Source organism: Variovorax sp. LjRoot130, assembly GCF_964253755.1.
In the GTDB taxonomy this organism is placed as follows: Bacteria; Pseudomonadota; Gammaproteobacteria; order Burkholderiales; family Burkholderiaceae_C; genus Variovorax.
The window spans coordinates 1,095,638-1,203,636 of sequence record NZ_CAXURM020000001.1; the positions used below are offsets into that span (position 1 = coordinate 1,095,638).

Consider the following 107,999-nt stretch of genomic DNA (forward strand, 5'->3'; position numbering starts at 1 on the left):
TTTCGGCGGGCGAGGTGCTCAAGGTCGGCCGCGCACGGAATCAGGCCTATGTCATGCCGCGCCGCGTGGAGAGCATAAGCACCACCGGCACCATCCCGATCATGAAGGTGGAGGGCACCGGAAAGGCCGCCGAGTTCGGCACCTTGATTCCTGCGGTCAGAGGTCGATGCTGGGTCGAGGAGTTCGAGCCCACTCGTGCGCAGCTTCACGATGGCCTTCCGTGGTTCCTGGCCGACATGCGGCCGCAAGGTTTCCTCGGACGCGCATTCGCGCATGCCCGGAAGGAACTCCACCTTGCCGACAACCCCGATCACTGGACGGATGACGACGTCCTGAGAGCCCTGAGCCAAGCCGGTGAGGACTTGCCCGGCAACCTGATCCTTGGAGCCGGGTCGTTCGAGCGCTTCATGCACGCAGGCCCGGCCGATCGGGCGTCGCCGGATCTGTACCCCGAGTTGGCCGAGGCCGCGATGCACGGCGCCCTGCCCGGTTCCTCCGCGGGTGGCGAACAGCCCAAGTTCTGCACCGTTCGCGAGGACGGCCAGCCGGTGATCGTGAAGTTCTCGCCCGCAGGGGACTCTGCGCCCGAGCAACGGTGGGCCGACCTCCTGGTGTGCGAGCACCTGGCCCTCTCCACCTTGAACGCGGCTGGCGTTCCGGCGGCGAGGACGCGGATCTTCGTTGCAGGCGGCCGCACCCTGCTCGAAGTGGAGCGCTTCGACCGCACCACGCGCGGCCGCATCGGCATGGTCTCCCTGCTCGCGTTCGACAACGAGTACATCGGCCAGATCGACAACTGGGCCGCGTCCGCGGAGCGCATGAGCACGCGCGGCCTGATGCGCCCCAGCGATGCCGACAGGCTTCGATTGCTGGAGGCATACGGACAACTGATCGGCAATACCGACCGGCATTACGGGAACATTTCGCTGGTCATCGATCCATCGGGCAACTGGGCGCTGGCGCCGGCCTATGACACCTTGCCCATGGTCTATGCACCCGTGGCCGGTGAACTGGTGTCGCGGGACGACTTCGATCCAGGCAAGCTGGTCCCCACGGCAGACACGCTGCGGGTTTGGGACGCAGCCAGGAAACTGGCCATCGCGTTCTGGCAAAGCGCGGCCGGGGACAAGCGGATCTCCGGCGCGTTTCGCGAGGCGGCAGGGCGACACGCGCGCAGCCTTGCGGCGCATGAAGATCCGCCGCAGCCCGCCGCGGACGAGCCGGTCTTTCAGCGAGAGCGGCCGAGCTGACGCAAGGCAACGCGGGTCCGTGGCCTGAAACAGGCCGGCCACCTCGGGCGAGCCGCTGCCCTGGCACTCCGCCCTAATTTTTAGCTCGCCCGTTGCGAAAAACGGTTCTTGGAGGCAACGCCCTCCGCTCCTAGCATCCGCCCACTGCCTTCATCCTCTTGCATCAAAAGGAACCTGCCATGGCCCATCTCCACGACTCCGGCCGCCGAAGCCTGCTCAAGACCTCGCTCATTGCCGGCGGACTTTCGGCGGGCGGCCTGCTGTCGATCGACGCGTTCGCGCAGGGCAAGGCGCGCATCAACATGCAGCTCGGCTGGATCGTCGGTGTCAACCAGATCGGCGAAGTGGTCGCCAAGCGGCTAGGCTTCTACGAACAGGAAGGCATCGATTTCGCGATCCAGCCCGGCGGCCCCAACATCGATGGCGTGGCCATCGTCGCCTCGGGACGCTACGAGCTGGGGCAAGTCTCCTCGAGCCCGTCCGTCATGCTCGCGGTCTCGCAGGGCCTGCCGATCAAGTGCTTCGCCGTCGGCGCGCAGAAGCACCCCTTCACCTTCTTCTCGCTGGCCAAGAACCCGGTGCGCAAGCCGGCCGACCTGGTCGGCAAGCGGGTGGGCCTCCCGTCGACGGCGGCCGTGCTGCTGCGTGCCCTGCTGGCGAAGAACAAGATTCCGGAGAAGGAGGTCAAGGTCGTCACCATCGGCGCCGACATGTCGCCGCTGCTGACGGGCCAGGTCGATGTGGTCACCGGCTGGCTCACCAGCACGACGGCGCTCAAGGTGCTGGGCCCGGAGCGCGTCGACCTGACGCTGTGGGACTCGGGCGTGAAGCTCTACGCGCTGCCGTACTACGCGTCGATCAAGACGCTCGAGACGCAGCCCAAGGTCATCGAAGCCTTCCTGCGCGCCACCGCCCGCGGCTGGCAGCATGTGAAGGCCAACCGCGACGAGGCGGTCGACCTGCTGGTCAAGGAATACCCCAACCTCAAGCGCGAGGACGAACGCGTGGCGGTCGACGTGATGCTCGAGTACAGCTTCGGCGGCCTGGCGCAGACGCAGGGCTGGGGCGCGATGGACCCGGCGGTCTGGCAGGAACAGATCTCGATGTACGCGGAGCTGGGCCAGTTCACCGCGCGCACGCCGAAGGTGGAAGACGTGCTGTGGCTCGACGGCCTCAAGGCGAGCGCGGCCGCGCGGATGAAGGCGTGATGCCATGGCTGCCGTTCTGACGAACGCCTCGCCCGCGATCTCCTGTCGCGACATCGGCATGCGCTTCTTCACCGAGCGCCGCGACGTGACTGCGATCAAGAGCCTGGACCTCGACGTCGCTCACGGAGAGTTCCTGACCTTGCTCGGCCCCTCGGGCTGCGGCAAGTCCACCTTCCTGCGCGTGGTTGCCGACCTGCTGGAGCCGAGCCGCGGAAAGATCGAGGTGCTCTCCGCGACGCCGCAGGCCGCGCGCAAGAACCGCGACATCGGCTTCGTGTTCCAGGATGCGGCGCTCTTGCCGTGGCGCACGGCGCTGCAGAACGTCGAGCTGCCGCTGCAGGTGGGCGGCGGCGCGAGCCGCAAGGGACGCCGCTCGCCGCAGGAACTGCTCGAACTGGTCGGCCTGAAGGACAAGGCGCAGGCCTGGCCCCATGAGCTGTCGGGCGGCCAGCGCCAGCGCGTGTCGATTGCGCGCGCACTGGCCAGCGACCCGAAGATCCTGCTGATGGACGAGCCCTTCGGCGCGCTCGACGAGATCACGCGCGACCGGCTCAACGAGGAGATCCGGCGCGTCTGGAAGGAAACCGGCGTGACGATCCTGTTCGTCACCCACAGCATCCATGAGGCCGCCTATCTGGGCCAGCGCGTGCTGATGCTGGCCGCCAATCCGGGCCGCGTGCGCGAGATCGTGCCGGTCGAGCTGCCCGAAGACCGGACGCTGGACATCCGCGAGACCCCCGAGTTCGTGCGCCTCACCGCGCACTTGCGGCGCGTGCTGGAAACCTGCTGACGGGAGGCCCCCATGACCACCAGTTCCATCGATACGCCGGTGACCGGCCTGGCTCAAGTTCCCGCCGACCCCGAGTACCTCGCCTGGGCCGCAGCGCGCCAGCGGCGCGTCTGGCGCCGCCGCATCCTGCCGGCGCTCGGCATCGTCGGCCTCGTCGTGCTGTGGTGGGCCGTCATCGCGATCTTCGACGTCAAGCCCTTCATCGCGCCCACGCCATGGGCAGTGCTCGAAACGCTCTACGCCAAGCGCGCCGTGCTGCTCGACAACCTGATCCCCACCGCGATGGAGGCGGCCGGCGGCTTCCTGCTGGGCAACCTCGCCGCGATCGCGATCGCGACGGTCTTCGTGCACAACAAGACGCTGCAGGACATCTTCTTCCCGGTGGTGCTGATGTTCAACGCCGTGCCGCTGGTGGCCAAGGCCCCGGTGCTGGTGCTGATCATGGGCAACGGCATGGAGCCGAAGATCACCATCGCGGCACTGGTGTGCTTCTTCCCGACGCTGGTGAACATGGTGCGCGGCCTCGAATCGGTGAACCCGCAGGCCATGGAGCTGATGCGCGTGCTGTCGGCCAGCAAGACGGAGATCTTCTTCCGCCTGCGGCTCCTGAACGCGCTGCCCTATCTGTTCTCGGCCCTGCGCATCGCGGCATCGATGTGCGTGATCGGCGCGGTGGTCGGCGAATGGGTGGGCGCCACGGTCGGCATCGGCGCCATGATTCTTCAGGCCACTTTCAACTTCGACTCTCCGCTGCTGTACGCCGCGATCGTCATGAGCGCGAGCCTCTCGGGCCTGTTCTTCCTGCTCGTGACCCTGGCCGAGCGCTGGATCATTCGCTGGCATACGGAGAGCACGCACTAGGGCCTGTAAACACATGAATCACCCCCGCGTGGGGCCCCAGAGAGGGCCCAATCTGGGCGCCAAGCGGAACTGGTGCACACCCAGTGAGCATTGGCAACGACGAGTGGGCCCTCTCTGGGGCCCCACCCGAAGGGCCGGGGGTGATTCATGTGTTTACAGGCCCTAACGCAGTGCGTCACCTCGACATTTCAAACAGGACAAACAGGAGATTAGCTATGAGCCGTATCGGCGACTGGATGCAGGAGTCTGCGCACGACGTTCGTGTGGCAGCCGAATCGGATGTGGTGGTGGTGGGCGGCGGGCCGGCCGGCCAGGCCGCGGCCCTTGCCGCTGCGCGCAACGGTGCGAGCGTGACGCTGCTGGAGCGCTACAACCACCTCGGCGGCCTGGCCTCGGGCGGCATGGTGCTGGTGCTCGATGACATGTGGGACAACCACCAGAAGGAAATCTCGGTGCGCGGCATCTGCCTCGAGATGATCGATCGCATGGCCGCGCTCGGCCTGGCCGAATATCCGAAGCAGCAGGACTGGGGCAGCCTGCCCGACTCGGTGCGGCGCTGGAAGCGCTGGGGCACCTACGACTTCCACAGCAAGGAGAAGCCGCACCCGATCTGCTTCGCGGCGGCCTTCGACCCCGACGCGTGGAAACGCACCTCGCTCGAGATGGTGCAGCGGGCCGGCATCGAACTGCGCCTGCACTCGTGGTTCTCCCGTACCCTGGTGGAGGACGGCAAGGTCAAGGGCGTGGTCTGCGAGACCAAGGGCGGGCGCGAAGCGATCCTGGGCAAGGTGGTGATCGACACCACCGGCGACCTCGATGTCGCGGCATCGGCCGGCGCGCCCCACATCAGCGGCGCCTACATCGTGACCACGGTGTTCCGGCTCGGCGGCGTCGATACCGACGAGGCCGAGCGCTTCGAGAGCGAGGAGCCGCAGGCCTTCCAGGCGCTGGACCGCGAGGTCAAGCACATGCTGGGCGGCGCCTGGGAGAACTGGTGGCTCAAGACGCCGCTGCCGGGCATCGTCTGGTGCAACTGCCCGCACATGCCCGGACTCGACGGCCTGAAGGTGGCCGACCTGACGCGCGCCGAGGTCCAAGGCCGCAACACCATCCACAAGGTGATCGACTTCGTTCGCGCCCGGCTGCCCGGCTTCAAGAACTGCTACCTGGTCGACATGGCTCCGCAAACCGGCATCCGCCAGACCCGGCTGCTCGAAGGCGAGTACGTGATGACCAAGGAAGACCTGGCCCAGCGCACCCGCTTCGAAGACAGCGTGGCCCGCGGCCGCGACTACTACTACCCCTTGCGCACCCTGCTGCCGCGCAGCGTGGAGAACCTGCTGGTGGCCGGCCGCCACTACTCCGCGACCTCGGCGGCGCAGAAGATCTCGCGCGAGATCCCGCCCTGCATGGCGATGGGCGAGGCCACCGGCGTGGCCGCGGCACTGGCGCTCGACGCCGGCGTGTCCGTGCGCCACGTGGACGTCGCCAAGCTGCAGCGCACGCTGCGCGCCCAGGGCGCCGACCCCGGCGACCAGAAGGGCCCGAACACCGATGTGCCGGCGATCGCCCGCTCATTTGCGGAGGCCGCGTGATGACGACCGCTAACCTGCCGCTGGCCGGCATCCGCGTGATCGACTTCACGCAGGTGATGATGGGCCCGGTCTGTACCCAGATGCTGGCCGACCACGGGGCCGACGTGATCAAGATCGAGCGCAAGGGCGCGGGCGACCTGAGCCGCTCGACCTTCGCGCCGGTCGCGGGGCACGACAACCCGATCTTCTGCAGCCTCAACCGCAACAAGCGCAGCGTCGAGATCGATCTGCGCGATGCGGCGCAGATGGACCTGGTCAAGGCATTGATCGCCGATGCCGACGTGGTCACCAACAACTTCCGCGCCGGCGTGATGGAGCGCCTCGGCCTCGGCTACGAGGACTGCAAGCGCCTCAACCCGCGCATCGTGTATGCGGTCGGCACCGGCTTCGGCGAATCCGGACCCTATGCGCACAAGGGAGGGCAGGACGTGCTCGCGCAAGCCTTGACCGGCGTGATGGCGCGCCGCGCCGATGCCTCGGTGCCGATCTCGATCTACCCGACCGCGTTGGCCGACTACACGGCCGGCATGCACATGGTGCAAGGCATCCTGTTCGCACTGCTGCAGCGCGAACGCACGGGCGAGGGCCAGAAGATTGCCGTCTCCCTCTACAACTCGATGTTGTCGATGCAGATGCAGGAGGCTGCGATGGTCATGATGGAGGACTCGGAGGTCAACTGGGCCGCGATGCCGCTGTCGGGCGTCTTCGATACGCAGACCGGTCCGCTGGTGCTGGTCGGCGCGTTCAAGGCGAATCCGTTGCGCGACATCTGCGCCGCGCTGGAGATCGACGATCTCTCGCAGGACGCGCGCTTCGCCAACCTGGCAGCGCAGTTCGCGCACAAGGCCGAGCTGCACGCGATCTTCCACGAACGCTTCGCGAGCAACACGCGCGAACACTGGCTGGGCCGCCTCGAGGCAGAGGACCTGCTCTCGGCGCCGGTGCGCGACATGCGCGAGGCGCTGGTCGACCCGCAGACCCTGCACAACAGAATGATCCTGGAGGGCGAGGATTCGTCGAAGCGCGAACTGAAGTTCATCGCCAGCCCGATCCAGATGTCCGGCGCGCAGACCGGCCTGCTGCGCGAGCCGCCGCGGCTTGGCCAGCACACCGAGGAAGTGCTCGCCGAAGCTCGCGCGCTGATCGAAGAGGCCGGCGCATGAGCGTCCTGTTCGAAGTCGCGCACCATGTCGCGACGGTCACCATCGACCGGCCCGAGGTGATGAACGCGGTGGACCTGCCCACCGAAGCCGAGCTGATCCGCATCTGGACCGAGATCGAGCGCCGCGACGACATCCGTGTCGTGGTGCTGACCGGCGCCGGCGAGCGCGCCTTCTGCGCCGGCGCGGACCTGAAGAACACTTCGAATCTCAAAGGCGTCGACTACTGGGCCGCGGCCCGGCCCGGCGGCTTCGGCGGCATCGCGCTGCGCGAGACGCTCGACGTGCCGGTGATCGCGCGCGTCAACGGTTTCGCCCTGGGCGGCGGCCTCGAGATGGTGCTGGGCTGCGACCTCGTGGTGGCCTGCGAGGAAGCCAGCTTCGGCCTGCCCGAGCCCCTGGTCGGGCGCCTTCCGCTGGACGGCGGCATGCTGCTGCTGCAGCGGCAGATCCCGTTTCGCCAGGCCATGGCCATGATGCTGACCGGGCAACGGATCCAGGCGCAGCGCGCGCTCGAGATCGGGCTCATCAACGAAGTCGTGCCGCGCGCCGGGCTCGACGCGGCGGTCGATCGCTGGGTGCAGCAGCTGCTCGCCTGTGCGCCGCTGTCGCTGCGGGCCGTCAAGCAAGTGGTGCGGCACACCGGCACGATGTCGCCGGCCCAGGCCCACGGCATGCGCTTGCCGGCGCTGGTGAAGGCGCTGCAGTCCGAAGATTCGAACGAAGGCGTGCTGGCCTTCCAGCAGAAGCGCAAGCCCCAATGGCAGGGCCGCTAGGCGAGTCGTCCCATGGCCCACGTCATCACCACCGCCTGCATCGACGTCAAGGACGGCGCCTGCGTGAAGTGCTGCCCCGTCGATTGCATCTACGAAGGCGAGCGCACTCTGTACATTCACCCGGATGAATGCATCGACTGCGGCGTTTGCGTGTCCGCCTGCCCGACGGAGGCGATCTACGAAGAGTTTCGGCTGCCGCCCGAACTGGGGCATTTCATTGCGATCAACCGCGAGTTCTTCGATGCCGAGGTCAGCGGCCTCGGCTCGCCCGGCGGCGCCGAGGCGCGGCGCGTGGCTTGCGACCATCCGCGCATCGCACAGGAAGCGCCGCGCGCCTGAGCAGCCAGGCTGCAGGAGGGCGGGCTGATGCATGCCATCGTCCTGAAGTACTTCATCGAGGTGGCGAGCTGCGGCTCGGTGCGCAAGGCCTCGGAGCGGCTGTACGTGGCGGCCAGCGCCGTCAACCGGCAGATCCACAAGCTCGAAGACGAGCTCGGCGTCGAGCTGTTCGACCGCCTGCCCAACGGGCTGCGCCTGAATCCGGCGGGCGAACGGCTGCTCAAGCATGCGCAGGAAACGCTGCACCAGTTCCAGGTGATGCGCACCGAGCTCGATGCGCTCAAGGGCGAGCGCACCGGCCATGTGAAGCTCGCCGCGATGGACTCGTTCTTCGAGGAGCTGCTGCCGGCTGCGGTCGAGGAGTTCCTGCAGATCTTCCCCGCGGTCACCTACACCATCACCGCGACGCAGCCGATGGAGGTGCCTCAGCTGGTGATGTCGGGCCAGGTCGACGTGGGTCTCACTTTCGTGAATCGCCTGCCCGGCGGCGTCGCGGCGGTGGCCCTGGCGAATCTTCCGATCGGGCTCGTGATGCCGCCGGGGCATCCGCTGGCGAAGCACGACAGCGTGTCGCTGAAGGATTGCGCGAACTTTCCGTTCTTGCGCTCGAGCTCGCACCCCGTGGTCAGCGCTTCGCTCTCGCCCGAGTTCACCGCCTTCTGGGACGACATGGAGCCGGCCGCAACCTGCAATTCGACGCCCCTGCTCAAGCGGCTGATCATGGGCGGCAAAGGCATATCCTGCTTCTCGAAGATTGCCTTCATCGAGGAGCTCAAGCGCGGGGATCTGCTCTGGCGGCCTTTCGCGCTGCCGGCGCTGAACCAGATGCAGGTGGGCATCGTGGTGCCGTCGCAGCGCATCCTGCCCCACGTCACGCAGAACTTCGTCGGCCGCATGGCGCGGCGCCTGGCGCAGCTGGAGAGCATCGCCGCCGCGCTCTAGGGCTGCTTCAGTGCGTGACGCGGCCCCGCATGGCTGCCGGATGCCCCGCCAGCCCGAAGGATTTGCCCGTAGGCACCAGCGTGTCGCCGTCGACGCGCAGGATCGTGATGTCCTGGTCGATGAAGTTGCCGACATAGAGGTACTTGCCGTCGGCGCTGAACACCGCGCCTTCTGGCAGGCCGCGCACCTCGACCTCGTTGGTGCGCGTGACCTTCCGGCCGTCGATCCGCAAGCCCACCACCGAGCCGTTGCGGTTGTAGAAGTAGGCGTTCTTCGCCGAGTTGCTGCCGCGCAGCAGCACCGCCACGGCGAACTTGCCGGTCGGGCTCACGGCCAGGCCTTCGGGGCCGTCGCCGACCACCACCTTGTCGATCACGCGCGGCGGTTTGGCTTCGAGGTCGATCACGCTCACCGTGTCGATCTGGCCGTCGGAAGCGCCGGAATTGCCGTTGTCGGCCGTGAGCGCGAGCTTGCCGTCGGGCGTCACGTCCAGGTTGTAGGGCCAGAGGCCGGCCGCGAAATCGAGCTTGTTGTACGTGACCTTCTCGCCCTCGACCTCGAGCATCGCGACCTTGTGGTTAGGGAACTTGCTGGCGAGCGCGCGCCGGCCGTCGGGCGTGAAGCGCACGTGCGAGACCGACTCGCCCATGGCCACGGTGTCGATCAGCGTCACCTTCTGGCCTGCGATGCGCAGCACGCTGACCGAGTTGTCGGCGCGGTTGGCCACCAGCGCCAGCGTGCCCGCGCGGTTGATCGACAGGCCCGAGGGCTGCCTGCCGATGGCGAGCGTGTCGATCAGCTTCGGCGGCGTGGCGGCGAGGTCGATCACGAACAGCCGGTTGTCCGGCACCTGGCGGCGCACGCCGTTCTCCTCGACCACGTTGAGCGAGTTGGCGACCAGCGCGAGCTTCTCGTCGGCCGTGATCGCGAGGTTGGTCGGCGGCCCGGCGATGGTGTTGTCCAGCGGCAGCGTGACCACGTTGCGCGGCGCGAGCGGATCGGTGCCGATGTCGATCACCTGCACGCTGTCGCGGCCATGGGCGGCAAGCACCACGGCGCCGGCGTCGCTCCACGACTGCTTCTCGTCGTTGGCGACCAGGAGGAGCTGGCGTTGTCCTGCCGTGGGTGTCATGCCGGCGCAGCCTGAGAGGGCGGCCAGGGCGAGCGTGCCGAGAGCGAGGAAGCGAAGGCGCATGGTGTTGTCTCCGTTGTTGTTTTCGACGGGGCCCGTCGGGCGGCCATCGTAGCCGGCGAAGCGCCGCGCAGGCTCAGGGAATACCAGCCGCCGCCGCGCCTTCAGGCCGCGACCGTCTCGTCGAGGAAACGCCGGATGGCTTCGGCGATCTCGTACCCATGGGTTTCGAGCGCGAAGTGGCCGGTGTCCAGGAGCTGCACCCGCGCGTTCGGGTTGTCGCGCGGAAAGGCCTCGGCGCCCGCCGGCAGGAAGAAGGGATCGTTTCGCCCCCACACCGCGAGCAGGGGCGGCCGATGCGCGCGGAAGTACTGGTGGAACTCGTGGATCGAAACCTATGCGGCGCTCGCCGGCGAGATGAGGGCGGGAGCTGCCGCGTGAACGATTCGGTGGCGGCCTACCATGCGGCGCGTCGCTGGCGCGCGAGATGCATGCGCGTGCTGTTGCGGCGCGGCGTTGCGCGTTTGGTTCTTGCCGCGGCTAGCGTTCGCTGTCTATCGCACGCCGCATGACGGGTGCGTCCGTTTACGTCGTCGCCGCGAGCGCGGCGGCGGTGTCGTAGAACTCCATGAAATCCACGATCTTGCCGTCGCGCATCCGGATCACGTCCGCCTTGGGCGTCTTCACCGTCTTGCCGGTTCCGCGATGTTTCCACTCGCAGCTGCCCAGCATTACGACGCGGTCGCCCTGGGCAACGAATTCATCGGCCGTGTAGTCGAGCATCTCCCAGCTCCTGCTCAATTCCAGGAAATAGCGCTGCACTTCAGATTTCGAACAGCAGCCCTGGGTGTAGCTCGCGCCTGCGGCGGTGGCGCCGAGCGAGCACCAGTGGACATCCTCGGCCATCAGGTCCATCCAGTGCTGGGCGCTGTCGCCCCTTGAGTCGTTCCAGCGAAGGTATCCGTCGCGCAGGACTGCCACGTTTTTCTCTTCCAAAACGGTCATGAAAGCCTCCTGGTCCACAGCGGACGCTCATCTTGCACAAGTTCGATGACGACGGCAATCTGCCATTGGACAAGCTTGCCTGCGCCGGCCAGATCATGCTGCTGGTGCGGTGTGTTCTGCCTCTCGGCCTTCGTCATCCGGGTGGCGCGCAAGCCGACGCGCAAAGTGGATCTTCCCCAAGCCGGCCATTGGGGCCTTTCCGTGGCTTATTGCACGCTTCGGCCGATCGCTTGCGCGAATCGGCTGAAGCGTGAAATCCATCGCTTCCGCCTATGCCTTCGCGCGCATCCAATGGGCTCCCTGGTCTTCAACAAAAGGGCCGCCATGTTCTCCAAGCTGTTGAGCTCATCCCGACGCGTCTGGCACCGGACTTCGCCCGTGCGCCGACGACAGGCGGTCGTGGCGCAGGCGCATGGCCAGACCATGCTGCTCGACTGCCAGTGGCAAGAAGGCTGGTGGTCGGGCGTGGTCAAGATTCGCGAAGCTTCGGAAGAACGCGTCGTGCATGTCTGCATCGAGCTGCGGGCCACCGCCGACGATGCGCTGAACGACGCCGAGCACGACGCGCAGCGCCTGGCGCTGATGTTCGCGCAGTAGGAGGAGACCGCCATGCACCCCGACGCCATCGAACTGATCGTGGACGAGCCCGTCGCCGGCCACTTCTACTGGATCCTGCAGAAGCACGCCGAACTCGACGGCAAGCCGATCGCCATCGAATCCGCGCAAGGCCCGATGCCGAGCTACAGCGCCGCCATGATGGCCGGCATCGAAGCGCTGCAGCGGCGGGCCGACAGCCGCGGCGAGGGCGCTGCCTGCCCCGTCGTCACCGTGTACGTCGATCCGTTCAGCGCAGCATCGCCGACATCGCCGAGCAGCAGTTGAGCATGCGCACCGCGGCCTCGACCGAGGGCGCGGAAAATCGCAGCTCGGTCGCGGCGACGCGCTCGAACTCGGGCCACTGGCAGAACAGGTCGGCCAGCGCGGGCGCTTGGGTGTGCAGCGTGACCGAGAGCGGTTTCTGCATGACGAATGTCCGTGCGCCGTCACGGGCCGCAAGAGCCGCTTCCACGCCAATGCGGATCGCCGCACTCGCCTGTGCCGGCGACAAAGACACCCCGCTGGTCTGGCCCGTCGCACGCTTGGTCTGCACGAAGGTGGCGTGCGGGAACAGCGGCCGGTTCTCCGCGATGAAGACGTCGTCGCCGCTGGCCATCAGCACCGGCGCGCCGTATTCGCCCGCCAGCGCACCGTAGAGCGCGGCCTCGCCCACGGCCTGGCCGTTGATCTCGACGCCGGCGAAGGCGAAGCTGTTGATGGTGTGCGCAAGGATGCCCAGGCCCTGGGCGCGCGAGTGGTAGCCGACCATGCACACGCCGTCCATGCCGAGTTCGACGCCGCTCACCATGCTCAGGTAGCGCGGCTTGCCCTGGATCACCTGGGCGCGCGCGTCGAGCAGCTCGGGCAGCATGTTGCGGAAGTCGCCATGCGAGTCGTTGACCCAGACCTCGCTCGCACCGCCGTCGAAGGCGCCGGCGATGGCCGCGTTCGCCTCCTCGGTCATGAGCCGGCGGGCGCGCTCGTATTCGGGATTGCCGGCACGCACCTGCTGGGAATGGAAGACGCCGGCCACGCCTTCGATGTCGACGGAGATCAGGATTTTCATGTTGGAGCAAGTTCGCGCAGCAGCGCGCTGAGCGCCTGCCGCACATGGCCGTCGCGTCCGGTGACGGGATCCGCACGCCACAGCGCATTCAGGATGGCCTGCTCCGTGCTGTCGGCCGCGGCCTGGAACAGGTCGTCGAGCAGGCCGTCGTGCAGGAGCGCGACGGCCGGCATCGGCGCTTCGCGCCGCTGCGGCAGCGTGTAGGCGGTCGAGAAGGCGAGCGCGATGTCGCCGCTGCCGTGGCCGAAGACCGAGCCGGTGCGCGCGAGGCCGGCGCCGGCGCGCAGCGCCAGCCGGCGCAGCTGGCGTGCGTCGAGCGGTGCGTCGGTGGCGATCAGCATGATGATCGAGCCCTTCTCCGTATCGGCCTGCTGCGCCGTTGCGAGCCGTCTGCCGACCGGCTGGCCGGCGATGAGGAGGTTGGGCAGCAGGCCGAAGTTGGCGAGCACCAGCGCGCCCACCGTGTGCGTTCCGGCGCGCCGCGATGCGCTGCCGATGCCGCCCTTGAGCGAGAAAGAGGACATGCCGCGCCCGGCGCCGACCGAGCCCTGCGCCACGTCCTCGCCGGCCGAGGCGCAGGCCTGCAGGTAATGGCCCTCGTTGACTGCCATGCGCTGGATGTCGTTGAGGAAGCCATCGTTGCACTCGAACACCAGCGGGTTCACCGTCGGCAGGCTGCGCCCGCATTCGGGATTTGCGGCGACGCACTGTCGGATCTGCGCCGCCGCCACGGCCGGCACCGAGAAAGTGTTGGTCAGCGCGATCGGCGTCTCCAGCACGCCGAGCTCCTCGACCTGCAGCAGGCCGACGCTCTTGCCGAAGCCGTTGAGCACCGCGAAACCCGCGGGCACGCGCTGCAGGTAGGGATCGCCGGCATGGGGTCGAACCACGGTCACGCCGGTCTGCACCTCGCCCTCGGCCAGCGTGGCATGGCCGACCGTGACGCCGGCGACGTCCGTGATGGCGTCGCGTGGGCCCGAAGGCAGCGTGCCGATGCGCGGGACCGCGGGGCTCATCTTCTAGAGCCGGTCGATTTTCGGATCGAGGGCATCGCGCAGACCATCGCCCAGCAGGTTGAAAGCCAGCACCGTGAAGAAGATCGCCAGCGACGGGAACAGCGCGACGTGCGGCGCGTTGACCATGTCGGCGCGCGCCTCGTTGAGCATCGCGCCCCACTCGGGCATCGGCGGCTGCGCGCCCATGCCGAGGAAGCTGAGGCTCGCGGCCGTGATGATCGAGGTGCCCAGGCGCATCGTGAAGTAGACGACGATGGACGAGATCGTGCCCGGAAGGATGTGGCGCAGCAGGATGGTGCGGTCGTTGGCGCCGATGCTGCGCGTGGCCTCGATGTAGGTCAGGTTCTTCAGCACCAGCGTGTTGCCGCGCACCAGCCGCGCGAAGGCCGGCACGCTGAACACCGACACCGCGACCACCACGTTGGTCATGCTGCTGCCCAGGATGGCGACCACGCCCAGCGCCAGCAGGATGCCGGGAAAGGCGAAGAGCACGTCGGAGATGCGCATCACGATGCGGTCCCACCAGCCGCCGTAGTAGCCGGCCAGCAGGCCCAGCACGGTCCCCACGATGGCGCCCAGCACCACCGAGAGGAAGCCGGCGGCCAGCGAGATGCGCGCCCCCATCAGGATGCGGCTGAAGATGTCGCGCCCGAGCGGGTCGACGCCGAACCAGTGCGCCGCCGAAGGGCCCGCATTGATCTTGTCGTAGTCGAAGAAGTTCTCGGCGTCGTAGGGCACGATCCACGGCGCGAGGATCGCGACCGCCACCAGCAGCAGCACGAAGACCAGCGCGGCCAGCGCCACGTGCTGCATGCGGAACTTGCGCCAGAACTCGGTCCACGGCGTGCGCACTTTGCCTTCGGTGGCGAGCATCGGGACCGGCGCGTCACTTGTAGCGGATGGTGGGGTTGATATAGCCATAGAGCACGTCGACCACGAGATTGATCAGGATGAATTCGAGCGAGAAGAGCAGCACCAGCGTCTGGATGATGGGGTAGTCGCGCATGTCGACCGCGTCGACCAGCAGGCGCCCGAGGCCGGGCCAGTTGAACACCGCCTCGACCACGATCGAGCCGCCGAGCAGGAAGCCGAACTGCAGCCCCATCATCGTGACCACCGGGATCAGCGCGTTGCGCAGGCAGTGCTTCAGGATGACCCACTTCTCCGACACGCCCTTGGCGCGCGCGGTGCGAACGAAGTCTTCCTGGATCACCTCGATGAAGGAGGCCCGCGTGAAGCGCGCCATCACCGCGGCCACGGCGGCGCCCAGCGTCAGCGAGGGCAGGATGTAGTGCCGCCACGACTCGGCGCCCACCGTGGGCAGCCAGCCGAGCTGGACCGAGAAGATCTGCATCAAGAGCATGCCGAGCGCGAAGGCCGGGAACGAGATGCCTGAGACCGCCAGCGTCATGCCGAGCCGGTCGGGCCACTGGTTGCGGAACACCGCCGACGTGATGCCGATGGCCATGCCGAAGACCACGGCCCAGGCCATGCTGCTGATCGTGAGCAGCAGCGTCGGCATGAAGCGCTCGGCGATCTCGGTCGACACCGGCCGCTTGGAACGCAGCGAATGGCCGAAGTCGCCCTGCAGCATGTTGCCGAAGAAGTTCAGGAACTGCTGCGGCAGCGGCTTGTCGAGGCCGAGGTCCGCGCGCACCAGCGCCACGGTCTCGGGGCTGGCGTCCGGCCCGGCCGCCAGCCGCGCCGGATCGCCGGGCAGCATGTGCACGAACAGGAACACCAGCACTGCGACGATCAGCAGCGTCGGCAGCAGACCCAGCAGGCGCTTGAGGACGTACTGGGTCATGGGCGATTCCGCGCCGCGATCACTTCAGCTCGACTTCGTCGAAGTTGAAGCTGCCGTCCGGGATCACGTAGAAGCCGGCCAGGTTGCGCGCGCGCACCGACAGCAGCTGCTCGGTCACCAGGAAGGCCCAGGGCGCGTCCTTCCAGATGCGCTGCTGCGCGTCGGCGTAGATCTTGGCCTTGGCGGCAGGGTCGGTGGTCACCAGCGCCTTCTTGATGTCGGCATCGACCTCGGGGTTCTTGTAGTAGGCGGTGTTGAAGAGCTTGGGCGGGAAGGACTCGGAGGCCAGCAGCGGACGCATCGCCCAGTCGGCCTCGCCGGTCGACGAGGACCAGCCCACGTAGTACATGCGCACCGGCGCGGTGGCCGGGTCCTGCGCGCTCTCGACGCGTTCGACGCGCTGGCCGGCCTCGAGCGCCAGCACCTGCACCTTGATGCCGACCTGCGCCAGCTGCTGCTGTACGAACTGGATGACCTTCTGTGCCGTCGTGTAGTTGTAGGCCGACCAGAGCGTGCTCTCGAAGCCGTTCGGGTAGCCGGCTTCCTTCAGCAGCTCGCGCGCCTTGGCCGGGTTGTAGGGCCAGGGGCCGAGCTTGGCCGCGCCCTCGATGCCCTTGGGCAGCACGCCTTCGGCCGGAATCGCATAGCCCGAGAACGCCACCTTGACCAGCGCTTCCTTGTTGATCGCGTAGTTGACGGCCTCGCGCACCTTCGGGTTGTCGAAGGGTTTCTGCTGCGTGTTCATCGATATGTAGCGATGGATGATCGAGGGCGAGCTGCTCACCTCGAGGCTGGGCTTTTCCTTCAGCGTCGCGGCCGCTTCGGGCGGCATCGGGAAAGCGAAGTGCGCTTCGTTGGTCTGCATCATCGCGGCGCGCGTGTTGTTGTCGACCACCGGGCGGAAGGTGATGCTGTCGACCTTCGGGTAGCCCTTCTTCCAGTAGCCGTCGAACTTGGCGACCTTCAGGTAGTCGGTGGCCTTCCATTCGACGAACTTGAAGGGGCCGGTGCCGACCGGGTTCTGCGCGATGCCCTTGTTGCCGTACTTGGCCAGCGCGGCCGGCGAGATGATCACGCCCGAGGGGTGCGCGAGCGTGTTGATGAAAGGCGAGAAGGGCTCGCTGAGCGTGAAGCGCACCGTGGTCGCGTCGACCGCCTCGGTCTTGGCGATGTTCTTGTAGAGGTTGTAGCGCTTGAGCTTGTTGTCCGGGTTGGTCACGCGGTCGAAGGTGGCCTTCACGGCCTCGGCATTGAAGGGCGTGCCGTCGTGGAACTGCACGCCCGTGCGCAGCTTGACGGTGTAGACCAGGCCGTCCTTGCTGACGGTGTGGCCCGTGGCCAGCACCGGCCCCATCTTCATGTCCTTGTCGAAGCCGTAGAGGCCCTGGTAGAAGGACTTCGCGACGGCTTGCGACAGCGTGTCGTTGGCGTCGTAGGGGTCGGTGGTCGTGAAGCCGGACTGCACCGCGACGACGATGTCCTTGGCGGCGTGCGCCGACAGCGCGAAGCCGACCAGGCCGGCGATGGTCAGCGCGGCGGCGATGCGGGAGAGGCGTTGCTTGTTCATGGTGGAACTCCTTCTTTGAAGTCGGTGACGTTGAAAATCAGTTGATCGGGTGCTGCGCGACGAAATGGCCGGGGCCTACCTCGACGAGCGGCTTGACGCCGGGCTCGTAGCCCACGGGGTGCATGGGGCTGGGAATCTCGCCCTGCAGCAGCGGCCGGTCGCGGTTGCGGCGCGCCGGATCGGCGACCGGCACGGCCGCCATCAGCTTGCGCGTGTAGGCGTGCTGCGGATTCTCGAAGATCGCGCGCCTGGGGCCGATCTCGACGATCTGGCCCAGGTACATCACGGCCACGCGGTGGCTGATGCGCTCGACCACGGCCATGTCGTGCGAGATGAACAGAAAGGCGATGCCCAGCTCGCGCTGCAGGTCCAGCATCAGGTTGACGATCTGCGCCTGGATCGACACGTCCAGCGCCGACACTGACTCGTCGGCCACCACCACCTTGGGGTTGAGCGCGAGCGCGCGCGCAATGGCGATGCGCTGGCGCTGGCCGCCGGAGAACTCGTGTGGGTAGCGCTGCGCGTAGTCGGCCGGCAGGCCGACCTTCTCGAGCAGCCAGCGCACGCGCTGCTGCGCCTTGGCGCCGCTCGCGATCTTGTGCACCAGGAGCGGCTCCATGATCGAGAAGCCCACCGTCAGGCGTGGGTCGAGCGAGGCGAAGGGGTCCTGGAAGATGAACTGGATGTTGCGCCTGAGCGCCTGCAGCTCGCCGGTGGGCAGCGTGAGGACGTTGCGGCCGTCGAACTCGATCGCTCCGCCCTGGCTCTCGACCAGGCGCAGCAGCGAACGGCCGGTGGTGGACTTGCCGCAGCCCGATTCGCCGACCAGCGCCAGGGTCTCGCCGGCACGCAGATCGAAGCTGATCTGTTCCACGGCATGCACCACGCGCGTCACGCGGCTGAAGAGGCCGCTTTTCAACTCGAAGCGGGTCACCAGGTCTTTCACGCGCAGGATCGGTGGCTGGTCGCTCTGCACGGTGTCCTGCGGGCTCGCATCGCTCACGCTCACGCGGGCGCCCACGGCGTCGACCTGCAGCAGCTCGAAGCGCCGGGGCAGGTCGGTGCCGCGCATCGCGCCCAGGTGCGGCACGGCCGAGAGCAGCGCACGCGTGTAAGCATGCTGCGGCGCCGCGAACAACTGCTCGGAGGGCCCGGCCTCGACCTTGTCGCCCTGGTACATCACCAGCACGCGATCGGCCACCTCGGCGACCACGCCCATGTCGTGCGTGATGAACACCACGCCCATCTGCATCTCGGTCTGCAGCTCGCGGATGAGCTGGAGGATCTGCGCCTGGATCGTCACGTCGAGCGCGGTGGTCGGCTCGTCGGCGATCAGGAGCGAGGGCCGGCACGACAGCGCCATCGCGATCATCACGCGCTGTCGCATGCCGCCCGAGAGCTGGTGCGGGTAGCGCGCGAGCACGCTGCGTGCTTCGGGAATGCGCACCAGCTCCAGCATGCGCAGCGCCTCGGCGGCTGCTGCGGCGCGGTCCTTGCCCTGGTGGATGGCGATGGCCTCGGCGATCTGGTCGCCGGCGGTGAACACCGGGTTCAGCGAGGTCATCGGCTCCTGGAAGATCATCGCGATGTCGGCGCCGCGGATGCCGCGCATCGTCGCGTCGGAGGCCCGCGCCAGGTCGAGCACCCGGCCGTCGCGGCGCCGGAAGGCCATGCGGCCTTGTGCAATGCGGCCGCCGCCGTATTCCACCAGACGCATCAGCGACAGCGAGGTGACGGACTTGCCCGAGCCCGACTCGCCGACGATGGCCAGCGTCTCGCCGCGGTCGACGTGGAAGGACAGCTCGCGCACCGCGTCCACGGTGCGCTCGGAACTCGCGAAGCGCACGGTGAGCGCGTCGACGGCGAGCACGCGCTGGCCGGGCAGCTCCAGTGCGGCGGATGTCGCGGTTGGCGCGGAGAGGACGGCGGACATGGTGGCAGCGTTCATCGATGGATGGCAGTGTGCGGCGGCTCGGCGCCGCGCGCATGGCCCCGGTACATGCCCTCGGTGTTGAAGGGCAGGCAGACGTTGCCGGCGCGGTCGATGGCGATCAGGCCGCCGCTGCCGCCGATGGCAGGTACGGCCTGCATGATCACGGCGTGCGCGGCCTGCGCCAGCGACTGGCCGGCGTAGCGCATGCGCGCGCAGACGTCGTAGGCCGCGGCCGTGCGGATGAACATCTCGCCGCTGCCGGTGCAGGACACGGCGGCGCGCTTGTCGTCGGCATAGGTGCCGGCGCCGATCAGCGGCGAGTCGCCGACGCGGCCGACGCGCTTGTTGGTCATGCCGCCGGTGGAGGTGGCAGCCGCCAGATGGCTGCGCCGGTCGAGCGCGACGGCGCCAACGGTGCCGAACTTGTTCGTTTCGTCCAGTGGCGCGGTGGACAGCGCCGCTGCGCGTGCCGCGCCGTCGTGGTCGAGCGCGACGCGGCCTTCGGCGCGCGCGCGCCGCAGCTGCTCGCGGCGCGCCTCGGTGGAGAAGTACTCCGGTTCGACCATTTCCAGCCCGCGCCCGCGCGCGAAGGCCTCGGCGCCGGCACCGGCCAGCAGCACGTGGGCGCCGTCGTCCATCACCGCGCGCGCGGCGTGCACCGGGTGGCGGACGCGGCTGACGCCGGCGACGGCGCCGGCGCGCAGCTCGGCGCCGTCCATCACGGCCGCGTCGAGCTCGTGCGTCTCGGCGCTGGTGAAGACCGCACCGTGGCCGGCGTTGAACAGCGGGCAGTCCTCCAGCATCTCGACCGCCAGGCACACCGCGTCCAGCGCGCTGGCGCCGCGCAGCAGCAGCGCCTGGCCGGCGAGCACGATGGTGCGCAGCGCGTCGTGGTAGGCCGCGGCCGCGCTCGCGTCCAGCGCCGCCGCGCTGATGGTGCCCGCGCCGCCGTGGATGGCAATGACCGGTGTGGTTCTCATCGTGCCTTCTTCTTTCTGTTCGGCGCGCGCGGCGCCGGCGCCTGTTGGTTCTTTTCGGCGTTGGCGGCCCGCAAGTCCTGCGCGCCATGCAGCCAGGGCATGACCGAGTGGACGATCTTGCCGGCGGCCTGGAACGCGCCCGGCGCGCGCAAGGCCACCGCGCTGGTCAGCGCCTCGATCAGCGCCAGCACGCTGGTCTCGCAGTTGGGGCGGTAGCGGGTCTCGGTCTGCGCATAGAGCACCACGTCGGCCAGCGGCGCCAGCGGCGAGCTGGGCCGGTCGGTCAGGGCCAGCACGCCCACGCCCTGGGCGCGGGCGATGCCGGTCAGCGCCATGGTGTCGGTCAGGTAGCGCGGGAAGCTCAGCGCCACCAGCAGGTCGCGCGGCCCGCCGCGCGACAGGGCGCGCGCGCCGTGCGTGACGCCGCTCACCGAGGGCAGCAGGCGCACGTCGGCGCAGTAGGTGTCCAGGCCATGCTGCAGCAGCCCGGACAGCCAGGCGCTGGCGCCGAAGCCGACGACGTAGATGGTGCGCGCGTCGAGGATGCGCGCCACCGCCGCCTCGCAGGAGGCCGGGTCCAGCGCCTGGCGGGTGGCCTCGATGTTGCCCCGGCTCTCTTCTAGCGCGGCGGCAAAGACCTCGGCCACCGTCGAGGGCTGCGCCAGGCTGCCGCGCAGCCGTTCCACCGGCGCCAGCAGGGGCTCGAAGCCGCGGACCAGTTCGGCGCGGAAGTTCGCATAGCCGTCGAAGCCCAGGGCGCGCGCGAAGCGGTTGGCGGTGGCCACCGACACGCCGGCGGCCGTCGCCAGTTCGTCGATCGGCAGCGTCGCGACCTGCAAGGGGCGCTCCAGCACGTAGTCGGCCACCTGCCGGTGCGAGCGCGTCAGCTGCGGCAGGGCCTGCGCGATGCGCTGCGCCACGGTGGTTGCGGAAGTCGCGGAAGAGGCAAGCATTCGGTTCGGGCTCGCCCCTTCAAGGTGCGAAATATGAAAAGAAAATTACAAAGTGGTGCGAGAAAAGAAAATTTTCGATCATCGGCCGATGTTTAGCAAGTCGTGGGCCAGTGGGTTTTCACCAAGGGACCTGTCGCGCCTGTCATTCGAGGCGGGCGTGGCAATCCGAGTCGTGCGCGTGAGCAGCGAGTGCTCCGGCGACACCGTCAAGGCGGTGGCCCGGCGCGCGGGCTTCGGTAGCGCTGCTGCGTTCTCACGCGCGAACTCTCCGTACTCTCGTACGTATGGCTCCGCGCCCCGCGGCGGCGAGATCAAGCGCAGTGCCAGTTGACGTGATGCGTGGCGGGCATCACGCAGCACGGCAAGCGCGTGCGCTTCTACTCGACGGTCGAGGCCTTGATGTCCTTGAATCTGGCCATGGATTTCAAGCCTTCGCGATGTGCAGGAAGTTGGTGGTTCCGACGACGCCGAATGGCATGCCGGCTGCGATCGCGACGTAGTCGCCCGAGACGGCGTAGCCTTCCCGGCGCGCCAGCCCACAGGCGCTGTCGATCATGTCGGGCACGTCCTGGATGACTGCATCGGAATGCACCGAGTGCACCCCCCAGGTCAACGCGAGCCGCCGAGCGATGCCCAGGTCAGGTGTGATGCTCAGCACGGGCGCGACGGGCCGCTCGCGTGCTGCGCGCAGGCTTGTCGCTCCGGATCGCGTGTAAGTCACGATGGTGGACAACGGGAGCAAACTTGCAGTAACGCGCAGCGACAGGCACACGGCGTCTGCCACTGACGTAAGTGGCTCTTTCCGCGACGCATCCATGCCCGAGCGGTAGTAGGGATCGGATTCGACCTCGGCAATGATCCGGTCCATCATCGCAACCGCCTCCCGTGGATAGGCGCCGGAAGCGGACTCCGCGGAGAGCATCACGGCGTCCGCGCCGTCGTACACCGCGGTCGCAACGTCGGAGGCCTCGGCCCTGGTGGGAACCGGTGCGGCGATCATCGATTCGAGCATCTGGGTGGCGACGATCACCGGCTTGCCCGCGTCGCGGCAGGCACGCACGATCCGCTTCTGGATCCGCGGTACCTGCTCGGCGGGCAGTTCGACGCCCATGTCGCCGCGGGCGACCATCACCGCGTCAGTCAGGGCGATGATCGCGTCGAGGCATTCGATGGCGGCGGGCTTTTCCAGTTTCGAAAGGACACCGGTTCGACCTTTGACGATCGCATGCACTTCCTCGAGATCCTCCGGTCGCTGGACGAACGACAACGCGACCCAGTCCACTCCCAGCGTCAGGCCGAAGGTCAGGTCGGTACGGTCCTTGGCCGTGAGGGCTGAGATCGGCAGCAGGACCGATGGAACGTTGACGCCTTTGCGTTCCGACAAGCGTCCACCGTTGACCACACGGGTCTGTGCGAAATCGTGACCGCAAGCTTCGACGATCAGACATATCTTCCCGTCGTCGAGCAGCAGGTCCGTGCCCGGCTTGAGGGCGGCAAAAATCTCTGGGTGCGGCATGGGTGCCCGTGAGGCGTTGCCTGGAGTCGGATCGAGGTCGAGGCGGAAAGCCCCTCCTGTCTTCAGCTCGATCGGGCCGTCTGCGAACGTCCCGATGCGCAGCTTTGGTCCCTGCAAATCGAGCAGGATCGAGATAGGGCGCCCGGCGTCGTGCTCGACCTCGCGGATCATCTTGACGCGCTCGGCATGCTGCGCGTGGGTTCCGTGACTGAAGTTGAGCCGAAAAACATCGGCACCGGCGTCGAACAGCGCTCGGATGGTGACAATGTCGGCACTTGCAGGCCCGAGGGTGGCGACGATCTTGGCGTGGCGTGAACGCTTCATGACAGGTTCCGGATCAAAGAATGAAATCAGTGCTGACGAACTTCGACTCACGTCCGCCGTCTGAACCACTCCAGGCCGGAGGATGTCGCTCCTTTCGGGCGGTACTCGCAGCCTATCCAGCCATCAAAGCCCAATTCATCGATCAAGTTGAATAGGTAGTCGTGATTGAGTTCACCGACGTCGGGTTCATTCCGAAGCGGTACTCCAGCGATCTGCAGGTGGCCCACATGGCCGGAAGGCAGATACTTGCGCAGCTTCATCGACACATCGCCCTCGACGATCTGGCAGTGGTAGAGGTCCATCTGGACTTTCAGATTCCGTGCGCCGACCTCGGCCACGACCGCGTGCGCCTCATCCTGCCGATTGAGGAAGAATCCGGGAATGTCGCGCGTGTTGATCGGCTCGATCAGTATGTCGACGCCGCGAGCAGCCGCCTGTTCTGCGGCCCAGGCCAGGTTGGCGGTGTAGGTGCGGCGCAGCGTGGTGCGATCCGCGTCCGCCGCCGCAAGCCCTGCCATCGCATGCACGCGCGGGCATTTCAATGCCTCGGCGTAGTCCAGCGCTGTCAGGACACCGCGACGGAATTCCTGTTCGCGCCCGGGCAGACACGCAATGCCGCGTTCGCCCGCATCCCAATCGCCGGGTGGAGCGTTGAACAGTACTTGTTGCAGGCCATGGTCGCTCAGACGCTGCGCGAGAACGGCGCTGTCGTAGGCGAATGGAAACAGGTATTCGACGGCCTTGAAGCCGTCATCGGCCGAGGCGGCGAAGCGGTCGAGAAAGTCATGCTCAGGGTAGAGCATGGTCAGATTGGCGGCAAAGCGGGGCATAGAGCTTCCTTCGTGGGGTGTTACCAGCGCGCGCCGAAGTGGGTACGCAACTCGTCGATACGTTCAGGTGAGAGCGGCTGAGGCCTTGCCGTCAGCCAAAGCCGCGCGGTCTCCTCCAGCTCTTCGAGCACAGCGCAGGCTTGCGCGGGCGAGCCGTGCCATACGTTGGGACCGAGCCGGTCGAGCATCACGGCGCGGATGGGCGTGCCCGCTTCTCGCATCGTCACGATGCGGCGTGCCACTTCGTCGCCTGCGGCGGGATCGCCGGGCCGGTGGTATGGGATCAGCGGAACGTGACCGACCTTCATCACGTAGTACGGTGTGATCGGAGGAACGATGTCGTGCGCGTTCCACACGCCAGCGAGCGAGAGCGCGACCAGGTGGGTGGAATGCGTGTGGATCACGCAGCGCGCGTGCGGGTCGGCCGCATAGATGCGTCGGTGCAGGGCGAGCGTCTTGGATGCGGGGCCGCCGCCGGTTTGAACGCCGTCGATGTCCACCTCGGCCAGGTGCACCGGTTCGAGCTGCCCGAGGCATGCATCGGTGGGCGTGATCAGAAAGCCATTGTCGGTGCGCACGCTGATGTTGCCGGCCGTGCCATGCACATAGCGGCGGTCGAACAGCGACGCGCCAACCCGGCAGATTTCCTCTCGCACGTCGCTTGTCATGCCGCCAGCTGATCGAAAGCCTTCGTGAAGAAGTCGGTCGTTCCGAAGTTGCCGGACTTCAGTGTCATATGCAGCGTCTCGCCGGCACACGCCGGGGAGTGCACGGCCGTCCACGGCACGCCCGGGTCGATCTGGGGGCCGATGCCCATCTGACGCACATTGAGCTCGCGCACCACCGCACCCGAGGTCTCGCCGCCGGCCACGATCAGTTGCCGCACGCCGCGCTCGACCAGTCCGAGCGCGATGCTTGACAGTGCCTCCTCGACCAATTCGCCGGCACGTGCGACGCCGAGTTGCGCCTGGACGTCCTTGACTGAAGCCGACTCGGCGGTGGCGTACACCAGCACCGGCCCATCGAGTACGTGCTCGCCGGCCCAGGCCAAGGCCTCGCCCACCACGTCGTCGCCGGCAGCGATCGCCAGCGGGTCGACCGCAAAGCTTGCCCGCCCGCTGCGCTTGAAGTGCAGGACCTGCACGTTCGTCGCCTGCGAGCAACTCCCCGACACGATCGCCCGAAGGCCCGAAGCGGGCGGCAGCCTGTCGGCCCTCGCGGCTGCCGCACCGGGTTCGTTGAACTGCCAGTTCTGCGGCAGGCCGATCGCCAGGCCGGATCCGGCGGTCACCAGGGGCATGTCTTGCACCGCCGCGCCGATCTGTATCAGGTCCTGGTTGGAGACCGCGTCGACCACGGCGATCCGGACACCTTCGGCCTTCAGCGCCGCAAAGCGCTCGCGAATGGCACGCGCACCCTGCGCGACCACGTCATAGGTCACCAGCCCGACCTTGTGCTTCGTCTGAAGCTGAAGCACGCGCACGAGATTGGCGTCCGTCATCGGCGTCAGCGGATGGTTGCGCATGCCGCTGTCGCTGAGCAACTGCTCGCCGACGAACAGGTGGCCGTTGAAGATCGTGCGCTGGTTCTCCGGAAACGCCGGGCAGGCGATGGTGAATTCGCCGTCCGGCAGATCGGACAGCGCGTCGAGCAGCGCATCGGTGACGGGACCGATGTTGCCCTCGGGCGTCGAGTCGAACGTCGAGCAGTACTTGAAGTACACCTGCTGCACGCCCTGGGCGCGCAGCCAGCGCAGCGCATCGAGCGACTGGGCCACGGCGTCGGCCGGCGCGATGGTGCGCGATTTGAGCGCCACCACGATGGCATCGGCATCGATCGCGGCAGATTCGTCCTCGGGTATCCCGATGGTCTGCACGGTGCGCATGCCGCTGCGCACGAGGTTGTTGGCGAGGTCGGTCGCGCCCGTGAAGTCGTCAGCGATGCAACCGAGCAGAGGCTTCGCGACCATGGCGCTCATCGTCCAGCCTTCGGCAGTTCGATGCCGGGGAAGATCTTGATGACCGCCGAGTCGTCTTCCTTCGCGAAACCGGCGGTCGAGGCCTGCATGAACATCTGGTGGGCGGTGCTCGCCAGCGGCAAGGGGAACTTGCTGGCCCGTGCGGTGTCGAGCACCAGCCCGAGATCCTTGACGAAGATGTCCACCGCCGAGAGGGGTGTGTAGTCGGCCTTCAGCACGTGGGCCATGCGGTTCTCGAACATCCAGCTGTTGCCGGCACTGTTCGTGATGACCTCGTACAGCGAGGCGGCGTCGACCCCTTCGCGCAAGCCGAGCGCCATGGCTTCGGCGGCGGCTGCGATGTGCACGCCGGCGAGCAGTTGGTTGATGATCTTCACCTTGCTGCCGTTGCCGGCGCGGTCGCCGAGCCTGTAGACCTTGGCCGCCATCGCTTCCAGCAGTCCCTCGCAGCGCTCGAACGCGGCGGGCTTGCCGGCCGTCATCATCGTCATGTCGCCCGAAGCGGCCTTGGCCGCCCCGCCCGAGATCGGCGCATCCAGGTACAGGATGCCGAGCGCTTCAAGCCGCGATTCCAGTGCGATCGACCAATTGGGGTCGACGGTGGAGCACATCACGAACACGCTGCCGCCGGCCAACTCGGAAGCGGCGCCGTTCGGGCCGAAGAGGATCTCCTCGGTTTGCTGCGCATTGACGACCACCGATATGACCACATGGCAGGACTTGCCTACCTCGGCGGGTGAGGCGCAGGCGACGCCGCCGTCCTTCGCGAAGGCTTCTGCCGCGCCGGGGCGCGCATCACACACGTGCACGGCGTGGCCCGCGCGGCGCAGCGACTTTGCCATTCCGGAACCCATGGCGCCGAGGCCGATGACTCCAATGTTGCTCATGAGGCTCTCCTCAGCGATTGACCAGGCGCGCAGGCGTTCTCAGCACCGCGATGGCGCCGACCACCAGCGTGCCGGCCAGGACGTACATCCCGCTTTGCGTGCTTTGCGTCGCATCCTTCAAGTAGCCGACCAGGTAGGGACTGACGAACCCGGCCAGGTTGCCCACCGAGTTGATCGCCGCGATACCGACCGCGGCGGCGGCTCCCGACAGGAACGAAGTCGGCAGCGACCAGAAAAGCGGCGCGCACGTCAGCACTCCGGCAGCGGCCAGGGAGAGGGCCGCAACGGAGACGACGGTGTTGTGGACGAACGAAGCCGCAACGATGAAGCCGACCGCACCGAAGATCGCGGGAACAACCAGGTGCCAGCGGCGCTCGCGATGCGCGTCGGCGCTGCGTCCGATGAGGTTCATGGCCACGATGGCGCAGCCGAACGGAATGGCGCTGAAGAGGCCGATGTTGAGGTTGCCGGTCACGCCGGTCGCCTTGATCAGGGTCGGCATCCAGAATGTCAGGCCGTACTGCCCCATCACGAAGCAGAAGTAGATCAAGCACATCAGCCAGACGCGCCGGTCACCGAAGATCGCGCCGATCGAATGCTTGCTTTGCGTGCCCTTCTGGTCGGCGACGATTTCGCGTTCGAGCAGTTGCTTTTCCTGCTCGGTGAGCCATTTCGCCTGGCGGATGTTGTTGTCGAGGAACATCAGCACGACCAGGCCCATCACCAGCGCGGGCAGGGCCTCGATGATGAACATCCATTGCCAGCCCTGCATTCCGCCGGTGCCCTGGAAGAGGTCCATGATCCAGCCCGACAGCGGATTGCCGAAAATGCCCGCGACCGGAATCGCCGACATGAACATGGCGATGATCTTGGCCCGGCGATGGGCCGGGTACCAGTACGTCATGTACAGGATCACCCCGGGGTAGAAACCTGCTTCGGCAAGCCCCAGCAGGAAGCGCATGACGTAGAACGTCGTCGGCGTCTGGACCCAGATGAACGCGGCCGACAGCAGGCCCCAGGTGATCATGATCCGGGCGATCCATACGCGGGCGCCTACGCGGTGCAGCAGGATGTTGCTGGGCACTTCGAAGAGGAAGTAGCCGACGAAGAAGACGCCCGCGCCGAGGCCGAAGACGGTCTCGCTGAAGCCCAGGTCTTGCGACATCTGCAGTTTGGCGAAGCCGACGTTGACGCGGTCGAGATAGGCGACCACGTAGCACAGCATGAGCAACGGAACGATGCGCCAGAACACCTTCGCATAGGTTCGATCGGCTTCGGCGACGACGGGCCCCTCATGGGGCGATGTGGCGATGGTGGTCACGGGTGTCTCCTGGTGGTGTGGTGAATCGGTGTCCACGGGCAGCGGTCCAGCGCAGCGAATGCGGGAAACCTCGAGGCTGGGCCATTCCGGTTGTTCGCGCTAACAATTGCATTTTTGCTCGACTGTTAGCGCAAACAATTCAGTATTTACCCTGCCCATTGCGGGACCCACGGCGATGCGGCCTGCAGTCCCAGGCATCGAGAGTGGCCGCTATGCTTGGCTACTCGGCGGGCTTCGCGGCGAACGTTGACGCCGCCGGGTCCGGGCCTGAGCAAATGAGAGGGGATTCAATACCCGATGGATGAACGACAGGAATCTTCTGGCGACGTGACGTTGTCCGAGGTCGCGCGCCTGGCCGGGGTGAGCGGCATGACCGTGTCACGGGTGCTGCACGACCATGTGAACGTCTCCGAGGAGACCCGCGCCAAGGTGCAGGCGGCGGTGGCGGCACTCGGCTACGTGCCGAATCGCCTCGCTGGCGCCCTCGCCACCGCAAGGACGCGATTGATGGTGGTGATCATTCCGTCGCTGGGCAACATCGTGTTTCCGGAGGTCCTGCGCGGAGCGAACGAGCGCTTCGAGGCGGCCGGCTACCAGGCCGTGATCGGCGTGTCGGACTACGACCTCGCGAAGGAAGAGCAGCTCATCGCCGCAATGCAGTCATGGCGGCCGTCGGGCTGGATCCTCGCCGGGCTCGAACACACGCCGCGCGCCCGTCAGATGTTGCGCGAGGTCCGCAGTCCCGTGGTCGAGGTGATGGACATCGATGGCGAGCCGATCGACATGGCGGTGGGATTCTCGAACGTCGCGGCAGGGCGGGACATCGGCAAGTTTCTGACCGACAGCGGCCGACGCCGCATCGGGTACGTTGGCGGCAATCTTGAGCGCGACCTTCGTGCTGGCAAGCGCCTGGAAGGCTTCGTGCAGGCCCTGTCCGAGCGCGGCATCGCGTTGCAGGGTCGGTTCACCGCCGACCAGCCGTCGTCCTTGCTGCTGGGCCGCTCCGGTCTGGCGCAACTGCTTGCCCGGCACCCGGATCTCGATGCCGTCTATTTTTCCAACGACGACATGGCCGTGGGCGGCCTCATGCATTGCATGGCTGCCGGTATATCGGTGCCCGACCAACTGGCCCTGGCGGGATTCAACGGACTGGAAATCGGTGAAGCGGTGCCGCTACGCTTGACGACGATCAAATCGCCGCGCTACCGCATCGGTCAGCTCGCCGCCGACCACATCCTCGCCAGGCTTGCCGGCCAAACGCCCCCGCTGCGGGAGGATATTGGCCTCGAGTTCATTGCCGGGCAGACAGCGTAGAGACATCACCTCCCGCTGCGCCTCACTGCGACTTCAGGTACTGGGCGAGATCTGCAATCTCCTGCGGGGTGAGGCCCAGCGATCGCCTGGTGTTGTAGGTGGCTGCGACCTCCTCGAGCGTGGCGGCGGACCCGTCATGGAAGTAGGGCGCATGCTGCCAGACGCCTCGCAGAGGCGAGGTGCGGTACATCCTGGTCGCCGAACGGGAAGCGTAGCTCGGCGTTTCCGGTTCCGCCATCGAGTCGCTGGGGGGATGCAGCGTCGAGTTGGCATCCGTGAAGAGGGCGCCGCTGTGGCAGTTCACACACTTTCCTGCGCCGTCGAAGACCACCTTGCCCCGCGCGGCTGCAGCGGCGTCGAAACTGCCCGCCGGCGCAGCGGGGGCCTTCAACGACAACTGATACGCCTGCAACGCGGGCAACTTGTTCGTCACCAGGTCTGCGGTGCCGTTGGTGATGTTCAGGTTCAGGCGCGGCTCGGAGAAACTTCCCTGGCCGCCCATCTGGGTCACGGCCACATACCGGTTCCAGTAGGCGATTTCGGCGCCGTCGCCGGTGAAAGTCACGCTGTGAATGCCCTCCAGCCCATAGGCCGGCGGGATGACCACCGGCTTGTTGAGGCCATCGATGTTGAACCGCGGGTCGTACTTGCCTTTGCCCCAGGAGAGATAGACGGCTTTCTTGGCCGCGTCCACCGCCGGGGAAAGCGCGATGATGGCGCCGGGATTCAGGTCCCCATTGGGCCAGCCATCGAGCCGCTTGCCGATGCCCGGCGCGAAAGAATTGTCGACGGTCGAGTGGCAGAGGGCGCAGGTGACGCCGACGCGGGTCAGCGCATCCTTGCCGCCGACCGTCTCCACAGTGCCCTTGAGGCCGACCACAGCGTCCAGCTTCAGCAAGGCGACGGTCGTGGCGGGACTCTTGAGATCGACACTTCCATCCTGGATGCCCTTCGCCACGGCCGGCGGCAGCGCCTCGGCGTCGACCTTCAGCCCGACCGCCAGCGCGGTCACGGGGCTGACTGCGGTACTGATGACCTCATGCATCCGCAGCGTGCCGGTCCAATGGGCTTCGTCGCCGAAAGTGTCGAAGCGGAAGATCTGCTTGCCCTGTGCGACGAGAGCGGCTTGCTCGGCTGCCGGACCTCCGGCGCCACCCGTACCGACGCCGCCTCCACCCCCGCCACCGCCGCACGCGACAGTCAGCGCGGCTGCGACCGCAGTCGTGGTCGCGATCAGCACGGTTCGTGCGCCGACCTGGGTTCCAACGCCGCTCGCTTCCAGCCATTCACGACGTGACGTGGTCATGTGGAGCTCCTTTTCGCAGCACCCGTGTGGGGGATTCAGCGCGCAACGCCGGCTTGGCCGATGCCAGCCATGACGCGCGCGATGATGGCGTCGCAGCGAATGCCATCGAAAGCGAACGCATCGCTCAGCGCGACATCGACTTCGCGCGACAGCGACTCGCGCAGCAGCCCGCGGGCGCGAAAGAAGCGGCTGCGCACAGTCGCTTCCGGAATCGCCAGCGCAGCCGCCACTTCCTCGATGCTCATGTCTTCCACGGCACGCAGCACGAACACGGTGCGAAACGCTTCGGGCAAGCCATCGATGCCGGACTCGATCAGGTGGCGCATCTCCCCGCGCATGGCCACGCGCTCAGGCTGTTCGTCGGCGTCCGCGTGCATCCACGTTTCTCCTTGCGCTTCGCACAGATCCGTGGCGGCGTCGAGCGGGACCACCTGGGCACCGGCGCCGCGGCGCAGCCTCCCCAGCGCCTCGTTCACCACGATGCGCACCAGCCAGGTGGACAGGCGCGCCTCGGCACGGAAGCCGGAGAGTGAACGCCAGGCACGCAAATAGGCCTCCTGCAGCGCATCCTGCGTCTCTTCGTCGTTCTTCAGGATGCTGCGGCCGGTGCGAAACAGCAGGCGGTTGTGCCTGCGCATGATCTGCTGGAAGGCATCGATGTCGCCACGCGCAGCGCGAGCGGCCAGTTCGGCATCGGAGGCGGAGGTCGGTGCAGCGGTGCTGAATGGAAGTGGTGGCATGTCGGACCCTGTGCCCATTGGATGGGGCAGGGGATCGTGCTGTTCCCGCATGCCGCCTTTGCCGGAACAGGTCCAGCGAGGCGGACAATCCCTTTCTTGGGACATCTCCTGGAGGAGCACACCTATGGCGGATAGAAAGGACACGTGGGCAGCCGGCGATCTCTACGAGCCCTACGTGGGGCGCTGGAGCCGAAAGGTCGCGGCCGAACTGCTGGCCTGGCTTCGGGTGCCGCCGCAGTCGGCATGGCTGGACGTCGGCTGCGGCACCGGGGCCCTCACGCAGACCATCCTGGACCACGCGCAGCCGGCCTCGGTGCTCGGCACCGATGCCTCTGAAGGCTTCGTCGACCATGCGCGCAGCCATATTCCGGATCCGCGCGCGTCCTTCGAGGTCGGCGATGCGCAGAAGCTGCCGGTCGAGGCGGGGCGTTTCGATGCGGCCGTCGCCGCGCTGGTGCTTAACTTCGTTCCGGAGCCCGGGCGCGCGGTCGCCGGGATGGCACGTGCGGTCAAGCCCGGAGGGACGGTGGCCGCGTACGTGTGGGACTACGCCGGCCGGATGGAACTCATGTGCCACTTCTGGGACGCCGCCGTCGAGCTGAATCCGGCGGCCGCTGAACTCGACGAAGGGCGGCGATTTCCGCTCTGCCAGCCGGCGCCGCTCGAGGCGCTGTTCGTCCAGGCGGGATTGCGTGCCGTCGAAGTGCGTCCCCTCGACGTCGCGACGCCGTTTCGCGACTTCGACGACTACTGGACGCCTTTTCTGGGCGGACAAGGACCTGCGCCCGGTTATGCGATGTCCTTGAACGAGGCGGATCGGTCGAGGCTGCGCGAACGCATTCGCGCCGCATTGCCGCGCCGGCCCGATGGCGCGATCGCGCTGAGCGCGCGCGCCTGGGCCGTGCGCGGGTTCGCCGCTGTTCGCAGGCCCTAATCAAGCGCGGCGCAGGAATTTTCTCAACATCAGTTTGGCGGGGCTGCTGCCGAAGATCAGCCGCGAATACGAGACGAACAGGTCCTTGGGAAGCAGCACGCTGCCGTAGTAATAGATGCGGTACTGGCGTGGCCCCCGGCGGGTGTCCGGGTGGCGCAGCACCTTCCACAGCAGCCCGAGGTCCTTGCCGGCCCCGGACAGCCAGCGTTCGAGGAAGGTGAGCCAGAGATAGCCCCCTTGGTCGTCCAGCGGCCGCCACAAAGAAGCCGAGCCGGGCCTGATCTTCTCGAGCTGGCTGCGCAGCCAGGCATCGAAACGGCGGGCACGTTGCAGCGTCTTCCTGATCTGCTCCAGCGAGACCATCGACCCCGACGAAATGGACGTGAGGTGGATGCGATAGCGTGTCAGCGGTTCGGGAATCCAGGCGGTCGGGCTGAGCAGCGTGGCGGCAGTGCAAAGCTGCAGGTCCTGGTACATCAGCCGATTGGAGTCCAGCGGGCCGATGGCGGCCAGGACCTCGCGCCTGAAGGCCAGCGCCGAGGTCAACGCGAGCACCGGGGTCGAGGCGGCCTTCAATGCCTCGGAAGCGAGCCAGCCCTCGGGCCCTTTGCCGCCGGGATAGTAGGGCGCGAGGCCCAGACGGGGCTGCACCTCGGAGAAGCGCATCATGCTGTGGTGGACCCAGCCGGGGCGATGTCCGTTCACGCGCCCGCGCAAGGCGGCGAGCACCTTTTCGATGCGCTCCGGCACGATGGCGTCGTCGGCATCGAGCAGGAGCACCACGTCCCCGGAGCATGCGGCGAGCGCGGCATTCGTTGCCGAGCAAATTCCACCGTTTGGCTGATGGATCGCCCGGATCTGGGGCAGGCGCGCCGCATAGCCGTTCAGCACCTCCGCGGTGTCGTCGGTCGAGCCGTCGTTCACCACCACGATTTCGTCAGCGGGGATGGTCTGGGCGAGACAGCTCTCCAGGCACTCGGCCAGGAAGCGGCCGTAGTTGAAGCAGATGATGGCAATGCTCACCTTCGGCACGGGCGGCAGCTCGGGCATCGCCAGCGGCTCGAGCGCAATTTGGACCGGTGCTGCGGACATGGTCTTGCCAGCTTTCCATGGACATGTGTCGGGATGGCGACGAGGCGCACCCCTCCTGCTGTAGGCGTGCGCCGAATTTTGCCAGTGAGGCAAGATGCGCGCCATAGCTTTTCATGCATCGAGCCGCCGGCCTCAAAGCAGCCGCGAAACCTCCGCCGCCGCGGCCAGCAGCGCGGGCAGCATGGTCTCCTGCATCACCTTCGCGCTGGTGCGGTTGGCCTGGCCGCTGATGTTGAGCGCGGCCACCATGCGGCCGGCGCGGTCGACGATCGGCGCGGCGATCGAGATCAGGCCTTCTTCCAGTTCCTGGTTGACCAGGCACCAGCGCTGGCGCCGCGCCTGCACGACCTTGGCAAAGAGGGCGTCGATGTCGGTCAGGGTGTGGCGCGTCAAGGCTTCGAGCGTCGAGGCTTCGAGCCGCGCGCGCACCTCTTCATCGTCCAGGTCCGCGAGCAGCAGGCGGCCCATCGAGGTGCAGTACGCGGGCAGGCGCGAGCCCACGCCGAGGCTGATTCGCATGATCTTGTGCGTCGGCACGCGCATCACGTAGACGATGTCGGTGGCGTCGAGCACGGCCGCCGAGCACGACTCCTGTACCTGCTGCACCAGCGCCTCCATCACCGGCTCGGCACGGTTCCAGATCGGCATCGACGAGAGGTAGGCGAAGCCCAGGTCGAGGATGCGCGGCGTCAGCGCGAAGAGCTTGCCGTCGGAATCGACGTAGCCCAGCGTCTGCAGCGTGAGCAGGATGCGGCGCGCACCGGCGCGCGTGAGGCCGGCCGCGGCCGCCACCTCGCTCAAGGTCTGGCGCGGTGCGCTCGCGCTGAAGGAGCGGATCACCTGCAATCCGCGCGCGAAGGACTGCACGTAGCTGTCGCCCGGTGTGGGTGCGGTGGGCTGCTGCTTGTGGGTTGCCATGGCGGTGGATCTTCTTTAAAATTCATTATACGAACACTTGTTCGGTATGCGAACAAAATCGCAACCTGGGTGTTTCGCTTTTTCCCACCCCCGGAGACAGATTCCATGATCAACAAGATCGCGCGCTCGGTCGCCGATGCCATGGCCGGCATCCCCGACGGCGCCACGGTGCTCATCGGCGGCTTCGGCACCGCCGGCATTCCCGGCGAGCTCATCGACGGCCTGATCGAGCAGGGCGCCACGGACCTCACCGTCGTCAACAACAACGCCGGCAACGGCGATACCGGCCTGGCCGCGCTGCTGAAGGCCGGGCGCGTGCGCAAGATCATCTGCAGCTTTCCGCGGCAGGCCGACAGTTACGTCTTCGACGAGCTCTACCGCTCCGGCAAGCTCGAACTGGAACTGGTGCCGCAGGGCAACCTGGCCGAGCGCATCCGTGCGGCCGGTGCCGGCATCGGCGCCTTCTTCTGCCCGACCGGCTTCGGCACCCAGCTGTCCGGCGATCGAGAGACCCGCGAGATCGACGGCAAGCAATACGTGCTGGAGTACCCGATCCGCGGCGATGTCGCGCTGATCAAGGCCGAGCAGGGCGACCGCTGGGGCAACCTCACTTACCGCAAGGCCGCGCGCAACTTCGGGCCGGTGATGGCCATGGCGTCCGACCGCACCATCGCCACCGTGCACGAGATCGTCGAACTCGGCGAGATGGACCCCGAGGCCATCGTCACGCCGGGCATATTCGTCCACCAGATCGTCAAGATCGAGCGCGTCGCCACGCAAGCCGGCGGCTTCAAGAAGGCAGCCTGACCATGAGCAACTACCAACGCCGCACCAAGGACCAGCTCGCCGCCCGCGTCGCGCAGGACATCTTCGACGGCGCCGTCGTCAACCTCGGCATCGGCCAGCCGACCCTGGTCGCTAACCACCTGCCGGCCGGCCGCGAGGTCATCCTGCACAGCGAGAACGGCATCCTCGGCATGGGCCCGGCGCCGGCCGAAGGCCAGGAGGACTATGACCTGATCAACGCCGGCAAGCAGCCGGTCACGCTGCTGTCCGGCGGCGCGTATTTCCACCATGCCGACAGTTTCGCGATGATGCGCGGCGGCCACCTCGACATCTGCGTGCTGGGCGCCTTCCAAGTCTCGGCCACCGGCGACCTCGCGAACTGGAGCACCGGCGAGGAAGGCGCCATCCCCGCGGTCGGCGGCGCGATGGACCTGGCCATCGGCGCCAAGCAGACCTGGGTGATGATGGATTTGCTGACCAAGAAGGGCGAGAGCAAGGTCGTCGCCCAATGCACCTATCCGCTGACCGGCATCGGCTGCGTGAAGCGCGTGTATTCCGACCTTGCCACCCTCGAATGCACGCCCTCGGGCTTGAAGCTGATCGACAAGGTCGAAGGCCTCGAGCATGCCGAGCTCGAAAAGCTGGTCGGCCTGCCGATCACCATCTGACGACAACTTCGACGAGAGACACACCATGACGAATCAAGCCTTCATCTGCGACGCCGTTCGCACCCCCTTCGGCCGCTACGGCGGCGCCTTGTCGAGCGTGCGCGCCGACGACCTCGGTGCGGTGCCGCTCAGGGCGCTAATGGAACGCAACAAGGACGTCGACTGGCAGGCCGTCAGCGACGTGCTCTACGGCTGCGCCAACCAGGCCGGCGAAGACAACCGCAACGTCGCGCGCATGTCGGCGCTGCTCGCGGGCCTGCCGCAGCAAGTCGGCGGCGGCACCATCAACCGCCTGTGCGGCTCGGGCCTGGATGCGGTCGGCACCGCGGCGCGCGCCATCAAGGCCGGCGAGACCGGCCTGATGATCGCGGGCGGCGTCGAGAGCATGAGCCGCGCGCCCTTCGTGATGCCGAAGGCCGAAAGCGCCTTCAGCCGCGCCAACGCGGTCTACGACACCACCATCGGCTGGCGCTTCGTCAACAAGCTCATGAAGGCGCAGTACGGCATCGACTCGATGCCGGAGACGGCCGAGAACGTGGCGACCGACTACAAGATCGAGCGCGAGGCGCAGGACCGCATGGCGCTGGCCTCGCAGCAGCGCGCCGTGGCGGCGCAGAAGTCGGGCTTCTTCGATGCCGAGATCGTGCCGGTCAGCGTGCCGCAGAAGAAGGGCGACGCGATCGTGGTCGGCAAGGACGAGCATCCGCGCGACACCAGCCTCGAGGCGCTGGCCAAGCTGAAGGGCGTGGTGCGGCCGGACGGCACCGTGACCGCCGGCAATGCCAGCGGCGTGAACGACGGCGCCGCGGCCTTGCTCCTGGCCGACGAGGCGCATGCGGCCAAGTACGGCCTCACGCCGCGCGCCCGCGTGGTCGGCATGGCCACGGCCGGCGTGCCGCCGCGCGTGATGGGCATCGGCCCGGCGCCCGCCACCGAGAAGGTGCTGAAGCTCACCGGCCTCACGCTCGACCAGATCGACGTGATCGAACTCAACGAAGCCTTCGCCGCGCAAGGCTTGGCGGTGCTGCGCCTCTTGGGCCTGAAGGACGACGACGCGCGCGTCAACATCAACGGCGGCGCGATCGCGCTCGGCCATCCGCTGGGCGCCAGCGGCGCGCGCCTCGCGACCACCGCGGTGAATCAGCTCCACAAGCAGGGCGGCCGCTATGCGCTGTGCACCATGTGCATCGGCGTGGGGCAGGGCATCGCCGTGATCCTCGAACGCGTCTGATCGGACTCGCCCGAAGCGACCAGCTGCCGGGCCTACTGCGGCAGCGGGCGACCGGTGCGCGCGCTGGTCCCGCCGCTTGAATCCGCGCCTGAATTTCTTTCTACAAGTCCGGAGACTTCCCATGTTTTTCAGATCCTTGATGGCGGTCGCGGCCCTGGCTGCCGCCAGCCTGATGCCCGCAACCGCCAGCGCGCAGCAGTTCCCCACCAAGCCGGTGCGCATCATCACGCCCTTCCCGGTGGGCGGCGGACCGGACGGCGTGGCGCGCCTGGTGGCCGACAAGCTCTCGCGCGCCTGGGGCCAGCCGGTGGTGGTCGAGAACCGGCCCGGCGGCAATGGCTTCATCGCCATCGATGCCTGGAAGCGCGGCGCTAAGGACGGGCACGACCTGCTGGTGCTCGACAACGTGCACCTCGCGGCCTATCCGGCGCTGTTCAAGAAGCTGCCCTACGACCCGAACAAGGACTTCGACGCCCTGCTGCCGCTGTTCAAGGCCTACTTCTTCTTCACCGTGCCGGCCGACAGCAAATACAAGACGGTGGGCGACCTGATCGCCGACGCCAAGGCCAACCCGGGCAAGCTCAACTACGGCTCCTGGTCGGTGGGCAACCCGGTGCATCTGGGCTCGGAACTCTTCGAATCGGCCACCGGCACGCAGATGGAGCACGTGATCTACAAGGAGACCACGCAGCTCTACACCTCGGTCTCGACCGGCGAGCTGGCCTTCGCGCTCGGCACCAGCGCCACCGCCGGTCCGCTGCATCGTGCCGGCAAGCTGCGCCTCCTGGCGGCGGCGGCGCCCAAGCGCGTCGCAGCCTTCCCCGAGGTGCCGACGGTCGGTGAGTCTGGCGGCCCGCAGGGCTTCGAGGTCACCGGCTGGAACGCGATCGCGGTGCCGCAGGGCCTGCCGGCTGCCGTGACCGACAAGATCAAGCGCGACATCGAGAAGGGGCTGGCCGAGGCCGACGTGCAGGAGAAGTTCAAGAGCTTCGGCTACGAACCCTTCCCGACCACGCGCGAGCAGTTCAACCAGTTCGTGCAGAGCGAGACCAGGCGCTTCGGCGACGTGATCAAGAAGGCGAACGTCTCGCTGGACTAAGGCTCTCGCTGAGCGGCCTGCCACACCAGCGTGGCGGCCGCGAGGTCTTCGAGCGCGCTGCCGACGGCCTTGAAGACGGTGCGCTCGCTGTCGTCGGCGCGTCCGCAGTGCGTGCCGCGGCACAGCTCGGCGAGCGTGGCCTGCACGTCATCGCGCGAAAGCGTGCCGGCCGCGATCGCATCGAGCAGGTCGCCGGCCTTCTGCAACGCTTCGTCGGTGTCGACGAAGGTCCGCGCACCGGCGAAGCAGGCTGGGTCGGCCTCGCGCATCTGCGGCGCGAAGCTGCCGATCAGGTCCAGGTGCGAGCCCGGCGCCAGCCACCCGCCTTGAACGAGCGGCGTGGTGGCGAGCGTCGCGCAGCTCACGATGTCGGCGTTGCGCGCGGCGGCCTCGAGATCGGTCACGGCTTGCGCGTTCCAGCCTTCGCTGCGCCATTGCGCCGCCAGCGCCTGCGCGCCCTCGGGCCGGTGGTTCCACACCCGCACTTCGTCGATCGCCCGCACGGTGGCAAGCGCGGCCGGCAGCAGGCGCGCGACGCGGCCGGTGCCGAGCACGAGCAGGCGCCGCGCATCCGAACGCGCGAGGAAGGAAGCGCCGAGCGCCGAAGCCGCCGCTGTGCGGTGGGCGGTGATCTCGTTTCCGTCCATCAGCGCGAGCGGCACGCCGGTGTGTGCGTCGTAGAGCACGTAGGTCGCGTGCAGGCCGGGCAGGCCGTGCGCACTGTTGCCGGGAAAGATGTTGATGGTCTTGATGCCGAGGAAGCCCGCATCGCTCCAGGCCGGCATGATCAGCACCGTGCCGCGGTCGGCGCCGGCTTCGATGGGATGCACATGGCGCGGCGGCACCTTGGCCTCGCCGGCGAAGGCGTCGCGCAAGGCGGGCACCAGGCGGGCCAACTGCAGTGCGCTGCGGGTGCTGTGCTCGTCGAAATGTTTCATGGCGTGGTCGGCCTCAGGCAGAAACCAGCTGGCTCCATTGGAGTCCGTATTTGGCGAGGTACTTGCGCAGGCGGTCGGCGTCGTTGACCACCGTGCGCTGGCCGCGCGAAGCCTGGAACAGCTGGCGCCCGGCATCCGAGAGCGTACGCGCGTCGCGGCAGACGCGCACCACCGCTTCGAGCTGAAGCCGATCGAACAGGTCCAGCTCCGCCTCGCGCTCGGCGCCGAGCAGGGCGCCGAGGGCGATCGCATCCTGCCCACCCGAGGGCGCGGCGCGCTTCCAGAGCCAGCGCAGGCGTGCGATCTCGGCCTGCACCAGCTCGCCGGTGATGCGCCCGCCGTCGGCCAGCGTTGCGAGCCGCGTCACGCTGGCCGAGAGATCGCGGAAGTTCCCGCTCCAGAGCGCCTCGTCGCTGCGCGCGAAGCGCAGGTAGGCGGCGCGCGCCTCGGCATTGAAGCGTGCCACGCGGTGGTTCTCGGCGGCGTAGAGCGCGAGCAGATGGTCGATGTTGGGCTCGATGTCCTCCGGCCGTCGGGCGAGGCCCGGCAGGTCGTAGGTCCAGAGGTTGATGCGCGCGAACAGATCTTCGCGAAAGCGCCCGCCGGCCACGTCGGCGCGCAGATCGCGGTTGGTGCCGGCGATCAGCTGGAAGTCGCTTTCCACTTCGCGGTCCGAGCCCATCGGGAAGAAGCGCTTCTCCTCGATCGCCTTCAGCAGCATCGCCTGTTCATCTGCGCCGAGTTCGCCGATCTCGTCGAGAAAGAGAACGCCCTGGTGCGCGCTTCGCAGCAGGCCGGCGCGCTCCGCCGCCGCGCCGGTGAAGGCGCCTTTCTTGTGGCCGAACAGCGTGGATGCCGCGCCGTCGCCGCGCAGGGTGGCGCAGTTCACCTCGACGAAGGCGCCGGTTGCCTGATGGCGCGTCTTCTTGAGCTCGAACATGCGACGCGCGAGGAAGGACTTGCCCGCGCCCGTGGGACCGACGAGCAGGATCGGCGCGCGCGAGCGCACGGCGACGCGCTCGATCTCGTCGATCAGTGCATTGAAGCGCGGGTTGAGCGTCGCGATGCCGCTCTTGAGGAAGGCGACCGCATCGCGCTGCTCGGCTTCGAAGCGCCGCGCGATCGCGTCGTAGCGCGAGAGGTCGAGGTCGATCAGCGTGCAGTCGCCCGGGTCGCCGGCGCGCTGCCGCTTGGGCGGCGCGGTCTGCGCGAGCACGCCCGGGATGGCGCGCGACTCCGCCAGCAGGAACATGCAGATCTGCGCCACGTGCGTGCCGGTCGTGATGTGCGTCCAGTACTGCTCGCGCTCGGCGTCGAAGGGATAGGCGCGCGCCCAGTCGTAGAGGCAGGTGTAGACCTCGCCGAAATCCCAGGGATCGGCGATGTCGAGCTCGACCAATCTCACTTCGGTCTCGGGCGAGACGATTGCGATGTCGGCCTGGACTCTTTCTGCGAGCGCCTTGTGCCGCAGCGTATGGATCAGCTCCATGCGCGCGATCACCATGTCCTCGTGCTGCGTCAGCGAGACGGTGGGGCGCCATTTCTCCCAGCGCCCGGCGCCCTGTCCGGCGTCGAGCTGGGTGCCGAGGAAGCCGATGACGACGATGGGTTTCATGGAGATAAAAAACTAGCGAGTATTCTAGTCTCTGGCAGCCTGCCTTCGACGGTGTCCTTAGGACGCCAAAGAAAAATCCTTTTCCATCAACGACTTGGTCTTTGCTGGCATTGCCTGCTCCGCATTGGCACACTCTTCGCAGACAAGACGGCAAGCGCCGTTGTGGCGTGAGTCAGGGAGGGTGCAATCGGCACCCTCCCGAGCGAGAGAAAAGACATGGAACAGAACTACGAGCTGCACGAAGTCGAGAACGGCGTCCCGGTGAAGATGTGGACCCGCGGCGTGCCCGTCGAAGACGAAGCGCAGAAACAGCTGGAGAACGCGGCGCGCCTGCCCATTGTGTTCAAGCACATCGCGGCCATGCCCGACGTGCACTACGGCATCGGCGCGACCGTGGGCTCGGTGATCCCGACCTTCAGGGCCATCATCCCGGCCGCGGTCGGCGTGGACATCGGCTGCGGAATGATGGCGTGCAAGACCACGCTGCAGGCGAACGACCTGCCCGACAACCTGGGGCCGCTGCGTGCCGCGATCGAGAAGGCCGTGCCGCATGGGTCCAACCCGAAGCGCCAGGGGCGGGACAAGGGCGCGTGGGAAACCCCGCCCGACGAGACCGACGCCGCGTGGGCGAGGCTCGTTCATGAGTTCGACGCGATCTGCGAGGACTACCCGCGCCTGAAGAACACCAACAACCACAAGCACCTGGGAACGCTGGGCACCGGCAACCACTTCATCGAGGTCTGCCTCGACCAGGCGGGCGCCGTGTGGTTCATGCTGCACTCGGGTTCGCGCGGCGTGGGCAATGCGATCGGCGCGCACTTCATCGAGCTCGCGAAGAAGGATGCCGAGCAGCACCAGCGCAACCTGCCCGACCAGGATCTGGCGTACTTCGAGGAAGGCGCCAAGTACTTCGGGGACTACGTGCGCGCGGTGGGCTGGGCCCAGAAGTTCGCGCGTGCCAATCGCGAAGTGATGATGCAGCGCGTGGTCGCGGCCGCGCGCAAGGTCGTCGCCAAGCCTTTCGAGGCGCATGTGGAAGCGGTGAACTGCCACCACAACTACGTGAGCCGCGAAACGCACTTCGGCCAGGACGTGCTCGTGACCCGCAAGGGCGCCGTGAGCGCGAAGGCGGGCGAACTCGGCATCATCCCGGGAAGCATGGGCGCCAAGAGCTACATCGTGCGTGGCAAGGGCAACCCCGAGAGCTTCATGAGCTGCAGCCACGGCGCCGGCCGCAAGATGAGCCGCACCAAGGCGAAGAAGCTCTACACCGTGGCCGACCAGATCGCTGCCACCGTCGGCGTGGAATGCCGCAAGGACGCCGACGTGATCGACGAGATCCCGATGGCCTACAAGGACATCGAGGCGGTGATGGAGGCGCAGAAGGACCTGGTGGAGGTGGTGTACACGCTCAAGCAGGTGGTGTGTGTGAAGGGGTAGCCCAAGACGGGATCGACGAATGAAAAGCAACAAGCAGCGCCGCGCCGAGATCAAGGGGCGGCGCCTCGAACGTGCTGGGAAACTCGCTGCGCTGCTGAGCGGGCAGGACGCGCGGCATCTGGTCGCCGGTGCGCGGCTTGCCGGCATGGAGCTGGCCGACCAGGACGTGCTGGCGCGCTACAACAACACCTATGGGCTGTTGCCCACCTTCTATGTCGACCTGGCCTTCACCTGCCGCGACTGCGGCATCGAGGAGGTCTGGACCGCCAAGCAGCAGAAGTGGTGGTACGAAGTGATCCACGGCCATATCGACAGCACCGCGGTGCGTTGCCGTGCGTGCCGCCGCGCGTATCGCGAGCAGCGACAGCCCGCGAACGCCGGCGAGGGCGCCAACCTGCTGCGCGAACGGACGCAGCGGCTGCGCACGCTGGGTGCGGCGAACCCGAATGCCGAGGCGCTGGCCGAGATCGACGCGGCCCTTGAAAGCAAATGGTGGAGTCTGCGGGTTGTCGCCATCGAGACCATGGGACGCTGGGGCGGGGCACTACGGGTCGAGCGGCTCGAGGCGCTTGTGGCGGGCCGCGCGGGCCATGGGTATTGGAGCTGGGAGCGTGTTGCGGGCGATGCCGCTGCCAAGGCCCTGGTGCGCGGAAAGCAGTGACGTGATGCGCGTTCGAACAACAGGATGATGAGGACAGAAGAAGTGATCGAACTCGACGGCTCCGAAGGCGAGGGCGGCGGCCAGATCCTGCGCACCGGCCTCGCGCTCGCGATGGTCACGGGCCAGCCGCTGGCGATCGATCGCATTCGCGCCAGGCGGCCCAAGCCGGGGCTAATGCGCCAGCACCTGGCCTGCGTGCTGGCGGCCGTGGAACTGAGCGGCGCGCAGATCGAGGGCGCCGAGCTCGGTTCGCAGCGGCTGCGCTTCGTGCCCGGCCCCGTGCGCGCCGGCGACTACCGCTTTGCGGTCGCCAGCGCGGGCAGTTGCATGCTGGTGCTCCAGACGGTGCTGCCCGCGCTGCTGCTGGCCGATGCGCCGAGCCGCGTCTCGCTCGCCGGCGGCACGCACAACCCGATGGCGCCGCCCTTCCATTTTCTCGATCTGGCCTTTGCACCGCTGGTGCGCCGCCTTGGCGCGGACCTGCAGCTGGTGCTGCATCGCTGCGGCTTCTATCCGGCCGGGGGCGGTGCGGTCGAAGCGACCATCGTGCCCTGCGCCGGACCGCTCAGGCCCTTCGATCTGCTGGCGCGCGGTGCGCTGCAGGCGGCACATGGCGAGTGCCTGGCGCCGGGGCTTGCGCGCCATGTCGCGGTGCGCGAGCTCGGCACGCTCGGCAGCGCGATGGGCTGGTCCGTCGAGCAGCTGCGCCACGGTGTGGTGCGGCAGAACGAAGGGCCGGGCAATGCGCTCATGGCCGTCTTCGCCTACGAGCACGTCACCGAGGTCTTCACGGCCTTCGGCGAGAAGACGCTTTCCGCCGAGCAGGTGGCGCATCGGCTCGTGAAGGAGGTGCGCGCCTTTCAGAAAAGCGGGGCTGCAGTCGGGTCGCACCTGGCGGACCAGCTCGCGCTGCTTCTTGCGCTCGCGGTGTGGCAGCGCAAGGAAGCCGCGGCCTTCAGCTGCAGCGAAGTGACGCAGCACACGCGCACCAACTGCGCGGTGATCGAGCGCTTCCTGCCTGTGCGCTTCGCGATCTCGCAGGGCGCCGAAGCTGCCATGGTGCAGGTGGCGCCGGCCTGATCGTCCTGCGCTATGCCAGCGGCGTCGCGTTGGCGTAGATGCGCAGCAGCATCTCGCGCAGCAGCTTCACCTCGCTCGCGCTGAAGTCCGAGAGCGCGATGGCTTCGTAGTGCTTGGCGAGCGGAATGATCTCGTGCGTGAGCTCGAGGCCGAGCGGCGTGAGCGCGAGGCGTATCGCGCGGCCGTCCGTACCGCACTTCTCGCGCCGCACGAGTTCCAGCGTCGCCAGCCGGTCGACGATGCGCGAGAGCGCCGACAGGTCGTTCGAGGAATGCAGCGCGAGCTCGGAAAGCGTCTGGTCCGGCGTGTGCTGCAGCGAGGCGCACACGCGCCATTCGACGAGGCTCAGGCCGTAGGGCTTGAGCGCCTTGGAGAAGGCATTGCCCATGCGCGCGCCGGCGCGTGCCAACAGGAAGGGAATCGCCTTCTCGAGATCGTGATCCTGGACTAGGGTTTTCATGAACAAATACTTGCTGATTCAAGTATAGAGTGCGCCCAATTGCTTGAATATTCAAGTAACGAAAGAGGCAATCATGAACCTTTTCCGCTCCCGCTGCACGGCTCTTCTGCTCGCGCTTTCGGCCGGCGCCGCCGCGCCGCTTGCCCATGCGCAGGGCGCTGCGGCCAAGTGGCCGGCCCAGCCGGTGCGCTTCGTCGTTCCCTTCCCGGCGGGCTCGGCGCCCGACGTGCTGATCCGGCATGTGAGCGTCAAGCTCGGCGAGAAGTGGGGGCAGGGCGTGATCGTCGACAACAAGCCGGGCGGCAGCGGCGTGATCGGCATGAACGCCATCCTCGCCGCGCCCGCGGACGGCGCCACCTTCGGCTTCGTGCAGGGCTCGGCGATCTCGGTCGCGCCGAGCACCATCAAGGGCGTGAACTACGACTTCAACCGCGACTTCGTGCCGGTCACGCTGGCCGCGGTCGCGCCTTTCATGCTGGCGGTGCCGGGCGATTCGCCCTACAAGACGCTGGCCGATTTCATCGCTGCTGCCAAGGCGAAGCCGCAGAGCATCGAGGTGGCCGACAACGGCCGTGGCACGTTGCCGCATCTTGCATCAGCGCTGCTCGGGCTGCAGTCGGGCGCGCAGTTCCTCGAGGTGCACTACCCCGGCGGCGCGCAGGCGATGCAGGCCATGCTGGGCGGCCAGACCAAGATGATGGTCGAGACCTACAACGTGGTGGCGGGCAACGTGCAGGCTGGCAAGATGCGCATCCTCGCGAGCATGGGCGACCGCGCCGAGCCCGGGCTCGAACAGTTTCCGCTGGCCAGCAGAACGGTGCCCGGCGCGGTGGCGCACGGCTGGTTCGCGGTCATCGCGAAGAAGGGCGTGGACCCGGCCGTCCTCGCCAGGCTCAACAAGGACATGGGCGAGGCGCTGCTCCTGCCCGACGTGGTGGCCAAGTCGCGCGAGCTCGGCACCTACCCGCGCCCGGGCACGCCCGAGCAGCTGGCCCAGTACATCGCCGATGACCGCAAGACCTGGCAGGGCGTGCTCGACAAGCTCAACATCAAGCCGGAGTGAACAGCGGATGAAGAACAAGATCGCGCTCGAGGAGCATTTCGCCATCGAGCTCACCATCGGCGACTCGGAGGTCTATGCGCGGCCGGAGGTCTGGGCCGGCCTGAAGAGCAATCTGCTCGACTTCGAGCAGCAGCGCATCGAGCAGATGGATGCCTGGGGTACCGAATACGCAATCCTCTCGCTCAACTCGCCGGCGGTGCAGGCCATTCCCGATCCACGCCGTGCCGTCGAAGTGGCGCGGCGCGCGAACGAGGTGCTGGCCGAGCAGGCGGCGCGCCGGCCGACACGCTTCGGCGGCTTCGCGGCGCTGCCGATGCAGGACCCTGAAGCGGCGGCGCGCGAGCTCGAACGCTGCGTGAAGGAGTTCGGCTTCCACGGCTTCCTGGTCAACGGCTTCTCGCAGGTCGGCGACGAACGCACCGTCGTCTACTACGACGCGCCTCGGTTCGCCGACTTCTGGGCCGCGGCCGCGGCGCTCGGCAAGCCCTTCTACATGCACCCGCGCGACCCGCTGCCGGCACGCGAGCCGATCTACGACGGCGCGCACTGGCTCACGGGGCCGACCTGGGCCTTTGCCGTGGAGACCAGCATCCACGCGCTGCGGCTGTTGTCGAGCGGCCTCTTCGACCGGCATCCCGCGTTGCAGATGATCCTCGGCCACTTCGGCGAAGGCATCCCCTTCAACATCTGGCGCGTCGACCACATCTTGCGCAAGGGACGGCGCGGCATGCCGTGCGAGAAGCAGATTGGCGACTACCTGCGCAGCAATGTGCACATCACGACCAGCGGCAACTTCCGCACGCCCACCTTGCTCTCGACGATGCTGGAAGTGGGCAGCGACCGCATCATGTACTCGGTGGACTACCCCTTCGAGAAGCACGAGGATGCGGCGAGCTGGTTTGACCATTGCGAGATCAGCGACAACGACCGGCTGAAGATCGGCCGGGACAACGCGCGCAAGCTTTTCAAACTGCCATGAAAACAGCACTCGACAGCCGACCCGTGCTGATCGCCGGCGGCGGCATCGGCGGCCTGGCGGCGGCGCTCGCGCTGGTGCGCGAGGGCTACAACGTGAAGGTGATCGAGCAGTCCGCCCACATCGGCGAGATCGGCGCCGGCATCCAGCTCAGCCCCAATGCCTTTGCGGCCTGCGATGCGCTGGGCGTCGGAGCGAACCTGCGCGCCCGGGCCGTCTACACCGACGAGATGGTGATGTTCGATGCCATCGATGCGAAGCGCGTGATCGGCATCGCGCTCGATGCGCGCTTCAGGGAGCGCTTCGGCAACCCGTACACGGTGATCCATCGCACCGACATCCACGGCGCGCTGCTCGAAGGGGTGCAGGCCACCACCGAAGGCATCGAGTTCCTCACGTCGACCAAGGTGGTGCACATCGAGCAGAGCGACGACGGCGTCACGCTGATCGACGCGCAGGGCGGCCGCCAGGCCAGGCCGTGATCGGCTGCGACGGCGTGCGTTCGGCGGTGCGCCAGCAGTACGTGGACGACGGCATCCACGTCTCGGGCCACGTGGTGTTCCGCGCGGTGATCGACACGGCCGAGTTCCCCGAGGCGCTGCGCTACACAGCGCCCTGCATCTGGGTCGGGCCCAACTGCCACCTGGTGCACTACCCGCTCAAGGGCGGCGACAAGTTCAACCTGGCGGTCACCTTCCACAGCGACCGGCCCGAGGAGTGGGGCTCGATGGACGGCGACCCGTCCGAAGTGCAGCGCTACTTCCGCCCCACCTGCGAAGCGGTGCAGCAGACCCTGCGCATTCCGAAAGCCTGGAAGCGCTACTCCGCAGCCGACCGCGATCCGATCGAGCGCTGGACCTTCGGCCGCGCGACCCTGCTCGGCGATGCCGCGCATCCGATGGTTCATATCAGGACCTGGCGCAGGGCGCCTGCATGGCCTGCGAGGATGCCGTCACGCTGGCGCTCGCGCTGCGGCGCGAAGGCGGCGACTGGGGCCGCGCGCTGGTGCTCTACGAGCGCTCGCGCGTCGCGCGCACGGCACGCGTGGTGCTGTCGGCGCGCGAGATGGGCCGCATCTACCACGCCAAGGGCGTCGAGCGTCTGGTGCGCAAAGAGAAGTGGAAGGGCCGGCCGCAGGAGCGCTTCTACGACGCGCTCGAGTGGCTCTACGGCTGGACGGCCGGCACCTGCCTGGCGGACGATTGACGCTCGCTCACTCGGCCGCTGGGCCGTTCTTCCGACGCGCGCTCGCCACCGCGCTGCCGCGAATGCCTTCGATGCGCTGCACCTCGGCCATGTAGGCATCGCTGTTGCGCGCCTGCCGGTAGGCGGCCATGCGGCGCGCGTACTCGGGGCCGGCCGCGTCGGGGCTGTCGATGCGTGCATAGTCGCCCAGGCCGGCCTTGTTGTAGAGGCTCAGGTCGGCCAGCACTTCGGCGCGGCTCATCGCGCCGACGGCGACGGCGGCGGTGGCTGGCGTGCCGACCCACTGTTCCTGCGGCGTCCGCGCCACGCTCATCGAGCGCTGCAGCTCGGCCGTGACCTCGCTGCGGCTCATCGTGCTGCCGGTGGTCGCGATCGGCGCGCCGACCCAGGCTTCGGCCGGCACGGTCTGGGCCGACGCGACGCCGGCGAGAAGAAGGGCGGAGATGCCCAGGAGTTGCTTGGCTTGCATGATCGAGAGTCCTTTCACTGCTGCAGGTGGGCTGCGGGGATCGCTGCCACCATGGAATGCAGTGTGGATTCCGGCTGCGTTTCGGGCTGTGCGTTTGCGCACGCTTTATTCAAGGTGCGGGTCGTGGCACGTGCAGCACCGCGAGCGGCTCCGAGCGGCCGCGCACCGTCACCATCTCCGGCTCGCCCAGCGTGTCGGCGATGCCGGCCTGCTCGGCCGCGAAGACGGAGATCACGAGCCGGGTCTCGGCCACCTTGGACTGGTCCTGCAATCGGCTCGCCGTGTTGACCACTTCGCCGACCGCGGTGAAGGTGGTGGTTTCCAGATAGCCCACCTCGCCCACGGCCGCGCGGCCCGCGTGCAGGCCCATGCCGAAATCGAGGCGCTGGCCGAACTGCGATTCGAAGCCGGCGCTCCATGCGTCCATGCGTTCGCCGATCAGCTCGGCCGCGCGCATGGCCTGGCGGCATGCGGTCGGCAGGTCGACATCCAGTCCGAAGATCGCCATCACGCTGTCGCCGATGAACTGGTTCGGCACGCCGCCGCTCTCGCGCACCGCGGCGCCGACGATCGCGAAATAGCGGTCGAGCACATACACCAGGTCGAAGGGCCATTGCCGCTCCGACAGGCCCGACCAGCGGCGCAGATCGACGAAGAGGATGGCGACGTCGTGCTCCCGGCCCAGGCGGCCGGGCTGGGCGCCGGCGCCGGCGCGGGGCGCGAACAGGGGCGTCACCGCCAGATCGCCGTGCGGGCGAAGCTGGCATGCCAGCCGCACGTCATCCGGCGCGCGCACCCGCTCCAGCGTGCGGCGCTCGTCGTGGCCCGGCGCTTCGGCATGCGCGGCCGGCCCGAGCACGCGCACGCGGCAGGTGGAGCAGCGCGCGCGTCCGCCGCAGACCGACAGGTGGGCGATGCCGTGCGCGCGGCTGGCTTCGAGCACGCTCCAGCCGAGCGGGACGCGGACCGTGCGGTCCGGGTAGCGCAGCTCGATCGATGCCTTGCGCGGCCGCCGTTCGTACCAGGCGCGCAGCTGGCGCGCAGCGAGCAGGGCCAGCAGCGCCAGCGCATAGAACCACTTGACGTCCTGCTCCGTCGCGTCGAGCGCTGCTCTCTGCACTGCCGTCGGCATCTGGGTCGGCAGCGTGCCGGTCCATTGCAGTTCGCGGCCCATCGCGAAGAAGCCGAGGGCAGCGAGCACCGGCAGCAGCACGGCCGCGGCAAAGAGCAGATGGAAATGCCGCCGGTAGGCCGGGCGGACGCGCAGCGCCAAGTGCAGCCCGAGGCAGCCGTGCGTCCACGCGGCCAGCATCATGGCCAGCTGGAAGCTCGCAGCGCCCGGACTCCAGAGGCCGCGGATCACGCGGGCGTAGGAAGCGTCGATCGCGAAGGCCTCGTAGGCCCAGCGCATCGCCGTCAGATGTGCGGCCAGCAGCAGCGGCAGCGCGAAACCGAGCAGCAGCCGCACGGCCTCCATGGGCGGCATGCGCAGGCTGCGCCGTTCCCACAGTGCCACCGCGGCCAGCACCACGTGCACCGCCGCCGCACCGTACAGCAGCACGCTGCCCGCGACGCCGTGCCAGAAGGTAGAGATGGCCTGCAGCGCAGCTTCGGCGGTCGCCAGCGAAACGAGGCCCAGCGCATGGTTGCTCAGGTGCGCCGCCACGTAGCCCATCAGGACCACGCCGCTCGCCCATCGGAGATTGCGCCGCGAGGGAAAGCGCAAGCGGGTCGGGGAACGGCTGTCCATGGTCGGGCTCCAAGCGGCACCCGAGCATAATGCCCGCCCCGGCCGACCCTGCATGACCCCTTCCCCTCACCGCTCCAGCCTCGCGCTGCGGAAGATCCCGCTGTTCGAAGGCCTGTCCGACCGCCGCCTCGAGCTGCTCGCCCAGGCCTGCCGCTGGCACAGCGTGGCGGCGCGCAAGCCGCTCCTGTTGCGCACGCAGGACGATGGCGAGGTCTACTTCCTGGTGTCGGGGCGTGCCCGCATCACGACCTACTCGGCCAATGGGCGGCAGGTCACTTTCCGCGACTGCGGCGAAGGCGAGCACTTCGGCGATATCGCCGCTATCGACGGCGGACCGCGCTCGGCCGATGTGCTGACGCTGGAGCCCTGTGTCGTCGCCAGCCTCGACCGGACAGCCTTCATGAGGCTGCTGCGCGAGGAGCCGCTGGTAGCCGAGCGTGTGATGCGCCGACTGACTCAGCTGGTGCGGCAGCTGTCCGAGCGCGTCATCGACCTCAGCACGCTCGGCGTGCAGAACCGCCTGCATGCCGAGCTGCTGCGCATGGCGCGCGCGGCCGGCATCGCCGGCAACCGGGCGCGCCTGGAACCGGCGCCGCGCCACGCCGAGCTGGCCAGCCAGATCAGCACCAACCGCGAACAGGTCACGCGCGAGCTCAATGTGCTGGTGCGCGAGGGCCTGCTGGCGAAAGAAGGCCGGGCCCTGATCGTGACCGATGCCGAGCGCCTGGCCCGCATGGTGGCCGAGGTGCGCGGCGAGCCAGGCTGATCGACCGTCTCAGTTGAAGCGACCGGTTGCGCCGCCCACGCTCAAGCGGCCCGCGCCCAGCAGCGCGACGGCCAGGGCGCCGGCCAGGTAGAGGCCCTGCAGTTCGAGCGCCCAGCCGCCGCCCTGTTTGGCCAGCGCGAACAGGCCGCTCATGTGCACCAGGCCGATCGCGACCACCATGTTGAAAGCGACGATGCCGGCCGCGGCGCGCGTCCAGAAGCCGGCGAGCATCAGGAGCGGCGCCAGCACCTCGCCCACATAGACTCCGTAGCCGATGCCGCCGGGCAGGCCGGCGCGTTCCAGCGCGCCGATGACGAAGCCCGGTCCGCTCGTGAGCTTGTTGATGCCGTGCAGCAGCACGAGCAGCGCGATCGATGCGCGCAGCAGGAACTTGCCCGCGTCCTCGCGCAGCGCGCCGATGGAGGTTGGCGCGGCCATCAGGGCCTGGGTATTCATTCAGCGATCCTTTGATGAGACGTAAAGACCGTCGAGTCTGCGGATGCCGGCAGCGCGAGTCGGTGCGTTTACGCACATTTTTTGGAGGAAGGCGGCGGCCGCCGCATCCTGCTACGCTCGGCGCACCCGCCTGCACGGCGCGGCCGCTCGCCTTTCTCTTTCCCATGGCTCTCCCCATCATCACCGACCCGCATTTCTATGCGGTCGCCGTTCCTGCCGTGCTGATGCTCGGCGTCAGCAAGAGCGGCTTCGGCGCCGGCTTCGGTTCGCTGGCGGTGCCCCTCCTGGCCCTGGCCGTCACGGTGCCGCAGGCGGCAGCGATCCTGATGCCGGTGCTGCTGCTGATGGACCTGCTGGGGCTCGCCGCCTTCCGCCGCGACTTCGACCGCTCGCTGCTGCGCTTCCTGATTCCCTTCGGCCTCGTGGGCACGGTGGTCGGCACCTTGCTGTTCCGCGTGCTGCCGGCGCACACGGTGGCCGGCATCGTCGGCATCTTCACGCTGCTCTTCCTGGCGCAGCGCCTGCTGTTCCCGCCGCGCTCGGACGATCCGCCGCCGTCGAAGACGGCCGGGGCAGTGCTGACGGCCATCGGCGGCTTCACCAGCTTCATCGCTCATGCGGGCGGACCGCCGGTCAATGCCTATGTGCTTCCATTGCGGCTCACGCCGGTGGCCTATACCGCGACGCTGGCCTATTTCTTCTTCGTGGTGAATCTGAGCAAGTGGATTCCCTACGCGTGGCTCGGCCTGCTCGACTGGCGCAACATGGCGACTTCGCTGGTGCTGCTGCCGCTCGCGCCGTTTGGCGTGTGGCTCGGCGTCCGGATCGCACGCCGCATCGATGCCGTCTGGTTTTACCGTTTCGTCTACCTCGGCATGCTGCTGACCGGACTCAAATTGAGCTGGGACGGATTCCTCTCGTGACACGTATTTGACATATGCCCGCGCGGCCGTGTAATGCAAAGCTCTACGATTGCCGCGGTCCCTTGGCGTGTGCAGAATTTCGGGATGTCCGAACAGATGACGACGCCCGCCAAGCTCGAAGATTCCGAGCTGCAAAGCCTTGCTGCCGAGTGGCGCATCCGCGCCATGCAAGGAGACCAGCTTGCGCATCGCATGGCCCAGGCGCTCGAAGCCGAGCAGCGTCGCCGCATTCGCGACACCGGCCTGCAGCCGCTGCCGCCGGCCCGTTCTTCCGCCGCCGCGCCGTGGTGGAAGTTCTGGTAATCGACGCCAACGTTTTTTTGACTCGCCATGGACTTTGCGATCGTCCTCGCCTTGCTCAGCCTCTTTGGCGCGACCCTTCTTTCCAACGTTCTGGCGCGCCGGCGCGAAAAAGCCCTGGAGTTCGATCCCTTGACGAGCGAGGCGCGCGAACTGCTGCTGCGGGAACGCGCCGCGCCCGTTCCGCTGTGCCCCACGCTCTCGCCCGAACACTGGGCGCGTATCGAAGCCACGCAACCTTCATGGCGGCGGCAGGTGTTCGAGGCGGCGCGGGCGCGCTACTTCGAGGCGCGCAACGCTTTTTCCCGCAACGACATCGACGGCGAGCTCTACTACCCGAATCCCGCTGTGGTCGCCGGTGCGGCGCACCAGGTGCTGGTGCTCACGGAACGCTTCTAGTGGTAGATCTTCTGCAATAGGCGGATCAGCGTCTCGCGCTCGCGCGTCGTGAGGCGCGCGCTGGCATCCGCCTCCAGTTCGACCACCGTCCGCTCCGCGTCGCGCACCAGGGAAACGCCCGCCGGCGTCAGATGCAGGCCGATCGCGCGGCCATCGTGCGGATGGGGGCGCCGCTCGATCAGGCCGCGGCTGTCCATCGCCGAGATCAGGCTCACCAGGTTCGGCGGCAGGATGTCGAGCGTGGCGCACAGCTGGCGCGAGGTGGCGCCCGGGTTGTGCGCGAGCAGCGAGAGCACCGAGAAGTCCACCTGCTTGAGACCGTAGGCCGCCATGCGCTCCGCGAACACCGTGCTCACGGCCAGCCAGGCGCGCCGCGCGTTGTAGCCGACCAGGGCTTCGAGCACGCGGGTATCGAGTTGGTCGGCGCGCGGTGGCGCAACGGCGACGGCGGAAGCGGATTTCTTGCGGGAGACTGCCATGGTCGGAGGGTAACTGGCTTGGGCGGGTCGCGCATCTGGCGAGCGTCGCTCAGGTGCCAGCTTGCGTGACGGCCTCGCAGGCGCGCTTGACGATGCCCAGGCGCATCTCGAATTCGGGCAGCACCCAGCGGCGGAACGCCGCGGCGGGTTTCGACCAGCGTAGCTCGCCCGGCGCTGCCCGCTCGACGCGCGCCCAGGCCCAGGCCAGCATGGCCAGCATCACGACCCGCAGGTAGTCGTCGGCCACTTCATAGGGCAGCGCGGCATCGGTGCCGGCTGCCATGACGACCGTGGTGCCGAGGTAGCGCAGCTGCGCGAGCCGGCGCTGCACCTCGGCCTCGATCTCGCGCGAGGCATCGAGCTCGTCGCGCAGTTCGATCAGGAGCGCCGACATGCCGGCGCCGTCGTCGGGCAGCACTTTGCGCACCAGCAGGTCGATGGCCTGGATCTCGTTGGTGCCCTCGTAGATCATGGTCACGCGCGCATCGCGCAGCACCTGCTCGATGCCCCACTCGCGCACATAGCCATGGCCGCCGAAGACCTGCAGGCATTCGCTGGCGCCCTGAAAAGCCTGCTGCGTGCAGGCTGCCTTGAGCACCGGCGTGACCAGCGCGCACCAGCGTTGCGCCCGTTCCTGCGCCTTGGCATCGGCGTCGTGCCGGGCGATGTCGAGCTGCAGCGCGGTGCGGTAGGCGAGGAGCCGCGCGCCATCGATCCAGGCGCGCTGCGTGTCGAGGATGCGGCGCATCGCCGGATGCTCGGCGATCAGGTCGGCCGGCCCAGAGCCGCGGCTCGCAGGTGCCGGCCCGGGTGCGCGCATCTGGCGCCGCTCGTGCGCGTAGGCCTCGGCCTTCTGCCAGGCCGCGTCGAGCAGGCCGATGCCCTGCAGCGCCACATGCAGCCGCGCCGCGTTCATCATCACGAACATCGCGGCCAGCCCGCGGTTCGGCTCGCCGATCAGCCAGCCGGTGGCGTCGTCGAAGCGCATGACGCAGGTCGGACTGCCGTGCAGCCCCATCTTTTCCTCGATGCGCTCGCAGTGCACCGCGTTGCGCGTGCCGTCGGGCAGCACCTTGGGCACCAGCACCAGCGACAAGCCCTTGGGCCCGGCCGGCGCATCCGGCAGCCGGCACAGCACCAGGTGGACGATGTTCTCCGTGAGATCGTGCTCGCCGCCCGAGATGAAGATCTTGCCGCCGGCCACGCGATGGCTGCCGTCGGGCTGCGCCACCGCGCGCGTGCGCACCTGGCCCAGATCGCTGCCGGCATGGGCCTCGGTCAGGCACATGGTTGCGAGCCATTCGCCGCTCGCGATCTTCGAGAGGTAGCGCTGTTTCAGTTCTTCGCTGCCGTGGTGCTTGAGGCATTCGTAGGCGCCATGCAGCAGGCCGGGCGCCATCGTGAGGCCGTGGTTGGCCGCGCTGAGCCATTCGAACAGGATCGCTTCGAGCACGGCGGGCAAGCCCTGGCCGCCGTCTTCGGTTGCCGCCGAGAGCGCGAGCCAACCGCCCTGGCTCAAGCTTCGGTAGGCCTCGCGAAAACCGGGTGGCGTGCGCACCTCGCCGTCGACGAAATGGCAGCCCGCTTCGTCGCCCGTGCGGTTGACCGGCGCGATGACCTCGGCGACGAACTTGCCGGCTTCGTCGAGCACCTGCGCCTGCAATGCGTCGTCGAACTCGGCAAAGGGCGCGAGTGCGCGCAGGCGCGGGGTCGCGTCGAGCACGGCTTCCAGCAGGAAGCGGACTTCATCGGGGCGGGGCTGGTAGGTCATCATCGGCAGGCGAAGCTGGCCGCGCTTTCGGGATCGCCGCCGGTGTAGGCCGCGACACGCGGATAGGGGCACAGCGGCCGGGTTCGGCGGGCCGACCAGTCGGCAGGCAGCTCGGCGTTGACCGCGTTGGCGCCCGGGCCGCGCGCAGCGGCGATCACCGATTGCGGCGCCTGGCCCTGCTCGACCCAGCCCACGAGCGCGCTCAGCATGTCGAACTGGTCGGTGGCCGGGCCGCCAGAGCAATGGTTCATGCCCGGCACCGGAAAGTAGCGCGCGAAGGACGAGGCATCGCCCCGGTTGGCGGCCTGCAGGCGCTCGTACCAGGCGGCGGTGTCGTCCGACGAGAACACCGGATCGCTGGTGCCGTGGTAGACGACCATCCTGGCGCCGCGGTCGCGCAGCGCGCTCAGGTTCGCGGCATCCGGCGGCGCCATGAAGGCCATGGCCGAGTCGCGGTAGATGCCACTGGTGGCCTCGATCAGCGGCGCGTCGCGGTCCATGTCGAAGCCCAGCGCGAAGGGCAGGCCGCCCGGCCGGTCGGCCAGCGGCGGCGTGCTGAAGATCAAGGCCACCGCGCCGGCATCGCGCGTCGGCGGGCTCGCGAATTTCCACTCGCGCCAGTTGCTGCCGGCGATGCCGGCGTCGAAGGGGAAGCTGCTGTAGATCGTCCGGCCGCTGCTGTTGCGTGCGCCGGCGAAGACGTTGGCGAGCGCGCTCTTCTGGGCCGGGGCGAGGCAGCTGCCGTCGCGCGCGCCGGTGCAGGTGGGCACGTCGGCGTCGAGCCGGAAGCGCGCCTGGCAGGCCTTCACGTCCGAGACGATGCCGTCCGCCAGCCCGTCGAGGGCATCGCAGCGCGCCAGCACGCGCCGGGCCACCAGCTGCATCTCCGCGGGCGTGAAGGCGCTCTGGAGATCGGGCTGTCCGGCCGGCGTGGAGGCGCCCGCCGCCTTGGCGTATTGCTGGGCGCCGTAGAGCTGCGCCACGGCCGCCTTCGGCAGGTTGAAACCGGGGTTGCCGGCCAGGATGCCGTCGTACTGGCCGGGCGACCGGGCCGCCGCCACCATCGCATGCCGGCCGCCGTTGGAGCAGCCGCCGATGTACGAACGGTCCGGGCCGCGGCCGTAGGCCTGCGCGATCAGGTACTTGGCCATCGGCGTGAGTTGCGCGACCGCGTTGTAGCCGTAGTCCAGGCGCGCCTGCGGATCGATGCCGAAGCGCGGCCCCAGCGAACCCGCGTGGCCGGCATCGGAACTGATGACGGCGAAGCCCATCTGCAAGGCGCTGCCGACCGGCCCACCGCCGCCGATGCCGCCCACGGCCGGTACCACCGCGCCGTCGAGCCCGCCGTTGGCCTGGTAGAAGAAGCGGCCGTTCCACGCCAGCGGCAGCCGCATCTCGAAGCCGATGGCGTAGCTGTTGCCGTCGACTGTGCTCACGCGTTCGTTCATGCGGCCTTGCACCAGGCAATGGGCCGGCGCTGCAAGGCGCGCATTGCCGACGGCGACGGTGCCGGCGGGTACTTCGACGGCGCTCGTGTAGACCGTATCCGGGCGCGCGGCCTTCGCCGCGAGGTCGGTGCACGACAGCAGCGGCCCCGGGCGGGCGGCGCCGAGCCTGGGGGCGTGGGCACCGGGGCCTGCCGAGGTGCAGGCGACGAGCACCGCGACCGCGCCCAGCGCGGTCCAGCAGGCCGTTTTCATCGTCAGGACTCTGCGGTGAAGCCGACCTTCTTGACCAATGGGCCCCAGCGCTCGAACTCGATGTTCTGCGAGCGGGCCATCTCCTCGACGGTGGAGCCCTGGGCGATCAGGCCGACCACCGCCAGGCTGTCGATGACGGACTTGTCCTTGATCGCGGCGTTGATGGACGCGTTGGCGGCGGCGATCACCGAGGCCGGCGTCTTGGCCGGCGCGTAGAAGCCGAACCACTCTTCGGTGGTCAGTTCCGGAAAGCCCTGTTCGGCCAGGGTCGGGACCTCGGGCGAGAACGGCGAGCGCGCCTTGCCGGAGGTGGCGATCAGGCGCAGCTTGCCGGCCTTGTGGTTGGCGATGAAGTCGCCGCTGGGCGTGATCATCGAGGCGATCTGGCCGCCCACCACGTCGGTCACGCCGGGGATGGAGCCGCGGTAGGGCACGTGCTTGAGCTCGACACCGTTGTTGATGCCCAAGAGCGCGCCGATGAAGTGCGGCGTCGAGCCGGCCGCCGGCGAGCCGTAGCTCGCGTCGTTGGGGTTGGCCTTGGCCCAGGCCAGGAAATCCTTCACCGTCTTGACGCTGGCCGGCACCAGCGGGCCGACCGCCAGGCCGTGGTGCATCACCGCGGCGATCGACACCGGCGCGAGGTCCTTGACCGGGTCGTAGCTCAGCTTCTTGTAGATGTGCGGGTAGATCGAGGTGCAGGAGAAGGGCGTGAGCGCCAGCACGCTGCCGTCGGCCGGCGCCGCCTTGAGCAGCTCCAGCGCGATGCGTCCGCCCGCGCCGGGCTTGTTCTCGACCACGGCCGCGTTGCGGGTGTAGGAAGAGCCGGCCAGCTTCTCGCCGACGCGGCGCGCCACGCTGTCGCCGGCGCTGCCGGCCGGGAAGCCGTAGAGGATCTTGACCTGCTCGATGGTCTGGGCCAGCGCGGCCAAGGGGTGCAGGGCAGCGAGTGCGGCTGCGCCGCCCAGGGTCTTGATGAGATGGCGTCGGGTGCTCATGGCATGTCTCCTTGTCTTCGCGAAATTCAGCGCGGCGCCATGCGCAGCGCGCCGTCCAGGCGAATGACTTCGCCGTTGAGGTGGCCGTTGGCGACGATATGGCAGGCCAGCTCGGCGAACTCCGAGGGCTTGCCCAGGCGCGGCGGGAAGGGGATCGATGCGGCCAGCGATTGCTGGATCGCTTCGGGCAGTTCCTTCAACAGCGGCGTCGCGAACAGGCCCGGCGCGATGGTGCACACGCGGATGCCGTGCTGCGCGAGGTCGCGCGCCATCGGCAGCGTCATGCCCACCAGGCCACTCTTCGAGGCGCTGTAGGCCTGCTGGCCGACCTGGCCGTCGAAGGCCGCGACCGAGGCGGTGAAGAGCATCACGCCGCGTTCGCCGCCTTCGAGCGGATCGAGCTTTGCGCACTGCGCCGCATAGAGGCGGCTGATGTTGTAGGTGCCGACCAGGTTGACGTTGACCACGCGCACGAAGTCTTCGAGCGGCGCCGCGTTGCCGTCCTTGCCGACGATGCGCTTGGCGCTGCCGATGCCGGCCACGTTCATGAGGATGCGCGCGGGGCCGTGCGCGGCCGCGGCCTTGTCGAGTGCGGCGTTGACGCTGTCGGTGTTGGTGATGTCGCAGGCGCAGGCGATGCCGCCGATCTCGGCCGCGACCTTTTCGGCCAGCGCGGTGTTGACGTCCAGCACGGCGACCCTTGCGCCCAGGCGCGCGAGTTCGCGCGCGGTGGCCTCGCCCAGGCCCGATGCGCCGCCGGTAACGAGCGCGGCTTGTCCTTGGATGTTCATGCTTTGTCTCCTTGGGGTTTCAACGTGAAGGGCAAGGTGCCGGCGTGCAGCGCATCCACCGTGTCGGCGCGGTGCTTGAGCACGGAGCGCTGGTTGATCGAACCCTTGTCGGTGACCTCGCCCTTGTCGATCGAGGGCGGCTCGAAAACCAGGGCGAGGCGCGCGATGCGGTTGGCGCTGCCGGTGGCGCTTTTCGCGAGCTCATCGACGACGCGCTGGAAATGCGCCTGCACCGACGCGCTCTGGACCACCTCGCGCATCGGCGCATCGGGGCCGAGGCCGGCGAGCTGGCGCACCTTCGGCGTCGAGAAGATCAAGGCGCCAACCTCCTTGAGGTTGAGTCCGGTCAGCACCGCATCCTGCACGTACGGCGCGCCGGCCGCGATGATTTTCGCGCGCAGCGGGCCGACGCTCACGAAGGTGCCGGTCGCGAGCTTGAAGTCCTCCGCGATGCGGCCGTCGAAGCGCAGGCCGCGGTGGATGTTGTTGTCGTCGATCCACTTCACCGCGTCGCCGGTGCAGAAGAAGCCCTCTTCGTCGAAGGCCTCGGTCGTGGCCGCGGGCGAACGCCAGTAGCCCGGCGTGATGTTGGGGCCGCGGTAGCGGACCTCGGTCTTGCCGTCGACCTCGATCAGCTTGATCTCGATGCCCGGCGCCGGCAGGCCCAGGTCGCCCGACTTCACCTCGGGGCCGGTGACATAGAGCGCGAAGGGGCCGGATTCGGTCATGCCCAGGCCGGTGCCCATCACGATGCGTTCGCCGACCTCGGCCTCCTGCGTCTTGTGCAGGCTGTCCCAGATGGGCTGCGAGAGCGCGGCGCCCGAGTAGAAGAACATCTTCACGCGCGACAGCAGGTTGCGGCGCAGCACCGCGTCGGTCTCCATCGCCTGCGCGATGGCCTCGAAGCCGGTCGGCACGTTGAAGTAGATGGTGGGCGCGATCTCGCGCAGGTTGCGCAGGGTCTCGGCCATGCCGGCGGGCGTGGGCTTGCCGTCGTCGATGTAGAGCGAGCCGCCGTTGTCGAGCACGATGCCGACGTTGTGGTTGCCGCCGAAGGTGTGGTTCCAGGGCAGCCAGTCGATGAGCACGGGCGGCTCTTCGCCGAGCGCGGGGATCGACTGCCGCAGCTGCTGCTGGTTGGCGCACCACATGCGGTGCGTGTTGATCACGGCCTTGGGCAGCTTGGTCGAGCCCGAGGTGAAGAGGAACTTGGTGATGGTGTCGGGGCCGGTGGCCCGCAGCGCGGCATCGACGGCGGGCGTCGCGGACGTCGCGGCCAGCTGTTCGAAGGAGGTGGTCTTGCGCCCCTCCAGCGTGCCCTCGACGAGCACGACCTCGACATCGGCCGGCACCGCGGCAGCGATCGCCTTGCCGAAGCGCGCGGCGTCGGCCGCGAACACCAGGCCGGGCGTCAGCGTGCCCAGCACGTGGCGCAGCTTCTCGAAGTCCTGGCTCACGAGCGAATAGGGCGGCGACACCGAGCAGTGCGGCACGCCGGCATGAAGGCAGCCGAGCGCCATCAGCGCGTGCTCGATGCCGTTCTCGCTCAGGATCGCGACCGGGCGCTCGGGGCCGAGGCCGCGGTCGAGCAGGGCTTGCGCGATGCTGCGTGCCTTCCGGAGTGCCTCGGCGTAGCTCACGCGGATCCAGTCGCCGGTGCTACCGTCGGGCAGGCGTTCGCGGCGCGCGATGAAGGTGCGTTCCGGTGCCGCCTCGGCCCAGTGCAGCAGGCGGTCGGTCATGCGCTCGCAGTAGGGCGCCAGCGGCGTCTCGGCCTGCAGGTAGCGGGTGCCCGGCGCGCCCTCGCGCACCACGGCGCGCGTCACGCCGAAGGCAAGCGGGCGGTAGCGGACAGCGCTCATTCCTTGCTCACCTTGTTCGCACGGCCTTCGAGGAAGTCGCGCACGCGTTCCTTGGCCTCGGGCGCGCTCTGGGCGATGCCGGCCATCAGCGCTTCGGTGAAGAAGCCGTGGTCGGCCGGCTGCTCGGCGATGCGCGGGAGCGCGTGCATCAGCGCATAGTTGGTCAGCGGCGCATTGGTGGCGACGCGCGTCGCCAGCTCGATCGCTTTTTCCAGGGCCCGGCCTTCGGCGACCAGGTACTGCGCGAAGCCGGCGCGCTCGCCGTCCTCGGCGTTGTAGACGCGGCCGGTCATCATCATGTCGGTCATGCGGGCGGCGCCGATCAGCTTCGGGATCCGCACCGAGCCGCCGCCGCCGACGAAGATGCCGCGCGAGCCTTCGGGCAGCGCATAGAAGGTGGTGGTGTCGGCCACGCGGATGTGGCAGGCGCTCGCGAGCTCGAGCCCGCCGCCGACCACCGCGCCGTGCAGCGCCGCGATCACCGGCACCGGGCCGTACTGCACGAGGTCGAGCGCCGCGTGCCACAGCCGCGAATGGTGCAGGCCCTGGCCGGCGTCGCGCTCCTTCAGCTCGGCGAGGTCGAGGCCGGCACAGAAGTGCGGGCCGTCGCCGTCGATCACCGCGGCGCGCACGGTGGAAGGCAGGTTCTGGAAGGTGTCGCGCAGCGCGAGGATCAGTGCGTCGGAGAGCGCATTGCGCTTGGTTGCGCGTGTCAGGCGGATGATCGCGATGTCGTCGCGGATTTCGAGTTGAAGGTCGGCAGGATAGGTCATGGTTGCGCTCCGGAGCATGATCGATTATGGTTATGGAAAATAACTAATTCAAGCTGCACTTCGCCTTTGGGCACTGGTATTTACCCGCATCGGAGACAAGACCATGGACCATCAGAACCTGATCGCCATCGACACCCACACGCATGCCGAAGTGAGCTGCTGGAACCCCTTCGACAATTACGGCGAGGAATACGACCGCGCGGCCGACAAGTACTTCCGGTCGAGCCGGCGCCCGACCATCCAGGAAAGCATCGACTACTACCGTGAAAGAAAGATCGGTTTGGTGATGTTCATGGTCGACGCGGAGTCGAACCTGGGCCGGCGCCGCATCCCGAACGAGGAGATCGCCGAGGCGGCGCAGAAGAACAGCGACATCATGATCGCCTTCGCCAGCATCGATCCGCACAAGGGAAAGATGGGCGCGCGCGAGGCGCGGCGGCTGGTCGAGGAGCACGGCGTCAAGGGCTTCAAGTTCCATCCGACGGTGCAGGGCTACCACCCCTACGACAAGATGGCCTGGCCGATCTACGAGGTGATCAACGAGTACGGCCTGCCGGCCGTGTTCCACACCGGCCACAGCGGCATCGGCTCGGGCATGCGCTGCGGCGGCGGGCTGCGCCTGGAATACAGCAACCCGATGCACCTGGACGACGTCGCGATCGACTTCCCCGACATGCAGATCGTGATGGCCCACCCCAGCTTCCCCTGGCAGGACGAGGCGCTCAGCGTGGCGACACACAAGCCCAACGTCTGGATCGATCTCTCGGGCTGGAGCCCCAAGTACTTTCCGAAGCAGCTGGTGCAGTACGCCAACACGCTGCTGAAGGACCGCATCCTGTTCGGCAGCGACTATCCGCTGATCACGCCGGATCGCTGGATGAAGGATTTCGAGGAGGCCGGCTTCAAGCCCGAAGTGATGCCCGGCATCCTCAAGGGCAACGCGGTGCGGCTGCTGAAGCTCGACCAGTAGCAGGTCTCAAGGGACCTGTTCTTCCTCTTCAGCGGCCAGGTCCCAGTCGCGGCCCGAACGCTTCTTGCGCTCCTCGCGCTCGCGTGCCAGCTGCTCCTGGAACTGCTGGCGGCCCTCCTTGGAGACCGCGATCAGCTTGGCGCGGTCCTTGTAGTGCGGGTAGATCTCGTACATCAGCTGGATGTTGCGGCGGCGAAAGCGCATCGCGGCCTCGCGCGCCTCGTGCGCCGGCCAGCCCAGCCCTTCGAGCACCGAGCGCGCGCTGCGCAGCGAAGACTCGAACAGCTCGCGCTCGATCGACTCCACGCCGCGGTCGAGCAGCTGGAACAGGTGGCCGACGTTGCGTGCCCGCGCCACGATGCGCGCGTTCGGGAAATGCTCGCGCGCGAGGTCGACGATGGTCAGCGACTGCTCGATGTCGTCGACCGCCACCACCAGCACGCGGGCGGTGCCGGCGCCGGCGGTGCGCAGCAGGTCGAGCCGGGTCGCATCGCCGTAGAAGACGCGGAAGCCGAGCTCGCGCAGGCTCTCGATGGTGTCGGGGTCGTGGTCGAGCACGGTGAGCGTCAGGCCTTGCGCGCTCAGCATGCGCCCGAGAATCTGGCCATAGCGGCCGAAGCCGCAGATCAGCACCTTGGCGTCCTGCTGCTCGGAGATTTCGTCCATCGAAACCGGGCCTTGCGCGCTGTAGCGCGGCAGCACCCACTTGTCGAGCGCCACCAGCAGGAGCGGCGAGATCAGCATCGAGAGCGCGACCGCGCCGATCAGGAAGGAGGCGACGCCCGGCGGCAGCACGTTGGGCCCGGCCGCCTGGAACACGACGAAGGCGAACTCGCCGCCCTGCGCGAGCAGCAGCGTGAACACCGGTCGTTCCTGGTAGGGCACGCCCATCAGCTTGGCCAGCGTGTAGATCACGACGAACTTGAACAGCATGAAGCCGGCCACCACCAGCGCCATCAGCCCCGGCTGGGCGATCAGCACGCCGAAGTCGATGCTCATGCCGACCGCGATGAAGAACAGGCCGAGCAGGAGGCCCTTGAAGGGTTCGATGTCGGTCTCGAGCTCGCGCCGGTATTCGCTTTCCGCCAGCAGCACGCCGGCGAGGAAGGCGCCCAGGGCCATCGACAGGCCGACGAACTGCATCAGCGCCGCGATCGCCACCACCAGCAGCAGCGAGGCGGCGGTGAAGATCTCGGGCGTGTTGCTGCGCGCGATCCAGCGCAGGATCGGCCGCACCGCGAGCCTGCCGCCGAGCACGATGCCCCCGACGACCGCGACGATCTTCAGGCCCTCGAGCGCACGGTCGGCGTCGGTGATGGCCGGGCCGGTGTCGGAGCCGACCGCCAGCAGGGGGAGCAGCGCGAGGATCGGGATCGCGGCCACGTCCTGGAACAGCAGGATCGAGAAGCCGGCCTGCCCGCTCGCGGTCGGCAGCAGGTTGCGCTCGCCCAGCACCTGGAGCGCGATCGCGGTCGAGGACAGCGCGAGCCCTAGCGCCGCGACCAGCGCCACGCGCCAGCTCGCGCCGGCCGCCCAGCCAACCAGGAACAGCACGACAGCGCAGGCCAGCACCTGGGCCGAGCCCCAGCCGAAGATCGGCCGGCGCAGGCTCCACAGACGCTTGGGCTCCAGTTCCAGACCGACCAGGAACAGCATCAGCACCACGCCGAACTCGGCGAAGTGCAGGATGTCCACCACGTTGCTGACCAGGCCCAGCCCCCAGGGGCCGATGAAGATGCCGGCCGCCAGGTAGCCGATGATCGCGCCGAGGCCGAGCGCTTTCGACAGCGGCACCACGAGTACCGCGGCGCCCAGATAGATCAGGGAATTGACGAGCCAGGCCGGTGCATGTTCCATGCTCAGGCCTCTTCGTGTTCGTGCGGCCTGTCGGTGGCAGGCACCACGCAGCTGGGGCATCCCTCCATGTCTTCCAGCTCGGGCCAGTTCGGATAGGACGAGAGTCGCTCCGTAAAGACTTCGACGTGCGCCAGCAGCTCTTCCTGGGTGGCCCTGCGCGCGCCGTGGAACAGCAACGGCGGCAGGAATCGCATGCCGCACAGCGCGGCGGTCTGCTCGTAGGGCGGCAGGAAGGCGTCGAAGAAGTAGCGGTTGTAGCTCTGCGGGTGGTAGCTGTGCTCCGGCCCGCCGGTGGTCGCGACCAGCCAGCAGTCCTTGCCTTCCAGCGCCGACCCGCCGCCGCCGTAGGCCCAGCCGTAGCTCAGCACCTCGTCGAACCAGAGCTTCTGCAGCGGCGGCATCGAGTACCACTGGATCGGATGCAGCAGCACCAGCAGGTCGGCGCGGGCCAGGCGGGCCTGCTCGGCCTCGACGTCGATCGCGTAGTCGGGATAGCTGGCATAGAGGTCGTTGGCGTCGACGCCGGGCACCTCGCGGGCCGCCTTGAGCAAGGCGAGGTTAGCGCGCGAATCGCGCCAGTGCGGATGGGCGGCGAGCAGATAGATGCTGGGTGGGGGGCTTCCCGGGCCTGTTGTTGTCATCATAGGCGCCGAACATAGCGCACTCCGCGCGCGGCTACCATGGCGCCTGTCTTTCGCATCCAAGGAGCCTGTCATGCCGGTGGTCCTGGTCGCCAATCCCAAGGGCGGGGTCGGCAAATCCACGCTCGCAACCAATATTGCGGGCTATTTCGCGAGCCGCGGCCATGCGGTGATGCTGGGCGACATCGACCGCCAGCAGTCGTCCAGGCTCTGGCTCGGCCTGCGCACGCCGCAGGCGCGCGAGATCAGGACCTGGGAGGCGTCGGACGACGGCAACGTGGTACGGCCCCCGCGCGGCACCACGCATGCCGTGATCGACACGCCCGCCGGTCTGCACGGTGCGCGCTTCAAGGACGTGGTGGCGGTGGCCGACAAGGTGCTGGTGCCGCTGCAGCCGAGCATCTTCGACATCTACGCGACGCGCGACTTCCTCGACAAGCTGCTGGCGCACCGCCATGCCGACAAGACAAAGATCGGCCTCGTCGGCATGCGCGTCGACGCGCGCACGCTGGCGGCCGATCGCCTGCGCGAATTCGTCGCCGGGCTCGGCGTGCCGGTGCTGGGCGAGCTGCGCGACACGCAGAACTACGTGCAGCTGGCGGCGCGCGGGCTCACGCTGTTCGACATCGCGCCGGGGCGCGTGCAGCGCGACCTCGAGCAGTGGGGGCCGATCCGCCAGTGGCTCGATTCATAAGCTCTCCCCCAGGCTTGCCCACTTCGTGTGGTCGCCAACCCCCTCACCGGGGGCAACACCAACGGCCCGGCAAAGCCGGTTCCGCGGTGTTTCCAGAATGGGGCGCCGTTGTCACGCCAGCTACAGCGGTTGCGGCGCCGCCCGGATAGAGTGAAGCGCATGAAAAAAACGTTCCAGACCCTTCAGGATCTTGCCGCCTGCGTTGGCCAGGAAGTCGCCGTGAGCGACTGGATCACCGTCACGCAGGAGCAGGTCAACCAGTTCGCGGAGGCGACCGGCGACCACCAGTGGATCCATGTGGATGTCGAGCGGGCCAAGGCCGGCCCCTTCGGCGGGCCGATCGCGCACGGCTTCCTGACCCTGTCGATGCTGCCGCGTTTCTATGAAACGGCCTTCGAGGTGGTCGAGTCGCGCATGGGCGTGAACTACGGGCTCAACCGGGTGCGCTTCATGACGCCGGTGCCCGTCGGCGGGCGCCTGCGCGGGCGCATGAAGCTGCTGAGTGCCGAGCCGATTCCGGATGATGGTCTACAGATGGTCTGGGAGACCACGATCGAGCTCGAAGGTGCGCCCAAGCCCGCCTGCGTCGCCGAATCGGTGGTGCGCCGCTTCCGCTGAGCGGCGGCTTTTTCTCGGCGAAGCGAATCCGCCGGCCCGGCCGGCACGTAGGGTTCGCATGGACCGATTGCTTTCCATGCGCGTTTTCCAGCGCGTGATCGACGAAGGTGGTTTTGCGGCGGCCGCGCGGGCATTGGAGCTCTCGCCGGCGGCGGTCACCCGGCTGATCGGCGATCTCGAGGCGCATCTGGGCGCGCGCCTGATGCAGCGCAGCACACGCAGCATCCACCTCACCGAGGCGGGCGCGGGCTATTTGGAAAGCTTGCGCACGATCCTGCGCGGCATCGACGACGCCGAGGCCGCCGCGGCGGGCAGCACGCGCGAGCTGCGGGGCACGCTGCACATCCTCTCGACGCCGGCGCTCGCCACCCATCTGCTGGCGCCGCGCATTGCCTCGTGGCGTGCGCTGCATCCGAAGCTGACGCTGGACATCGCCGTCGACCCTTTTCCGCGACAACGGGTCGAATCCGCCGACCTGAGCCTGCTGTTGCTGGAGGATGGTGCCGATCCGAATCTGGTCGTGAGGCCGCTGGCCCGCACCGACATGATCCTGTGCGCGGCGCCCGCCTACTTGCAGCGCGCAGGGACGCCGGCGCGGCCGGAAGACCTGGAGGGCCATGCCTACCTTCGCTTTCCGGGGGCGCGGCTTCGTCTGCAGGCGCGCGAGGGATCGGCAGTGCCGGTCGAAGTCGACATGCCCGTCGCGCTGCAATCGGCCAGCCTCGAACTGCTCTGTCAGGCCGCGATGGCAGGCGCGGGCATTGCGGCGCTGGCGAAGGTGCTGGTGGCGTCGCAGCTGGCCAGCGGCGCGCTGGTGCCGGTGCTGCCCGAGTGGACCGCCGGCCGCTTCACGATCTGCGCGGCGCTGCCCAGCCGCAAGTTGATGCCGGCGCGCACCCGGGCCTTCCTCGACTTTCTGGGCGAGCCGCTTTCGGCCCGGTGTCTGCCGGCCTGAGTAGAAGCCGGCCGCACCGCTCAGGCAAATCCGTTCTGCCGCCAAGCCTCGAAGACCGTCACCGCCACCGCGTTCGACAGGTTCAGGCTGCGCTGGCCCTCGCGCATCGGCAGGCGCAGGAGCTGCGGCGGCGCAAAGCTTTCGCGCAGTTCGGGCGCCAGGCCGCGCGTCTCCGATCCGAAAACCAGCCAGTCGCCGGGGCGGAAGGCGACGTCGTGGACCGCGCGCGTGGCCCGCGTCGTGAGCGCGAACAGGCGATCGGGCGCCGGCCGCTCGGCATCGAGCAGCATCTGCCAGCTCGCGTGGTGCCGGACTTCGGCGTATTCGTGATAGTCGAGCCCGGCGCGCCGCAGCAGCCGGTCGTCCATCGAGAAGCCGAGCGGCTCGACCAGGTGCAGGGTGCAGCCGGTATTGGCGGCGAGCCGGATCACGTTGCCGGTGTTGGGCGGTATTTCGGGCTCGACCAGGACGATGTGGAACATGGGGCGATTGTGCTCAGGTCGACGCCGGGCCGCCCCAAGACGACCTGCGGCCTCCTCGGGGGGGCAGCGAGGACACGCTGTGCCGAGCGTGGGGGCCTATCCTGCGGGGGGATCCGTTCGTGCCAATACGACGGCGGTGATGTGCGCGGCGCCCGCCGTTCGCAGCACCTCCGAGGCCGCGAACAGCGACGCGCCGCTCGTCATCACGTCGTCCACCAGCACGATGCGCCGCCCCTGCACGGCCACTGCGCGCAGCGGTTCGAGCGCGAAAGCGCCGCGCAGGTTGCGCAGCCGCTCCGCCCGCGTCAGGCCGCTTTGCGCGGTCGTCTCCCGGGTGCGCAGCAGCAAGGTCGCGTCGACCTTGCGCGGCGCCAGCCGGCGTGCCAGCTCGTGCGCCTGGTGAATCCGCGCTCGCGCAGCCGTGCCGGCGCCAGCGGAATCGGGAGCACCAGGTCGGCCTGCTCGATCGCCGGCTCGACCCAGGGTGCGCTGCGCAGCAGCGTCGAGAACGGTGCGGCCCAGCCTGCGTCGCCGCGGAACTTGAACTGCGCGATGCATTCCGGCCACGGCCAGTGATAGGCGCAAGCCGTCAGGCAGGCGTCGAGCGGCGGCGGGTGCAAGACGCAGTCGCCGCACTGCGCGACGCCGGCCGGCATCGGCAGCGCACAGGTGGCGCAGCGCGAAACGGGTGGAGCGAAGCGCGTCACGCAGCCGTCGCACACCGGCCGCGAGGGCCAGGCGCGGCACACAGCGCACTGGCTCGGCAGGCGCTCGAGCAACGCGGAGAAAGGACGTTCGATCCACGGCTTGAACATGGCTCAATATACTGAGCGCCCCATGGACACCGACCCCGCGCAGCGCCCGCCGACCATCGACGCCACGGCGGCCGCACGCTGGAGCCGGCTCGCGCCGGCCTCGGGTTCGCCGTGGCTGCACGAAGAAATCGGCCGCCGCATGGAAGACCGGCTGCAATGGATCAAGGCAAGGCCGCGCAGCTGGGCCGACTGGGCGCCGTTGCACGGCGGCCTGGAGGTGCACTCGCAGGTCGTGCGCCGCTATCGCGATGCCAAGTCCTTCGTGATCGAGCCGGAAGCGGCGCTCGTACCTGCCACCGGCCAGGCGCTGGCGGCACCCTGGTGGAGCGCGCGGCGCTGGCAGGGCGCGCGGCCGAGCTTTGATCCGCCGCCCGAAGAGGGCGTCGACCTGCTGTGGGCCAACATGGCGCTGCACATGGCGGCCGATCCGCAGGCCCTGATCGCGCGCTGGCACCGCCTGGTGGCGACCGACGGCTTCCTGATGTTCTCCTGCTTCGGGCCAGACACCCTGCGCGAATTGCGCGTGCTGCATGAGCGCTTCGGCTGGCCCCCGCCCAGCCACGAGTTCACCGACATGCACGACTGGGGCGACATGCTCGTGGGCGCCGGCTTCGCCGAGCCCGTGATGGACATGGAGCGCATCATGCTCACCTGGCCCACCGCCGAGGCGGCGCTCGCCGAGCTGCGCACGCTCGGGCGCAACCTTCATCCGGCGCGTTTCCCCGGGCTGCGCGGCAAGGCCTGGCATCGGACGCTGTGCCGGGCGCTGCCCGATTTCGCGCTCTCCGCGGAAGGCGCCGGCCGGATCGCGCTGACTTTCGAGATCATCTACGGCCATGCCTTCAAACCCGCGCCGCGGGTGGCGCTGGCGGCCGAAAGCGCGGTCTCGCTGCGCGAGATGCGCTCCATGCTCCAGCGCGGCCGTCCGGGCGGCTGAGCCGCGCTTGCTCGACCCGCTACAATCCGGCGCTGCGTGAACTCCCGGGTATTGTCCCGTGATCGAGGCCTGTCGGACATGGGTTTGACATCGTTTCGACGCACCGATTTGCTGAACTCGCCCGTGTCGAATTCCGTGTTTCGTTTTGCCACTGTCTCAGGCCAGAGCATCCACTGGTTCCTGAAGCGCAACTGCTCGGTCACGCCGAGCCAGCTCGGCTGGCTTTATGCGTCGCTGTGCGTGGTGTCGCTCGGCATCGGAACCGTCTTCTGGCTGCATGGCGCGCCGCTCGTGCTGCCGTTCGCGTGGCTCGAACTGGCCGCCGTGGGCTTCGCGTTCCTGCTGTATGCGCGGCATGCGACCGACGGCGAAAAGATCGCGCTGCAGGGCGGCCGGCTGGTGGTCGAGCTCGAAAACGGCGGGCACTACGAGCGCACGGAATTCTTGCCGCACCAGGTGCGGGTCGAGCCGGAGGCCAGCGATCGCTCGCTGATCGAGGTTTCGGGTCAGGGTCGTTCGGTCAGGGTGGGGCGCTACGTGCGCCCGGAGTTGCGTGCGGCGCTGGCGCGCGAGATTCGCATGGCATTGCGCGGCGCCTGAGGCTCGGCGCAGTGCGGCACCGTGGGGACCGGTGGGTTAACTGGAAATGAAGAAGTGAACACGATGAAGAGCATTTGGCGCAACAAGCACTGGCCGGCGAATCTGCTGCTGGCGACCGGCGCGGCATTCAGCGGCGCGGCGCACGCGGTCAACGACCTGGCCGGCGGCCCGTCGGTGCGTCAGTTGAATCTGCCGACCGGTGTCACCAAGATCGCCGCGGAGCAGCATTTCCTGCACAACGCGATGATGATCCTGTGCACCGTGATCTTCATCGCCGTGTTCGCGGTCATGTTCTATTCGATCTGGAAGCACCGCAAGTCGGTCGGCCACAAGGCCGCCAACTTCCACGAATCGGTGGTAGTCGAAGTCATCTGGACCATCGTGCCCTTCATCATCGTGATCCTGATGGCGCTGCCGGCCACCAAGGTGCTGGTGGCCCAGAAGGACACCACCAACGCCGACCTCACCATCAAGACCACCGGCTACCAGTGGAAGTGGGGCTACGACTACATCAAGGGCGAAGGCGAAGGCCTGGCCTTCATCTCGACGCTCGACAGCTCGCACCGCGCGCTGTCCGATGCCGGCGCCAAGGGCGACGTGCCGGACGACTACCTGTTCAAGGTCGACAACCCGATGGTCGTGCCGGTCAACACCAAGGTGCGCATCATCACCACCGCCAACGACGTGATCCATGCCTTCGCCGTGCCGCAGCTCGGCCTCAAGCAGGATGCGATTCCGGGCTTCGTTCGCGACACCTGGTTCCGCGCCGAGAAGGTGGGCGACTACTACGGCCAGTGCCAGGAACTCTGCGGCAAGGAACACGCCTACATGCCGATCCACGTCAAGGTGGTCTCGGCTGGCGACTACACCGCCTGGGTGGATGCCAAGCGCAAGGAGGCGGCCGCCAAGCAGGACGACCCGAGCAAAGTCTGGACGCTGCCGGAAATCCTGGCCCGCGGCGAGAAGGTCTATGCGGCCAACTGCGCCGCCTGCCACCAGGCCAACGGCAAGGGCGCCGGCCCGATCAAGCCGCTCGACGGCGCAGCGGTCGTGCTGGATACCGATCACAGCAAGCAGGTCCAGGTGCTGCTCAAAGGCCAGAACAACGGCGCCATGCCCTCCTGGAAGCAGCTGAGCGACACCGACCTCGCGGCCGTGGCGAGCTTCACCAAGAACAGCTGGTCGAACAAGACCGGTCAGATCGTGCAGCCGGCCGAAGTGCTCGCGCAGCGCGGCAAGTAAGCCCCCGCCACCGCGACGCCACGACGAAGAGTTTGCAAGGAATATCAAGATGAGCGCAGTCCTCGACCCCCACGGTCACGCCCACGGCGACCATGCCCACGACGATCACCATGGCGCGCCGGTCGGCTGGCGCCGCTGGGTGTTCGCGACCAACCACAAGGACATCGGTACGCTGTACCTGCTGTTCTCCTTCACCATGCTGATGGTGGGCGGCGTGCTCGCGCTCCTGATCCGCGCCGAGCTGTTCCAGCCCGGCCTGCAAGTGGTCAACCCCGAGCTGTTCAACCAGTTCACCACCATGCACGGCCTGATCATGGTGTTCGGCGCGATCATGCCGGCCTTCGTGGGCTTCGCGAACTGGATGGTGCCGCTGCAGATCGGCGCCTCCGACATGGCCTTCGCGCGGATGAACAACTTCAGCTTCTGGCTGCTGATCCCGGCGGCCATCATGCTGGTGGGTTCCTTCTTCATGCCCGGCGGCGCGCCCGCCGCGGGCTGGACGCTCTACGCGCCGCTCACGCTGCAGATGGGCGCCTCGATGGACGCCGGCATCTTCGCGATGCACATCATGGGTGCCAGCTCGATCATGGGCTCGATCAACATCATCGTGACCATCCTCAACATGCGCGCCCCCGGCATGACGCTGATGAAGATGCCGATGTTCTGCTGGACCTGGCTCATCACCGCCTACCTGCTGATCGCCGTGATGCCCGTGCTCGCCGGCGCCATCACCATGACGCTGACCGACCGCCACTTCGGCACCAGCTTCTTCAATCCCGCCGGCGGCGGCGACCCGGTGATGTACCAGCACATCTTCTGGTTCTTCGGCCACCCCGAGGTCTACATCATGATCTTGCCGGCCTTCGGCATCATCAGCCAGGTCGTGCCGGCCTTCTCGCGCAAGCGCCTGTTCGGCTACGCCTCGATGGTTTACGCCACTTCGTCGATCGCGATCCTGTCGTTCATCGTCTGGGCGCACCACATGTTCACGACCGGCATGCCGCTCACCGGCCAGCTGTTCTTCATGTACGCGACCATGCTGATCGCGGTGCCGACGGCAGTGAAGATCTTCAACTGGATCGCGACGATGTGGCAGGGCTCGATGACCTTCGAGACCCCGATGCTGTTCGCCGTGGGCTTCATCTTCGTGTTCACCATGGGCGGCTTCACGGGCCTGATCCTCGCGGTCGCGCCCATCGACACCCAGCTGCAGGACACCTACTACGTGGTGGCGCACTTCCACTACGTGCTGGTGGCCGGCTCGCTCTTCGGCATGTTCTCCGGCTTCTACTATTGGGTGCCCAAGTGGACCGGCGTCATGTACAACGAGTGGCGCGGCAAGGTCCACTTCTGGTGGTCGCTGATCTCCTTCAACATCACCTTCTTCCCGATGCATTTCCTGGGTCTGGCCGGCATGCCGCGTCGCTATGCCGACTACCCGATGCAGTTCGCCGACTTCAATGCGGTGGCCTCCGTGGGTGCCTTCGCGTTCGGCCTGGCACAGGTCTACTTCTTCCTCTTCATCGTGCTGCCCACCATGCAGGGCAAGGGCGAGAAGGCGTCGCAGAAGCCCTGGGAAGCCGCCGAAGGCCTCGAGTGGGAGGTGCCTTCGCCCGCACCTTTCCACACCTTCGAGAACCCGCCGAAGCTGGATCCCACCGCCACCAAGGTGATCGGCTGAGAGGAATCGCGTCATGACGCCTGAACAAAAGAGGAACAACCGACGCATGGGGCTCACGCTGGCCTCCATCGCGGTGCTGTTCTTCATCGGGTTCATCGTTCGCATGGTCTGGATCGGACACTGAAGATGGGCATCGGCCAGCGCATCCGCCGCGAGAACGTCCGCATGGTCGGCAAGCTGGCCGTCGTGGCGGCCGGCATGTTCGCGTTCGGCTATGCGCTGGTGCCGATGTACCGCGCGATCTGCGAGATGACCGGCATCAACATCCTGTCGCTGTCCGAACTCGCGGTGCCGGGCGGCGCCAGCGGCGGCAAGAACGCGCGGCTGCCCGACAACACGCAGGTCGACACCAGCCGCACCATCACGGTCGAGTTCGACGCCAACGTGCGCGGCCTCTGGGATTTCAAGCCGGCGCAAAGCTCGATGCAGGTGCATCCGGGTCAGCTCAACACGGTGATGTACGAGTTCCAGAACGTGCAGAACCGCCGCATGGCCGCTCAGGCCATCCCGAGCTACGCGCCGCAGCAGGCCGCGCCCTACTTCAACAAGCTCGAGTGCTTCTGCTTCAACCAGTACACGCTCGATGCGGGCGAGAAGAAGCAGTGGCCGGTCGCCTTCGTGATCGACCCGAGGATCTCCAAGGACGTCAAGACGATCACGCTGTCGTACACCTTCTTCGAGGTCGGCGGCAAGACGCCGGCCGCCCCTGTGGCGGCCAATGCGGCGGCATCGGTTGCGGAGCCACGCTCATGACCGCGACCGAAACGCCCCGCAAAGGCTCCCTTTGGCGCACCGTCAAGGCAGTGGCCTGGGGCTTCTTCGGCGTGCGCAAGAACAGCGACTACGAGGAAGACATCACCAAGCTCACGCCGCTGCACATCATTGCCGTCGGCTTTGTCGCGGTGGTGGTGTTCGTCGTCGGGCTGATCCTCCTGGTGAAGTTCGTCGTCGCGCCCTGACAAGAAGATGCCTGCCCCACAGATTTGAATTGAGAGAAGAAAGCCAGGACCTGATATGAGTTCAACCGCCCACGGCACCACGCCCTACTACTTCGTGCCCCCGCCATCGGCCTACCCGGTCCTGGCCGCGACCGGCTTGCTCTTCGTCATCTTCGGTGCCGCCCAGTGGATCAACGGCCATCAGTGGGGCGCATGGTCGCTGGCCGCGGGCATGCTGCTGTGGCTCGGCACGCTGTTCGTCTGGTTCCGCCGGTCGATCAGCGAAAGTGAAGGCGGCCAGTACGGTCACAAGGTCGACCTCTCGTTCCGCTGGAGCATGAGCTGGTTCATCTTCTCCGAAGTGATGTTCTTCGGTGCCTTCTTCACTGCGCTGTGGTGGGCCCGCACGCATGCGCTGCCCTCGCTCGGCAGCCTCGACAACGCCCTGCTGTGGCCCGACTTCAAGGCCGTGTGGCCCACCGTGGCCGCCGGTGCAACGGGTTCGCCGGCCGACATCGTCGAGCCGTTCCAGACGGTCGGCCCCTTCTGGCTGCCGACCATCAACACGGCGCTGCTGCTGAGCTCGGGCGTTACGCTCACGATCGCCCACCACGCGCTGCGTGCGAACCACCGCGCCCAGGCCGTGCGCTTCATGTGGCTCACCGTGGTGCTCGGCGCGACCTTCCTCGGCGTGCAGGGTTACGAGTACCACCACCTGTACACCGACCTGAACCTCAAGCTCAGCTCGGGTGCCTACGGTTCCACCTTCTTCATGCTGACCGGCTTCCACGGCCTGCACGTGTTCATCGGCATGCTGATGCTGCTGTTCATCACCCTGCGGCTGCGTAGCGGCCATTTCACGCCGGAGCGCCACTTCGGTTTCGAAGGCGCCGCCTGGTACTGGCATTTCGTCGACGTGGTGTGGCTCGGCTTGTACTTCCTGGTCTACTGGCTTTGAGCATCCCCGACGGCACAACAAAAAAGCGCCGAAAGGCGCTTTTTTCATGGTGCTTGTGGAACGAGCACAACCTACTTGCCGAGCGGCAATCCCCCCGGCTGGATGTAGCCGAGCTTCCAGGCCGCCAGCAGGCAGAGGAACAAAACCACCGAGAGGCCGATCCGAACGGTGAGCGCGCGCACCATGCCGCCGCTCTTGGCGCGCCCCTCGCGGCCGTCCCGCAGCATGAAGAACAGCGCGAATCCGAGGCTCGCCAGGATGCCGACGAAGGCGAGGGCGACAAGGTATTTCATGACCCCCATTATCGGCGGCCCGACCCGTCCCCTGACTTGAACGATGACTTTCGGCCCCCTGCGCACAACTCGCGCAGAGGGCGTTTCTGGCTGCTCACGGTGGCTGCCGTGCTCACCCTCGCCGCGACCGTTTCGCTGGGTCGCTGGCAGCTCTCCCGCGCCGCGCAAAAAGAGGCGCTGCAGGCGGAAATCGATGCGCAGAAGAATCTTCCGCCGATCGATCAGCAGGCCTTCCTCGCGCTCGACAAGGCCACGTCGGCCTTGCACCGGCCGGTGCACCTGCGCGGGCTCTGGCTGGCGCCGCACACGGTCTACCTGGACAACCGCCAGATGCATGGCGTGCCCGGCTTCTACGTGCTCACGCCCTTTGCCGTCGAGGGCAGCGAGCAGACCGTGCTGGTGCAGCGCGGCTGGGTGCAGCGCAATTTCAATGACCGGGCGCAACTCGCGCCGGTCGACACGCCAGCCGGCCTGGTCGAGGTGACCGGCAGGATCGAGCCACCCCCCTCGCACCTGCTTGAACTGGGCAAGGCCGCACCGGGGGCGCCGGCGCAGCCCGGCGCGGGGTCTTCGCCCATCCGGCAGAATCTCGATCTCGAAGCGTTCCGCGCCGAAACCGGTTTGCCCCTGCGGACCGATGTCTCGCTGCAGCAGGCCGGGCCGGCTTCCGAGGGCTTGCAGCGCGACTGGCCGGCTCCCGCGCTGGGTGTCGAAAAGCACTACGGCTATGCGTTCCAGTGGTTCGGGCTCGCGACCCTCGTGGTATTCCTCTATGTCTGGTTTCAATTCATCGCCCCCTACCGCCGCGCGCGCCGTCTCCGCCGCAGCTGACGAGCCGCTCGGCCTGACCGTGCACTCGATGCCGTCGCCGCGCCAGGCCCTGGACGGCGCGGAAGGGCGTCGGACCGTGATCGGCCGCTGGAAGATGATCCTGGTCATGCTGTGCTGCGCGGCGCCGGTGATCGCTTCGTACTTCACCTACTACGTGATCCGGCCCGAGGGCCGGCGCGTCTACGGCGAACTCGTCGATCCGCAGCGCAGCCTGCCCGACCTGGTCGCGACCACGCGCGATGGTGCGCCCGTGCGCCTGTCGACGCTCAAGGGGCAGTGGCTGCTGGTCGCGGTGGCCGATGCGGGCTGCGATGCGCTGTGCGAGCGGCAGCTCTATCTGCAGCGCCAGTTGCGGGAAAGCCTGGGCCGCGAAAAGGATCGGCTCGACCGCGTCTGGCTCGTGAGCGACGCCGCGCCCGTCCCCGAGCGCCTGAACAACGGCTTGCATGGCGCGACGGTGCTGCGCGTGCCGGCGGCTCAATTGGCGCAGTGGCTGGCGCCAGCCTCCGGCCACGCGCTGGCGGAGCACCTGTATGTGGTCGATCCCATCGGCAATTGGATGATGCGTTTTCCCGCCCGCATGGATGCGGCCGGCGCCAGCCGGGCCAAGCGCGATCTCGATCGGCTCCTGCGCGCCTCCGCGTCGTGGGACGAGCCGGGCCGCTAGCCGATCATCATGGAAACGAGCTCGCTCTACGACCTCACGCCGATCGCCTGGCTCATGGGCGTCGGGGTGCTGCTCGCCCTCGGTCCGCTCGCCTGGGTCTGGCGGCGCAACACCGGTGCCGGCCCGGCCCGGCGGCTCTACGCCTTGACCGTGCTCACGCTCTTCCTGACCTTCGATCTCACGCTGTTCGGTGCCTTCACGCGGCTCACCGATTCGGGCCTGGGCTGCCCCGACTGGCCCGGTTGCTACGGCAATGCCAGCCCATTCGGCGCCAGCCACGACATCGCGATGGCCGAGGCCGCGCAGCCGACCGGCCCGGTGACACACAGCAAGGCATGGGTGGAAATGGTCCATCGCTACCTGGCCACCGGCGTCGGCGTGCTGATCCTCGCGCTGGCCGTCGCCACCTGGCGCGCGCGCTGGCGCCAGCGGCACGACGCGCAGCATGCGCGCGAACGGCCGCTCAGTGCCTGGTGGCCGGCCGCGACCCTGGTCTGGGTTTGTCTGCAGGGCGCCTTCGGTGCATTGACCGTGACCTGGAAGCTCTATCCCGCCATCGTCACGCTCCACCTGCTGGGCGCCGTCGTGCTGCTGGCGCTGCTGTGCATCCAAGCCGTGCGCTACCGGCAGGCGGCGGCGGAACGGCTGCCCACGGCCGTGCCGCCGATGCTGCGCAAGCTGTTGATCGCCGTGACCGCGTTGCTCGTGCTGCAGATCGCGCTCGGCGGCTGGGTCAGCACCAACTACGCGGTGCTCGCTTGCACCCAGTTCCCGATCTGCCAGAACAGCTGGTGGCCGCCCATGAACTTCACGCAGGGCTTCCAGATCTGGCGCTCGCTTGGCGAGTCGGCCAACGGCACGCCGATCGACTTCGCAGCGCTGACTGCCATTCACTACGTTCATCGGCTGATGGCCTACCTGGTGTTCGTCGCGCTCGGCGTGCTTGTCTGGCAGCTGCGTCGCATCGCGCCGCTGCGCGCGCAGGCGAAATGGCTGGCCGGCCTGGCGCTGTTGCAGCTCGCGACCGGCCTCGGCAACGTGCTGCTCGGATGGCCGCTGGTGGCGGCCGTTCTTCATACCGGTGGCGCCGCTGCGCTCGCGGTGGTGCTGACCTGGGCGCTGTGCGAATGCCGGGCCGAGCGCGCAGCCGTGCCGGCTGGCACTCGCGCCCCCCGCGGCAAGATGGAGGTCGCATGACCACGCCTGCATCGATCCACAGCCCGAGCACCGCCAGCGTCCTGCGCCAGTTCTATGCGCTGACCAAGCCGCGCGTCGTGCAGCTGATCGTGTTCTGCGCACTCATCGGCATGGTGCTCGCAGTGCCCGGCGTGCCCGGCCTGGCCGATTTGCAGCGCGGCGCGCTGGCCTGCATCGGCATCTGGCTGGTGGCCGGCGCGGCGGCGGCCTTCAACTGCCTGGTCGAGAAGGGCATCGATGCGAAGATGAAGCGCACGGCCTGGCGGCCCACCGCACGCGGCCAGCTGAGCGACCGGCAGGCGCTGGTGTTCTCGGCCGCGCTGTGCGCTGCCGGCTCGGCCGTGCTGTGGTTTGCGGTGAACCCGCTCACGATGTGGCTGACCTTCGCGACCTTCGTCGGCTATGCCGTGGTCTACACCGTGATCCTCAAGCCGCTGACGCCGCAGAACATCGTGATCGGCGGCGCTTCCGGCGCGATGCCGCCGGTGCTGGGTTGGGCTGCGATGACGGGCGAGGTCGGGCCCGAGGCGCTGATCCTCTTCCTCATCATCTTCCTGTGGACGCCGCCGCATTTCTGGGCGCTCGCGCTGTACCGCGTCGAGGACTATCGCAAGGCCGGCCTGCCGATGCTGCCGGTGACGCACGGCAACGAGTTCACGCGGCTGCAGGTGCTGCTCTATACCTTCATCCTCTTCGCCGCCTGCCTGATGCCCTTCATCTACGGCATGAGCGGATGGCTGTACCTGGCGGTCGCCATCGGGGTGAGCATCGGCTTTACCGGCTACGCCTTCGCGCTGTGGCGCAACTACTCCGACGCGCTGGCGCGCAAGACCTTCCGTTTTTCACTGATCCATCTGAGCGTGCTGTTCGCAGCGCTGCTGATCGACCACTACCTGCGATGAACGAACTCATGAACAAGCGGCATGCACTTCGGTTGATGGCCTGGACCGGCCTCGCGGCGGCGGCGGGGTTGAACCTCGCGGCATGCTCGGAGAAAAAGCCCAGCTTCAATGCCGTGGACATCACGGGCGCCGACTACGCCAAGGGCTTCTCGCTGACCGATGCCGACGGCAAGCTGCGCACCCTGGCCGACTTCAAGGGCAAGGTCGTGGTGCTGTTCTTCGGCTATGCGCAATGCCCCGACGTCTGTCCGACGACCATGAGCGAGATGGCACAGGTCAAGCAGCAGCTGGGCGCCGACAGCGACAAGCTGCAGGTGCTGTTCGTCACGGTCGATCCGGAGCGCGACACGCCCGCGGTGATGAAGGCCTACATGGGCGCCTTCGATCCGGCCTTCGTCGCGCTGATTCCCACGCCCGAGCAGCTGCCGGCATTGGCGAAGGACTTCAAGGCCTACTACAAGAAGGTCGAAGGCAAGACGCCGACCAGCTACTCCATGGACCACTCGGCGGCCAGCTTCGTCTACGACACCGAGGGCCGGCTGCGACTCTATGCGCGCTACGGCGCGGGCGTGCCGGCGATGGTGTCGGACGTGAAGGCGCTGCTCAAGTCCTGACCGGACGCTGTCGAAGCAATGAAAAAGCCCGGCGACGGCCGGGCTTGATCGGGATCGAAGAGCACCTCAGGCGAAGTCTGCCAGCGCCTTCTTCATCTTCTTCATGGCCGCCACCTCGATCTGGCGAATGCGCTCGGCGCTCACGCCGTACACCGCGGCCAGGTCGTGCAGCGTCATGCCGCCCGAGCCGTCGTCGTTGACCTTGAGCCAGCGCTCTTCCACGATGCGGCGGCTGCGCTCGTCCAGCGCTTGCAGCGCGGTCGAGATGCCGTCGGTCGACAGGCGGTCGCGTTGCCGCGATTCGAGCTGGGCGGTGGGCTCCTGCGTGGCGTCGGCCAGGTAGGCGATGGGGCCGAAACCGTCGTCACCGTCGTCCGAGGGGCTCGGATCGAGCAGCACGTCGCCGCCGGACAGGCGCGTTTCCATCTCCAGCACTTCTTCGGGCTTCACGTTCAGGCGGGTCGCCATTTGCGAGACTTCGTCCGCGCTCAAGGTGTCGCGGTGCGTGTCGCCGTCGCCAGCGGCCGAATCGGCCTTGAAGCTCTGCTTCATCGAGCGCAGGTTGAAGAACAGCTTGCGCTGAGCCTTGGTCGTCGCGACCTTGACCATGCGCCAGTTCTTCAGGATGTACTCGTGAATCTCGGCCTTGATCCAGTGCATTGCGTAGCTGACCAGCCGCACGCCCTGATCGGGGTCGAAACGCTTCACGGCCTTCATCAGGCCGACGTTGCCTTCCTGGATCAGGTCGCCGTGGGGCAGCCCATAGCCCAGGTACTGGCGGGAGATCGAAACCACGAGGCGCAGGTGCGAGAGGATCAACGCGCCCGCAGCTTCGAGATCGTTGTGGTCGCGCAAACGGCGCGCGAAACCCTGCTCTTCCTCGAGCGTGAGCAAGGGCAAGCGGTTGGCTGCCGAAATGTAAGCGTCCAGGTTACCCAGCGGAGGCACCATCGACCACGGATTGGCGACGGCAAGCTGGTTGGCAGACGCTCCGGACAGTGTTGTCATTGGGGGGAACTCCTTCGTTGGCGGGCATATTAGCACTCGGTTTGAGGGAGTGCTAAGCTTAGGGTTCCCACCCATTTCCAATGGGGTTGATAGGCACAGCCTATTCCAACGCCGTCCTCATTTGGATGGGACGGTGTCTGATCCGGGTGACCGGGAAAGGTTTCCCGTCTACCAGCGCAGGCCGAGCCGCAAGAAGAGGCGCGACAGCACGAACAAGGGGCCGACCCAGAGGTACTGGATGTCCTCGAAGAAGGACGGCTTCTTGCCTTCGATCTTGTGGCCGATGAACTGGAAGATCCACGCCACGACGAAGATGACGGCGGAAACCGGCAACACAAGGTCTCCCATCGCATGCACCACGGCCAGCAGCAGCACCGTGCCGATCAGCATCGTGGCCAGGAAGGCCGGCGAGCGCAGCGTCGCGTAGTAGACCAGGCTGGCCGCGACGAAGGCGTAGGCCACCCAGGGGTGCAGCGCGAACAGCAGGCCGACGATGCTGAACATGATCGCGGGAATGGCGACCATGTGGATCGCCTCGTTGGTCGGGTTCTGGTGGCTTTCGCCGTAGTGGGCAAGCAGGCGGTCGACCTTGCGGTCGGTGCCGGCCAAGGGCGTGTCGGCGATGTGCATGGCAGTCTCCTGGCGGGCTCTGCGGCCCCGAAAGATAATGCCAGAAGCAGGGCCGCGGACGCTAGCCCATCAGGGCCTGGGCAAATTCGCGCGCCTTGAAGGTCTCCAGGTCCTCCAGCTTCTCGCCGACGCCGATGAAATAGACCGGAATCGGCCGCTCCCGGGCGATGGCGCACAGCACGCCGCCCTTGGCCGTGCCGTCCAGCTTGGTGATGACGAGGCCCGTCAGGCCCAGCGTCTCGTCGAAAGCCTTGACCTGGGCCAGCGCGTTCTGCCCGGTGTTGCCGTCGATCACCAGCAGCACCTCGTGCGGCGCGCTCGCGTCGGCCCGGTTGACGACGCGCTTGATCTTCTTCAGCTCGTCCATCAGGTGCAGCTGCGTCGGCAGCCGGCCGGCGGTGTCGACCAGCACCACATCCTTGCCGCGCGCCTTGCCGGCATTGACCGCATCGAAGCTCACGGCCGCCGGGTCGCCGCCTTCCTGGCTCACGATCTCGACCGTGTTGCGGTCGGCCCAGACCAGCAGCTGCTCGCGCGCCGCCGCCCGAAAGGTGTCGGCCGCGGCCAGCAGCACGGAAGCGCCCTCGTTGGCCAGGTGCTTGGTGAGCTTGCCGATCGAGGTGGTCTTGCCGGCGCCGTTGACGCCGGCCACCATGATCACGGTCGGCGTGTGCTCGCCGATCACCAGCGATTTTTCCAGCGGGCGCAGCAGGTCCGCGATGGCGTCGGCCAGGAGCAGCTTGACCTGCGAGGCCTCGGTCGCCATGCTGCTCTTGACGCGGCGGCGCAGATCCTCGAGCAGGTGCTCGGTGGCCTTGACGCCGGTGTCGGCCATCAGCAGCGCGGCTTCGAGCTCCTCGTAGAGCGCGTCGTCGATCTGCGCATTGACGAAGGCCGCGGTGATGCTGTTGCCGGTCTTGCGCAGGCCGGTCTTGAGCTTGCCGAGCCAGCCGCTGCGCTGCTCGGCCTCGGCTGGGGGCGTTTCGATGGGCGGTGGTGCGGGCGCGGCAGCAGGGGCTGGCGGCGGCTCGTCGGCAGACGGCTTGCCGCCAAACCAGCTCGAGGGCGAAAAGACCGACTTGGCGGGGGGCGGCGGCTCGGCAGGCGGTGGGGCCGGCGAAGCCGCAGGTGCCAGGGCAGGGCTCTCGGCCGGCGTTTTTTTCTTGAAGAAACTGAACATTGGGGGGTTTTTACAATCCGAGCCATTCTATGAAACACCCCTCGCCACGCCGCGCTGCGTCTGGTGCGGTGCTGGCCTCGGTGCTGTTCGCGCTGCCGATCCTGCCTGCACTTGCGCAGCAAACCCTGCCGGCCGCCTCCGTCCCTGCCCAAGCCCGACAGTTCACCCTCGCCAACGGCATGACCCTGATCGTCAAGCCCGACCGGCGCGCGCCGACCGCGGTGCAGATGCTCTGGGTGCGTGTCGGCTCGATCGACGAGGTCGACGGCACCTCGGGCGTGGCGCACGTGCTCGAACACATGATGTTCAAGGGCACCAAAGAACTGAAGGCCGGCGAGTTCTCGCGCCGCGTCGCCGCGCTCGGCGGGCGCGAGAACGCCTTCACCACGCGCGACTACACCGGCTACTACCAGCAGATCCCGGCCGACAGGCTGGAGCAGGTGATGAAGCTGGAGTCCGACCGCTTCGCGAACAGCCAGTGGCCGGACGACGAGTTCAAGCGCGAGATCGAGGTCGTCAAGGAAGAGCGCCGCTTGCGCACCGACGACCAGCCGCGCGCCCTGCTCGGCGAGCAGCAGAACGCCGCCGTCTTCATCGCCTCGCCCTACCACCGGCCCATCGTCGGCTGGATGAGCGATCTCGATGCAATGACGCCGGCCGATGCGCGCGCCTTCTTCCAGCGCTGGTACGTGCCGGCCAACGCGGCCGTGGTGGTGGCGGGCGATGTCGACGTCGAGAAAGTGCGCGCCATGGCCGAGAAGTACTACGGCCGCATTCCGAGCCGCGCGGTGCCCGAGCGCAAGCCCCGCATCGAACCCGCGCAACGCGGTATCCGCCGCATCGAGTTCAAGGCGCCGGCCGAGCAGGCCTACGTCTCGCTCGCCTTCCGCGTGCCGCAGATACCGGCCACCGACCAGTTCGACGGTGCGAGCGATTCCTATGCGCTGGTGGTGCTGTCCGCGGTGCTCGACGGCTACCCCGGTGCGCGGCTCGACCGCGCGCTGACGCAAGGTCCGGACCGCGTGGCCGATTCGGCCGGCGCGTACGCGGGCTTCGTCGGCCGCGGCCCGCAACTTTTCGTGCTCGACGGCGTGCCGGCCGCGGGCAAGAGCGCGGAAGCGGTCGAGGCCGCGCTGCGCGCGCAGGTGGCGCTGATCGCGCGCGAGGGCATCGGCGCGGCCGAGCTGGCGCGCGTCAAGACCCAGTGGGTAGCGAGCGAAACCTACAAGCTCGATTCGGTGATGTCGCAGGCGCGCGAACTCGGCAGCAACTGGATTCAGGGCCTGCCGCTCGACGCCAGCGCACGCATCATCGCGCGGCTGCAGGCCGTCACTGCCGAGCAGGTGCAGGCGGTGGCTGCCAAGTACTTCGGCGACGAACAGCTGACCGCCGCCGCATTGCGGCCGCTGCCGCCCGAGACGAATCGCCGCCCGCGCGGCTTTGCAGCGCCGGCCGGCGAGCTGCGCTGAAAGGGTTCCGCTTCATGCTGTCTCTCAAGAACAAGACTCTGCTGAGCGCCGTGCTGGCGGGCGCATCGGTCCTCTTCGGCGCCTCCGCCCAGGCCGCCATCCCGATCGAGCATTGGGCGCTGCCCAACGGCGCGAAGATTTATCTCGCCGCCACCAACGCCTTGCCGATCGTCGATGTGCAGATCGATTTCGACGCCGGCAGCCGGCGCGATCCGCCCGCGCAGGCCGGCCTGGCGGGCGTGACGGCCGGCATGGTCGAGAAGGGCATTCGCGCGAGCGGGCGTCCCGCTGCCGGGCCGCCCCAAAGCGGGACAGCCCCCTCGGGGGGCAGCGAGGACACGTCAGTGCCGAGCTTGGGGGCCTATGACGCGGCGATGGACGAGAACGCGCTCGGCGAAGCCTGGGCCGATCTGGGCGCGAACTTCGATGCCAGCGCAGGCTCCGACCGCATGAGCTTCTCGCTGCGCACGCTGTCCCAGCCAGCATTGCTCGACAAGGCGGTGCGATTGGCCTCGCGCGAAATCGGCGAACCGGCCTTTCCCGAAGACGTGTGGAAGCGCGAGCGCGAACGGCTCAATGCGTCGATCCGCGAAGCCAACACCAAACCCGCGACCATCGCCGGCCGCGCCTTCTCGCAGGCGGTCTACGGCACGCATCCCTATGGCCAGGACACGACCGAGGCCACGTTGGCGCAGATCGACGTCGCCACGATGCGCCAGCGCTACGAGCAGCTCATCCTGCCTTGCCGCGCCAAGCTCAGCATCGTGGGCGCGGTCACGCGCGCGCAGGCGGAGGCTATCGCAACCACGCTGTTGTCGCGCCTGCCCATGGCGACCGAGCCCGGCGGCTGCACCGCGTTGCCGCCCGTGCCGCAGGTTGCCGCGCTCGCTGCGGCGAAGGACGAACGCCTGCCTTTCGATTCGGCGCAGGCGCACGTGTGGATCGGCCAGCCCGGCTACCCGCGCAGCGACCCGGACCATTTCGCGCTCACGCTCGGCAACTACGTCCTCGGCGGCGGCGGCTTCGTTTCGCGCCTGACCGAGGAGGTGCGCGAGAAGCGCGGCCTGGCCTACAGCGTCTACAGCAGCTTCTCGCCGGGGCTGCACGCGGGCGCCTTCCGCATCGGCTTCCAGACCCGCCCCGACCAGGCCGCGGAAGCGGTGAAGGTCGCGCGCGAGGTGCTCGCGAAGTTCGTTGCCGAGGGACCGACCGCGGTCGAACTCAAGGCTGCCAAGGACAACCTGATCGGCGGTTTCCCGCTGCTGCTCGACAGCAACCGCAAGCTGCTCGGCAACGTGTCCAACATCGCGTGGAACGATCTGCCGCTCGACTATCTCGACACCTGGACCGCGCGCATGAACGCGGTCACCGCGGCCGACATCAAGGCCGCATTCGCGCGCAAGCTGCAGCCCGAGCGGATGGTGACGGTGGTGGTAGGCGGCAAGCCTTGAGGGGCAAGAGCTCATGCGTGGCTGACGTTAAGCTGTGCGCGTGAAAGCCATAGCCCGAACCACACCCCCTGCATCGCCCAAGCTCGCGAAGGCGCCCCGCGCCATCCGCATCATCGGCGGCCAATGGCGGCGCACGCGCCTTGCCGTGGCCGACAAGCCCGGCCTTCGCCCAACGCCCGATCGCGTGCGCGAGACGCTGTTCAACTGGCTTGCGAGCCTGGCGGGCGCCGGCGGCGGCGAGCTGCCGGGCTGGCATTGCATCGACGCCTTCGCCGGCACCGGCGCACTGGGCCTCGAAGCCGCATCGCGCGGCGCCGCTTCGGTGCTGCTGTGCGAGCAGGACGCGACGCTGGTGGCGCAATTGCAGACATTGAAGACCAAGCTGGCGGCCGAAGCGGTGCGCATCGAGCGCGGCAACGGTGTCACCGCGCTGGAACGCGCGCCGGCCGGCAGCGCACATGCGGTCTTCCTCGATCCGCCCTTCGAGAACGCGGCGCTGTACGAGCCCGCGCTGCGCGCCGCCGCGCGTGCCCTGCAGCCAGGGGGCGTGATCTATCTCGAAGCCGCTCGTCGCTGGAGCGACGAGGAACTGGCCGCGCTGGGGCTCGCGGCCTATCGCTATCTCAAGGCCGGCGCGGTGCATGCGCATCTCCTGATACTTGCGACTGACAGCACTGCATAATCCGCCGGATCAGGCCGCATCAACTGCATGAGGAGGAAGCCACCATGTCCAGCAACGTGATCGCGGTATACCCCGGCACCTTCGACCCCATGACGCTCGGTCATGAAGACGTGGTGCGCCGAGCGACCCAGCTGTTTTCCAAGGTCATCGTCGCGGTGGCGGCCGGCCATCACAAGAAGGCCTTGTTCACGCTGCAGGAACGCATGGACATGGCGCGCACGGCGGTTCAGCCGTACAGCGACCAGGTCACCGTGGAAAGCTTTTCGGGACTCCTGCGCGATTTCGTCGTCGCGCGGGGCGGCAAGGCCATGGTGCGCGGCCTGCGCGCGGTGACCGACTTCGACTATGAGTTCCAGCTCGCCGGCATGAACCGTTCGCTGATGCCGGATGTGGAAACAGTGTTCCTGACGCCCAGCGACAAGTACCAGTTCATTTCGAGCACCTTCGTGCGCGAGATCGCGATGCTTGGCGGCGAGGTCGACAAGTTCGTTTCGCCCAACGTCCAGGACAGCCTGATGGCCAAGGTGCGGAGCCTCGGCCGCGAATGACGCCGCCCCGTCTCCATGCGCTGGGTGACGCCGCACTGCTGTGCGAACTCCCCGCACCGGCGACGCTGGCACAGCAGCAACTGATCTGGGCATTGGCGACCGAAGCGCTGCAGTGGCGCGGCGTCCACGAAGTCCTGCCCGGCATGAACAACCTGAGCCTGCTGTTCGACCCGGAGCAGATCGATGCTGCCGAGCTCGAGATGCAGGTGCTTTCCGCGTGGCCGCAACTGGCCGCGACCTCGATCCAGGGGCGCGAGATCGAGATTCCGGTCGCCTATGGCGGCGAGGCCGGCCCTGACCTCGCCGACGTGGCTGCGCACACCGGTCTGACGCCGGCCGAGGTCGTGCGGCGCCACAGTGCCGGCGAATACATCGTCTACCTGCTCGGCTTCCTGCCGGGCTTCGCGTTCCTGGGCGGGCTGCCGCCCGAACTGGCGACGCCGCGGCGTGCCGAACCCCGCGTCGCGGTGCCGGCCCGCTCGGTCGGCATCGGCGGCGAGCAGACCGGCATCTATCCGCTGGTGTCGCCGGGCGGCTGGCAACTGATCGGGCGGACCTCGCTCGAGCTCTTCGACCCGCGCGCGGAGGAGCCGACCCTGCTGCGCCCTGGCGACCGCGTGCGCTTCCTCGTGGAAAGCCTCGACGCGTGATGTCGAGCGCCTTCCTGACGATCCTGCGCCCCGGCATGCTGGCCTCGGTGCAGGACCTGGGCCGCTACGGCCATCGCCAGCAGGGCATCTGTCCGGGCGGCGCGCTCGATGCGCTGGCCCTCACGCTGGCCAACCGGCTGGTCGGCAATGCCGACGGCGCGGCCGGCCTGGAGCTCACGATGGGCGGCTGCGAAATCCGGTTCGAATCGCCCACCCGCATCGCCCTGGCCGGCGATGACTTCGGCGCCCGGCTCGACGGTGCGCCGCTGTGGCCCTGCTGGAGCGTTCCGGTGGCGGCGGGCCAGGTGCTCAAGCTGGGTGGTGCCAACCAGTGGAGTTCCAAGGAAGGGCTGCGCAGCTGGCTGGCGGTGGCGGGCGGCATCGATGTGCAGCCGGTCCTCGGCTCGCGCAGCACCGACTTGAAGGCCGGCTTCGGCGGCCATCTGGGCCGGGCGCTGAAGAAGAACGACCGGTTGCCCCTGGGCGTGCCGGCCCTGGATGCGCCACAGATGGCGCGCCGCGCCTTCGGTTTGCGCGCGCCCGAGTGGGAGCACGACGACGACGGCGCGCTGGTGCTGCGCGTCATGCCCGGCCCCGAGTTCGAGCAGTTCACCGTGGCCTCGCGCGAACTGCTGTGGCGTGAGCCCTGGCGCACCACGTCGCAGAGCAACCGCATGGGCAACCGGCTCGAAGGCCCCGAGCTCAAGCGTAAGCGCAGCGCCGACATGCTGTCCTCGGCGGTGATCCCCGGCACGATCCAGGTGCCGCCCTCGGGGCAGCCGATCATCCTGATGGGCGATGCGCAGACCACCGGTGGCTATCCGCGCATCGGCGTCGTCATCCGGGCCGACCTCTGGAAGCTCGCGCGGGCGCCGCTCAACGGCCGGCTGCGGCTCGCGCCGGTCGATGCTGCAGCGGCGCTGGAAGCCTGGGCCGATCAGCAGCGCTACCTGGCGCAGGTGGCGCAAGCCCTGGCGTCTGCAGGCTGGCGCACGACAGCGCAAAATTCCCCCAAGGAAGCCTATGAACCCCCAGGCTCATCACTTCGTGTATTCGCTGCCCCCTGAGGCGGCTCTGCGGGAGGCATGACCATGCAGATTGACCTCAACGCCGACCTCGGCGAAGGCTGCGACAACGACGAAGCGCTGCTTCGCCTCGTGAGCTCGGCCAACATCGCCTGCGGCTGGCATGCGGGCGATGCCAAGACCATGCGCCAGTGCGTGCGCTGGGCCATCGCCAACGGCGTGGCCATCGGCGCGCACCCCAGCTTCCCCGACCGCGAGAACTTCGGCCGCAGCGAAATGCAGCTGCCGCCCGAAGAAATCGTTGCCGGCGTGCTCTACCAGGTCGGCGCGCTGGCGGCGATCGTCAAGGCCGAAGGCGGCACGCTGGCGCACGTCAAGCCGCATGGTGCGCTCTACAACCAGGCGGTGAAGGACCCGGTGCTGGCCGAGGCGATCTGCGAAGCGGTGCGGCGCTTCGACCCCGGCCTGCGCTTCTTCGGACTCGCGGGCAGCGGCATGATCAGCGCCGCCGAGCGCGCCGGCCTGAAGCCGGTGGAGGAAGTGTTCGCCGACCGCGGCTACATGCCCGACGGCAGCCTGGTGCCGCGCAGCCGGCCCGGCGCCCTGATCGAGGACGAAGAGCAATCGCTGGCGCAGACGCTCTCCCTGGTGCGCGATCACAAGGTGACCGCCATCGACGGCACGGTGGTCGACGTCAATGCGCAGACGGTTTGCCTGCATGGCGACGGCGCGCATGCGCTGGAGTTTGCGAAGCGCATCCGCGAGCGCCTCGCGACCGAGGGCATTGCGGTCGCTGCCACGGTCTGATTTCGTCGCGCGCCGTGAACGTGCTGCTGACCGGCTTCGAGCCATTCGACAAGGAAGCTCTCAATCCTTCGTGGGAGGCGGTGCGCGCGCTCGACGGTTGGTGCTGCGAAAGCGCCGTGGTGCATGCGCGCCGCATCTCCTGCGTGTTCGGCGCGGCGCTCACCGAGCTCGATGCCGCCATCGACGAACTGCGGCCGCAACTGGTGCTCGCCATCGGCCAGGCCGGTGGCCGCAGCGAGATCACGCCCGAGCGCGTCGCGATCAACATCGACGATGGCCGCATCTGCGACAACGCGGGCTGTCAGCCGATCGACGAGCCCGTGGTGGCGGGTGCGCCGGTCGCCTATTTCTCGAGCCTGCCGATCAAGGCCATGGTGCGCGATCTGCGCGCTGTAGGCATCCCGGCCGCGGTCTCGAACACGGCCGGTACCTTCGTCTGCAACCACCTGTTCTTCGGCCTCATGCATCGCATCGCGACGCGGCCGGTGCCGGGCATGCGCGGTGGCTTCATCCACACCCCCTATCTGCCGGAGCAGGCGGCGCGTTTTCCGGGCGCACCGAGCATGGCGCTCGACACCGTGATCGCGGCGCTGCGCATCGCGGTTGCCACATCGCTCGCGGTGCGCGAGGATGTGCGCGAAACGGGCGGGCAGTTGAACTAGGCTCTTGCCAACAGCAGGCGCTCGAGCCACGGAATCAGCGCGGCATTGACGAAGGCGGGCTTTTCCATGGTCAGCATGTGCCCGCATTCCTCCACCCACACGAGTTCGGCCCGCGGCACGGTCTGCGCGATTTCCTGCGAGCATTCGGGCGGCGTCAAGCGATCGCCGTCGCCGCAGACCACGAGCACGGGGCAGCGCAAGGAGGGCAGATGCGGGCGCGCATCGGGGCGCTGCATCAGCGCGCGGTTCTGGCGAATCAACTGCTGCGCGCCGGCATCGAGCACGAGCTCGACATAGCGCTGCACCAGCGCCTTGTCGCCGGCCTGCGTCGGGTGAAAGGCGAAGCCCGCGTTGAATTCGATCACGTCGCGCGCCTCACCACGCTCGAAGAGCTCGATCGCCGATTCGCGCAGCTTGTACATGTCCGGCGTTTCCGGCCGCGCATTGGTGCCGAGCAGCGCGAGCCCCGCGATGCGCTCGGGCGCCTGGCGCGCGGCCTCCAGCGCGATCATGCCGCCCATCGAGGCACCACAGAGGATCAGCGGGCCGGCATGCTCGCGCAGCACGGCTTCGGCCATGGTTTCGATGCGCTCGTGGCGCATGTGGGCGTCGCTCACATGCACGTCGAGCGTGGCGGGCAGGGCAGGCAGCTGCGCCTCCCAGAGGCGCTCGTCGCAGGCGAGGCCGGGCAACAGGACAAGACGGGACATCGGTGGATTCTCCGCGAAGAAGCGGCTGCCTACATGCTGACATCTGCTGCGAGGAGAATAGAGGCCAGACCATGTCCACCGAAATCATCCTGATCCGCCACGGCGAAACCGACTGGAATCGCGAACTCCGCTTTCAAGGCCACGTCGACGTCCCCCTCAACGACCTTGGCCATGAGCAGGCACGGCGGCTCGGACTGCGGCTCGCAGGCGAGCCGGTGCAGCACCTGATCAGCAGCGACCTGATGCGCGCGCAGCAGACGGCGGCGCCGGCCGCGCGCCAGCTCGAACTCGAGATCCTCACCTCGGCCGCGTTGCGCGAGCAGCACTTCGGCATCGTCGAAGGCATGCGCGCCGACGAGATCCAGAGCCTGCATCCGCGCGCCTGGGAAGACTGGCTCCAGTTCCGCGAAGACCATGCCATGCCCGAAGGCGAGTCGGCGCGCCAGTTCCACGCGCGCATCATCGAGGCGCTGAGCCGCATCGCCGGCGCCCATGCGGGACAGAAGGTGCTGGTGGTGACGCACGGCGGCGTGCTCGACATGGTCTGGCGCACCGCGCGCGGGCTGGGCTTGAACGGGCCGCGCCAGAGCGAGATTCCCAATGCGGGCTTCAACCGCATCCGCATGGCCGACGCCGCGGCGCCGGAACAGATCGAGATCGTCGACTGGGCCGACACGCGACACCTGGCCGATCTGCCGCCGCAGCCCACCTACGACCAGAGCCGCCATCTCAAGAAGTCATGAGCGCCCGTTGTCGCCGCACCCATTGCGCTGGAGCACCGGCAGCAACTGCGGCCCGAACGACTTCAGCAACTGGACCGGCAGCGCGCTCGTGAAGCGGTAGCGCGCGGCGTGGGGCTCGCGCACGTACGCCAAGATCGTGCCGTAGTAGCGATCGCCGATCATGAAGACGAAGGTGGCCGAGCGGCCGATCTTGCGCTCGGCGATCACCTGGCCGCCGCGCCCCCTGAGTTCGTAGCGATGGTCGCCGGTGCCGGTCTTGCCGCCGATCTCGATCGCGCGGCCGTCTGCGCCCACGAGCGCACCCTTCAGGCGCCGTGCCGTGCCTTCGCGCACCACCGAGAACAGCGCCCGCCGCGCCGTCGCGGCCACCTCGGGCGGCAGCACCTGCAGGGCGGCCGGGCCACGCTGTTCGAGCCGGCTCTCGTAGGGCGTGTCGCGTGCGAAGTGCAGTGCGCCAACGCGCTGCACCGGCCGCCGCGCGCCGTCGTTGACCAGGATGCCCATCAGTTCCGCCAGCGCCGCGGGCCGGTCGCCCGATGCGCCGATCGCGCTCGCGTACGAGGGCGTCAACGACGCGAAGGGGTAGCCCAGGCGCTGCCATGAGCGATGGACCTGCGCGAAGGCGTCGCGCTCGAGCAGCTCGCGGATGCGCCGGTCCTGCGCGCTCTTGTGGCGCGTCTTGAAGAGCCAGGCATAGACCTCCTGGCGCTCGCGCGCGCTGGCGTCCAACGCCTGGGCCAGCGTCGCGTCCGGCTGCTGCCGCAGGAAGCCGACCAGCCAGAGCTCGAGCGGATGCACGCGGGCCACGTAGCCGCGGTCGGCGAGCGACAAACCGGCATAGGTGTTGCGCAGCGCACGCAGCGCGCGCGGCGAGCCGGCACCGCGGCCGAGCTTGCGCGCGAGCAGTTCGTCGAGCTGCGCATCGCCGGCTTCGGGTTCGATCGTGAACAGCACGCTCGCGAGGCGCGGCGCCGATGGCCGCACGCCGCGCAGCAGCAGCGCTTCGGCCTCGGCCGCCGACTTGCCCTTGTACTTGCGATGGAAGCGCGCGAGGTAGGCCGAGCCCTCGTTGTCGGCGAAGCGCGCAAGCATCTCGCGGCGGCGCGGGTCGGCCGGATCCTGCAGCAGGCGCTGGCCGTCGGTGGCTTCGCCGAACATCCGGTGGTAGACGATGTCGCGCATTAACCGGATGAATACCAGGTTGACCGAATGATTGAAGGCTTCCTGCACGGTCATCGAAGCGGCGGCGTGCGTGCGATCGAAGTTCTCGAAGTGATGCAGGCCGCCGCCGGTGAAGAAGGCCTCGCCTTCGCTCGCCGAGTAGCGGCGCTGCATTGCAGCCTCCAGCATCGGTGCAAGGCTGCGGTCCTTGGCGTGCAGAAGGTACTGCCGTGCCCACGTGCCGAGCGGATCGCGATCGCTGGGCTTCAGCGCGGAGAGCGCGGGCGCGTCGAGCCCGACCCAGCGTTCGTGCAGCTCGGCGACCAGTTCGAGGTAGCTGACCAGCGTGCGCAGCTTGGCCGTCGAGCCGAGATCCAGCCGGGCGCCCTGGTTCACATCGAAGGGCTGATCGATGTTGTCGGCCTGAACGCGCAGCAGGTTCGCGTGCGCGCCGCGCTCATACAGCGTGAAGCTGTAGATCAGCGGGCTGAGATTCGCGCCCGGATCCAGCCGGTGATCGCCGATGAGCCCTGCTGACTTCGCCGCGGCGGGCGTGCGCAGCCTGGTCAGCGCGTGGATGGCAAGCGCCTGGGCCTCGTTGTCGAGGCTGGTTTCCGCTTCGAGGTCGAGGCGTTCGAGGTCGTAGGCGCGCGGCACATCCAGCAGCGTGGACACATGGGTGCGCAACGCGTTCACCGCCTTGCGTTGCACGAAGTCCGGGCGCGGCGCCGCCGGCAACTCGGCCTGCTGCTGCAGCGGGACTGCCAGCGCGGCATCGCGCAGCGCGGGCGCGATGATGCCCGCATCGCCCATCAGCCGCAGGTAGCTGTCGGTGAGCCCTGTCAGGCCCTCGCCGTTGCCGAGCAGATGCTGCGAGGGACGACGCTGCGCGATCATCAGCGACAGCGCCTGCTTGAACGCCACGGCCTGGCGGCGCAGCGCCTCGTCCGAGGGCGCCGTCTCTCCGCCGGTGTCGGCCAGCAGACGATTGACTTCGCCGAACTCGCGCCCGTACCAGGTCCACAGGCCATCGCCCAGGCCATGCACTTCGCCGAATCCCGGGCGTGCCGCCAGGGGCACGGTGTCGAGGTAGTCGACGACGATCTGGCGGCGCCGTGCCAGCGTGTCGTCGCCGTCCTGGTAGGCACGCAGCGAGGCCGATGCCATCTGGCGCAGCTTGTCGCCGACCGAGGCCGTGCGACCCCCAGGCGAATGGCGGTACTTCTCGATCTGCGTGGCCAGCGTGCTGCCGCCGGAGGCCGGGCGCGTGACGTCGAGCGCCCGGTGCATCTGTTCGAGCGCGGCTTTCGCGAAGCGCTCCGGATCGATCGCGGGGTTGCGCTGCGGCGGCTGGGCATCCAGCAGATGGCGATCCTCGACGAAGAGCAGGGCATTGACCAGGAGCGGCGGCACCTCCTCGAAGCGTTCGTACACGCGCTGCGGCACGCGCGTGCGCAGCAGCGTCTGGGCGCGGCAGTCGCTCACCGTCAGGCCGGCCTGGTTCTTCTCGCGGTAAGGCCCGAAAAGCCCGCGTTCGTGCAGCTCGATCAGCCGCGGCGACATGCGTGCCTGGCGGGTCAGCACATAGCCCTGGGCCTGCAGGCGCTCGATGTAGTTGGGCAGCTGGCGGTAGCCCAGGCGCTCGTCGTAGGGTCCGCTATGGGGAAAACGGATGGCGGCGCTGGCGCCGGCATCGACGCTGAAGCGCGCGTCGCGCGCGTAGTCGTGCCACAGCGCCGATTGCAGCCGCGAGGTCTTGAGCTCGTCCACGGCGAATGCGACGAGCGCAGCCACCCCGGCGAGCGCCGCGCCGAGCCAGAAGACCGTTCTGAACCTTGCCACGCTCTGCCTCGCAATGAGCCCGTACCGTGGGTTCGTCAGCATGAATGATGCTCCTTTCGGCGCTATTTGGCATAGCTCCCTAGGCCGGAAACTCGGCTGCCAAGCGCGGCTCCAACGGATGCCGGCGCCTTATTGCCGGCTGGAGGTACAGACCATGATGCAACTCAAGCATTGGCAAGACCCGGTCAACGGTGCGCTGGGTGTCTGGTTGGCTCTTTCGCCCTGGATCCTGGGCTACACCGGCGAGGCTGCTGCCATGCCGAACGCAGTGATCGTCGGCGTGGCGCTCATCGCCGCAGCCTTCGGCGCCATGCTGCTCCCCCAGGCCTGGGAAGAGTGGGTCGAAGCGGCATTGGGGCTCTGGCTGATGGCGTCCCCCTGGGTGCTCGGCTTCAACGCCCATGGCGACGCCATGCTCACGGCGGTCATTACCGGCCTCGTGGTCCTGGTGCTGGCGTTGTGGACGCTCCTGACCGACAAGGACTACAGCCGCTGGTGGCACGACCGGACCGCGCACTGACGGGGTGACCCCGCGTGCGGATAGCGCTCAGGCGGGATCTTTCGCCGCCGGCGCCCACCTGCCCGCCGCCCGCAAGCCCAGCGCGGTGTAGACCGCATCGGCCTGCCGGCGCAGGCGCAGCGATTCCGGCTGCCCGTTGACCTGCTGCTGCAGGATGCCTTGGGCACCGGCCATCGCGGCCTCGATGCCGCTGCGGATCAGCGCGTCGAGGAAGACCTGCTCGAACAGGTCGCGCTGCGCATGGCTGCCGCCGATCTCCATCAGGCGCGGGAGCGCCTGCCCCATCGATTCGATCGTTGCCCCGAAGTCGCCACGCGCATGGGCAAGAAGTCCATGCGCCGCGGGCACGCAGACGCGCTGCCAGGCGGCACGCGTCGAGGCCGGCGCACGCGGTGCGTAGGCCTCGATGTTGCGCAGCAAGGCCTCGGCCTCGGGCCGTCCGGCGCGAGCCAGGCCGTAGAGGTACTGCAGATCGAGGAAGGGCAGCACGTGGTCGTTGAGCCGCTGCGCGAGGTAGGCGGCCAGGTCCTGCCAGCGTTCGCCCACATCGATGCCCGCGAGCTCGAAGCGCGCGAGCAGCGACACCGCGCCGATCTGGTCCTGCGAATAGTCCTTGACCACACCCCACACCTCCCGGTCGTAGACGGCGAGTGCCTCGTCGTCCCTGCCCAGGTCGATCAGGAACAGCGCCACGTGCCACCAGTTGTGCGTGACCATGAAGGAGTTGAGCCCGACCCAGGTGCCGCTCACCTCCTGCATGAAGGCCAGGCCCTCGGCGAGCCGGCCCTCGGTCAGCATGACGTGGCCGAGCGCATGGTGCGCCCAGGGCTCCTTGCGTTCCATCGCGATCGCGCGGCGCGCGCTGGCTTCGGCCTCGCGCATCAGGTGGCACTGCTCGTAGCCGAAGGCAGCCATGCCGTGCAGATAGGGCACATCGGCGGCCGCGGGGAGCGCCGCCAGCGCGAGCCGCAGCATGCCGGGGCAGTCGCCGGTGTTGAAGCAGTGGTACTGGCCGAGCTTGAGCGAGGCCAGGTCGCGCGGATGTTCGCGCGCCTGCTCCTGGTGCAGCGCGATCGCGCGGGCGATGTCGCCATCCGCCCACGCCGCGACGGCCGCGATGTAGCGCTGCTCGCGCGAGCTGGCGCGCGCTGCGCCGGCTCGCGCGCGTTCGAGAAAGGGGCGCGCGTTGGAGGCGGCGTCCCGCGATTCGGCAAACAGGTGCAGCGTTGCGCAATAGGCCTGCACGATCGGGCTCTCGTCCTGCGCGGCGGCCAGCACGTCGACTGCGCGCGCCTCGCAGGCGATGAAGCCTTCGACGAAGTCGTTGACCGCGCGCAGGCTGGCGGCGTCTGTCAGGCTGACCGGGTTGCCGAGGCTGTCTTGCATGAAGCCTATTTTGCCGCGCGGGCGCCGCCGGGCCGCCCCAAGGCGGGCCGCGCCTCCCCCTCGGGGGGTGGCGAAGCACACGGAGTGGCAAGCCGGGGGGCTTCTCACACCCCGGCCTGCTGGTGCCTGTACTCCTGTGTGAGGCCACCGTAGCCGTAGGCCGCGGCGCGCGCGTCGATCAGGTGCACATACGACACCTCGTGCAGGTTCTTGCGCAGCGCCGCCATCGCGGCGTGGATCTCGCGCAAATAGCGGGCCTTCTCCGCCTTGGTGTTGGTCTCGTCCGTGATGCTGATGTCCAGGTGGAAGGCCGACTTGCCGAGCTCGGCCAGCGATCGGCCGCCTACGAACCAGGCGTCATCTGCGATGTACTGCACCGCGACGGCGATCACCGGCAGCTTCTTGCCGAGCACGGTCTGGGTCAGTTCGGTCACCGTGTCGACGGTGCGGCGGGTGAGCTGGGCGTCGGGCTGGCCGGAGAGATGAATGACGATGTGAGGCATGGTTCTTTCCTTTTCGGTGGTTGGTGCCGCCATTGTGGAAAGATCGATGACATCGGAAAAGCGGGAAGATATGATGCTTGTCATCTGTTTTACGAATGGATAGAGCCAATGCAGACCTTCGACCTCGAGCAGCTGAGAACCTTCGTCGCTGTCACCGAAGCGGGCAGCCTCACGGCAGCGGCGCCGCAGATCTTCCTCTCGCAGTCCGCCGTCAGCGAGCAGATGCGCAAGCTCGAGGAGCGCGCCGGCCAGTCGCTGCTGACGCGCAGCAAGGCCGGCGTGGCGCCCACGGCAGCGGGCATCCGTTTGCTGGCGCATGCGCATCGGCTTCTGGCGCTCTCCGACGAAGCCTTCAGGGACATGCGCGGCGAGACGCTGCAGGGCGAACTGCGGCTTGCGGTCACCGACTATTTCAGGCCGGGCGATCTGACCCGGCTGTTGAGCCGCCTCGGCGAGAGCTATCCGCAGGTGCGTTTGCACGTGAGCATCCTCAAGAGCGGCGCGATCGAGGCCGGGTATGCGAAGGGCGACTTCGACGTCGGCCTGTCGATGCGCATCACCGGCACGCCGGGCGCCGCGGCCAGGTCGGATGCGCCGGTGCTGTGCCGCGAGTCGCTGGCGTGGATGGGCGCGGCCGGCCTGCGCATCGCACGCGGCGAGCCGCTGCGCCTGCTGGTCTTGCCCGACACCTGCTCGCTGCACCAGTTCACGGTGCAACTGCTGCAGAAGCGGCGCGTGCCCTATGCGGTGGCCCACGTGGCTTCGGGCGTGGCCGGCCTGCAGTCGGCACTGGCGGCCGGATTGGGCGTGGCCTGCCTCAACGAATCGGCGCTGTGCGAGGGCGTGGCGCGCCTGCCGCCACCGCATGGCCTGCCGGCGCTGCCGCGGGTGGCCTTCCATTTCCTGCCGGCCCGGCGCGGCGAATCCGATTTCGTCGCGCGTGCGCGTGAACTGCTGGCTTCGCACCTCGTCTGAGGTGCGGGGCCGGCAGCGCCAAGCTCAGGCGCCGGGCGGTTCCGGCCAGGGCCGCTGCGGCTCGCGGATCAGTTCGAAGGCACGCGAGATCTTGAGTACGCCGAGATCGTCGAAGCGCTGCCCCGCGATCTGCAACCCGATCGGCAAGCCTTCGCTGGTGTAGCCGCAATTGATCGACGCGGCCGGCTGCTCCGACATGTTGAAAGGCACGGTGAAGCCGATGTGCTCGAGCGGCCGCAGCGGGTCGTTGGTGGGCGAGGGCAGTTCGGCGGCTGCCGGGGAGTTCGGCGCGGTGGGCGAGATCACGTAGTCGAAGCTTGCGCAGGCCGCCACCGCCGCGACGCGCGTCGCATGGAACTGGCTGAAGGCGCGGAACACGTGTTCGCCGCTGAAGGCCGCTGCGCTCTCGGCCCATTCGCGGATGTAGGGCAGGACCTTCGTGCGCTGCGCGGGCGGGAGCGCGTTCATGTCCACCAGCGAGCGCATGCGCCACAGGTGGTCCATGCCGTCGAGCATGGCCTGCGACATGAAGGGCTGCATCGGCTCGACGATGGCGCCGGCCTGCTCGAAGAGGCGCGCCGCATGCTCGACCGCCGCGCGGATCTCGGGCTCGACCGCGAGGCCGCAGCCGGCATCGAGCAAAAGGCCGATGCGCAGGCCGCGCAGGTGATCCGCAGCGACATCGAACTCGGACCACGCGATGTCCTGCGCCGGCAGGCTCATGCTGTCGCGCACGTCGGGCCGGGCCAGGGCTTGCATCATCAGTGCGGCATCGGCAACGCTGCGCGTCATCGGGCCGGCCGCACGGCCCATGTAGGGCGGATCGATCGGGATCCGGCCCAGGCTGGGCTTGAGCGTGAAGATGCCGCACCAGCCGGCCGGCAGCCTGAGCGAGCCGCCGATGTCGGTGCCGATGTGCAGTGGGCCGTAGCCTGCGGCCGCTGCGGCACCTGCGCCGGCGCTCGATCCGCCCGGGGTCTTGCGCAGGTCCCAGGGGTTGCGTGCTAGCGTGTGGAAGCTCGAGAGGCCGGAGGACAGCATCCCATAGTCGGGCATGGTGGTCTTGCTCACGATCACCACGCCGGCTTCCTTGAGGCGAGCGGCCGGCGGCGCATCGGCCGCGGCGGGACGCAGTTCGACGGCAGCCGTGCCGGCCGGCATCGGATCGCCGCGCGTCGCGATGTTCTCCTTGATCGTCGTCGGTACGCCGTCGAGCGGGCCGAGCGGCTCGCCGCGCCGCCAGCGCGCTTCCGAAGCGCGCGCCTGTTCGAGCGCGGCTTCGGGGCGCAGCAGCCAAGTGGCCTGCAGATGGGGCTCCCAGCGCGCGATGTGATCGAGCACGGCTTGCGTGACTTCGACCGGCGAGAGGCTGGCGTCGCGGTAGGCGGTGGCGAGTTCCTGTGCGGACAGGTCGTACAGGCGGGTGCTCACTCGGCAGCCTCCGCGCTGCGCGCTGCGGCGTTCGCCTTGGGGGCGGCCCGGCGCCTCACGACCACGACAGCGCCGACAGATCGTTGGCGAAGATCGGCATGTCCTTCCAGAGTCCTTTCACGCCCTTCTTCGCGATGGTCGGGAACTGGGGCTGGAACAGGAAGCCGTTGGCCGCGTCGGCGGCGAGCAGCTTCTGCGCGTCGCCGAGCAGCTTGACGCGCTCGGCCGGATTGGGCGTGGTCTTGATCTTGTCGAACAGCGCGTTGAATTCCTTCGACTGGTAGCCCCAGTAGTAGTCCGACTTGGCGTAGTTGCCGAGATCGAAGGGCTCCACGTGCGAGATGATCGTCAGGTCGTAGTCCTTGTTGCCGTAGGTGCCGCTCAACCACTGCGCCCATTCGACGTTCTGCACCTTCACGGTGATGCCGATCTTGGCCAGCTGCGCGACGATCACCTCGCCACCCTGGCGCGCATAGGGCGGGGGCGGCAGCGTCATCGTGAGTTCGAGCGGCGTCTTGACGCCGGCTTCGGCGAGCAGGGCCTTGGCCTTCTCGATGTTGAAGGGATTGACGGCGGTGGTGTCCACGAAGCCGGTGGCGCCCGGCACGTAGTGGCTGCCGATCGGCACGCCGAAGCCGTCGGCGGCGCCTTCGACGACGGCCTTGCGGTCGATGGCCGCCGAGATCGCGCGGCGCACGCGCACGTCGTCCAGCGGCTTCTTCTTGTTGTTGAAGGCCAGGATGGTCTTGGCGCGCGAGCCGCCGAGGATCACCTGGAACTGCGGGTTGTTCTTGAACTGCGGAACGATGCGCGTCGCCGCGCGCGGAAAGGCGTCGACGTCGCCGGCCAGGAGCGATGCGGCCTGCGCGGCCGGATCGGAAATGAAGCGGAAGGTGACCTTGCGAATCTTCGCCGTGCCGGGGTTGCGGAAGCCCTCCCACTTGCTCAGCGCCAGCGAAGAGCCCTTGCTCCAGCTGTCGAGCTTGTAGGGGCCCGTGCCGACCGGCTTGGTGGCGTTGGTGTCCGCGCTCTTGGGCTCGACGATGACGGCGGTTGCCTGGCCCAGCACGAACAGGAGGTCGGGGTCGATCTCCTTGTTGATGATCACCACGGTGTTGGCATCGACCGCCTGCGTCGTCATGTTGGCGAAGGTGCGCTTGTCCTTGTTGGTGCTCTTCTCGCCGCCGGCGCGGTCGAAGGAGAACTTGACCGTCTGCGCATTGAAGGGCTCGCCGTTCTGGAACTTGACGCCCTGGCGCAGCTTGAAGGTGTAGGTGCGCAGATCCGGCGACACCTCCCAGCTCTCGGCCAAGAGCGGTGTGACGCTGCCGTCGGCGTTGATCTTGGTCAGCGTTTCCAGCACGTTGTATTGCACGATCTCGGCGATCGCGGCAGCGGCGCCCGCGGTCGGGTCCAGGCCCGGCGGTTCCAGCGCCATGCCGAGCACGATCGAATCCTTGCGGCCCTGCGCCAGCGCCGCTTGCGGCAGCGCGAGCGGCACGGTGGCCAGTGCGGCGGTGGTCAGAAGGGTGCGGCGTTTCAACATGGTCAGGGCTCCAGGAAAAAACTGAGAAGAAGAAAGCAATCGTTACATCATGCGCGAGCGGCCTCGCCGGCGGCAAGCATTTGCTTATGGCCTGGCCGCAGGCTCAGCGCGTGGTACCGCAGCGAGCAAGGCTTGGGTATAGGGGTGTTCCGCATGCGCGAACAGTCGCTGCGGCGTGCCGCGCTCGACCACCAATCCGCGGTGCAGCACGCAGACCTCGTCGCACAGGTGGTTGACCACCGCGAGGTCGTGGCTGATCAGCAGGTAGCTGATGCCGAACTGCTGCTGCAGGTCCTGCATGAGGTTCAGCACCTGCGCCTGGACCGAGACGTCGAGCGCGCTCACCGGCTCGTCGGCCACGATCAGCTTGGGCCGCGTGATCAGCGCCCGCGCGATCGCGATGCGCTGGCGCTGGCCGCCGGAGAACTCGTGCGGGTATTTGCCGAGGTCGCTGGCCCGCAGGCCGACGGCGGCGAGCGATTCGGCGGCGCGCTCGCGCTGCTCGGCGCGACTGGTTTCGGCCAGCGCCTCGAGCGGCTCGGCGACGATGCGGGCCACGGTCTGGCGCGGGTCGAGCGAACCGTAGGGGTCCTGGAACACCATCTGCACGTCGCGCCGCGCCGCGCGCAGTTCTTCCTTGGGCAGCGCATGGAGGTCGCGCCCGAGCAGCTTGACGGTGCCCGAAGTGGGCTTGTCGAGCGCCATCACCAGACGCGCGATGGTCGATTTGCCCGAGCCCGATTCGCCGACGATGCCCAGGCTCCGTCCCGGGCGCAGGCTGAAGCTCACGCCGTTGAGGGCCTTGACCGTTGGTCGCGGGCCGAGCAATTTTTCGCGCGGCAGCGCGTAGTGGCGAACGAGGTCGCTGACTTCGAGGAGTGGCAAGCCTGTAGTCATGCGCCGGCCTCTTGCGCAGCGACCTCTTCGAGCCGAATGCAGCGCACCTGGTGGTTGTGCGGCATCTGCGTGGCCGGCGGCCGCGTCGTATGGCAGTCGTCGATCGTGAAGCGGCAACGGCCCGCGAAGGGGCAGCCCGGCGGCAGGTCGACCAGCTCGGGCACGCTGCCTTTGATGGTCGCGAGCTTCAGGCCGCGCGGTGCGCCGAGCGCGGGGCGCGCGGCGAACAGGCCCTGCGTGTAGGGATGCGCACGTTCGGCAAAAACGGCCGCGGTCGGCCCGCTCTCGACCACGCTGCCGCCATACATCACGAGCATCTTCGAGACGTTCTGCGCGATCACGCCCAGGTCGTGCGAGATCAGGATCAGCGCCATGCCGCGCTCGGCCACCAGGCTCTGGATCAGCTCGAGGATCTGCTTCTGGATCGTGACGTCGAGCGCGGTCGTCGGCTCGTCGGCGATCAGCAGGTCGGGGCCGCAGGCCAACGCCATCGCGATGCCGATGCGCTGGCGCTGGCCGCCCGAGAACTGGTGCGGATAGGCATCGAGCCGCGATGCGGCATCGGGGATGCCGACGCGTTCGAGCAGCGCCAGCGCTTCCTTGCGCGCGTCGGCGTTCGACAGCCCGCGGTGCAGCCTGAGCGGCTCGCCGACCTGGCGCGCGATGGTGTGGACCGGGTTCAGTGCCGTCATCGGCTCCTGGAAGATCATGCCGATGCGGTTGCCGCGGATCTCGCACATCGCACGCTCGGGCAGGCCGACGAGCTCGCTGCCGTCGAAGCGGATGCTGCCCGTGACCTTGGCGCTGGCCGGCAGGAGCCCCATCAGCGACTGCACCGTGATCGACTTGCCGCAGCCCGATTCGCCGACGATGCCCATCGTCTCGCCGCGCTCCAGCGTGAAGCCGATGCCGCGCACCGCCTCGGCGGGACCGCGCTGTGTCTGCAGCTGGACGTGAAGGTTGTCGACTTCGAGCAGAGGCATGGTGCGGGATCTAGCGGGCACGGGCCAGGCGCGGGTCCAGCAGGTCGCGCAGACCGTCACCGAGCAGGTTGAGGCCGAGCACTGCGAACGCGATCGCCATACCCGGAAAGACCGCCAGCAGCGGTGCCTGGAACATCATGGTCTGTGCCTCGCTGAGCATGCGGCCCCAGGAGGGCTGCGGCGGCTGCGTGCCGAGGCCAAGGTAGGAGAGGGCGGCCTCGGCCAGGATTGCGATCGCGAAGCGGATCGTGATCTGCACGATCAGCACGGCCGAGATGTTGGGCAGCACGTGCTGCATGGTGATCGCGAACGCGCCCTTGCCGCAGGCGCGCGCGGCCGCCACGTACTCGCGCGACCAGATCGCGTTGGCCGATGCGCGCGTGATGCGCGCGAAGGTCGGAATGTTGTAGATGCCGATGGCGATGATCGCGTTGACGATGCCGGCGCCGAACACCGCCGTCATCATGATGGCCGACAGGATGGCGGGAAAGGCCATCGAGAAGTCGGTGAAGCGCATGATCGCTTCCTCCACCCAGCCGCGCCGCGCCGCGGCGAGCAGGCCGAGCGCGGTGCCCACCACCAGGCCGATGCCGACCGCGATCACGCCGACCAGGATGGACGCGCGCGCCCCCACCAGCAGCAGCGAAGCCACGTCGCGGCCGAAGGTGTCGGTGCCCAGCCAGTGCGCGCCGTTCGGCGGCTTGAGTTTGTTGGCGATGTCCATCTCGTAGGGGGACCACGGCGTCCAGACCAGCGAGACGGCGGCCGCGAGCAGCAGCAGCAGCGTGAGCACGGCGCCGATGGTGAAGCTGCGATGGTGCAGTGCGCGGCGCCAGAAGCCGGGCACCTTGAAGGCGGCCGCACTCGGTACGGCGCTGGGAACTGCGCTCATATGTCGCTGGCCTTGATGCGTGGGTCGATGACGGCGTAGAGCACGTCGACCACGAAGTTGACGATGACGACCATCGCGGCCAGCAGCATCACGCAGTTGCGCACCACGATCAGGTCGCGGTTACTGATGGCTTGGAAGATCAGCCGCCCGAGGCCTGGCAGGTAGAACACGTTCTCCACCACGATGGTGCCGGCCAGCAGCTCGGAGAACTGCATGCCCATCACGGTGATCACCGGGATCAGCGCGTTGCGCAGCACATGGGTCCACAGCACGGCCCGCTGCGAAACGCCCTTGGCGCGCGCGGTGCGCACGAAGTCTTCGCGCATCACTTCGAGCACGGCCGAGCGCGTGATGCGCGCCAGGATCGCCGCCTGCACCACCGCGAGCGAGAGGGCCGGCAAGAGCAGCGCCTTGAGCCCCGCGAACACGCCTTCCTCCCAGCCTTCGAAGCCGCCGGCCGAGAACCATTGCAGCTGCACCGAGAAGACGAGGATCAGCAGGATCGCGAACCAGAAGTTGGGGATGGCGATGCCCACCTGTGTCAGGCCCATCAGGCCGACGTCGCCAAGCTTGTTGTGGCGCGCCGCCGCCGTCACGCCCACGATGAGCGCCAGCACGGTGGTGAGGGTCATCGCGAGCAGCGCCAGCGGCACGGTCAGCGCGAGGCGCTCGAGGATCAGGTCGAGCACCGGCGAGCTGTAGGCGTAGCTGTCGCCGAGCTCGCCGGTCAGCAGGCCGCCGATCCAGTGCCAGTAGCGGGTCCAGGCCGGCTGGTCGAGCCCGAGCTTGGCGGCCAGCGCCGCCACCGCGTCGGGCGAGGCGTCCGGGCCCATGAGCATCTGCGCGGCATTGCCGGGCAGGATCTCGAGCACGAGGAAGACGATGACGGAAGCGCCGATCAGGGTGGCGATCAGCGTCACGAAGCGCTTGAACAGGAACAGGCTCATAGGGCGGGGGGCAGCATAACCCGACGCAACGACCATGCTTGAACTGTTTGCCCCCACATTCGGCGCTTCGCGTCCTCAATGCCCCTCGTGGGGGCTTCGGCCGCCTTGGGGCGGCCCAGCGGCGGCCGGCGGATAATTCGCGCCATGGCCCTCATGATCACCGACGAATGCATCAACTGCGATGTGTGCGAACCGGAGTGCCCCAACGACGCGATCTACATGGGCGTGGAGATCTACGAGATCGACCCGCACAAGTGCACCGAGTGCGTCGGCCACTTCGACGAGCCGCAGTGCGTGCAGGTGTGCCCGGTGGCCTGCATCCCGAAGAATCCCGCGCATCTGGAGACGCGCGAGACCTTGTGGCAGAAGTTCCAGCGGCTGACTGCCGCCAAGGCGGCTTCCTAGCTTTTCGCCGGGCTCTTGCTGCCGGCCTTCGCGGCCTTTTTCTTCGCCGTTGCGACCGGGTCGTGCGCGCTGAAGTAGTCGGATTCCTTCTTGCTCTTCCTCTTTTTCTGCGCGACGCCCGGGCCTTGCGATGAATCCGGCTTCGCGTTGAGCGGCTTGTTGTCGATCAGCGTGGCTGCGCGGCGTGCCTACGCGGCCTCCTGGCGGACACGCTCCCGCTCCAGCCGGTCGGCGGCAGCCCGGGCCTCGCGCGTCGCGCCATCGGCTTCGCGTTTTTGCGTCGCGTCGCGCGCGTCGTCGAGATCGATTGCCTTGCCATCCTTGCAGGGCTGGTCGGTGTAGGTGTTGCCGCAGCGCCAGGTCTCCGTGCCTGCGTGGGCTGCAAGCGGCGCCAGTTGAGCGCAGGCCGCCGCCAGGAGGGCGGCGATCGGTGCTGGTGACAGTTTCATTTTTTGTCTCTCTCCCTTGGTTCACGTTCCGCTAGCCCGCGGCGGGTGTACCCCCGTCGCCCGGCTCGCGCCGCGGCGGTTTGGGGCGCGGCGGCTTGCTCGTGTGAATGAGCAGGGTCGCCTTGTCCATCTCGCCGGCCACCAGAGCCGGGAAGGCATGCAGGGTGCGGGCGATCGCGTCGTCGATCGCTTCGCGTTGCTCCTTGAGCGGCTTCTTCAACACCCACCCGACCACCTCGGACTTCACGCCCGGATGGCCGATGCCGAGGCGCAGACGCCAGTAGTCGCCGGTGCCGAGCTGCGCGTGGATGTCGCGCAGGCCGTTGTGGCCGGCATGGCTGCCCCCGAGCTTCAGCTTGGCCTGGCCGGGCACCACGTCGAGTTCGTCGTGCACAACCAGGATTTCGTTCGGCTCGATCTTGAAGAAGCGGGCCAGCGCGGCAACCGACTTGCCCGAGAGGTTCATGAAGGTCTGCGGCTCGAGCAGCCATACGGGCTGCCCGCCCACCTGCATGCGCGCGACCAGGCCGTGGTAGGCGCGCTCGGGCGAGAGCGTGAGCTTGCGGTCGCGCGCGAGCGCATCGATCCACCAGAAGCCCGCGTTGTGCCGCGTGGCTTCGTACTCCGGGCCGGGGTTGCCCAGGCCGACGAACAACTTGATCATGGAGCCGGATTATCGGTGGCTGGCCCAAAGAAAACGGCCCGCGCGAGGCGGGCCGTTGGCTGGAGGGCGCGGGAAGAATTACTTCTTCTTGGCAGGCGCAGCCTTGGCGTCCGTCTTGGCGGCGGCCGGGGCGCCTTCTGCCGGGGCGGCGCCTTCGGCGGCCGGCGCGGCTTCTTCAGCGACCAGCGGCGGCACGGCCGACACGAGCACCGGGTTGACCTTGCCGTGGCTCACGAACTTCACACCCTTGGGCAGGGTGATGTCGTTGACGTGGAGCGTGGCGTTCTTCGTCAGGCCGGTGAGGTCGACCTCGATGAACTCGGGCAGGTCGGCCGGCAGGCAGCTGACTTCGATTTCGGTCATCACGTGGTTCACGAGGTTGTGGTCCAGCTTGACGGCCGTGGACTCTTCCTCGCCCTTGTAGTGCAGGGGCACCTTGACGGTCATGCGGGTGCGGGCATCGACGCGCTGGAAGTCGACGTGCTGCACGAGCGGACGGAACGGGTGGTATTGCACGTCGCGCAGCAGGACCTTGGTCGTGGCGCCGGCGAGTTCCATCTCGAGGATGGACGAGTGGAAGGCTTCCTTCTTGAGGGCATGCCACAGCGCGTTGTGATCGAGCTCGATCAGCTGCGGCTGGCCTTCGCCACCGTAGACGATACCGGGCGTCTTGCCCGTGATGCGGAGACGGCGGCTCGCACCCGTGCCCTGCTTTGCGCGCTCATAAGCGACGAATTTCATAACTACTCCTGTGGAAGTCGACCGCGACCAGTGCGACTCCGGTTTCAACATGGGCTCCTCGAAGAGAGCCCGGCTTCTTGCTCAGACCAGGCTCTTCTAAAAGAGATTTTCCTGGTCCGAAAACAAACTCATCACCGACTCGCCCTTGGCAATGCGCTGGATCGTCTCTGCGATCAGCGGCGCCACGGAGAGCTGGCGGATCTTGGTGCAGCCCGTCGCGACGCTGGACAGCGGGATCGTGTTGGTCACGACCACTTCGTCGAGCGCGCTGCCCTGGGCGATCCGCTCGATGGCGGGGCCCGAGAAGATCGGGTGCGTGCAATAGGCGTACACCTTCTTGGCGCCGCGTTCCTTCAGGACCTCGGCCGCCTTCACCAGGGTGCCGGCCGTGTCGATCATGTCGTCCATGATCACGCAGTTGCGGCCGTCGATCTCGCCGATCACGTGCATGACCTCGCTCACGTTGGCGCGTGGACGGCGCTTGTCGATGATCGCCAGGTCGCAATTCAGCTGCTTCGCCAAGGCGCGCGCACGAACCACGCCGCCGACGTCGGGCGAGACCACGATCAGGTCTTCGTAGTTCTGCTGGCGCAGATCGCCCAAGAGCACCGGCGACGCATAGATGTTGTCGACCGGAATGTCGAAGAAGCCCTGGATCTGGTCGGCGTGCAGGTCCATGGTCAGCACGCGGGCGACGCCCACCGTTTCGAGCAGGTTGGCCACCACCTTGGCCGAGATCGGCACCCGGCTCGAGCGCGGGCGACGGTCCTGGCGCGCATAGCCGTAGTAGGGGATCACCGCACTGATGCGCTCGGCCGAAGCGCGCTTGAGCGCGTCGACCATGATGAGCAGCTCCATCAGGTTCTCGTTGGTCGGCGCGCAGGTCGACTGGACGACGAACACGTCGCGCGCCCGCACGTTCTGGTTGATCTCGACGGTGACTTCGCCGTCGGAGAAGCGACCGACGCGGGCGGCGCCCAGCGAGGTGCCCAGATGCTGCGCGATCTCTGCGGCAAGGCCAGGGTTGGCGTTGCCGGTGAAAACCATGAAATCAGGGTGGTGAACCTGCATGAGCGTCCCGGCAAAATGCATCCGGCAATGCGAAATGGCCCTTTTGGAGGGCCGCCAATCTACGTGTCAATGAAGATTTGGCAGGGGAGAAAGGATTCGAACCTTTGCATGCTGGAATCAAAATCCAGTGCCTTAACCAGCTTGGCGACTCCCCTACACGGGTCGACGACCAAGGTCGTCAACCGATATATGTCGCATCAGATCACAAAAGCGCTCTGATCTTCTAGCCCGCCCAGCCCACCAGGGGATGAACGGCCAGATTGCTGCACTTGCGAACCTGCCAGCCCGAGGGCGCCGCGGCGAGTTCCGCTTCATGCGGCATCGCTGCGAACACCGAACTCCCCGAACCGGTCATCCGGGCCTGGAGTCCTTGGCGACCGAGCCATTCGATGGCCTCGGTGACCGCGGGACAAAGCCGCTCGGCAACCGGCTGCAGATCGTTATGACCGAAGTCAAAGCTGAAACTTGTGGCTCCAGCCCCGCTGTGTGCAGCAAAGCCCGAGATTATAGCAGCGGGTGTGGCGCGTTGAAGATCCGGCGCTGCAAAAATCAGACGGGTGTCCAGTCCCTCGGGCGGCTTGGCAACGGCAAAACAGCCTGGCGGCAGCTCGATGGGGGTGATCTCTTCGCCGATTCCCTCGACCCAGGCGTTCCGTCCGCGCAGGAAGAAGGGCACATCAGCGCCCAGCGTGAGGCCGATCTGCTCCAGTTTCGATAGCGGCAGCTTCAGGTCCCACAGGCGATTGAGCGCCAGGAGACAGGTAGCGGCATCCGAGGAGCCGCCGCCCATGCCGGCCTGGGCCGGCACCTGCTTGGCAATCCCGATATGGGCGCCCTGCGGGGTTTGCGCAAAGGCCTGGAGCGCCTTCGCGGCACGCAGCACCAGGTCGTCAGCCGGCAGTGCGGTGGTGAGGTCTTCGCGGGTGATGGCACCGTCGCTGCGCGCTTCGACATGCAGGGTGTCGCACCAGTCGATCAGCATGAACACCGACTGCAGCAGGTGGTAGCCGTCCGCACGCCGGCCGGTGATGTGCAGAAAGAGGTTGAGCTTGGCCGGCGCCGGAAGGTCGTAGAGCGCCTTCATGCGCGTTCGAAGACGATGCGCAGATCGGCCCGCGGCTGAGGCGCGTCGCGGGTGGCCTGCAATCGTCCGGTGCTGATCTGGGACAGGTCTGGCCGCCAGCCCGGCACGCGCTCTTCGCGGCCGGCCAGCCAGCCGAACAGCGCAGCCACCGGAATGGCGGCACCCGTCGCCGCCTCGATGAGCGCGTCGAGCGAGTCGAAACGCCGCGTCTTGCTGCCGTCCTTCAACAGCGCTTCGCCGGGTGCCCAATG

At 68.0% G+C, this 107,999-nt stretch carries 112 protein-coding genes, 1 tRNA gene and 3 pseudogenes (2 of these 116 running past the window's edge); 57 read left to right on the forward strand and 59 right to left on the reverse strand.

Translation table 11 applies throughout. The features are described 5' to 3' along the window. From yjjJ to ACSQ86_RS05520, 9 genes are all read left to right on the forward strand, one after another. Positions 1-1,250: the 3' portion of a type II toxin-antitoxin system HipA family toxin YjjJ gene (gene yjjJ / locus ACSQ86_RS05480; RefSeq protein WP_436302923.1), read on the forward strand. It extends 124 nt beyond the left edge of the window; 1,250 of the gene's 1,374 nt are visible here — the last part of the coding sequence; its start codon lies beyond the left edge, outside the window; it ends in the stop codon at positions 1,248-1,250. Between the two features lie 179 nt (positions 1,251-1,429). Continuing rightward, positions 1,430-2,458: an ABC transporter substrate-binding protein gene (locus ACSQ86_RS05485; RefSeq protein WP_436302924.1), complete on the forward strand. Its 1,029-nt coding sequence runs from the start codon at positions 1,430-1,432 to the stop codon at positions 2,456-2,458. Between the two features lie 4 nt (positions 2,459-2,462). Then, positions 2,463-3,248: an ABC transporter ATP-binding protein gene (locus ACSQ86_RS05490; RefSeq protein ID WP_436302925.1), complete on the forward strand. Its 786-nt coding sequence runs from the start codon at positions 2,463-2,465 to the stop codon at positions 3,246-3,248. Positions 3,249-3,260: 12 nt separating this feature from the next. Continuing rightward, complete coding sequence (locus ACSQ86_RS05495; RefSeq protein WP_436308598.1) at positions 3,261-4,109, forward strand: ABC transporter permease; 849 nt, start codon at positions 3,261-3,263, stop codon at positions 4,107-4,109. A gap of 215 nt (positions 4,110-4,324) precedes the next feature. After that, positions 4,325-5,704: an FAD-dependent oxidoreductase gene (locus ACSQ86_RS05500; protein ID WP_093111610.1), complete on the forward strand. Its 1,380-nt coding sequence runs from the start codon at positions 4,325-4,327 to the stop codon at positions 5,702-5,704. Then, on the forward strand, positions 5,704-6,867 hold the full coding sequence (locus tag ACSQ86_RS05505; protein ID WP_093111608.1) for a CaiB/BaiF CoA transferase family protein: 1,164 nt from the start codon (positions 5,704-5,706) through the stop codon (positions 6,865-6,867). Before ACSQ86_RS05500 ends, ACSQ86_RS05505 begins: the two co-directional genes overlap by 1 nt. Continuing rightward, positions 6,864-7,640 (forward strand): enoyl-CoA hydratase-related protein, encoded by a 777-nt coding sequence (locus ACSQ86_RS05510; RefSeq protein WP_093111606.1) that lies wholly within the window; start codon positions 6,864-6,866, stop codon positions 7,638-7,640. Before ACSQ86_RS05505 ends, ACSQ86_RS05510 begins: the two co-directional genes overlap by 4 nt. A gap of 12 nt (positions 7,641-7,652) precedes the next feature. Then, positions 7,653-7,979, forward strand: a complete 327-nt coding sequence (gene fdxA, locus ACSQ86_RS05515) for a ferredoxin (RefSeq protein WP_093111604.1) — start codon at positions 7,653-7,655, stop codon at positions 7,977-7,979. Between the two features lie 27 nt (positions 7,980-8,006). Beyond that, complete coding sequence (locus tag ACSQ86_RS05520; protein ID WP_093111602.1) at positions 8,007-8,921, forward strand: LysR family transcriptional regulator; 915 nt, start codon at positions 8,007-8,009, stop codon at positions 8,919-8,921. Between the two features lie 7 nt (positions 8,922-8,928). Here ACSQ86_RS05520 and ACSQ86_RS05525 read toward each other — a convergent pair whose 3' ends face one another. The 3 genes and pseudogenes from ACSQ86_RS05525 to ACSQ86_RS05535 all read right to left on the reverse strand — a co-directional run bounded on the left by ACSQ86_RS05525 (position 8,929) and on the right by ACSQ86_RS05535 (position 11,058). Beyond that, complete coding sequence (locus ACSQ86_RS05525) at positions 8,929-10,116, reverse strand: YncE family protein (RefSeq protein ID WP_436302926.1); 1,188 nt, start codon at positions 10,114-10,116, stop codon at positions 8,929-8,931. A 101-nt stretch (positions 10,117-10,217) separates the two neighbouring features. Continuing rightward, positions 10,218-10,436: pseudogene (locus ACSQ86_RS05530) on the reverse strand (alpha/beta fold hydrolase); the annotation flags it as partial. A 202-nt stretch (positions 10,437-10,638) separates the two neighbouring features. After that, the gene (locus ACSQ86_RS05535) at positions 10,639-11,058 is read right to left on the reverse strand and encodes a nuclear transport factor 2 family protein (RefSeq protein ID WP_436302927.1); all 420 of its coding nucleotides are present in this window, start codon (positions 11,056-11,058) and stop codon (positions 10,639-10,641) included. A gap of 45 nt (positions 11,059-11,103) precedes the next feature. On the opposite strand from ACSQ86_RS05535, the gene ACSQ86_RS05540 reads away from it, so the two are divergent. Both ACSQ86_RS05540 and ACSQ86_RS05545 read left to right on the forward strand, forming a co-directional pair. Further along, a complete protein-coding gene (locus tag ACSQ86_RS05540; RefSeq protein ID WP_436308599.1) occupies positions 11,104-11,655 on the forward strand; it encodes a hypothetical protein in 552 nt (183 codons plus the stop codon). A 12-nt stretch (positions 11,656-11,667) separates the two neighbouring features. Then, positions 11,668-11,940 (forward strand): hypothetical protein, encoded by a 273-nt coding sequence (locus tag ACSQ86_RS05545; protein WP_093111594.1) that lies wholly within the window; start codon positions 11,668-11,670, stop codon positions 11,938-11,940. Here ACSQ86_RS05545 and ACSQ86_RS05550 read toward each other — a convergent pair. The 14 genes from ACSQ86_RS05550 to ACSQ86_RS05615 all read right to left on the reverse strand — a co-directional run bounded on the left by ACSQ86_RS05550 (position 11,903) and on the right by ACSQ86_RS05615 (position 27,833). Then, positions 11,903-12,721, reverse strand: coding sequence for a M55 family metallopeptidase (locus ACSQ86_RS05550; RefSeq protein WP_436308600.1), 819 nt, complete (start codon positions 12,719-12,721; stop codon positions 11,903-11,905). The genes ACSQ86_RS05545 and ACSQ86_RS05550 overlap by 38 nt on opposite strands. Beyond that, the gene (locus tag ACSQ86_RS05555; RefSeq protein ID WP_436308601.1) at positions 12,718-13,737 is read right to left on the reverse strand and encodes a P1 family peptidase; all 1,020 of its coding nucleotides are present in this window, start codon (positions 13,735-13,737) and stop codon (positions 12,718-12,720) included. Before ACSQ86_RS05555 ends, ACSQ86_RS05550 begins: the two co-directional genes overlap by 4 nt. Positions 13,738-13,740: 3 nt before the next feature. Beyond that, positions 13,741-14,610, reverse strand: coding sequence for a glutathione ABC transporter permease GsiD (gene gsiD / locus ACSQ86_RS05560; protein ID WP_244504109.1), 870 nt, complete (start codon positions 14,608-14,610; stop codon positions 13,741-13,743). Positions 14,611-14,623: 13 nt separating this feature from the next. Further along, entirely contained in the window at positions 14,624-15,544 is a 921-nt protein-coding gene (gene gsiC / locus ACSQ86_RS05565; RefSeq protein WP_436302932.1) for a glutathione ABC transporter permease GsiC, read from the reverse strand. Between the two features lie 19 nt (positions 15,545-15,563). Beyond that, a complete protein-coding gene (gene gsiB, locus ACSQ86_RS05570) occupies positions 15,564-17,111 on the reverse strand; it encodes a glutathione ABC transporter substrate-binding protein GsiB (RefSeq protein ID WP_436308602.1) in 1,548 nt (515 codons plus the stop codon). 37 nt (positions 17,112-17,148) lie between these two features. Next, positions 17,149-19,044 carry a dipeptide ABC transporter ATP-binding protein gene (locus tag ACSQ86_RS05575; protein ID WP_436308603.1) on the reverse strand — a complete coding sequence of 632 codons (1,896 nt, stop codon included), beginning with the start codon at positions 19,042-19,044 and terminating at the stop codon, positions 17,149-17,151. 11 nt (positions 19,045-19,055) lie between these two features. Then, a complete protein-coding gene (locus tag ACSQ86_RS05580) occupies positions 19,056-20,024 on the reverse strand; it encodes an isoaspartyl peptidase/L-asparaginase family protein (RefSeq protein ID WP_436302934.1) in 969 nt (322 codons plus the stop codon). Beyond that, the gene (locus ACSQ86_RS05585; protein ID WP_436293723.1) at positions 20,021-20,977 is read right to left on the reverse strand and encodes a MurR/RpiR family transcriptional regulator; all 957 of its coding nucleotides are present in this window, start codon (positions 20,975-20,977) and stop codon (positions 20,021-20,023) included. The genes ACSQ86_RS05580 and ACSQ86_RS05585 overlap by 4 nt, the downstream gene beginning before the upstream one ends. A 424-nt stretch (positions 20,978-21,401) precedes the next feature. Continuing rightward, on the reverse strand, positions 21,402-22,817 hold the full coding sequence (gene pyk / locus ACSQ86_RS05590) for a pyruvate kinase (protein ID WP_436302935.1): 1,416 nt from the start codon (positions 22,815-22,817) through the stop codon (positions 21,402-21,404). Positions 22,818-22,864: 47 nt separating this feature from the next. Then, positions 22,865-23,647, reverse strand: coding sequence for a 2-oxo-tetronate isomerase (otnI, locus tag ACSQ86_RS05595; protein ID WP_436302936.1), 783 nt, complete (start codon positions 23,645-23,647; stop codon positions 22,865-22,867). Positions 23,648-23,667: 20 nt separating this feature from the next. Then, positions 23,668-24,315, reverse strand: a complete 648-nt coding sequence (locus ACSQ86_RS05600) for a class II aldolase/adducin family protein (RefSeq protein WP_436302937.1) — start codon at positions 24,313-24,315, stop codon at positions 23,668-23,670. Beyond that, the gene (otnK, locus tag ACSQ86_RS05605; protein ID WP_436308604.1) at positions 24,312-25,616 is read right to left on the reverse strand and encodes a 3-oxo-tetronate kinase; all 1,305 of its coding nucleotides are present in this window, start codon (positions 25,614-25,616) and stop codon (positions 24,312-24,314) included. Before otnK ends, ACSQ86_RS05600 begins: the two co-directional genes overlap by 4 nt. Before the next feature lie 5 nt (positions 25,617-25,621). Beyond that, complete coding sequence (gene ltnD, locus ACSQ86_RS05610; protein ID WP_436302939.1) at positions 25,622-26,512, reverse strand: L-threonate dehydrogenase; 891 nt, start codon at positions 26,510-26,512, stop codon at positions 25,622-25,624. A gap of 10 nt (positions 26,513-26,522) precedes the next feature. Then, on the reverse strand, positions 26,523-27,833 hold the full coding sequence (locus ACSQ86_RS05615) for an MFS transporter (RefSeq protein WP_436293719.1): 1,311 nt from the start codon (positions 27,831-27,833) through the stop codon (positions 26,523-26,525). Between the two features lie 297 nt (positions 27,834-28,130). Between ACSQ86_RS05615 and ACSQ86_RS05620 the strand changes: the two genes are divergently transcribed. Further along, positions 28,131-29,147, forward strand: a complete 1,017-nt coding sequence (locus ACSQ86_RS05620; RefSeq protein ID WP_436302940.1) for a LacI family DNA-binding transcriptional regulator — start codon at positions 28,131-28,133, stop codon at positions 29,145-29,147. A 22-nt stretch (positions 29,148-29,169) separates the two neighbouring features. Here ACSQ86_RS05620 and ACSQ86_RS05625 read toward each other — a convergent pair whose 3' ends face one another. Together ACSQ86_RS05625 and ACSQ86_RS05630 are read right to left on the reverse strand one after the other, a co-directional pair. After that, positions 29,170-30,387, reverse strand: coding sequence for a c-type cytochrome (locus ACSQ86_RS05625; RefSeq protein WP_436302941.1), 1,218 nt, complete (start codon positions 30,385-30,387; stop codon positions 29,170-29,172). Positions 30,388-30,488: 101 nt separating this feature from the next. Continuing rightward, positions 30,489-31,193 (reverse strand): RNA polymerase sigma factor, encoded by a 705-nt coding sequence (locus ACSQ86_RS05630; protein ID WP_436302942.1) that lies wholly within the window; start codon positions 31,191-31,193, stop codon positions 30,489-30,491. Between the two features lie 124 nt (positions 31,194-31,317). Between ACSQ86_RS05630 and ACSQ86_RS05635 the strand changes: the two genes are divergently transcribed. Then, positions 31,318-32,127 (forward strand): class I SAM-dependent methyltransferase, encoded by an 810-nt coding sequence (locus ACSQ86_RS05635; RefSeq protein WP_436302943.1) that lies wholly within the window; start codon positions 31,318-31,320, stop codon positions 32,125-32,127. Here ACSQ86_RS05635 and ACSQ86_RS05640 read toward each other — a convergent pair whose 3' ends face one another. Together ACSQ86_RS05640 and ACSQ86_RS05645 are read right to left on the reverse strand one after the other, a co-directional pair. Then, complete coding sequence (locus tag ACSQ86_RS05640; RefSeq protein WP_436302944.1) at positions 32,128-33,177, reverse strand: glycosyltransferase family 2 protein; 1,050 nt, start codon at positions 33,175-33,177, stop codon at positions 32,128-32,130. 174 nt (positions 33,178-33,351) lie between these two features. Continuing rightward, positions 33,352-34,137 carry an IclR family transcriptional regulator domain-containing protein gene (locus ACSQ86_RS05645; RefSeq protein ID WP_436302945.1) on the reverse strand — a complete coding sequence of 262 codons (786 nt, stop codon included), beginning with the start codon at positions 34,135-34,137 and terminating at the stop codon, positions 33,352-33,354. A 105-nt stretch (positions 34,138-34,242) separates the two neighbouring features. Here ACSQ86_RS05645 and ACSQ86_RS05650 point away from each other — a divergent pair, with 105 nt between their 5' ends. The 4 genes from ACSQ86_RS05650 (at position 34,243) to ACSQ86_RS05665 (ending at position 37,921) form a co-directional block, all read left to right on the forward strand. After that, a complete protein-coding gene (locus tag ACSQ86_RS05650; RefSeq protein WP_436302946.1) occupies positions 34,243-34,944 on the forward strand; it encodes a 3-oxoacid CoA-transferase subunit A in 702 nt (233 codons plus the stop codon). A 2-nt stretch (positions 34,945-34,946) separates the two neighbouring features. Further along, the gene (locus ACSQ86_RS05655; protein ID WP_093111553.1) at positions 34,947-35,591 is read left to right on the forward strand and encodes a 3-oxoacid CoA-transferase subunit B; all 645 of its coding nucleotides are present in this window, start codon (positions 34,947-34,949) and stop codon (positions 35,589-35,591) included. A 25-nt stretch (positions 35,592-35,616) separates the two neighbouring features. Further along, positions 35,617-36,822, forward strand: a complete 1,206-nt coding sequence (gene pcaF, locus ACSQ86_RS05660) for a 3-oxoadipyl-CoA thiolase (protein WP_436302947.1) — start codon at positions 35,617-35,619, stop codon at positions 36,820-36,822. 121 nt (positions 36,823-36,943) lie between these two features. Continuing rightward, complete coding sequence (locus ACSQ86_RS05665) at positions 36,944-37,921, forward strand: Bug family tripartite tricarboxylate transporter substrate binding protein (protein WP_436302948.1); 978 nt, start codon at positions 36,944-36,946, stop codon at positions 37,919-37,921. Here the strand turns inward: ACSQ86_RS05665 and ACSQ86_RS05670 are convergent. Next, positions 37,918-38,859, reverse strand: a complete 942-nt coding sequence (locus tag ACSQ86_RS05670) for an ornithine cyclodeaminase family protein (RefSeq protein ID WP_436302949.1) — start codon at positions 38,857-38,859, stop codon at positions 37,918-37,920. The two genes, ACSQ86_RS05665 and ACSQ86_RS05670, sit on opposite strands and share 4 nt — an antisense overlap. 13 nt (positions 38,860-38,872) lie before the next feature. Beyond that, positions 38,873-40,474: an RNA repair transcriptional activator RtcR gene (gene rtcR, locus ACSQ86_RS05675; RefSeq protein WP_436302950.1), complete on the reverse strand. Its 1,602-nt coding sequence runs from the start codon at positions 40,472-40,474 to the stop codon at positions 38,873-38,875. Between the two features lie 216 nt (positions 40,475-40,690). Here rtcR and ACSQ86_RS05680 point away from each other — a divergent pair, with 216 nt between their 5' ends. From ACSQ86_RS05680 to rtcA, 3 genes are read left to right on the forward strand one after another with little or no spacing between them, the layout of a single operon-like run. Continuing rightward, positions 40,691-41,914, forward strand: a complete 1,224-nt coding sequence (locus ACSQ86_RS05680) for an RtcB family protein (protein ID WP_436308605.1) — start codon at positions 40,691-40,693, stop codon at positions 41,912-41,914. Positions 41,915-41,933: 19 nt separating this feature from the next. Continuing rightward, positions 41,934-42,575, forward strand: a complete 642-nt coding sequence (locus ACSQ86_RS05685; protein ID WP_436302952.1) for a zinc-ribbon domain containing protein — start codon at positions 41,934-41,936, stop codon at positions 42,573-42,575. Positions 42,576-42,617: 42 nt separating this feature from the next. Next, positions 42,618-43,655, forward strand: coding sequence for an RNA 3'-terminal phosphate cyclase (gene rtcA, locus ACSQ86_RS05690; RefSeq protein WP_436302953.1), 1,038 nt, complete (start codon positions 42,618-42,620; stop codon positions 43,653-43,655). A 10-nt stretch (positions 43,656-43,665) separates the two neighbouring features. On the opposite strand, the gene ACSQ86_RS05695 is transcribed toward rtcA, so the two are convergent. Then, positions 43,666-44,115 (reverse strand): MarR family winged helix-turn-helix transcriptional regulator, encoded by a 450-nt coding sequence (locus ACSQ86_RS05695; protein WP_436295691.1) that lies wholly within the window; start codon positions 44,113-44,115, stop codon positions 43,666-43,668. 73 nt (positions 44,116-44,188) lie between these two features. Here ACSQ86_RS05695 and ACSQ86_RS05700 point away from each other — a divergent pair, with 73 nt between their 5' ends. From ACSQ86_RS05700 to ACSQ86_RS05715, 4 genes and pseudogenes are all read left to right on the forward strand, one after another. Beyond that, positions 44,189-45,178, forward strand: a complete 990-nt coding sequence (locus tag ACSQ86_RS05700; RefSeq protein WP_436302954.1) for a Bug family tripartite tricarboxylate transporter substrate binding protein — start codon at positions 44,189-44,191, stop codon at positions 45,176-45,178. A 7-nt stretch (positions 45,179-45,185) separates the two neighbouring features. After that, complete coding sequence (locus ACSQ86_RS05705; RefSeq protein WP_436302955.1) at positions 45,186-46,157, forward strand: amidohydrolase family protein; 972 nt, start codon at positions 45,186-45,188, stop codon at positions 46,155-46,157. After that, positions 46,154-46,995 (forward strand): annotated as a pseudogene (locus ACSQ86_RS05710) (FAD-dependent monooxygenase); the annotation flags it as partial. The gene ACSQ86_RS05705 and the pseudogene ACSQ86_RS05710, both read left to right, overlap by 4 nt. Before the next feature lie 92 nt (positions 46,996-47,087). Beyond that, positions 47,088-47,360: a hypothetical protein gene (locus ACSQ86_RS05715; protein ID WP_436302956.1), complete on the forward strand. Its 273-nt coding sequence runs from the start codon at positions 47,088-47,090 to the stop codon at positions 47,358-47,360. Positions 47,361-47,367: 7 nt separating this feature from the next. On the opposite strand, the gene ACSQ86_RS05720 is transcribed toward ACSQ86_RS05715, so the two are convergent. Next, the gene (locus ACSQ86_RS05720) at positions 47,368-47,829 is read right to left on the reverse strand and encodes a hypothetical protein (protein ID WP_436302957.1); all 462 of its coding nucleotides are present in this window, start codon (positions 47,827-47,829) and stop codon (positions 47,368-47,370) included. Between the two features lie 109 nt (positions 47,830-47,938). After that, positions 47,939-49,579, reverse strand: coding sequence for an adenylate/guanylate cyclase domain-containing protein (locus tag ACSQ86_RS05725; RefSeq protein WP_436302958.1), 1,641 nt, complete (start codon positions 49,577-49,579; stop codon positions 47,939-47,941). Positions 49,580-49,631: 52 nt separating this feature from the next. On the opposite strand from ACSQ86_RS05725, the gene ACSQ86_RS05730 reads away from it, so the two are divergent. Beyond that, positions 49,632-50,345, forward strand: a complete 714-nt coding sequence (locus ACSQ86_RS05730) for a Crp/Fnr family transcriptional regulator (RefSeq protein WP_436302959.1) — start codon at positions 49,632-49,634, stop codon at positions 50,343-50,345. 9 nt (positions 50,346-50,354) lie between these two features. Here the strand turns inward: ACSQ86_RS05730 and ACSQ86_RS05735 are convergent, their stop codons facing one another. Next, positions 50,355-50,801, reverse strand: a complete 447-nt coding sequence (locus ACSQ86_RS05735) for a DoxX family protein (protein WP_436302960.1) — start codon at positions 50,799-50,801, stop codon at positions 50,355-50,357. Between the two features lie 164 nt (positions 50,802-50,965). On the opposite strand from ACSQ86_RS05735, the gene ACSQ86_RS05740 reads away from it, so the two are divergent. The 3 genes from ACSQ86_RS05740 to ACSQ86_RS05750 all read left to right on the forward strand — a co-directional run bounded on the left by ACSQ86_RS05740 (position 50,966) and on the right by ACSQ86_RS05750 (position 52,423). Beyond that, positions 50,966-51,724 carry a sulfite exporter TauE/SafE family protein gene (locus ACSQ86_RS05740; RefSeq protein WP_093111528.1) on the forward strand — a complete coding sequence of 253 codons (759 nt, stop codon included), beginning with the start codon at positions 50,966-50,968 and terminating at the stop codon, positions 51,722-51,724. An 84-nt stretch (positions 51,725-51,808) separates the two neighbouring features. Next, positions 51,809-52,027: a hypothetical protein gene (locus ACSQ86_RS05745; RefSeq protein ID WP_093111630.1), complete on the forward strand. Its 219-nt coding sequence runs from the start codon at positions 51,809-51,811 to the stop codon at positions 52,025-52,027. A gap of 27 nt (positions 52,028-52,054) precedes the next feature. Beyond that, a complete protein-coding gene (locus ACSQ86_RS05750) occupies positions 52,055-52,423 on the forward strand; it encodes a hypothetical protein (protein WP_436302961.1) in 369 nt (122 codons plus the stop codon). Here the strand turns inward: ACSQ86_RS05750 and ACSQ86_RS05755 are convergent. The 7 genes from ACSQ86_RS05755 to ACSQ86_RS05785 are packed head-to-tail and all read right to left on the reverse strand — an operon-like array spanning position 52,420 to position 60,794. Continuing rightward, on the reverse strand, positions 52,420-52,902 hold the full coding sequence (locus ACSQ86_RS05755) for a MarR family winged helix-turn-helix transcriptional regulator (RefSeq protein WP_093111524.1): 483 nt from the start codon (positions 52,900-52,902) through the stop codon (positions 52,420-52,422). The genes ACSQ86_RS05750 and ACSQ86_RS05755 overlap by 4 nt on opposite strands. Positions 52,903-52,951: 49 nt before the next feature. Further along, positions 52,952-54,673 carry an acyl-CoA dehydrogenase family protein gene (locus ACSQ86_RS05760; RefSeq protein ID WP_436306259.1) on the reverse strand — a complete coding sequence of 574 codons (1,722 nt, stop codon included), beginning with the start codon at positions 54,671-54,673 and terminating at the stop codon, positions 52,952-52,954. After that, positions 54,673-56,373, reverse strand: coding sequence for a tannase/feruloyl esterase family alpha/beta hydrolase (locus ACSQ86_RS05765; RefSeq protein WP_436302962.1), 1,701 nt, complete (start codon positions 56,371-56,373; stop codon positions 54,673-54,675). Before ACSQ86_RS05765 ends, ACSQ86_RS05760 begins: the two co-directional genes overlap by 1 nt. Positions 56,374-56,375: 2 nt before the next feature. Beyond that, positions 56,376-57,368 (reverse strand): Bug family tripartite tricarboxylate transporter substrate binding protein, encoded by a 993-nt coding sequence (locus ACSQ86_RS05770; protein ID WP_436308606.1) that lies wholly within the window; start codon positions 57,366-57,368, stop codon positions 56,376-56,378. A 26-nt stretch (positions 57,369-57,394) separates the two neighbouring features. Then, positions 57,395-58,159 (reverse strand): SDR family NAD(P)-dependent oxidoreductase, encoded by a 765-nt coding sequence (locus tag ACSQ86_RS05775; protein ID WP_436302964.1) that lies wholly within the window; start codon positions 58,157-58,159, stop codon positions 57,395-57,397. Next, positions 58,156-60,021 carry a feruloyl-CoA synthase gene (locus ACSQ86_RS05780; protein ID WP_436308607.1) on the reverse strand — a complete coding sequence of 622 codons (1,866 nt, stop codon included), beginning with the start codon at positions 60,019-60,021 and terminating at the stop codon, positions 58,156-58,158. The genes ACSQ86_RS05775 and ACSQ86_RS05780 overlap by 4 nt, the downstream gene beginning before the upstream one ends. Continuing rightward, positions 60,018-60,794, reverse strand: a complete 777-nt coding sequence (locus tag ACSQ86_RS05785) for a crotonase/enoyl-CoA hydratase family protein (protein WP_093109071.1) — start codon at positions 60,792-60,794, stop codon at positions 60,018-60,020. The genes ACSQ86_RS05780 and ACSQ86_RS05785 overlap by 4 nt, the downstream gene beginning before the upstream one ends. A 103-nt stretch (positions 60,795-60,897) precedes the next feature. On the opposite strand from ACSQ86_RS05785, the gene ACSQ86_RS05790 reads away from it, so the two are divergent. After that, on the forward strand, positions 60,898-61,764 hold the full coding sequence (locus ACSQ86_RS05790) for an amidohydrolase family protein (protein WP_436293935.1): 867 nt from the start codon (positions 60,898-60,900) through the stop codon (positions 61,762-61,764). Between the two features lie 6 nt (positions 61,765-61,770). Here ACSQ86_RS05790 and kefC read toward each other — a convergent pair whose 3' ends face one another. Both kefC and ACSQ86_RS05800 read right to left on the reverse strand, forming a co-directional pair. Further along, positions 61,771-63,621: a glutathione-regulated potassium-efflux system protein KefC gene (gene kefC, locus ACSQ86_RS05795; RefSeq protein ID WP_436308608.1), complete on the reverse strand. Its 1,851-nt coding sequence runs from the start codon at positions 63,619-63,621 to the stop codon at positions 61,771-61,773. A gap of 2 nt (positions 63,622-63,623) precedes the next feature. Further along, positions 63,624-64,265, reverse strand: a complete 642-nt coding sequence (locus tag ACSQ86_RS05800) for an NAD(P)H-dependent oxidoreductase (RefSeq protein ID WP_436302967.1) — start codon at positions 64,263-64,265, stop codon at positions 63,624-63,626. A 70-nt stretch (positions 64,266-64,335) separates the two neighbouring features. Here ACSQ86_RS05800 and ACSQ86_RS05805 point away from each other — a divergent pair, with 70 nt between their 5' ends. The 3 genes from ACSQ86_RS05805 (at position 64,336) to ACSQ86_RS05815 (ending at position 66,529) form a co-directional block, all read left to right on the forward strand. Next, positions 64,336-64,956 (forward strand): ParA family protein, encoded by a 621-nt coding sequence (locus ACSQ86_RS05805; RefSeq protein WP_436302968.1) that lies wholly within the window; start codon positions 64,336-64,338, stop codon positions 64,954-64,956. Positions 64,957-65,115: 159 nt separating this feature from the next. After that, complete coding sequence (locus ACSQ86_RS05810) at positions 65,116-65,574, forward strand: MaoC family dehydratase (protein ID WP_170855672.1); 459 nt, start codon at positions 65,116-65,118, stop codon at positions 65,572-65,574. 76 nt (positions 65,575-65,650) lie between these two features. After that, on the forward strand, positions 65,651-66,529 hold the full coding sequence (locus tag ACSQ86_RS05815; protein WP_436308609.1) for a LysR family transcriptional regulator: 879 nt from the start codon (positions 65,651-65,653) through the stop codon (positions 66,527-66,529). Between the two features lie 20 nt (positions 66,530-66,549). On the opposite strand, the gene ACSQ86_RS05820 is transcribed toward ACSQ86_RS05815, so the two are convergent. Both ACSQ86_RS05820 and ACSQ86_RS05825 read right to left on the reverse strand, forming a co-directional pair. Further along, on the reverse strand, positions 66,550-67,011 hold the full coding sequence (locus ACSQ86_RS05820) for a tRNA (cytidine(34)-2'-O)-methyltransferase (RefSeq protein ID WP_436308610.1): 462 nt from the start codon (positions 67,009-67,011) through the stop codon (positions 66,550-66,552). Between the two features lie 96 nt (positions 67,012-67,107). Further along, positions 67,108-67,826 (reverse strand): annotated as a pseudogene (locus ACSQ86_RS05825) (ComF family protein). 22 nt (positions 67,827-67,848) lie between these two features. Between ACSQ86_RS05825 and ACSQ86_RS05830 the strand changes: the two are divergent. The 8 genes from ACSQ86_RS05830 (at position 67,849) to ACSQ86_RS05865 (ending at position 74,182) form a co-directional block, all read left to right on the forward strand. Next, a complete protein-coding gene (locus tag ACSQ86_RS05830; protein ID WP_093109063.1) occupies positions 67,849-68,763 on the forward strand; it encodes a biotin synthase in 915 nt (304 codons plus the stop codon). 123 nt (positions 68,764-68,886) lie between these two features. Next, positions 68,887-69,363: a DUF2244 domain-containing protein gene (locus tag ACSQ86_RS05835; RefSeq protein WP_214698851.1), complete on the forward strand. Its 477-nt coding sequence runs from the start codon at positions 68,887-68,889 to the stop codon at positions 69,361-69,363. Between the two features lie 63 nt (positions 69,364-69,426). Then, complete coding sequence (gene coxB, locus ACSQ86_RS05840; protein ID WP_436293930.1) at positions 69,427-70,605, forward strand: cytochrome c oxidase subunit II; 1,179 nt, start codon at positions 69,427-69,429, stop codon at positions 70,603-70,605. A gap of 49 nt (positions 70,606-70,654) precedes the next feature. Next, positions 70,655-72,286, forward strand: a complete 1,632-nt coding sequence (ctaD, locus tag ACSQ86_RS05845; RefSeq protein WP_436302972.1) for a cytochrome c oxidase subunit I — start codon at positions 70,655-70,657, stop codon at positions 72,284-72,286. A gap of 13 nt (positions 72,287-72,299) precedes the next feature. Continuing rightward, complete coding sequence (locus tag ACSQ86_RS05850; RefSeq protein WP_212733682.1) at positions 72,300-72,410, forward strand: cytochrome oxidase small assembly protein; 111 nt, start codon at positions 72,300-72,302, stop codon at positions 72,408-72,410. 2 nt (positions 72,411-72,412) lie between these two features. Beyond that, positions 72,413-73,039, forward strand: a complete 627-nt coding sequence (locus ACSQ86_RS05855) for a cytochrome c oxidase assembly protein (RefSeq protein ID WP_436302973.1) — start codon at positions 72,413-72,415, stop codon at positions 73,037-73,039. Further along, a complete protein-coding gene (locus tag ACSQ86_RS05860) occupies positions 73,036-73,245 on the forward strand; it encodes a DUF2970 domain-containing protein (protein WP_436308611.1) in 210 nt (69 codons plus the stop codon). The genes ACSQ86_RS05855 and ACSQ86_RS05860 overlap by 4 nt, the downstream gene beginning before the upstream one ends. Before the next feature lie 55 nt (positions 73,246-73,300). Further along, complete coding sequence (locus tag ACSQ86_RS05865) at positions 73,301-74,182, forward strand: cytochrome c oxidase subunit 3 (RefSeq protein ID WP_093109058.1); 882 nt, start codon at positions 73,301-73,303, stop codon at positions 74,180-74,182. Between the two features lie 71 nt (positions 74,183-74,253). Here ACSQ86_RS05865 and ACSQ86_RS05870 read toward each other — a convergent pair whose 3' ends face one another. Next, positions 74,254-74,484, reverse strand: coding sequence for a twin transmembrane helix small protein (locus ACSQ86_RS05870; protein WP_093109057.1), 231 nt, complete (start codon positions 74,482-74,484; stop codon positions 74,254-74,256). A 90-nt stretch (positions 74,485-74,574) separates the two neighbouring features. Between ACSQ86_RS05870 and ACSQ86_RS05875 the strand changes: the two genes are divergently transcribed. Genes ACSQ86_RS05875 through ACSQ86_RS05895 form a run of 5 tightly spaced genes read left to right on the forward strand, consistent with a single transcriptional unit; the run spans position 74,575 to position 78,686 of the window. Beyond that, positions 74,575-75,306, forward strand: a complete 732-nt coding sequence (locus ACSQ86_RS05875; protein ID WP_436308612.1) for an SURF1 family protein — start codon at positions 74,575-74,577, stop codon at positions 75,304-75,306. Then, the gene (locus ACSQ86_RS05880) at positions 75,248-75,973 is read left to right on the forward strand and encodes an SCO family protein (RefSeq protein WP_436302975.1); all 726 of its coding nucleotides are present in this window, start codon (positions 75,248-75,250) and stop codon (positions 75,971-75,973) included. Before ACSQ86_RS05875 ends, ACSQ86_RS05880 begins: the two co-directional genes overlap by 59 nt. Before the next feature lie 6 nt (positions 75,974-75,979). Continuing rightward, the gene (locus ACSQ86_RS05885; protein WP_436310258.1) at positions 75,980-77,170 is read left to right on the forward strand and encodes a COX15/CtaA family protein; all 1,191 of its coding nucleotides are present in this window, start codon (positions 75,980-75,982) and stop codon (positions 77,168-77,170) included. Next, positions 77,167-78,072 (forward strand): heme o synthase, encoded by a 906-nt coding sequence (gene cyoE, locus ACSQ86_RS05890; RefSeq protein ID WP_436302976.1) that lies wholly within the window; start codon positions 77,167-77,169, stop codon positions 78,070-78,072. Before ACSQ86_RS05885 ends, cyoE begins: the two co-directional genes overlap by 4 nt. An 8-nt stretch (positions 78,073-78,080) precedes the next feature. Next, positions 78,081-78,686, forward strand: coding sequence for an SCO family protein (locus ACSQ86_RS05895; protein ID WP_436306261.1), 606 nt, complete (start codon positions 78,081-78,083; stop codon positions 78,684-78,686). A 66-nt stretch (positions 78,687-78,752) separates the two neighbouring features. Here the strand turns inward: ACSQ86_RS05895 and rpoH are convergent, their stop codons facing one another. The 3 genes from rpoH to ftsY all read right to left on the reverse strand — a co-directional run bounded on the left by rpoH (position 78,753) and on the right by ftsY (position 81,504). Further along, a complete protein-coding gene (gene rpoH, locus ACSQ86_RS05900; protein WP_093109053.1) occupies positions 78,753-79,694 on the reverse strand; it encodes an RNA polymerase sigma factor RpoH in 942 nt (313 codons plus the stop codon). Positions 79,695-79,862: 168 nt separating this feature from the next. Beyond that, positions 79,863-80,324, reverse strand: a complete 462-nt coding sequence (locus tag ACSQ86_RS05905) for a DUF962 domain-containing protein (RefSeq protein ID WP_436302978.1) — start codon at positions 80,322-80,324, stop codon at positions 79,863-79,865. A gap of 61 nt (positions 80,325-80,385) precedes the next feature. Beyond that, positions 80,386-81,504: a signal recognition particle-docking protein FtsY gene (ftsY, locus tag ACSQ86_RS05910; RefSeq protein WP_436302979.1), complete on the reverse strand. Its 1,119-nt coding sequence runs from the start codon at positions 81,502-81,504 to the stop codon at positions 80,386-80,388. 29 nt (positions 81,505-81,533) lie between these two features. Between ftsY and ACSQ86_RS05915 the strand changes: the two genes are divergently transcribed. Genes ACSQ86_RS05915 through pcp form a run of 8 tightly spaced genes read left to right on the forward strand, consistent with a single transcriptional unit; the run spans position 81,534 to position 88,798 of the window. Further along, positions 81,534-82,973 carry a M16 family metallopeptidase gene (locus ACSQ86_RS05915; RefSeq protein WP_436302980.1) on the forward strand — a complete coding sequence of 480 codons (1,440 nt, stop codon included), beginning with the start codon at positions 81,534-81,536 and terminating at the stop codon, positions 82,971-82,973. A 14-nt stretch (positions 82,974-82,987) separates the two neighbouring features. Next, positions 82,988-84,424, forward strand: a complete 1,437-nt coding sequence (locus ACSQ86_RS05920) for a M16 family metallopeptidase (RefSeq protein WP_436308613.1) — start codon at positions 82,988-82,990, stop codon at positions 84,422-84,424. Positions 84,425-84,464: 40 nt separating this feature from the next. Next, positions 84,465-85,106 (forward strand): RsmD family RNA methyltransferase, encoded by a 642-nt coding sequence (locus ACSQ86_RS05925; RefSeq protein WP_436302982.1) that lies wholly within the window; start codon positions 84,465-84,467, stop codon positions 85,104-85,106. Between the two features lie 44 nt (positions 85,107-85,150). Then, complete coding sequence (gene coaD / locus ACSQ86_RS05930; RefSeq protein ID WP_093109048.1) at positions 85,151-85,654, forward strand: pantetheine-phosphate adenylyltransferase; 504 nt, start codon at positions 85,151-85,153, stop codon at positions 85,652-85,654. After that, positions 85,651-86,304, forward strand: coding sequence for a 5-oxoprolinase subunit PxpB (gene pxpB, locus ACSQ86_RS05935; protein WP_436302983.1), 654 nt, complete (start codon positions 85,651-85,653; stop codon positions 86,302-86,304). The genes coaD and pxpB overlap by 4 nt, the downstream gene beginning before the upstream one ends. Beyond that, positions 86,304-87,371: a biotin-dependent carboxyltransferase family protein gene (locus ACSQ86_RS05940; RefSeq protein WP_436302984.1), complete on the forward strand. Its 1,068-nt coding sequence runs from the start codon at positions 86,304-86,306 to the stop codon at positions 87,369-87,371. The genes pxpB and ACSQ86_RS05940 overlap by 1 nt, the downstream gene beginning before the upstream one ends. 24 nt (positions 87,372-87,395) lie before the next feature. Next, positions 87,396-88,136, forward strand: coding sequence for a 5-oxoprolinase subunit PxpA (pxpA, locus tag ACSQ86_RS05945; RefSeq protein WP_093109092.1), 741 nt, complete (start codon positions 87,396-87,398; stop codon positions 88,134-88,136). Positions 88,137-88,156: 20 nt separating this feature from the next. Then, on the forward strand, positions 88,157-88,798 hold the full coding sequence (pcp, locus tag ACSQ86_RS05950; RefSeq protein WP_093109091.1) for a pyroglutamyl-peptidase I: 642 nt from the start codon (positions 88,157-88,159) through the stop codon (positions 88,796-88,798). Here pcp and ACSQ86_RS05955 read toward each other — a convergent pair. Next, positions 88,795-89,508 carry an alpha/beta fold hydrolase gene (locus ACSQ86_RS05955; protein ID WP_436302985.1) on the reverse strand — a complete coding sequence of 238 codons (714 nt, stop codon included), beginning with the start codon at positions 89,506-89,508 and terminating at the stop codon, positions 88,795-88,797. The two genes, pcp and ACSQ86_RS05955, sit on opposite strands and share 4 nt — an antisense overlap. A gap of 71 nt (positions 89,509-89,579) precedes the next feature. Here ACSQ86_RS05955 and ACSQ86_RS05960 point away from each other — a divergent pair, with 71 nt between their 5' ends. After that, entirely contained in the window at positions 89,580-90,251 is a 672-nt protein-coding gene (locus ACSQ86_RS05960; protein ID WP_436308614.1) for a histidine phosphatase family protein, read from the forward strand. Here ACSQ86_RS05960 and ACSQ86_RS05965 read toward each other — a convergent pair. Continuing rightward, on the reverse strand, positions 90,246-93,296 hold the full coding sequence (locus ACSQ86_RS05965) for a transglycosylase domain-containing protein (protein ID WP_436308615.1): 3,051 nt from the start codon (positions 93,294-93,296) through the stop codon (positions 90,246-90,248). The two genes, ACSQ86_RS05960 and ACSQ86_RS05965, sit on opposite strands and share 6 nt — an antisense overlap. 112 nt (positions 93,297-93,408) lie before the next feature. On the opposite strand from ACSQ86_RS05965, the gene ACSQ86_RS05970 reads away from it, so the two are divergent. Next, on the forward strand, positions 93,409-93,774 hold the full coding sequence (locus ACSQ86_RS05970) for an SPW repeat protein (protein WP_093109043.1): 366 nt from the start codon (positions 93,409-93,411) through the stop codon (positions 93,772-93,774). 27 nt (positions 93,775-93,801) lie between these two features. Here the strand turns inward: ACSQ86_RS05970 and ACSQ86_RS05975 are convergent, their stop codons facing one another. Continuing rightward, entirely contained in the window at positions 93,802-95,160 is a 1,359-nt protein-coding gene (locus ACSQ86_RS05975; protein ID WP_436302988.1) for a tetratricopeptide repeat protein, read from the reverse strand. A 104-nt stretch (positions 95,161-95,264) separates the two neighbouring features. Then, on the reverse strand, positions 95,265-95,663 hold the full coding sequence (locus ACSQ86_RS05980) for a tautomerase family protein (RefSeq protein ID WP_093109041.1): 399 nt from the start codon (positions 95,661-95,663) through the stop codon (positions 95,265-95,267). A gap of 108 nt (positions 95,664-95,771) precedes the next feature. On the opposite strand from ACSQ86_RS05980, the gene ACSQ86_RS05985 reads away from it, so the two are divergent. Then, on the forward strand, positions 95,772-96,638 hold the full coding sequence (locus ACSQ86_RS05985) for a LysR family transcriptional regulator (protein WP_436293916.1): 867 nt from the start codon (positions 95,772-95,774) through the stop codon (positions 96,636-96,638). A gap of 24 nt (positions 96,639-96,662) precedes the next feature. Here ACSQ86_RS05985 and ACSQ86_RS05990 read toward each other — a convergent pair whose 3' ends face one another. The 6 genes from ACSQ86_RS05990 to ACSQ86_RS06015 all read right to left on the reverse strand — a co-directional run bounded on the left by ACSQ86_RS05990 (position 96,663) and on the right by ACSQ86_RS06015 (position 103,334). Further along, positions 96,663-98,069, reverse strand: coding sequence for an amidase (locus ACSQ86_RS05990; RefSeq protein WP_436302990.1), 1,407 nt, complete (start codon positions 98,067-98,069; stop codon positions 96,663-96,665). A 55-nt stretch (positions 98,070-98,124) separates the two neighbouring features. Beyond that, positions 98,125-99,615 (reverse strand): ABC transporter substrate-binding protein, encoded by a 1,491-nt coding sequence (locus ACSQ86_RS05995; protein WP_436302991.1) that lies wholly within the window; start codon positions 99,613-99,615, stop codon positions 98,125-98,127. 84 nt (positions 99,616-99,699) lie between these two features. Further along, entirely contained in the window at positions 99,700-100,512 is an 813-nt protein-coding gene (locus tag ACSQ86_RS06000; RefSeq protein WP_436302993.1) for an ATP-binding cassette domain-containing protein, read from the reverse strand. After that, positions 100,509-101,495, reverse strand: a complete 987-nt coding sequence (locus ACSQ86_RS06005; protein WP_436302994.1) for an ABC transporter ATP-binding protein — start codon at positions 101,493-101,495, stop codon at positions 100,509-100,511. The genes ACSQ86_RS06000 and ACSQ86_RS06005 overlap by 4 nt, the downstream gene beginning before the upstream one ends. A gap of 10 nt (positions 101,496-101,505) precedes the next feature. Then, positions 101,506-102,387 (reverse strand): ABC transporter permease, encoded by an 882-nt coding sequence (locus tag ACSQ86_RS06010; protein WP_093109036.1) that lies wholly within the window; start codon positions 102,385-102,387, stop codon positions 101,506-101,508. Continuing rightward, positions 102,384-103,334, reverse strand: coding sequence for an ABC transporter permease (locus ACSQ86_RS06015; protein ID WP_093109035.1), 951 nt, complete (start codon positions 103,332-103,334; stop codon positions 102,384-102,386). The genes ACSQ86_RS06010 and ACSQ86_RS06015 overlap by 4 nt, the downstream gene beginning before the upstream one ends. 144 nt (positions 103,335-103,478) lie before the next feature. Between ACSQ86_RS06015 and ACSQ86_RS06020 the strand changes: the two genes are divergently transcribed. Further along, a complete protein-coding gene (locus ACSQ86_RS06020) occupies positions 103,479-103,739 on the forward strand; it encodes a YfhL family 4Fe-4S dicluster ferredoxin (protein WP_093109034.1) in 261 nt (86 codons plus the stop codon). A gap of 188 nt (positions 103,740-103,927) precedes the next feature. Here the strand turns inward: ACSQ86_RS06020 and ACSQ86_RS06025 are convergent, their stop codons facing one another. From ACSQ86_RS06025 to ACSQ86_RS06055, 7 genes are all read right to left on the reverse strand, one after another. Continuing rightward, positions 103,928-104,188, reverse strand: a complete 261-nt coding sequence (locus ACSQ86_RS06025) for a hypothetical protein (protein ID WP_093109033.1) — start codon at positions 104,186-104,188, stop codon at positions 103,928-103,930. Positions 104,189-104,219: 31 nt separating this feature from the next. Then, a complete protein-coding gene (gene pth, locus ACSQ86_RS06030) occupies positions 104,220-104,852 on the reverse strand; it encodes an aminoacyl-tRNA hydrolase (protein ID WP_436293910.1) in 633 nt (210 codons plus the stop codon). Positions 104,853-104,930: 78 nt separating this feature from the next. After that, positions 104,931-105,593 (reverse strand): 50S ribosomal protein L25/general stress protein Ctc, encoded by a 663-nt coding sequence (locus ACSQ86_RS06035; RefSeq protein ID WP_436302996.1) that lies wholly within the window; start codon positions 105,591-105,593, stop codon positions 104,931-104,933. Between the two features lie 96 nt (positions 105,594-105,689). Continuing rightward, entirely contained in the window at positions 105,690-106,664 is a 975-nt protein-coding gene (locus tag ACSQ86_RS06040) for a ribose-phosphate pyrophosphokinase (RefSeq protein WP_126838506.1), read from the reverse strand. Between the two features lie 78 nt (positions 106,665-106,742). Continuing rightward, positions 106,743-106,819, reverse strand: a tRNA-Gln gene (locus tag ACSQ86_RS06045). Positions 106,820-106,887: 68 nt separating this feature from the next. Then, positions 106,888-107,748 carry a 4-(cytidine 5'-diphospho)-2-C-methyl-D-erythritol kinase gene (gene ispE, locus ACSQ86_RS06050; RefSeq protein ID WP_436302997.1) on the reverse strand — a complete coding sequence of 287 codons (861 nt, stop codon included), beginning with the start codon at positions 107,746-107,748 and terminating at the stop codon, positions 106,888-106,890. Next, on the reverse strand, positions 107,745-107,999 hold the 3' portion of the coding sequence (locus ACSQ86_RS06055) for a lipoprotein insertase outer membrane protein LolB (protein WP_436302998.1). Its footprint extends 237 nt past the window's final position; 255 of the gene's 492 nt are visible here — the last part of the coding sequence; the start codon falls outside the window, past its right edge; the stop codon is at positions 107,745-107,747. Before ACSQ86_RS06055 ends, ispE begins: the two co-directional genes overlap by 4 nt.

What these genes read in the sequence shown, in the direction of transcription:
- ispE (WP_436302997.1), bottom strand. Translation starts at nt 107,748, where the DNA reads ATGAAGGCGCTCTACGACCTTCCGGCGCCGGCCAAGCTCAACCTCTTT.
- ACSQ86_RS05620 (WP_436302940.1), top strand. Translation starts at nt 28,131, where the DNA reads ATGGATGAACGACAGGAATCTTCTGGCGACGTGACGTTGTCCGAGGTC.
- ACSQ86_RS05650 (WP_436302946.1), top strand. Translation starts at nt 34,243, where the DNA reads ATGATCAACAAGATCGCGCGCTCGGTCGCCGATGCCATGGCCGGCATC.
- ACSQ86_RS05780 (WP_436308607.1), bottom strand. Translation starts at nt 60,021, where the DNA reads ATGAGCGCTGTCCGCTACCGCCCGCTTGCCTTCGGCGTGACGCGCGCC.
- ACSQ86_RS05965 (WP_436308615.1), bottom strand. Translation starts at nt 93,296, where the DNA reads ATGCTGACGAACCCACGGTACGGGCTCATTGCGAGGCAGAGCGTGGCA.
- ACSQ86_RS05770 (WP_436308606.1), bottom strand. Translation starts at nt 57,368, where the DNA reads ATGAGCACCCGACGCCATCTCATCAAGACCCTGGGCGGCGCAGCCGCA.
- fdxA (WP_093111604.1), top strand. Translation starts at nt 7,653, where the DNA reads ATGGCCCACGTCATCACCACCGCCTGCATCGACGTCAAGGACGGCGCC.
- ACSQ86_RS05505 (WP_093111608.1), top strand. Translation starts at nt 5,704, where the DNA reads ATGACGACCGCTAACCTGCCGCTGGCCGGCATCCGCGTGATCGACTTC.
- ACSQ86_RS05685 (WP_436302952.1), top strand. Translation starts at nt 41,934, where the DNA reads ATGAAAAGCAACAAGCAGCGCCGCGCCGAGATCAAGGGGCGGCGCCTC.
- ACSQ86_RS05805 (WP_436302968.1), top strand. Translation starts at nt 64,336, where the DNA reads ATGCCGGTGGTCCTGGTCGCCAATCCCAAGGGCGGGGTCGGCAAATCC.
- ACSQ86_RS05525 (WP_436302926.1), bottom strand. Translation starts at nt 10,116, where the DNA reads ATGCGCCTTCGCTTCCTCGCTCTCGGCACGCTCGCCCTGGCCGCCCTC.
- gsiB (WP_436308602.1), bottom strand. Translation starts at nt 17,111, where the DNA reads ATGAACAAGCAACGCCTCTCCCGCATCGCCGCCGCGCTGACCATCGCC.
- ACSQ86_RS05775 (WP_436302964.1), bottom strand. Translation starts at nt 58,159, where the DNA reads ATGAACATCCAAGGACAAGCCGCGCTCGTTACCGGCGGCGCATCGGGC.
- gsiC (WP_436302932.1), bottom strand. Translation starts at nt 15,544, where the DNA reads ATGACCCAGTACGTCCTCAAGCGCCTGCTGGGTCTGCTGCCGACGCTG.
- rtcR (WP_436302950.1), bottom strand. Translation starts at nt 40,474, where the DNA reads ATGAAACCCATCGTCGTCATCGGCTTCCTCGGCACCCAGCTCGACGCC.
- ACSQ86_RS05740 (WP_093111528.1), top strand. Translation starts at nt 50,966, where the DNA reads ATGGCTCTCCCCATCATCACCGACCCGCATTTCTATGCGGTCGCCGTT.
- pyk (WP_436302935.1), bottom strand. Translation starts at nt 22,817, where the DNA reads ATGAAGCGTTCACGCCACGCCAAGATCGTCGCCACCCTCGGGCCTGCA.
- ACSQ86_RS05820 (WP_436308610.1), bottom strand. Translation starts at nt 67,011, where the DNA reads ATGTTCCACATCGTCCTGGTCGAGCCCGAAATACCGCCCAACACCGGC.
- ACSQ86_RS05880 (WP_436302975.1), top strand. Translation starts at nt 75,248, where the DNA reads ATGTCTGGTTTCAATTCATCGCCCCCTACCGCCGCGCGCGCCGTCTCC.
- ACSQ86_RS05645 (WP_436302945.1), bottom strand. Translation starts at nt 34,137, where the DNA reads ATGGCAACCCACAAGCAGCAGCCCACCGCACCCACACCGGGCGACAGC.
- ACSQ86_RS05765 (WP_436302962.1), bottom strand. Translation starts at nt 56,373, where the DNA reads ATGAAAACGGCCTGCTGGACCGCGCTGGGCGCGGTCGCGGTGCTCGTC.
- ACSQ86_RS05500 (WP_093111610.1), top strand. Translation starts at nt 4,325, where the DNA reads ATGAGCCGTATCGGCGACTGGATGCAGGAGTCTGCGCACGACGTTCGT.
- ACSQ86_RS06025 (WP_093109033.1), bottom strand. Translation starts at nt 104,188, where the DNA reads ATGAAACTGTCACCAGCACCGATCGCCGCCCTCCTGGCGGCGGCCTGC.
- ACSQ86_RS05985 (WP_436293916.1), top strand. Translation starts at nt 95,772, where the DNA reads ATGCAGACCTTCGACCTCGAGCAGCTGAGAACCTTCGTCGCTGTCACC.
- ACSQ86_RS05790 (WP_436293935.1), top strand. Translation starts at nt 60,898, where the DNA reads ATGGACCATCAGAACCTGATCGCCATCGACACCCACACGCATGCCGAA.
- ACSQ86_RS05785 (WP_093109071.1), bottom strand. Translation starts at nt 60,794, where the DNA reads ATGACCTATCCTGCCGACCTTCAACTCGAAATCCGCGACGACATCGCG.
- gsiD (WP_244504109.1), bottom strand. Translation starts at nt 14,610, where the DNA reads ATGCTCGCCACCGAAGGCAAAGTGCGCACGCCGTGGACCGAGTTCTGG.
- ACSQ86_RS05580 (WP_436302934.1), bottom strand. Translation starts at nt 20,024, where the DNA reads ATGAGAACCACACCGGTCATTGCCATCCACGGCGGCGCGGGCACCATC.
- pxpB (WP_436302983.1), top strand. Translation starts at nt 85,651, where the DNA reads ATGACGCCGCCCCGTCTCCATGCGCTGGGTGACGCCGCACTGCTGTGC.
- ACSQ86_RS05630 (WP_436302942.1), bottom strand. Translation starts at nt 31,193, where the DNA reads ATGCCACCACTTCCATTCAGCACCGCTGCACCGACCTCCGCCTCCGAT.
- ACSQ86_RS06040 (WP_126838506.1), bottom strand. Translation starts at nt 106,664, where the DNA reads ATGCAGGTTCACCACCCTGATTTCATGGTTTTCACCGGCAACGCCAAC.
- ACSQ86_RS05960 (WP_436308614.1), top strand. Translation starts at nt 89,580, where the DNA reads ATGTCCACCGAAATCATCCTGATCCGCCACGGCGAAACCGACTGGAAT.
- ACSQ86_RS06005 (WP_436302994.1), bottom strand. Translation starts at nt 101,495, where the DNA reads ATGCCTCTGCTCGAAGTCGACAACCTTCACGTCCAGCTGCAGACACAG.
- ACSQ86_RS05730 (WP_436302959.1), top strand. Translation starts at nt 49,632, where the DNA reads ATGACCCCTTCCCCTCACCGCTCCAGCCTCGCGCTGCGGAAGATCCCG.
- kefC (WP_436308608.1), bottom strand. Translation starts at nt 63,621, where the DNA reads ATGGAACATGCACCGGCCTGGCTCGTCAATTCCCTGATCTATCTGGGC.
- ACSQ86_RS05575 (WP_436308603.1), bottom strand. Translation starts at nt 19,044, where the DNA reads ATGTCCGCCGTCCTCTCCGCGCCAACCGCGACATCCGCCGCACTGGAG.
- ACSQ86_RS05745 (WP_093111630.1), top strand. Translation starts at nt 51,809, where the DNA reads ATGTCCGAACAGATGACGACGCCCGCCAAGCTCGAAGATTCCGAGCTG.
- ACSQ86_RS06000 (WP_436302993.1), bottom strand. Translation starts at nt 100,512, where the DNA reads ATGACTACAGGCTTGCCACTCCTCGAAGTCAGCGACCTCGTTCGCCAC.
- ACSQ86_RS05755 (WP_093111524.1), bottom strand. Translation starts at nt 52,902, where the DNA reads ATGGCAGTCTCCCGCAAGAAATCCGCTTCCGCCGTCGCCGTTGCGCCA.
- coaD (WP_093109048.1), top strand. Translation starts at nt 85,151, where the DNA reads ATGTCCAGCAACGTGATCGCGGTATACCCCGGCACCTTCGACCCCATG.
- ACSQ86_RS05855 (WP_436302973.1), top strand. Translation starts at nt 72,413, where the DNA reads ATGGGCATCGGCCAGCGCATCCGCCGCGAGAACGTCCGCATGGTCGGC.
- pth (WP_436293910.1), bottom strand. Translation starts at nt 104,852, where the DNA reads ATGATCAAGTTGTTCGTCGGCCTGGGCAACCCCGGCCCGGAGTACGAA.
- ACSQ86_RS05970 (WP_093109043.1), top strand. Translation starts at nt 93,409, where the DNA reads ATGATGCAACTCAAGCATTGGCAAGACCCGGTCAACGGTGCGCTGGGT.
- ACSQ86_RS05670 (WP_436302949.1), bottom strand. Translation starts at nt 38,859, where the DNA reads ATGAAACATTTCGACGAGCACAGCACCCGCAGCGCACTGCAGTTGGCC.
- ACSQ86_RS05485 (WP_436302924.1), top strand. Translation starts at nt 1,430, where the DNA reads ATGGCCCATCTCCACGACTCCGGCCGCCGAAGCCTGCTCAAGACCTCG.
- ACSQ86_RS05600 (WP_436302937.1), bottom strand. Translation starts at nt 24,315, where the DNA reads ATGACAAGCGACGTGCGAGAGGAAATCTGCCGGGTTGGCGCGTCGCTG.
- ACSQ86_RS05955 (WP_436302985.1), bottom strand. Translation starts at nt 89,508, where the DNA reads ATGTCCCGTCTTGTCCTGTTGCCCGGCCTCGCCTGCGACGAGCGCCTC.
- ftsY (WP_436302979.1), bottom strand. Translation starts at nt 81,504, where the DNA reads ATGTTCAGTTTCTTCAAGAAAAAAACGCCGGCCGAGAGCCCTGCCCTG.
- ACSQ86_RS05695 (WP_436295691.1), bottom strand. Translation starts at nt 44,115, where the DNA reads ATGAAAACCCTAGTCCAGGATCACGATCTCGAGAAGGCGATTCCCTTC.
- ACSQ86_RS05705 (WP_436302955.1), top strand. Translation starts at nt 45,186, where the DNA reads ATGAAGAACAAGATCGCGCTCGAGGAGCATTTCGCCATCGAGCTCACC.
- ACSQ86_RS05715 (WP_436302956.1), top strand. Translation starts at nt 47,088, where the DNA reads ATGGCCTGCGAGGATGCCGTCACGCTGGCGCTCGCGCTGCGGCGCGAA.
- ACSQ86_RS05865 (WP_093109058.1), top strand. Translation starts at nt 73,301, where the DNA reads ATGAGTTCAACCGCCCACGGCACCACGCCCTACTACTTCGTGCCCCCG.
- ACSQ86_RS05520 (WP_093111602.1), top strand. Translation starts at nt 8,007, where the DNA reads ATGCATGCCATCGTCCTGAAGTACTTCATCGAGGTGGCGAGCTGCGGC.
- ACSQ86_RS05995 (WP_436302991.1), bottom strand. Translation starts at nt 99,615, where the DNA reads ATGTTGAAACGCCGCACCCTTCTGACCACCGCCGCACTGGCCACCGTG.
- ACSQ86_RS05700 (WP_436302954.1), top strand. Translation starts at nt 44,189, where the DNA reads ATGAACCTTTTCCGCTCCCGCTGCACGGCTCTTCTGCTCGCGCTTTCG.
- ACSQ86_RS05735 (WP_436302960.1), bottom strand. Translation starts at nt 50,801, where the DNA reads ATGAATACCCAGGCCCTGATGGCCGCGCCAACCTCCATCGGCGCGCTG.
- ACSQ86_RS05800 (WP_436302967.1), bottom strand. Translation starts at nt 64,265, where the DNA reads ATGATGACAACAACAGGCCCGGGAAGCCCCCCACCCAGCATCTATCTG.
- ACSQ86_RS05980 (WP_093109041.1), bottom strand. Translation starts at nt 95,663, where the DNA reads ATGCCTCACATCGTCATTCATCTCTCCGGCCAGCCCGACGCCCAGCTC.
- ACSQ86_RS05510 (WP_093111606.1), top strand. Translation starts at nt 6,864, where the DNA reads ATGAGCGTCCTGTTCGAAGTCGCGCACCATGTCGCGACGGTCACCATC.
- ACSQ86_RS05655 (WP_093111553.1), top strand. Translation starts at nt 34,947, where the DNA reads ATGAGCAACTACCAACGCCGCACCAAGGACCAGCTCGCCGCCCGCGTC.
- ACSQ86_RS05680 (WP_436308605.1), top strand. Translation starts at nt 40,691, where the DNA reads ATGGAACAGAACTACGAGCTGCACGAAGTCGAGAACGGCGTCCCGGTG.
- ACSQ86_RS05760 (WP_436306259.1), bottom strand. Translation starts at nt 54,673, where the DNA reads ATGACCTACCAGCCCCGCCCCGATGAAGTCCGCTTCCTGCTGGAAGCC.
- ACSQ86_RS05550 (WP_436308600.1), bottom strand. Translation starts at nt 12,721, where the DNA reads ATGAAAATCCTGATCTCCGTCGACATCGAAGGCGTGGCCGGCGTCTTC.
- ACSQ86_RS06020 (WP_093109034.1), top strand. Translation starts at nt 103,479, where the DNA reads ATGGCCCTCATGATCACCGACGAATGCATCAACTGCGATGTGTGCGAA.
- ACSQ86_RS05720 (WP_436302957.1), bottom strand. Translation starts at nt 47,829, where the DNA reads ATGCAAGCCAAGCAACTCCTGGGCATCTCCGCCCTTCTTCTCGCCGGC.
- rpoH (WP_093109053.1), bottom strand. Translation starts at nt 79,694, where the DNA reads ATGACAACACTGTCCGGAGCGTCTGCCAACCAGCTTGCCGTCGCCAAT.
- ACSQ86_RS05535 (WP_436302927.1), bottom strand. Translation starts at nt 11,058, where the DNA reads ATGACCGTTTTGGAAGAGAAAAACGTGGCAGTCCTGCGCGACGGATAC.
- ctaD (WP_436302972.1), top strand. Translation starts at nt 70,655, where the DNA reads ATGAGCGCAGTCCTCGACCCCCACGGTCACGCCCACGGCGACCATGCC.
- ACSQ86_RS05905 (WP_436302978.1), bottom strand. Translation starts at nt 80,324, where the DNA reads ATGCACATCGCCGACACGCCCTTGGCCGGCACCGACCGCAAGGTCGAC.
- ACSQ86_RS05665 (WP_436302948.1), top strand. Translation starts at nt 36,944, where the DNA reads ATGTTTTTCAGATCCTTGATGGCGGTCGCGGCCCTGGCTGCCGCCAGC.
- ACSQ86_RS05635 (WP_436302943.1), top strand. Translation starts at nt 31,318, where the DNA reads ATGGCGGATAGAAAGGACACGTGGGCAGCCGGCGATCTCTACGAGCCC.
- ACSQ86_RS05495 (WP_436308598.1), top strand. Translation starts at nt 3,261, where the DNA reads ATGACCACCAGTTCCATCGATACGCCGGTGACCGGCCTGGCTCAAGTT.
- ACSQ86_RS05940 (WP_436302984.1), top strand. Translation starts at nt 86,304, where the DNA reads ATGTCGAGCGCCTTCCTGACGATCCTGCGCCCCGGCATGCTGGCCTCG.
- ACSQ86_RS05975 (WP_436302988.1), bottom strand. Translation starts at nt 95,160, where the DNA reads ATGCAAGACAGCCTCGGCAACCCGGTCAGCCTGACAGACGCCGCCAGC.
- ACSQ86_RS05555 (WP_436308601.1), bottom strand. Translation starts at nt 13,737, where the DNA reads ATGAGCCCCGCGGTCCCGCGCATCGGCACGCTGCCTTCGGGCCCACGC.
- pxpA (WP_093109092.1), top strand. Translation starts at nt 87,396, where the DNA reads ATGCAGATTGACCTCAACGCCGACCTCGGCGAAGGCTGCGACAACGAC.
- ACSQ86_RS05585 (WP_436293723.1), bottom strand. Translation starts at nt 20,977, where the DNA reads ATGCTTGCCTCTTCCGCGACTTCCGCAACCACCGTGGCGCAGCGCATC.
- ACSQ86_RS05830 (WP_093109063.1), top strand. Translation starts at nt 67,849, where the DNA reads ATGGACACCGACCCCGCGCAGCGCCCGCCGACCATCGACGCCACGGCG.
- ACSQ86_RS05850 (WP_212733682.1), top strand. Translation starts at nt 72,300, where the DNA reads ATGACGCCTGAACAAAAGAGGAACAACCGACGCATGGGGCTCACGCTG.
- ltnD (WP_436302939.1), bottom strand. Translation starts at nt 26,512, where the DNA reads ATGAGCAACATTGGAGTCATCGGCCTCGGCGCCATGGGTTCCGGAATG.
- ACSQ86_RS05725 (WP_436302958.1), bottom strand. Translation starts at nt 49,579, where the DNA reads ATGGACAGCCGTTCCCCGACCCGCTTGCGCTTTCCCTCGCGGCGCAAT.
- otnK (WP_436308604.1), bottom strand. Translation starts at nt 25,616, where the DNA reads ATGGTCGCGAAGCCTCTGCTCGGTTGCATCGCTGACGACTTCACGGGC.
- pcaF (WP_436302947.1), top strand. Translation starts at nt 35,617, where the DNA reads ATGACGAATCAAGCCTTCATCTGCGACGCCGTTCGCACCCCCTTCGGC.
- ACSQ86_RS05540 (WP_436308599.1), top strand. Translation starts at nt 11,104, where the DNA reads ATGACGACGGCAATCTGCCATTGGACAAGCTTGCCTGCGCCGGCCAGA.
- ACSQ86_RS05915 (WP_436302980.1), top strand. Translation starts at nt 81,534, where the DNA reads ATGAAACACCCCTCGCCACGCCGCGCTGCGTCTGGTGCGGTGCTGGCC.
- ACSQ86_RS05815 (WP_436308609.1), top strand. Translation starts at nt 65,651, where the DNA reads ATGCGCGTTTTCCAGCGCGTGATCGACGAAGGTGGTTTTGCGGCGGCC.
- coxB (WP_436293930.1), top strand. Translation starts at nt 69,427, where the DNA reads ATGAAGAGCATTTGGCGCAACAAGCACTGGCCGGCGAATCTGCTGCTG.
- cyoE (WP_436302976.1), top strand. Translation starts at nt 77,167, where the DNA reads ATGACCACGCCTGCATCGATCCACAGCCCGAGCACCGCCAGCGTCCTG.
- ACSQ86_RS05920 (WP_436308613.1), top strand. Translation starts at nt 82,988, where the DNA reads ATGCTGTCTCTCAAGAACAAGACTCTGCTGAGCGCCGTGCTGGCGGGC.
- ACSQ86_RS05490 (WP_436302925.1), top strand. Translation starts at nt 2,463, where the DNA reads ATGGCTGCCGTTCTGACGAACGCCTCGCCCGCGATCTCCTGTCGCGAC.
- ACSQ86_RS05860 (WP_436308611.1), top strand. Translation starts at nt 73,036, where the DNA reads ATGACCGCGACCGAAACGCCCCGCAAAGGCTCCCTTTGGCGCACCGTC.
- ACSQ86_RS06015 (WP_093109035.1), bottom strand. Translation starts at nt 103,334, where the DNA reads ATGAGCCTGTTCCTGTTCAAGCGCTTCGTGACGCTGATCGCCACCCTG.
- ACSQ86_RS05895 (WP_436306261.1), top strand. Translation starts at nt 78,081, where the DNA reads ATGAACAAGCGGCATGCACTTCGGTTGATGGCCTGGACCGGCCTCGCG.
- ACSQ86_RS06010 (WP_093109036.1), bottom strand. Translation starts at nt 102,387, where the DNA reads ATGAGCGCAGTTCCCAGCGCCGTACCGAGTGCGGCCGCCTTCAAGGTG.
- ACSQ86_RS05640 (WP_436302944.1), bottom strand. Translation starts at nt 33,177, where the DNA reads ATGCCCGAGCTGCCGCCCGTGCCGAAGGTGAGCATTGCCATCATCTGC.
- otnI (WP_436302936.1), bottom strand. Translation starts at nt 23,647, where the DNA reads ATGCCCCGCTTTGCCGCCAATCTGACCATGCTCTACCCTGAGCATGAC.
- ACSQ86_RS05750 (WP_436302961.1), top strand. Translation starts at nt 52,055, where the DNA reads ATGGACTTTGCGATCGTCCTCGCCTTGCTCAGCCTCTTTGGCGCGACC.
- ACSQ86_RS05870 (WP_093109057.1), bottom strand. Translation starts at nt 74,484, where the DNA reads ATGGGGGTCATGAAATACCTTGTCGCCCTCGCCTTCGTCGGCATCCTG.
- ACSQ86_RS06035 (WP_436302996.1), bottom strand. Translation starts at nt 105,593, where the DNA reads ATGAAATTCGTCGCTTATGAGCGCGCAAAGCAGGGCACGGGTGCGAGC.
- ACSQ86_RS05810 (WP_170855672.1), top strand. Translation starts at nt 65,116, where the DNA reads ATGAAAAAAACGTTCCAGACCCTTCAGGATCTTGCCGCCTGCGTTGGC.
- ACSQ86_RS05545 (WP_093111594.1), top strand. Translation starts at nt 11,668, where the DNA reads ATGCACCCCGACGCCATCGAACTGATCGTGGACGAGCCCGTCGCCGGC.